General features: G+C 53.3%; 111 protein-coding genes and 3 pseudogenes (1 of these 114 running past the window's edge). 47 read left to right on the forward strand and 67 right to left on the reverse strand.

Translation table 11 applies throughout. The annotated features are described in order from the left end of the window. The coding region (locus QZ280_RS01575) for an SAM-dependent methyltransferase (protein WP_365734037.1) at positions 1-316 on the reverse strand (316 nt) is incomplete at its 3' end. A gap of 269 nt (positions 317-585) precedes the next feature. Between QZ280_RS01575 and QZ280_RS01580 the strand changes: the two genes are divergently transcribed. The 7 genes from QZ280_RS01580 to QZ280_RS01610 all read left to right on the forward strand — a co-directional run bounded on the left by QZ280_RS01580 (position 586) and on the right by QZ280_RS01610 (position 8,246). Then, entirely contained in the window at positions 586-1,617 is a 1,032-nt protein-coding gene (locus tag QZ280_RS01580; RefSeq protein WP_293440480.1) for a LacI family DNA-binding transcriptional regulator, read from the forward strand. 115 nt (positions 1,618-1,732) lie between these two features. Then, on the forward strand, positions 1,733-3,025 hold the full coding sequence (locus QZ280_RS01585; RefSeq protein WP_293440482.1) for a sugar ABC transporter substrate-binding protein: 1,293 nt from the start codon (positions 1,733-1,735) through the stop codon (positions 3,023-3,025). Positions 3,026-3,194: 169 nt separating this feature from the next. Further along, the gene (locus tag QZ280_RS01590; RefSeq protein WP_293440484.1) at positions 3,195-4,133 is read left to right on the forward strand and encodes a sugar ABC transporter permease; all 939 of its coding nucleotides are present in this window, start codon (positions 3,195-3,197) and stop codon (positions 4,131-4,133) included. A gap of 5 nt (positions 4,134-4,138) precedes the next feature. After that, positions 4,139-4,972 (forward strand): carbohydrate ABC transporter permease, encoded by an 834-nt coding sequence (locus tag QZ280_RS01595; RefSeq protein ID WP_293440486.1) that lies wholly within the window; start codon positions 4,139-4,141, stop codon positions 4,970-4,972. A gap of 21 nt (positions 4,973-4,993) precedes the next feature. Next, entirely contained in the window at positions 4,994-5,998 is a 1,005-nt protein-coding gene (locus tag QZ280_RS01600; RefSeq protein WP_293440488.1) for an ABC transporter ATP-binding protein, read from the forward strand. Further along, positions 5,998-6,768 carry an L-iditol 2-dehydrogenase gene (locus QZ280_RS01605; RefSeq protein ID WP_293440490.1) on the forward strand — a complete coding sequence of 257 codons (771 nt, stop codon included), beginning with the start codon at positions 5,998-6,000 and terminating at the stop codon, positions 6,766-6,768. The genes QZ280_RS01600 and QZ280_RS01605 overlap by 1 nt, the downstream gene beginning before the upstream one ends. Beyond that, a complete protein-coding gene (locus QZ280_RS01610; RefSeq protein WP_293440492.1) occupies positions 6,756-8,246 on the forward strand; it encodes a mannitol dehydrogenase family protein in 1,491 nt (496 codons plus the stop codon). The genes QZ280_RS01605 and QZ280_RS01610 overlap by 13 nt, the downstream gene beginning before the upstream one ends. A 44-nt stretch (positions 8,247-8,290) precedes the next feature. On the opposite strand, the gene QZ280_RS01615 is transcribed toward QZ280_RS01610, so the two are convergent. Next, positions 8,291-8,788: a helix-turn-helix domain-containing protein gene (locus QZ280_RS01615; RefSeq protein ID WP_293440494.1), complete on the reverse strand. Its 498-nt coding sequence runs from the start codon at positions 8,786-8,788 to the stop codon at positions 8,291-8,293. Between the two features lie 387 nt (positions 8,789-9,175). On the opposite strand from QZ280_RS01615, the gene QZ280_RS01625 reads away from it, so the two are divergent. Next, on the forward strand, positions 9,176-10,837 hold the full coding sequence (locus QZ280_RS01625; RefSeq protein WP_293440496.1) for an iron ABC transporter permease: 1,662 nt from the start codon (positions 9,176-9,178) through the stop codon (positions 10,835-10,837). 30 nt (positions 10,838-10,867) lie between these two features. On the opposite strand, the gene QZ280_RS01630 is transcribed toward QZ280_RS01625, so the two are convergent. Further along, the gene (locus QZ280_RS01630; protein ID WP_293440498.1) at positions 10,868-11,884 is read right to left on the reverse strand and encodes an extracellular solute-binding protein; all 1,017 of its coding nucleotides are present in this window, start codon (positions 11,882-11,884) and stop codon (positions 10,868-10,870) included. A gap of 182 nt (positions 11,885-12,066) precedes the next feature. Between QZ280_RS01630 and QZ280_RS01635 the strand changes: the two genes are divergently transcribed. After that, positions 12,067-13,191, forward strand: a complete 1,125-nt coding sequence (locus tag QZ280_RS01635; protein ID WP_293440499.1) for a mandelate racemase/muconate lactonizing enzyme family protein — start codon at positions 12,067-12,069, stop codon at positions 13,189-13,191. 3 nt (positions 13,192-13,194) lie between these two features. Here the strand turns inward: QZ280_RS01635 and uxuA are convergent, their stop codons facing one another. The 4 genes from uxuA to QZ280_RS01655 are packed head-to-tail and all read right to left on the reverse strand — an operon-like array spanning position 13,195 to position 17,436. Continuing rightward, a complete protein-coding gene (gene uxuA / locus QZ280_RS01640; RefSeq protein WP_293440500.1) occupies positions 13,195-14,376 on the reverse strand; it encodes a mannonate dehydratase in 1,182 nt (393 codons plus the stop codon). Continuing rightward, complete coding sequence (locus QZ280_RS01645) at positions 14,373-15,425, reverse strand: Gfo/Idh/MocA family oxidoreductase (RefSeq protein ID WP_293440502.1); 1,053 nt, start codon at positions 15,423-15,425, stop codon at positions 14,373-14,375. Before QZ280_RS01645 ends, uxuA begins: the two co-directional genes overlap by 4 nt. Then, positions 15,422-16,423 (reverse strand): Gfo/Idh/MocA family oxidoreductase, encoded by a 1,002-nt coding sequence (locus tag QZ280_RS01650; protein WP_293440504.1) that lies wholly within the window; start codon positions 16,421-16,423, stop codon positions 15,422-15,424. Before QZ280_RS01650 ends, QZ280_RS01645 begins: the two co-directional genes overlap by 4 nt. After that, positions 16,423-17,436: a Gfo/Idh/MocA family oxidoreductase gene (locus QZ280_RS01655; protein ID WP_293440506.1), complete on the reverse strand. Its 1,014-nt coding sequence runs from the start codon at positions 17,434-17,436 to the stop codon at positions 16,423-16,425. Before QZ280_RS01655 ends, QZ280_RS01650 begins: the two co-directional genes overlap by 1 nt. Before the next feature lie 96 nt (positions 17,437-17,532). Between QZ280_RS01655 and uxaC the strand changes: the two genes are divergently transcribed. Beyond that, on the forward strand, positions 17,533-18,897 hold the full coding sequence (gene uxaC, locus QZ280_RS01660) for a glucuronate isomerase (RefSeq protein WP_293440507.1): 1,365 nt from the start codon (positions 17,533-17,535) through the stop codon (positions 18,895-18,897). Then, on the forward strand, positions 18,898-20,094 hold the full coding sequence (locus tag QZ280_RS01665) for a mannitol dehydrogenase family protein (RefSeq protein ID WP_293440508.1): 1,197 nt from the start codon (positions 18,898-18,900) through the stop codon (positions 20,092-20,094). Here the strand turns inward: QZ280_RS01665 and QZ280_RS01670 are convergent. From QZ280_RS01670 to QZ280_RS01720, 11 genes are all read right to left on the reverse strand, one after another. Next, on the reverse strand, positions 20,081-20,944 hold the full coding sequence (locus tag QZ280_RS01670; protein WP_293440509.1) for a sugar kinase: 864 nt from the start codon (positions 20,942-20,944) through the stop codon (positions 20,081-20,083). The two genes, QZ280_RS01665 and QZ280_RS01670, sit on opposite strands and share 14 nt — an antisense overlap. Next, a complete protein-coding gene (locus QZ280_RS01675) occupies positions 20,941-21,822 on the reverse strand; it encodes a DMT family transporter (protein ID WP_293440510.1) in 882 nt (293 codons plus the stop codon). Before QZ280_RS01675 ends, QZ280_RS01670 begins: the two co-directional genes overlap by 4 nt. 3 nt (positions 21,823-21,825) lie before the next feature. Continuing rightward, positions 21,826-22,713: an NAD(P)-dependent oxidoreductase gene (locus QZ280_RS01680; protein WP_293440512.1), complete on the reverse strand. Its 888-nt coding sequence runs from the start codon at positions 22,711-22,713 to the stop codon at positions 21,826-21,828. Positions 22,714-22,732: 19 nt separating this feature from the next. After that, entirely contained in the window at positions 22,733-23,620 is an 888-nt protein-coding gene (locus tag QZ280_RS01685) for a phytanoyl-CoA dioxygenase family protein (RefSeq protein ID WP_293440514.1), read from the reverse strand. After that, positions 23,613-24,617: a Gfo/Idh/MocA family oxidoreductase gene (locus QZ280_RS01690; RefSeq protein WP_293440515.1), complete on the reverse strand. Its 1,005-nt coding sequence runs from the start codon at positions 24,615-24,617 to the stop codon at positions 23,613-23,615. The genes QZ280_RS01685 and QZ280_RS01690 overlap by 8 nt, the downstream gene beginning before the upstream one ends. Next, positions 24,614-26,116: an altronate dehydratase family protein gene (locus QZ280_RS01695; RefSeq protein ID WP_293440516.1), complete on the reverse strand. Its 1,503-nt coding sequence runs from the start codon at positions 26,114-26,116 to the stop codon at positions 24,614-24,616. The genes QZ280_RS01690 and QZ280_RS01695 overlap by 4 nt, the downstream gene beginning before the upstream one ends. Positions 26,117-26,140: 24 nt before the next feature. Beyond that, positions 26,141-27,091, reverse strand: coding sequence for a phytanoyl-CoA dioxygenase family protein (locus QZ280_RS01700; RefSeq protein WP_293440518.1), 951 nt, complete (start codon positions 27,089-27,091; stop codon positions 26,141-26,143). 11 nt (positions 27,092-27,102) lie between these two features. Further along, positions 27,103-28,734 carry a TRAP transporter large permease subunit gene (locus QZ280_RS01705; protein WP_293440520.1) on the reverse strand — a complete coding sequence of 544 codons (1,632 nt, stop codon included), beginning with the start codon at positions 28,732-28,734 and terminating at the stop codon, positions 27,103-27,105. Continuing rightward, positions 28,734-29,576, reverse strand: coding sequence for a TRAP transporter small permease (locus QZ280_RS01710; RefSeq protein ID WP_293440522.1), 843 nt, complete (start codon positions 29,574-29,576; stop codon positions 28,734-28,736). Before QZ280_RS01710 ends, QZ280_RS01705 begins: the two co-directional genes overlap by 1 nt. An 18-nt stretch (positions 29,577-29,594) precedes the next feature. Beyond that, the gene (locus QZ280_RS01715; protein WP_293440524.1) at positions 29,595-30,764 is read right to left on the reverse strand and encodes a mandelate racemase/muconate lactonizing enzyme family protein; all 1,170 of its coding nucleotides are present in this window, start codon (positions 30,762-30,764) and stop codon (positions 29,595-29,597) included. Positions 30,765-30,848: 84 nt separating this feature from the next. After that, the gene (locus QZ280_RS01720) at positions 30,849-31,871 is read right to left on the reverse strand and encodes a TRAP transporter substrate-binding protein (RefSeq protein WP_293440526.1); all 1,023 of its coding nucleotides are present in this window, start codon (positions 31,869-31,871) and stop codon (positions 30,849-30,851) included. 191 nt (positions 31,872-32,062) lie between these two features. Between QZ280_RS01720 and QZ280_RS01725 the strand changes: the two genes are divergently transcribed. Then, positions 32,063-32,713, forward strand: a complete 651-nt coding sequence (locus QZ280_RS01725) for a GntR family transcriptional regulator (protein WP_293440528.1) — start codon at positions 32,063-32,065, stop codon at positions 32,711-32,713. Here the strand turns inward: QZ280_RS01725 and denD are convergent. Next, positions 32,710-33,675, reverse strand: a complete 966-nt coding sequence (denD, locus tag QZ280_RS01730) for a D-erythronate dehydrogenase (protein WP_293440530.1) — start codon at positions 33,673-33,675, stop codon at positions 32,710-32,712. The two genes, QZ280_RS01725 and denD, sit on opposite strands and share 4 nt — an antisense overlap. After that, positions 33,672-34,559, reverse strand: coding sequence for an NAD(P)-dependent oxidoreductase (locus tag QZ280_RS01735; RefSeq protein WP_293440532.1), 888 nt, complete (start codon positions 34,557-34,559; stop codon positions 33,672-33,674). Before QZ280_RS01735 ends, denD begins: the two co-directional genes overlap by 4 nt. 175 nt (positions 34,560-34,734) lie before the next feature. On the opposite strand from QZ280_RS01735, the gene QZ280_RS01740 reads away from it, so the two are divergent. From QZ280_RS01740 to QZ280_RS01755, 4 genes are read left to right on the forward strand one after another with little or no spacing between them, the layout of a single operon-like run. Next, complete coding sequence (locus QZ280_RS01740; protein WP_293440534.1) at positions 34,735-35,493, forward strand: SDR family oxidoreductase; 759 nt, start codon at positions 34,735-34,737, stop codon at positions 35,491-35,493. 37 nt (positions 35,494-35,530) lie between these two features. Continuing rightward, complete coding sequence (locus QZ280_RS01745) at positions 35,531-36,379, forward strand: fumarylacetoacetate hydrolase family protein (RefSeq protein WP_293440535.1); 849 nt, start codon at positions 35,531-35,533, stop codon at positions 36,377-36,379. Further along, positions 36,372-37,295, forward strand: coding sequence for a 2-hydroxyacid dehydrogenase (locus QZ280_RS01750; protein ID WP_293440536.1), 924 nt, complete (start codon positions 36,372-36,374; stop codon positions 37,293-37,295). Before QZ280_RS01745 ends, QZ280_RS01750 begins: the two co-directional genes overlap by 8 nt. A gap of 19 nt (positions 37,296-37,314) precedes the next feature. Beyond that, on the forward strand, positions 37,315-37,905 hold the full coding sequence (locus tag QZ280_RS01755; RefSeq protein ID WP_293440537.1) for a LysE family translocator: 591 nt from the start codon (positions 37,315-37,317) through the stop codon (positions 37,903-37,905). Here QZ280_RS01755 and QZ280_RS01760 read toward each other — a convergent pair. Next, entirely contained in the window at positions 37,902-38,669 is a 768-nt protein-coding gene (locus QZ280_RS01760; protein ID WP_293440539.1) for an SDR family oxidoreductase, read from the reverse strand. The two genes, QZ280_RS01755 and QZ280_RS01760, sit on opposite strands and share 4 nt — an antisense overlap. 69 nt (positions 38,670-38,738) lie before the next feature. Here QZ280_RS01760 and QZ280_RS01765 point away from each other — a divergent pair, with 69 nt between their 5' ends. The 3 genes from QZ280_RS01765 to QZ280_RS01775 are packed head-to-tail and all read left to right on the forward strand — an operon-like array spanning position 38,739 to position 41,155. Next, positions 38,739-39,779, forward strand: a complete 1,041-nt coding sequence (locus tag QZ280_RS01765) for an L-idonate 5-dehydrogenase (RefSeq protein ID WP_293440540.1) — start codon at positions 38,739-38,741, stop codon at positions 39,777-39,779. An 18-nt stretch (positions 39,780-39,797) separates the two neighbouring features. Beyond that, complete coding sequence (locus tag QZ280_RS01770; RefSeq protein WP_293440541.1) at positions 39,798-40,619, forward strand: phytanoyl-CoA dioxygenase family protein; 822 nt, start codon at positions 39,798-39,800, stop codon at positions 40,617-40,619. 20 nt (positions 40,620-40,639) lie between these two features. Continuing rightward, positions 40,640-41,155 carry a redoxin domain-containing protein gene (locus QZ280_RS01775; RefSeq protein WP_293440542.1) on the forward strand — a complete coding sequence of 172 codons (516 nt, stop codon included), beginning with the start codon at positions 40,640-40,642 and terminating at the stop codon, positions 41,153-41,155. Here the strand turns inward: QZ280_RS01775 and QZ280_RS01780 are convergent. The 8 genes and pseudogenes from QZ280_RS01780 to QZ280_RS01815 all read right to left on the reverse strand — a co-directional run. Then, positions 41,147-41,656, reverse strand: a pseudogene (locus tag QZ280_RS01780) (TIM barrel protein); the annotation flags it as partial. The gene QZ280_RS01775 and the pseudogene QZ280_RS01780 sit on opposite strands and share 9 nt — an antisense overlap. A 316-nt stretch (positions 41,657-41,972) precedes the next feature. Then, positions 41,973-42,371 carry a RidA family protein gene (locus QZ280_RS01785; protein WP_293440544.1) on the reverse strand — a complete coding sequence of 133 codons (399 nt, stop codon included), beginning with the start codon at positions 42,369-42,371 and terminating at the stop codon, positions 41,973-41,975. A gap of 25 nt (positions 42,372-42,396) precedes the next feature. Continuing rightward, positions 42,397-44,013 carry an AMP-binding protein gene (locus tag QZ280_RS01790; RefSeq protein WP_293440546.1) on the reverse strand — a complete coding sequence of 539 codons (1,617 nt, stop codon included), beginning with the start codon at positions 44,011-44,013 and terminating at the stop codon, positions 42,397-42,399. Further along, complete coding sequence (locus QZ280_RS01795) at positions 44,007-45,167, reverse strand: acyl-CoA dehydrogenase family protein (RefSeq protein ID WP_293440548.1); 1,161 nt, start codon at positions 45,165-45,167, stop codon at positions 44,007-44,009. Before QZ280_RS01795 ends, QZ280_RS01790 begins: the two co-directional genes overlap by 7 nt. Then, positions 45,167-45,967, reverse strand: coding sequence for an enoyl-CoA hydratase family protein (locus QZ280_RS01800; protein WP_293440549.1), 801 nt, complete (start codon positions 45,965-45,967; stop codon positions 45,167-45,169). The genes QZ280_RS01795 and QZ280_RS01800 overlap by 1 nt, the downstream gene beginning before the upstream one ends. Positions 45,968-45,969: 2 nt before the next feature. Next, a complete protein-coding gene (locus QZ280_RS01805) occupies positions 45,970-46,443 on the reverse strand; it encodes a MarR family transcriptional regulator (protein WP_293440550.1) in 474 nt (157 codons plus the stop codon). After that, complete coding sequence (locus QZ280_RS01810; RefSeq protein ID WP_293440552.1) at positions 46,443-47,180, reverse strand: SDR family NAD(P)-dependent oxidoreductase; 738 nt, start codon at positions 47,178-47,180, stop codon at positions 46,443-46,445. Before QZ280_RS01810 ends, QZ280_RS01805 begins: the two co-directional genes overlap by 1 nt. After that, a complete protein-coding gene (locus QZ280_RS01815; protein ID WP_293440554.1) occupies positions 47,177-49,471 on the reverse strand; it encodes a bifunctional salicylyl-CoA 5-hydroxylase/oxidoreductase in 2,295 nt (764 codons plus the stop codon). Before QZ280_RS01815 ends, QZ280_RS01810 begins: the two co-directional genes overlap by 4 nt. A gap of 208 nt (positions 49,472-49,679) precedes the next feature. Between QZ280_RS01815 and QZ280_RS01820 the strand changes: the two genes are divergently transcribed. Together QZ280_RS01820 and QZ280_RS01825 are read left to right on the forward strand one after the other, a co-directional pair. Beyond that, the gene (locus QZ280_RS01820; protein WP_293440556.1) at positions 49,680-50,594 is read left to right on the forward strand and encodes an MBL fold metallo-hydrolase; all 915 of its coding nucleotides are present in this window, start codon (positions 49,680-49,682) and stop codon (positions 50,592-50,594) included. Continuing rightward, positions 50,595-51,545 carry an MBL fold metallo-hydrolase gene (locus QZ280_RS01825; protein ID WP_293440558.1) on the forward strand — a complete coding sequence of 317 codons (951 nt, stop codon included), beginning with the start codon at positions 50,595-50,597 and terminating at the stop codon, positions 51,543-51,545. It abuts the gene before it with no gap. Positions 51,546-51,548: 3 nt separating this feature from the next. Here the strand turns inward: QZ280_RS01825 and QZ280_RS01830 are convergent, their stop codons facing one another. From QZ280_RS01830 to QZ280_RS01885, 12 genes are all read right to left on the reverse strand, one after another. After that, the gene (locus tag QZ280_RS01830) at positions 51,549-52,592 is read right to left on the reverse strand and encodes a YeeE/YedE family protein (RefSeq protein WP_293440559.1); all 1,044 of its coding nucleotides are present in this window, start codon (positions 52,590-52,592) and stop codon (positions 51,549-51,551) included. 286 nt (positions 52,593-52,878) lie between these two features. Then, positions 52,879-54,144: an NAD(P)/FAD-dependent oxidoreductase gene (locus QZ280_RS01835; protein ID WP_293440560.1), complete on the reverse strand. Its 1,266-nt coding sequence runs from the start codon at positions 54,142-54,144 to the stop codon at positions 52,879-52,881. Between the two features lie 20 nt (positions 54,145-54,164). Further along, complete coding sequence (locus QZ280_RS01840) at positions 54,165-54,458, reverse strand: c-type cytochrome (protein ID WP_293440562.1); 294 nt, start codon at positions 54,456-54,458, stop codon at positions 54,165-54,167. 13 nt (positions 54,459-54,471) lie between these two features. After that, entirely contained in the window at positions 54,472-55,791 is a 1,320-nt protein-coding gene (locus tag QZ280_RS01845; protein WP_293440564.1) for a c-type cytochrome, read from the reverse strand. Then, positions 55,775-57,046, reverse strand: coding sequence for a sulfite dehydrogenase (gene soxC, locus QZ280_RS01850; RefSeq protein ID WP_293440566.1), 1,272 nt, complete (start codon positions 57,044-57,046; stop codon positions 55,775-55,777). Before soxC ends, QZ280_RS01845 begins: the two co-directional genes overlap by 17 nt. 25 nt (positions 57,047-57,071) lie before the next feature. Beyond that, positions 57,072-58,769: a thiosulfohydrolase SoxB gene (gene soxB, locus QZ280_RS01855; RefSeq protein WP_293440568.1), complete on the reverse strand. Its 1,698-nt coding sequence runs from the start codon at positions 58,767-58,769 to the stop codon at positions 57,072-57,074. Positions 58,770-58,860: 91 nt separating this feature from the next. Further along, positions 58,861-59,691, reverse strand: coding sequence for a sulfur oxidation c-type cytochrome SoxA (soxA, locus tag QZ280_RS01860; RefSeq protein WP_293440569.1), 831 nt, complete (start codon positions 59,689-59,691; stop codon positions 58,861-58,863). Between the two features lie 33 nt (positions 59,692-59,724). Continuing rightward, entirely contained in the window at positions 59,725-60,054 is a 330-nt protein-coding gene (soxZ, locus tag QZ280_RS01865) for a thiosulfate oxidation carrier complex protein SoxZ (protein WP_293440570.1), read from the reverse strand. Positions 60,055-60,077: 23 nt separating this feature from the next. Continuing rightward, complete coding sequence (soxY, locus tag QZ280_RS01870; protein WP_293440572.1) at positions 60,078-60,500, reverse strand: thiosulfate oxidation carrier protein SoxY; 423 nt, start codon at positions 60,498-60,500, stop codon at positions 60,078-60,080. Positions 60,501-60,524: 24 nt separating this feature from the next. After that, positions 60,525-60,980 (reverse strand): sulfur oxidation c-type cytochrome SoxX, encoded by a 456-nt coding sequence (soxX, locus tag QZ280_RS01875; RefSeq protein ID WP_293440574.1) that lies wholly within the window; start codon positions 60,978-60,980, stop codon positions 60,525-60,527. Between the two features lie 132 nt (positions 60,981-61,112). Further along, positions 61,113-61,673 (reverse strand): thioredoxin family protein, encoded by a 561-nt coding sequence (locus QZ280_RS01880; protein ID WP_293440576.1) that lies wholly within the window; start codon positions 61,671-61,673, stop codon positions 61,113-61,115. A 14-nt stretch (positions 61,674-61,687) separates the two neighbouring features. After that, entirely contained in the window at positions 61,688-62,428 is a 741-nt protein-coding gene (locus tag QZ280_RS01885; RefSeq protein WP_293440578.1) for a cytochrome c biogenesis protein CcdA, read from the reverse strand. Between the two features lie 125 nt (positions 62,429-62,553). Between QZ280_RS01885 and QZ280_RS01890 the strand changes: the two genes are divergently transcribed. The 3 genes from QZ280_RS01890 to QZ280_RS01900 are packed head-to-tail and all read left to right on the forward strand — an operon-like array spanning position 62,554 to position 64,369. Continuing rightward, complete coding sequence (locus QZ280_RS01890; RefSeq protein WP_293440708.1) at positions 62,554-62,892, forward strand: hypothetical protein; 339 nt, start codon at positions 62,554-62,556, stop codon at positions 62,890-62,892. Then, positions 62,893-63,276: a metalloregulator ArsR/SmtB family transcription factor gene (locus tag QZ280_RS01895; protein ID WP_293440580.1), complete on the forward strand. Its 384-nt coding sequence runs from the start codon at positions 62,893-62,895 to the stop codon at positions 63,274-63,276. A gap of 40 nt (positions 63,277-63,316) precedes the next feature. After that, positions 63,317-64,369, forward strand: a complete 1,053-nt coding sequence (locus tag QZ280_RS01900; RefSeq protein ID WP_293440581.1) for a YeeE/YedE family protein — start codon at positions 63,317-63,319, stop codon at positions 64,367-64,369. Positions 64,370-64,451: 82 nt separating this feature from the next. Here the strand turns inward: QZ280_RS01900 and QZ280_RS01905 are convergent. From QZ280_RS01905 to QZ280_RS01915, 3 genes and pseudogenes are all read right to left on the reverse strand, one after another. Beyond that, a pseudogene (locus tag QZ280_RS01905) lies at positions 64,452-65,123 on the reverse strand (tripartite tricarboxylate transporter permease); the annotation flags it as partial. 6 nt (positions 65,124-65,129) lie between these two features. After that, positions 65,130-65,477 (reverse strand): annotated as a pseudogene (locus QZ280_RS01910) (tripartite tricarboxylate transporter substrate binding protein); the annotation flags it as partial. 427 nt (positions 65,478-65,904) lie between these two features. Next, on the reverse strand, positions 65,905-67,275 hold the full coding sequence (locus QZ280_RS01915) for a hypothetical protein (protein ID WP_293440583.1): 1,371 nt from the start codon (positions 67,273-67,275) through the stop codon (positions 65,905-65,907). Positions 67,276-67,307: 32 nt separating this feature from the next. Between QZ280_RS01915 and QZ280_RS01920 the strand changes: the two genes are divergently transcribed. Beyond that, on the forward strand, positions 67,308-67,859 hold the full coding sequence (locus QZ280_RS01920; protein WP_293440584.1) for a hypothetical protein: 552 nt from the start codon (positions 67,308-67,310) through the stop codon (positions 67,857-67,859). Here the strand turns inward: QZ280_RS01920 and QZ280_RS01925 are convergent. The 7 genes from QZ280_RS01925 to QZ280_RS01955 all read right to left on the reverse strand — a co-directional run bounded on the left by QZ280_RS01925 (position 67,856) and on the right by QZ280_RS01955 (position 74,998). Then, a complete protein-coding gene (locus tag QZ280_RS01925) occupies positions 67,856-68,353 on the reverse strand; it encodes a heme-binding protein (RefSeq protein ID WP_293440585.1) in 498 nt (165 codons plus the stop codon). The genes QZ280_RS01920 and QZ280_RS01925 overlap by 4 nt on opposite strands. Positions 68,354-68,362: 9 nt before the next feature. Continuing rightward, positions 68,363-69,718 carry a TRAP transporter large permease gene (locus QZ280_RS01930; RefSeq protein WP_293440586.1) on the reverse strand — a complete coding sequence of 452 codons (1,356 nt, stop codon included), beginning with the start codon at positions 69,716-69,718 and terminating at the stop codon, positions 68,363-68,365. Next, positions 69,715-70,350, reverse strand: a complete 636-nt coding sequence (locus QZ280_RS01935; protein WP_293440587.1) for a TRAP transporter small permease — start codon at positions 70,348-70,350, stop codon at positions 69,715-69,717. The genes QZ280_RS01930 and QZ280_RS01935 overlap by 4 nt, the downstream gene beginning before the upstream one ends. A gap of 58 nt (positions 70,351-70,408) precedes the next feature. Then, on the reverse strand, positions 70,409-71,437 hold the full coding sequence (locus QZ280_RS01940) for a C4-dicarboxylate ABC transporter substrate-binding protein (RefSeq protein ID WP_293440588.1): 1,029 nt from the start codon (positions 71,435-71,437) through the stop codon (positions 70,409-70,411). 84 nt (positions 71,438-71,521) lie between these two features. After that, positions 71,522-72,100 carry a cupin domain-containing protein gene (locus QZ280_RS01945; protein ID WP_293440590.1) on the reverse strand — a complete coding sequence of 193 codons (579 nt, stop codon included), beginning with the start codon at positions 72,098-72,100 and terminating at the stop codon, positions 71,522-71,524. Positions 72,101-72,109: 9 nt separating this feature from the next. Then, positions 72,110-74,053, reverse strand: coding sequence for a TRAP transporter fused permease subunit (locus QZ280_RS01950; RefSeq protein WP_293440592.1), 1,944 nt, complete (start codon positions 74,051-74,053; stop codon positions 72,110-72,112). Between the two features lie 21 nt (positions 74,054-74,074). Next, a complete protein-coding gene (locus tag QZ280_RS01955) occupies positions 74,075-74,998 on the reverse strand; it encodes a TAXI family TRAP transporter solute-binding subunit (protein ID WP_293440594.1) in 924 nt (307 codons plus the stop codon). 200 nt (positions 74,999-75,198) lie between these two features. Between QZ280_RS01955 and QZ280_RS01960 the strand changes: the two genes are divergently transcribed. Genes QZ280_RS01960 through QZ280_RS01970 form a run of 3 tightly spaced genes read left to right on the forward strand, consistent with a single transcriptional unit; the run spans position 75,199 to position 77,720 of the window. Beyond that, the gene (locus QZ280_RS01960; protein WP_293440595.1) at positions 75,199-75,960 is read left to right on the forward strand and encodes a sulfite exporter TauE/SafE family protein; all 762 of its coding nucleotides are present in this window, start codon (positions 75,199-75,201) and stop codon (positions 75,958-75,960) included. 18 nt (positions 75,961-75,978) lie between these two features. Beyond that, the gene (locus QZ280_RS01965; protein ID WP_293440596.1) at positions 75,979-76,731 is read left to right on the forward strand and encodes a glutathione S-transferase family protein; all 753 of its coding nucleotides are present in this window, start codon (positions 75,979-75,981) and stop codon (positions 76,729-76,731) included. A gap of 44 nt (positions 76,732-76,775) precedes the next feature. Next, positions 76,776-77,720 (forward strand): glutathione S-transferase family protein, encoded by a 945-nt coding sequence (locus tag QZ280_RS01970; RefSeq protein WP_293440597.1) that lies wholly within the window; start codon positions 76,776-76,778, stop codon positions 77,718-77,720. Between the two features lie 15 nt (positions 77,721-77,735). Here QZ280_RS01970 and QZ280_RS01975 read toward each other — a convergent pair whose 3' ends face one another. Beyond that, positions 77,736-79,367 (reverse strand): alkaline phosphatase family protein, encoded by a 1,632-nt coding sequence (locus tag QZ280_RS01975; protein ID WP_293440598.1) that lies wholly within the window; start codon positions 79,365-79,367, stop codon positions 77,736-77,738. A gap of 475 nt (positions 79,368-79,842) precedes the next feature. Here QZ280_RS01975 and QZ280_RS01980 point away from each other — a divergent pair, with 475 nt between their 5' ends. Beyond that, positions 79,843-81,381 carry a bifunctional 3-(3-hydroxy-phenyl)propionate/3-hydroxycinnamic acid hydroxylase gene (locus QZ280_RS01980; RefSeq protein ID WP_293440600.1) on the forward strand — a complete coding sequence of 513 codons (1,539 nt, stop codon included), beginning with the start codon at positions 79,843-79,845 and terminating at the stop codon, positions 81,379-81,381. Here the strand turns inward: QZ280_RS01980 and QZ280_RS01985 are convergent. Then, on the reverse strand, positions 81,378-82,682 hold the full coding sequence (locus QZ280_RS01985) for a malonyl-CoA decarboxylase family protein (RefSeq protein WP_293440601.1): 1,305 nt from the start codon (positions 82,680-82,682) through the stop codon (positions 81,378-81,380). The two genes, QZ280_RS01980 and QZ280_RS01985, sit on opposite strands and share 4 nt — an antisense overlap. Before the next feature lie 17 nt (positions 82,683-82,699). Beyond that, complete coding sequence (locus QZ280_RS01990) at positions 82,700-83,086, reverse strand: YciI family protein (protein WP_293440603.1); 387 nt, start codon at positions 83,084-83,086, stop codon at positions 82,700-82,702. 135 nt (positions 83,087-83,221) lie between these two features. On the opposite strand from QZ280_RS01990, the gene QZ280_RS01995 reads away from it, so the two are divergent. The 7 genes from QZ280_RS01995 (at position 83,222) to QZ280_RS02025 (ending at position 89,835) form a co-directional block, all read left to right on the forward strand. Beyond that, positions 83,222-83,881 (forward strand): malonic semialdehyde reductase, encoded by a 660-nt coding sequence (locus tag QZ280_RS01995; protein ID WP_293440604.1) that lies wholly within the window; start codon positions 83,222-83,224, stop codon positions 83,879-83,881. A gap of 101 nt (positions 83,882-83,982) precedes the next feature. Then, complete coding sequence (locus tag QZ280_RS02000) at positions 83,983-85,071, forward strand: C4-dicarboxylate TRAP transporter substrate-binding protein (RefSeq protein WP_293440605.1); 1,089 nt, start codon at positions 83,983-83,985, stop codon at positions 85,069-85,071. Positions 85,072-85,098: 27 nt separating this feature from the next. Further along, positions 85,099-85,710, forward strand: coding sequence for a TRAP transporter small permease (locus QZ280_RS02005; protein ID WP_293440606.1), 612 nt, complete (start codon positions 85,099-85,101; stop codon positions 85,708-85,710). A gap of 9 nt (positions 85,711-85,719) precedes the next feature. After that, positions 85,720-87,027, forward strand: coding sequence for a TRAP transporter large permease (locus tag QZ280_RS02010; protein WP_293440607.1), 1,308 nt, complete (start codon positions 85,720-85,722; stop codon positions 87,025-87,027). Positions 87,028-87,046: 19 nt separating this feature from the next. Beyond that, positions 87,047-87,919 (forward strand): dioxygenase, encoded by an 873-nt coding sequence (locus tag QZ280_RS02015; protein WP_293440608.1) that lies wholly within the window; start codon positions 87,047-87,049, stop codon positions 87,917-87,919. A 26-nt stretch (positions 87,920-87,945) separates the two neighbouring features. Then, on the forward strand, positions 87,946-89,157 hold the full coding sequence (locus QZ280_RS02020) for a 2-isopropylmalate synthase (RefSeq protein ID WP_293440610.1): 1,212 nt from the start codon (positions 87,946-87,948) through the stop codon (positions 89,155-89,157). 9 nt (positions 89,158-89,166) lie between these two features. Continuing rightward, a complete protein-coding gene (locus QZ280_RS02025; protein WP_293440612.1) occupies positions 89,167-89,835 on the forward strand; it encodes a GntR family transcriptional regulator in 669 nt (222 codons plus the stop codon). Between the two features lie 42 nt (positions 89,836-89,877). Here the strand turns inward: QZ280_RS02025 and QZ280_RS02030 are convergent, their stop codons facing one another. Next, complete coding sequence (locus QZ280_RS02030; RefSeq protein ID WP_293440613.1) at positions 89,878-90,546, reverse strand: GntR family transcriptional regulator; 669 nt, start codon at positions 90,544-90,546, stop codon at positions 89,878-89,880. A 325-nt stretch (positions 90,547-90,871) separates the two neighbouring features. Here QZ280_RS02030 and QZ280_RS02035 point away from each other — a divergent pair, with 325 nt between their 5' ends. The 11 genes from QZ280_RS02035 (at position 90,872) to pdeM (ending at position 101,496) form a co-directional block, all read left to right on the forward strand. Further along, positions 90,872-91,846 (forward strand): TRAP transporter substrate-binding protein, encoded by a 975-nt coding sequence (locus tag QZ280_RS02035; RefSeq protein ID WP_293440615.1) that lies wholly within the window; start codon positions 90,872-90,874, stop codon positions 91,844-91,846. 76 nt (positions 91,847-91,922) lie between these two features. Beyond that, positions 91,923-92,456: a TRAP transporter small permease gene (locus tag QZ280_RS02040; protein ID WP_293440617.1), complete on the forward strand. Its 534-nt coding sequence runs from the start codon at positions 91,923-91,925 to the stop codon at positions 92,454-92,456. 2 nt (positions 92,457-92,458) lie between these two features. After that, the gene (locus tag QZ280_RS02045; protein ID WP_293440619.1) at positions 92,459-93,745 is read left to right on the forward strand and encodes a TRAP transporter large permease; all 1,287 of its coding nucleotides are present in this window, start codon (positions 92,459-92,461) and stop codon (positions 93,743-93,745) included. An 18-nt stretch (positions 93,746-93,763) separates the two neighbouring features. Further along, complete coding sequence (locus tag QZ280_RS02050; protein ID WP_293440620.1) at positions 93,764-94,192, forward strand: heme-binding protein; 429 nt, start codon at positions 93,764-93,766, stop codon at positions 94,190-94,192. 9 nt (positions 94,193-94,201) lie between these two features. Further along, entirely contained in the window at positions 94,202-95,083 is an 882-nt protein-coding gene (locus tag QZ280_RS02055; protein ID WP_293440621.1) for an NAD(P)-dependent oxidoreductase, read from the forward strand. A gap of 38 nt (positions 95,084-95,121) precedes the next feature. Further along, positions 95,122-95,865, forward strand: coding sequence for an SDR family oxidoreductase (locus QZ280_RS02060; RefSeq protein ID WP_293440623.1), 744 nt, complete (start codon positions 95,122-95,124; stop codon positions 95,863-95,865). A 15-nt stretch (positions 95,866-95,880) separates the two neighbouring features. After that, complete coding sequence (locus tag QZ280_RS02065) at positions 95,881-96,192, forward strand: cupin domain-containing protein (protein ID WP_293440625.1); 312 nt, start codon at positions 95,881-95,883, stop codon at positions 96,190-96,192. A gap of 236 nt (positions 96,193-96,428) precedes the next feature. After that, positions 96,429-96,644, forward strand: coding sequence for a DUF2805 domain-containing protein (locus QZ280_RS02070; RefSeq protein ID WP_293440626.1), 216 nt, complete (start codon positions 96,429-96,431; stop codon positions 96,642-96,644). Positions 96,645-96,673: 29 nt separating this feature from the next. Further along, positions 96,674-98,209, forward strand: a complete 1,536-nt coding sequence (locus tag QZ280_RS02075; protein WP_293440627.1) for a deoxyribodipyrimidine photo-lyase — start codon at positions 96,674-96,676, stop codon at positions 98,207-98,209. 195 nt (positions 98,210-98,404) lie between these two features. Beyond that, positions 98,405-100,810 (forward strand): ligase-associated DNA damage response DEXH box helicase, encoded by a 2,406-nt coding sequence (locus QZ280_RS02080; RefSeq protein WP_293440628.1) that lies wholly within the window; start codon positions 98,405-98,407, stop codon positions 100,808-100,810. Between the two features lie 8 nt (positions 100,811-100,818). Continuing rightward, a complete protein-coding gene (gene pdeM / locus QZ280_RS02085; protein WP_293440630.1) occupies positions 100,819-101,496 on the forward strand; it encodes a ligase-associated DNA damage response endonuclease PdeM in 678 nt (225 codons plus the stop codon). Here the strand turns inward: pdeM and QZ280_RS02090 are convergent. From QZ280_RS02090 to QZ280_RS02145, 12 genes are all read right to left on the reverse strand, one after another. Continuing rightward, positions 101,491-102,165 (reverse strand): LytTR family DNA-binding domain-containing protein, encoded by a 675-nt coding sequence (locus tag QZ280_RS02090; RefSeq protein ID WP_293440632.1) that lies wholly within the window; start codon positions 102,163-102,165, stop codon positions 101,491-101,493. The two genes, pdeM and QZ280_RS02090, sit on opposite strands and share 6 nt — an antisense overlap. A 505-nt stretch (positions 102,166-102,670) precedes the next feature. Beyond that, positions 102,671-103,570 (reverse strand): bifunctional methylenetetrahydrofolate dehydrogenase/methenyltetrahydrofolate cyclohydrolase FolD, encoded by a 900-nt coding sequence (folD, locus tag QZ280_RS02095; RefSeq protein WP_293440634.1) that lies wholly within the window; start codon positions 103,568-103,570, stop codon positions 102,671-102,673. A gap of 74 nt (positions 103,571-103,644) precedes the next feature. Next, positions 103,645-105,321: a formate--tetrahydrofolate ligase gene (locus QZ280_RS02100; RefSeq protein ID WP_293440636.1), complete on the reverse strand. Its 1,677-nt coding sequence runs from the start codon at positions 105,319-105,321 to the stop codon at positions 103,645-103,647. A gap of 51 nt (positions 105,322-105,372) precedes the next feature. After that, positions 105,373-108,132: a formate dehydrogenase subunit alpha gene (gene fdhF, locus QZ280_RS02105; RefSeq protein ID WP_293440638.1), complete on the reverse strand. Its 2,760-nt coding sequence runs from the start codon at positions 108,130-108,132 to the stop codon at positions 105,373-105,375. Beyond that, entirely contained in the window at positions 108,129-108,311 is a 183-nt protein-coding gene (locus QZ280_RS02110; RefSeq protein WP_293440640.1) for a hypothetical protein, read from the reverse strand. The genes fdhF and QZ280_RS02110 overlap by 4 nt, the downstream gene beginning before the upstream one ends. Positions 108,312-108,413: 102 nt before the next feature. Further along, positions 108,414-110,099, reverse strand: a complete 1,686-nt coding sequence (locus QZ280_RS02115; protein ID WP_293440642.1) for an NAD(P)H-dependent oxidoreductase subunit E — start codon at positions 110,097-110,099, stop codon at positions 108,414-108,416. Positions 110,100-110,261: 162 nt separating this feature from the next. Continuing rightward, positions 110,262-110,846 (reverse strand): MOSC domain-containing protein, encoded by a 585-nt coding sequence (locus QZ280_RS02120; RefSeq protein WP_293440644.1) that lies wholly within the window; start codon positions 110,844-110,846, stop codon positions 110,262-110,264. Positions 110,847-110,989: 143 nt separating this feature from the next. Continuing rightward, complete coding sequence (ftsH, locus tag QZ280_RS02125; protein ID WP_293440646.1) at positions 110,990-112,903, reverse strand: ATP-dependent zinc metalloprotease FtsH; 1,914 nt, start codon at positions 112,901-112,903, stop codon at positions 110,990-110,992. A 150-nt stretch (positions 112,904-113,053) separates the two neighbouring features. Continuing rightward, the gene (locus QZ280_RS02130) at positions 113,054-113,521 is read right to left on the reverse strand and encodes a CoA-binding protein (RefSeq protein WP_293440648.1); all 468 of its coding nucleotides are present in this window, start codon (positions 113,519-113,521) and stop codon (positions 113,054-113,056) included. A 213-nt stretch (positions 113,522-113,734) separates the two neighbouring features. Further along, entirely contained in the window at positions 113,735-114,436 is a 702-nt protein-coding gene (locus QZ280_RS02135) for an ABC transporter ATP-binding protein (RefSeq protein WP_293440650.1), read from the reverse strand. Then, complete coding sequence (locus QZ280_RS02140) at positions 114,429-115,208, reverse strand: ABC transporter ATP-binding protein (protein WP_293440652.1); 780 nt, start codon at positions 115,206-115,208, stop codon at positions 114,429-114,431. The genes QZ280_RS02135 and QZ280_RS02140 overlap by 8 nt, the downstream gene beginning before the upstream one ends. Next, positions 115,205-115,343: the 3' end of an ABC transporter permease gene (locus QZ280_RS02145; RefSeq protein ID WP_293440654.1), read on the reverse strand. 1,721 nt of this gene lie beyond the right edge of the window; only the last 139 of its 1,860 coding nucleotides appear in the window; its start codon lies off the right edge, out of view; the stop codon is at positions 115,205-115,207. The genes QZ280_RS02140 and QZ280_RS02145 overlap by 4 nt, the downstream gene beginning before the upstream one ends.

The raw sequence follows: 115,343 nt of genomic DNA on the forward strand, positions 1-115,343 counted from the left end.
CCGCAGTCACCCATGGAACAACTTCATATGCGATGCCTGCTGCGTTCAGCGCATCTGCCTCTTCTGCCCCACGCGCGCAGACTCCGGGATCGTCGCATTTCAAACGCACGACGCGTTTTCCCTGCTTGGCCGCTGCAACGATCACACCAGAAATTTTGTCTTGTGGCCAATGATGGCAACCCGGCGCTTTACCTACGTAAACACGCTCGGCGTCGCGACGTGCGAGCTCGAGGATATCAAGGCCAACAAGACGGTCATAGTAGATAATATCGACCTCTCGTAAACGATGCACAACGCGCAGAGTGATCGGGCGCACTTAATTACTTTTTAAAGTCAGAGGTTTGCTAAATTTCATCCGGTCCACTCATAGGCTCTATTTACTCTAACTTACATCCGACTTTCTCTCTTCAGCCCCGATCTAGGCAGCTTTGCAAGTGATGTGTGCTAGCACCTCACGTCCAAATCAAATGACTTCATGAGCCGTAATGCGAAAGACAAAGGATATCTCCCCTTGACTGCGTGTGGAGTTGCCTCTTAGCGTACAATAATTAACGCGCGATAAAAATAATGATATCAGGTGATAAAGTGGGACAGCCGAAAATTCGCAATATGGAAGAATTCGCAACTATAAGCGGAATTTCTCGCCCAACTATCTCCAAATATTTCAACAACCCCGAAAGCGTGCGCTCGTCCACCCGAGCAAAGATTGAGGCCGCGCTGAAGCGGCACGACTATCAACCCAACGTTTTCGCGATGAACCAAAACAGGCGTACGACCAAGAATATTGGCGTGGTTGTCCCAAACCTCGCCGATCCCTTTTTTTCTGAGATTGCGCGGCGCGTCGAATTAGCCTGTATTGACGCTGGCTATAGCCCCATCTTGCTGAGCTCTCACGGTAGCGCCGAGATAGAGCGGGACAATCTCACATCCTTGCGTGCGCTTAAACCAGCTGGGGTCTTGCTCGCGCCGTTCGGACGTATGTCGGATGCTGAGGCCGTACACGCATTTGACGAGGATTTCCCGCTGGTGGTGTTTGACGCCAATATGAGCGGTGTTGGCCAAGCATTTGTTGGGACAGACAACGCCCAAAGCGTTGATTTAATGGTGGAATACCTTTGTCGCAGTGGCGAAGCGCCCTGTTTCTTTGAGATGAAATCACCCACTAACCCTAACGCCAACAAGCGTCGCCAAGCCTATATCGAAAGTATGGAACGCCACGGCCATGTGCCGCGTATCTATCAGGCGGAGGGTGAGGGTTGGAACTTTGAAGAGATTGGCAATGTTGAGGGCGGACGCCTTCTGGCGGCCAAAGCTTTTGAAACCAAAACTATTCTTTGCAGTAATGATCGTCTTGCTATTGGAATGTTGTCCGCGGCCTATGCTTTAGGTCTACGTATAGGGCACAACCCAGAGTGTGATTTACGTATTGCAGGGCACGACGATCATCCGTTCTCCAAATTCACCTGCCCGCCCCTTACCACGATTGCACAGGACTATGAGGCAATCGCGAATCGTGCGGTGTATGAGTTGTTCCGCACGTTGGAGACCGAAAATAGGTCAAAAGACCGCACTGAGACGACGTTTGATGGTCGTCTTATCATGCGCGAGTCCGCTTAAGTCGTTGTTTGCACGCCCGCTTTAAACAAAATTTACGCGCGCTAATTTTTAATTGACTTCGCGTTATCGATTCCCCTAGTGTGGTCTTCATCACCCAACTAGGAGGAGATTTGGGATGTCTATCAAGAAAGCACTATACGCTGCTACAGCGATGTCGCTTTTCGCAGCTGGCGGCGCGGTTGCCGACGGTCACGCGAAAGAGTTGACGATTGCGATCGTAAACAACGGTCACATGATCAACATGCAGAAAGTTGCAGAAGCTTACACAGAAGACACAGGCGTTAAGCTGAACTGGGTTTCTCTGGAAGAAGGCGTTCTTCGTGAGCAAGTAACGTCTGACACAGCAACCGGTGGTGGCCAGTACGACGTCATCAACATCGGCATGCAAGAAGCACCAATCTGGGGCGCAGCAGGCTGGATCGAAGCTCTCGACTTCGGCGCAGAATATGACGCAGACGACATTCTGCCAGCAATCCGTGCGGGTCTCTCCCACGAAGGCACAATGTACGCAGCACCATTCTACGGTGAGTCTTCCATGGTTATGTACCGTAAAGACCTCACAGACGCTGCCGGCGTAACAATCGCTGACAACGACAGCTGGGACAACGTGAAAGCAGCAGCTGCTGCGATGCACAACCCAGATGCCGGCGTTTACGGTGCATGCTTGCGCGGTAAGCCAGGTTGGGGTGACAACATGGCGTTCGTCACAACAATGGTTAACTCTTTCGGTGGTGCTTGGTTCGACGCAGACTTCAAACCAACAATCAACTCCGACGAGTGGAAAGCAGCGATCAACTTCTACGTAGACCTGCTTGGCAACTACGGCCCTCCCGGCTCCGAAGGTAACTCCTTCAACGAGATCTTGGCTTTGTACAACGAAGGCAAGTGTGGCATGTGGATCGACGCGACAATCGCGGCATCTTTCCTTGAAGTTGACGGTGTAGCATACGCTCAGTCTCCAAACGCTGGTAACCCAGTGGGCGCGAACTGGCTGTGGGCATGGGCAATGGCTGTTCCAACAGGCACAGAGAACACTGCTGAAGCGAAAGCATTCATCGAGTGGGCAACGTCCAAAGAGTACGTCTACGCTGTAGCAACGCACCCTGATTTTGGCTGGTCTAAAGTGCCAACAGGCCAGCGTGCTTCAACGTACGCTCATAACGGCTTCAAAGAAGTAGCCGGTTTCGCAGCAGCAGAGATGGCGGCAATCGAGTCCGCAGCTCCTGAAGCGACAGACCTGAAGCCATATGTTGGTGTTCAGTTCGCAGCGATCCCTGAGTTCCCAGAAGTAGGCTCTGCAGTTGCTCAAGAGATCGCAGCGGCATTGTCCGGCGCGAAGTCTGTAGACGACGCTCTGGCGGCTTCTCAGGCAGCAGCTGAAGCGATCATGACAGAAGCAGGCTACTAAGTTCTGCCTTAAGATTTTGGAAGGCCCGGCCCTATTCGGGCCTTCCACTCTAAAAGATTGCTGAGCGTCGCGGCCTAAATAAACCGCCACACAACAGCATACCAATCATCATTCAGTTAAATTACTCTTGGAACACGCGAGCAATGTGCTTCGCAGGGGGTCTCTAGTCATGTCTAACAGAACACTTCCACGCTTGCTTCAGTCTCCAGCAGTTTTCCTGCTATTGATCTGGATGCTAGTGCCGCTTTCGATGACGCTTTATTTCTCGTTTATTCGCTACGTGTTGAACAGCCTGCGCAAACCGGAGTGGACGACACCCGCGCTTAGTAACTGGCGTGGTTTTGGCAACTACGAGTTTGTTCTGAAGTCCAAAGACTTTCTTTTCGCGATCCAGAACAGCCTGCTTATTGTGTGTAGTATTCTCTTCCTAACCGTGATCCTTGGCGTTCTGATCGCCGTGTTGATCAACAAGTCATTCCCCGGACAAGGCATCGTTCGCGTTCTCTTGATCTCGCCCTTCTTCGTTATGCCTGCGGTGAACGCGGTTTTGTGGATCAATATGATTCTCGACCCAGTTCTAGGGCTTCAAGGTATCGCAGTCGGCGGTATCAACGACATGGTCGACGGACTTCGGGCCGCTCCCGGTATTGGATGGTTCTTCTCGCTTTGGCCTGAGCTGACCCCAATTTCGTTCCGCGCGACGCAAACCTCTGCCTATGCGGTGATCATCATGGTCACATGGCAGTGGACACCCTTCGCGGTTCTTATCTTCATGACGTCTTTGCAATCCGAAGATCAGCAACAGAAAGAAGCAGCTATCCTTGATGGGGCCAGCACGTGGTCGCAGTTCCGCTTTCTTACGCTGCCACATTTGGGGCGACCCATTGCGATTGTGGTGATGATCCAAGCGATTTTCCATCTCTCACTTTATGCAGAGATCGAGATTGTGAGCCGCGGCAACGGCAATAAAAACCTGCCTTATCTGATTGGTGAATTTGCCAACAACAACATCGGTGCAGCTTCCGCGACTGGAATCTTCGCCGTCATCCTTGCCAACATCGTAGCGATCTTCTTGCTGCGTATGGTTGGCAAGACATTGATGGAGTAACGGACATGGCGATTGTTGCACAATCTTCGAAATACGGACAAATCAGCCGCACTCTTCTGGCTTGGATTGTTGGGTTATTGTTTTTCTTCCCGATCTTCTGGCTTGTCCTGACAAGCTTTAAGACCGATGCGGATGCGGTGAAGCCGGAGTTCTTGTTCTTCTTCACACCAACGCTAGAGAACTACACCAACATGACCGAGAACTATAACTATTGGCGCTTTGCGACCAATTCAGTCATCACCTCGGTGTTCGCGACGATCTTCGCGCTCGCAGTTGGTATTCCTTGCGCCTACTCCATGGCGTTCAACCCTACGCGGGCCACCAAAGACGTGTTGATGTGGATGCTCTCCACTAAGATGCTTCCTGCGGCCGCAGTACTTTACCCGATGACCTTCCTGACCAAAAGTCTCGGGCTGTTTGACACCCACTTCATGGTCATTGTGGTTCTGTGCCTGATTAACCTGCCGATCGTGATCTGGATGCTCTTCACCTACTTCAAAGAGATTCCGAAAGAGATCATCGAAGCGGGCCAAATGGACGGCGTGAACACATGGGGCGAGATCAAAGAGATCCTCATCCCACTCGCATGGGGCGGCATCGCATCAACCGCATTGCTCTGCTTTATCTTTTGCTGGAACGAAGCGTATTGGACGGTGCGCCTGACGACGACAGATGCAGCGACCTTGTCGAAACTCATCGAAGGAAACCGCGCACCAGAGGGCTTGTTCTTCGGACGCCTCTCCGCCGTCTCCGCAGCCGCCGTAGGCCCGATCATCGTGCTGGGTTGGTTCTGCCAGAAACAATTGGTCCAAGGCCTCAGCTTTGGCGCCGTCAAGTAATACCGAGAATAGGATAATATCATGGGACGTATCGTACTTGAACATGTGACCAAAAGCTTCGGCAACACACAAGTGATCCCACCATTGGATCTTACGATTGAAGACGGTGAGTTCGCAGTCTTCGTTGGACCCTCAGGGTGTGGAAAGTCCACCCTCTTGCGCCTGATTGCAGGCCTTGAGGACACGACATCCGGCAAGGTTGTGATCGACGATCAGGATATGACGGAAATCTCGCCCTCCAAGCGCGGCTTGGCGATGGTGTTTCAGTCATACGCGCTTTACCCGCATATGACTGTGCGCAAAAACATCGCCTTCCCAATGCGTATGGCAGGCATGAGCGAAGAAGAGCAGAACAAGCGTATTGAAACGGCGGCGGCCTCTCTGAACCTCACCGATTATCTGGACCGCAAACCGGGTCAGTTGTCTGGTGGTCAGCGTCAGCGTGTGGCGATTGGCCGTGCGATTGTGCGTGATCCGTCTGCGTTCTTGTTCGACGAGCCGCTTTCAAACCTCGACGCTGCTTTGCGTGTTGGAATGCGTCTTGAGATCACCGAGATGCATGAGCGTATGCAGACTACGATGATCTACGTGACACACGACCAAGTCGAAGCGATGACTATGGCCAACAAAATCGTCGTGCTGCAAGCTGGCGTAATCGAGCAAGTGGGCTCGCCACTGGAGCTGTATCACAAGCCACGCAACAAGTTTGTTGCAGGCTTTATTGGCAGCCCAAAGATGAACCTGATCGAAGGTGCAGAAGCGAAAAAGCATAACGCAGAAACGATTGGCATCCGTCCAGAACACGTCGTTGTCTCTAATACAGATGGTCTTTGGAAGGGCACAGTTGGTGTGGCCGAGCATCTGGGTTCTGATACTTTCGTGCACGTCCATGGCATCGAGGGCTGTGATCCAATGACAGTGCGCGCCGCCGGGGACGCCACGTTCAAGCATGGTGAGGATATTTATCTCACACCAGACGAGACGCAGATCCACAAGTTCGACGCCGCTGGTTTGCGGATCGAGTAATGCAACTGGCCGGCAAAACAGCGCTGATCACTGGGGCCGCCCGAGGCATTGGGCGGGCCTTTGCTGAGGCCTATATCGCCGAAGGGGCGCGTGTAGCGATTGCAGATATCGACGACGTACGAGCTGCAACAACTGCTGAGGAGTTAGGTGATCATGCTATTGCTGTGCATATGGATGTCACCGATCCGACAAGCATTGACGGCGCGGTTGCGGCGACTATTGAACAGCTTGGCCATATCGATATTCTGATCAACAACGCCGCCCTCTTTACTGCCGCTCCCATCGTCGAGATAGAGCGCGCGGAGTATCAACGCTTGTTCGACATCAACGTCTCCGGCACCCTGTTCACCCTGCAAGCGGTGGCACGCCACATGATCGAACGCGGCCAAGGCGGCAAGATCATCAACATGGCCTCGCAAGCTGGTCGTCGCGGTGAACCACTTGTGGCTGTCTATTGTGCGACCAAGGCGGCAGTGATCAGCCTGACCCAATCCGCAGGTCTCGATTTGATCAAAAACGGGATCAACGTCAACGCGATCTCCCCCGGTGTGGTGGACGGTGAACATTGGGACGGCGTGGACGCGTTCTTTGCCAAGCATGAGAACAAAGCACCGGGACAAAAGAAGAAAGAGGTCGGCGCAGCCGTGCCTTACGGGCGCATGGGCACGGCCCAAGACCTCACCGGCATGGCTGTCTTTTTGGCCAGTGACGCGGCAGATTACATCGTCGCGCAAACATACAATGTGGATGGTGGACAATGGATGAGCTGATCTCCCTTTCGAATGCGACTTTGGATCAACTGAACCTTGAACACCCGCAATATGATCGCACCGCCCTCACCCCCGGCATCGTGCATATTGGCGTTGGCAACTTTCACCGCGCGCATCAGGCGTGGTATTTGCATCGCTTGATGCAAGCAGGCGAGGCCCATGACTGGGCCATCATCGGCGCTGGCGTACGGCCATATGATGCGGTCATGCGTGAAAAGCTACTGGCGCAAGATTGCCTGACAACTTTGGTTGAATTGGACCCAGATAATGTTTCTGCGGAGGTCGTCGGGTCTATGATCGATTACCTGCCTATTGAAGAAGGGAATGCGCCACTCATCGCACAAATGGCAGATCCTGCCATTCGTATTGTTGCGATGACGGTCACTGAAAGTGGCTATTACATCGACCCCGTCACAAAGGGTTTTGACGCAGCACACCCTGATTTGCAGCACGATGCCGCCCACCCCGACACGCCTGGCACGGCTTTTGGCGCACTGGTTGCAGCCCTCAAGCTACGCCGCGCGGCAGGTCATGCGCCTTTCACGGTGTTGAGCTGTGATAACTTGCAAGGCAACGGCGATATCTTGCGCCAGACCGTCGTGTCCTTAGCGCGCCTCTCTGATCCTGAGCTTGCGGATTGGATCGATGCACATGTAACCTTCCCGAACTCTATGGTCGATTGCATCGCTCCTGCGACGGGTCCGAAAGAGCTGGCCCTTGCGCATGATTTCGGGATCAAAGACACAGCTGTGGTCACGCACGAAGCCTTTCGCCAATGGGTGATAGAAGACAAGTTCTGCGCAGGCCGCCCCGCCTGGGACACGGTTGGTGCAACCTTTTCCGATGAAGTGCACGCGTTTGAGACCATGAAAATCCGCATTTTGAACGCGGGTCATCAGGTAATTGCAAATGTGGGTGAAACGCTGAGTGTTAAAACAATTGCAGGCTGCATGGCGCATCCTGCGATCCGTGCCTTCTTTGGCAAGGTCGAGCGCGAAGAGATTGCGCCGACTGTGGCACCTGTTCCCGGCAAAACACCCGCCGCTTATGTTGATTTGATCGAAGCTCGTTTCTCGAACCCGCGCATCGTGGATACAACCCGCCGCGTCGCCTTTGACGGGTCTGCGCGCCACACGGGCTTCGTATTACCTATCCTGCGTGATCAACTCGCAGCAGAACGATCCGTAAGCGGCCTTGCCTTGGTTGAAGCCCTGTGGGCGCGAATGTGCGCGGGCACGCGCGAAGACGGCTCGGAAATTGAGGCGAACGACCCGATTTGGAACGAGCTGCAGACCGCGGCACTGTCTGCGAAGACCCAGCCCACCACATGGCTGGATCAGAGCAATATCTACGGTGATTTGTACAATGCAGAGCCATTTCGCGACGCTTTTTGCTATTGGCTCGCAATTATTTGGGATCAGGGCTGCATTGCGGCGATGAATGAATACATCGCCCTGGATCATCAAAAATCTGCGTGACCCGCCAAACCAACTTTACTAATGAAGCCAACGATGCGTACGCATCAGCCAAACACACTGATGTATTCGCTCACGCCAATACCAAAGCGGCGCTGAAACGCGCGGCGCATGCGTTGAAGGTCGCCAAACCCGCTATAAATCGCGACCTGTTTGGGCACTATTCGATCCGCCCAAAGCCCGCGCGCATGATCAACGCGCACGCGCTCGACGAATTGTGCAGGCGTTTCTTGCAGTGTTTGCTTGAAATGACGCGACAAGGTGCGTGCGTTCATGCCAGCAGTTGAGGCGAGTTCGTCCAAGGTCAAGTTCAAATGGGGTTGCGTCACGACTTGTTCGATCAAGCGCGAAAGGCGGTCACTACCGCTAAATTGTCCCGCAAGATGAATGGAATACTGGCTTTGTCCGCCGGTTCTACGCAATTGCACCACCAACTCACGCGCGACCTCTAGCGCTGAAGCCTGCCCGCAATCGCGCGCAATGATCGACAGAGCCAGATCAATGCCTGTCGTGATCCCTGCGGAGGTGAATATCTGACCATCCAAGACGCAGATCTTATCAAGATCTCAATCAACGTGTTAATATTCATTCGCATCATCCGCACGCGACCAATGGGTCGTTGCTTTGTGCCCATCAAGCCCCCTGCCGCCGCCAAAACCATCGCACCTTTGGAGGACGGAGCGGTTTTTCTGGTGGTTTTCCTCCCTAATACATAGTTTTCCAGATCAAACGGAGTTTGATATGGTAATGCAGATCACAGAGGTCCAATTCTTGCGAACGAATGAAGCGGCGCAAAAGGAGATGGTGGAAAACTATGTCGGGCTGCCCTATTAACCAGGCTAGAGCAAACCCGACCTAAATAATCAGACTTTTTTTCTACGCGGGCACGAGGTAGAAACGCGCCAAACGCATTGAATGGTTGGCGCAAACGCATGAACAAGTACATCATCTCGGGGGTTTCCCTGCTCGTGATCGCAATTTGTTTGTTGCCGATAGTAGGTGTCATTGCGGCTGCGGCTTTGGGCACGCATGAAACGCTGGCCCAGCTCGCGGAAACGGTACTTTGGCGCTACACGTGGACGACTTTGGTATTGGTGGTTTCCGTCGCGGCGGGGAGTATCGCGATTGGCACGTTAACCGCTTGGCTGGTCGCCACCGCAGAGTTCAAAGGCCGGCGCCTTTTCGAGATTGCACTGGTCATCCCCCTCGCCTTTCCCGCATATGTGTTGGCCTACGCCTACACGGATATTCTGGATCATCCGGGCATAGTGCAATCGACATTGCGCCATGTGATGGATTGGGGGCCACGCGATTATTGGTTCCCTGAAATCCGCTCGCTAGGGGGTGCCGCATTGATGTTGACGCTCGTGCTTTACCCTTACGTCTATTTACTGGCGCGCGCCTCTTTTCGGATGCAAGCAGCAACCCCGTTTTATGCGGCGCGTTCGCTTGGATCCTCGCCGACAAACGCATTTCTCCGTGTGTCACTCCCGATCGCACGGCCTGCAATCGCGGGAGGCAGTCTTCTGGTCATCATGGAGACCATCGCCGATTTCGGAACGGTCGCCCATTTCAGCGTTCAGACTTATGCGACGGGCATTTACACCAGCTGGTTTGGCATGGCAGATCGCGGTGCAGCCGCGCAGCTTGCCCTTGGATTGCTGGCCTTCGCGCTGCTTGTAGCATTGCTCGAATACATCAACCGCGGCTCGGCCCGATATAGCATTAAAGGGCGGCAAGAAACCTTTTCGCGATTCCAGCTTAGCACCAAACGCGCACTTGCGGCACAGATCATATGCGCCTTGCCTGTGGTCTTCGGGGTGATTGTGCCGACAATCACGTTGATTACGATGGGGTTACGATCAGAGCAAAATATCTTCTCCAGCCGCTATCTACATTTCATCCAAAATTCCCTTACTTTGGCGAGCATTGCCGCGCTTGTCACAGTGGCGGCAGCGATCCTCATAGGCACGTTCAATCGCGTGGCCTCAAACAAGCTTTCGCTGGCCTCACTCTTTATCGGGCGTCTTGGCTATGCACTGCCGGGGGGCGTGATCGCCGTCGGGCTTTTGGTACCATTCGCGAGCTTTGACAATTGGCTCGATGCAAGGATGGAGGGGCTGTTTGGCATTTCAACGGGTTTGCTGATCTCTGGCTCTATCTGGCTGTTGATCGCGGCCTATATGATCCGCTTTTTGGCCGCAGCGATTGGTGCCTATGACAGTGGTCTGTCGAGCATCACGCCCAATGTCGATGCTGCCTCTCGCATGCTAGGACGCACTGCTTGGGGCACCGTGCGAGATATTCACTTGCCCGTTTTGCGCCCCAGCATTCTTACCGCTTTGCTGATTGTTTTCGTGGATACGGTCAAAGAACTACCCGCTACCCTGATCCTGCGGCCATTCAACTACGACACACTCGCGGTGCAAGCATTTCGTCTTGCCTCTGACGAGCGACTTGAGGGGGCAGCGGTGCCTAGCTTGATCATTGCAGCCATCGGTTTGGTCCCCGTGATTTTGCTATGCATGCAGATCAGCGGAACCAGAACACCTGCCCATAAAAAAAGCCGAACGAAGAACCCCCGTCCGGCTTGATCTTAATGCTTTATAAAGGTTGGGAACAGTTTAGTTCCAGCCGACCTTGTTGAAGATCTGTTGCGCCATTGGAACATTCTTGGCGACCGAGCTCAGATCCACTGCGTCGGGGCGGAACAAGCCAAGCTGCGCCACCGACGCGCTAAGACCCACACCCGGAACCGCAGGGTATTCGTCGTTGCCACTGCTGAAATACTGCTGCGCAGATGTGCTAGAGAGATATTCAAGAAATTTGATCGCATTATCGCGATTCGGCGCATGTGCCGCAACAGCACCACCGGAGAGGTTCATATGTGCGCCCTCCGCATTCTGAGAAGGAAAGACCCAGCCGATGTTCGCGATTTCATCGCTGGACAATCCTTTGACGTCTTTGCGCAGCGCGCGCGCAAAATAGTAGGTGTTGGAGATTGAAATCTCACACTCCCCAGAGACCAAACCACGGATCTGGTCGGTGTCGCCGCCTTGTGGATCACGTGCAAAGTTCGCAACCACGCCTTTAGCCCACTCGGCCGCTTTCTCTTCGCCGTGGTTTTCGATAATCGAGGACAGCAAAGTCTGGGAATACACGTTCGAGGAAGAGCGATGGCAAACCAATCCTTTGTAAGCCGGATCAGCCAAGCTCAGATAGTCAAGCGGTGGGTTCGCGACATCGTTTTTATCGTAGAAAATGATCCGCGCGCGCTGGGAAAAGCCAAACCACTGATTGTCAGAATCTTGCAAGCTGCTCGGTACGCGTGCTTCGAGCACATCGCTGTCTATAGCCTGCAATACACCCTCATTTTTCGCGCGCTCAAGGCGAGACGTATCAACTGTCAAAAGTATATCCGCTGGTGAATTTTTACCCTCAACCTTAAGGCGTGTGATCAGCTCGTCACCCTTGCCTTCGATCCGGTTGATCGTGATGCCGGTTATATCCTCAAAGTCAGAATACAAGCGTTCATCCGTGTCATAGTGGCGTGAGGAATAGAGGTTCAATTCCCCCTCCGCGTAGAGTGTGCCGCCCATGGCAACGGACAAAGCAAGGCTCGTGATGGTTAGGTTTTTCATTCGGTTTCTCCAGATAAATCAACGTCAGGCAATACCCTGAGTGAGATTCGATTAATTACTGAGTGTTTTTGTCAGATTAATATACTCAACGTCAAGAGGCAAAAAATAATCTCCTATTAGTCGCCTTGAGATAGCAGAGATTTCACCTTAGGATTCACACGCGCGCACGCTAGGATAGACTTATGACACAGCCCAAAGACACACTGATCAACACGATCATAACACGCGTCGATGCCCAGATTTTCAATGTCCCATTGGCCGAAGTCCTAACCGATGCCAAACATGGCGATCATACGCATTTCGAATTGGTGACAGCGACCATTGGCCTATCTGATGGCTCAACAGGAACCGGCTATACCTACACTGGCGGCAAAGGTGGCCGTGCTATTCTTGCAATGATCGAACATGATCTTGCGCCCTTTTTGGTAGGTCGTGACGGAACTGATGTGGAAGCGCTTTATGAGGCGATGCAATGGCATGTGCATTATGTGGCGCGTGGCGGCATTGCCTCCTTTGCAATCTCAGCGGTGGATATCGCGCTTTGGGATTTACGTGGAAAACGGACGGGTGCACCGCTTTGGCAAATGGCCGGAGGCACATCGAACTCGTGTCGCGCCTATTGTGGTGGCATCGATTTAAATTTCTCGCTGTCAAAGTTGATAAAACAGACCGAGGGCTATCTCGCGCGTGGGTTTGACGGCGTGAAAATCAAAATCGGGCAACCCGATTTGGCCGACGATGTTGCACGTGCGAAAGCAATCCGCGACGTGATCGGACCCGACATCGCATTCATGGTTGATGCCAATTACTCAATGAGTGTCCCGCAAGCGATTGAGGCCGCGCGCGCATTCGAACCGTTTGATCTGTTCTGGTTCGAAGAACCAACGATCCCTGATAATTATAAAGGGTACGGCGAGATCGCAAGCGCCACTGGCATGCCTTTGGCGATGGGCGAAAATCTCCATACCTTGCATGAATTCGAATATGCCTGCGAGGATGCGCAGCTGTCCTATATCCAGCCCGACGCGTCCAATTGCGGTGGTATCACAGGTTGGCTTCAAGTGGCCGAGCTCAGCCGCAAACATGGCTTGCCCGCCTGTAGCCATGGTATGCAAGAGCTGCACGTAAGTCTTGTCTCCGCACAGCCCAACGCGGGTTTGATCGAGGTTCACAGCTTTCCGATAGACGAATACACCACACGTCCTTTGGTGGTAAAAAACGCGTTTGCCATCGCACCTGAAGAGGCAGGCATAGGCGTCACATTCGATTGGGATAAGTTGCGCGCGGCACATGCCTCTATGACTTAAGGCCTATCTACACGCCGCCATAATACCGCGCAGTTCGGCAAGGCCGCGCATTCGCCCGATCAGCGGATAACCTGGCGTGCTATGCCCGCCCAGATCCCCCAGCAGTTCTTGCCCGTGATCGGGGCGCATTGGAATTTGCCAATCTTCGCGCCCTGCTGCGCGGCGGCGTGATTGCTCCTCCATCAAGGCGCGCACTGTCGCAACCATATCCGTATCGCCCTCAAGATGTGCCGCCTCGAAGAAGTCAGGCTTGGACTGATCCGAACTTTTGATCCGCATCGTATTGCGCAAATGCGCAAAATGGATGCGCGGGCCATGGTGGCGCACAAAAGCAGCACCATCAAAATCTGCCGCGACCCCAAGCGATCCAGTGCAAAGCGTGGCCCCATTGGCAGGCACATCCACCGCTTCCAAGACCGCCGCATAATCATCCGAGGTCGACATCACCCTCGGCAGCCCCAAAAGCGAAAACGGTGGATCATCAGGATGACAGCACAGGCGCAACCCCAACTCTTGAGCAACTGGCGCGACTTCGCCAAGGAAATCAATCAGATTTGCCCGCAATTTTTCTGGGCTGATGCCTGTGTACGTAGCAAGCAAAGCACGTACATCCGCCACGCTCCACGCATCGTTTGCCCCGGGCAGGCCAGCGGTGATGTTATTTTGAAGCGTCGTTTTCTGCGCTTCACTCATTCCATTGAAGCGAGTCTTCGCCTGCGCCACACAATCGTTTGAGTAGTCGTCCTCCGCCCCGGTGCGTTTCAGAATATGAAGATCGAAGACCGCGAAATCGATCAAATTGAAATGCATCGCAGCCCCCCCGTGCGGCTGCGGCGCACGCAGGGTCGTGCGGGTCCAATCCAAGATCGGCATGAAGTTGTAGCAAATCGTACGAATGCCATTTTCTGCCAAAGCGCGCAAACTCAATTTATACGCGGCGAGGTGATCTTTCATGTCAACCGTCTGTGTTTTGATCGCTTCTGAGACGGGCAGGCTTTCCACCACATCCCAGTTGAAATTCTGCGCACGCAGCAGGTTTTGGCGCGCAGATATGGCCTTGCGAGGCCATTCTGTTCCAGGGGGAAGATCATGCAAAGCGGTAACAATACCTCCAACACCAACCTGATGTAGCTCAGGCAATGTGATGGGATCATCGGGACCAAACCAACGCCAACATTGTTTCATGGTAACCATCCTTTTCGAAGCGGGTGATCTGACAGAAGGGGCAACGCAACGCGCATTCCCGTGCGCGCCGCGTGATAGATTGCTGTGACAAGTTCAACAGAGGCGAGACCATCCTTCAATGGGACCGCAGCGTTAGACTTGCCGTTCAGAGATTTTCCAATTTCAGTGAAAAATCCAACAAAACCAACGGCCTCTTCCGGTGTTTGGGCCAGCACTGCGTCAATTGTCACCTGTTGATTTGGATCGCGTGCAGTGAAGGTCCACGCTTGTCCGCCCGGCGCGTAGGGTTCAGTGCCCGAGGTCGCTGTGAGATGTTCAAAAACAAAGCGCAGCCGCGTTTCATCCCGCGCAGCCCCTAAAGTTATGTTGCTTGTGCACAGCGCCCCTGAGCGCATTTCAAAACTGATCGCAGCACAATCTTCTGTTTCGATGTCATTGACACGCGTCGTCGTCATCGCGCTGAGCGCGGCAATCTCACCCACGATATGTGTCAAAAGATCATGATTGTGGATCGCATGTCCCAGCACCGCCCCACCACGTTCGCCCGCCCATGTACCGCGCCACGCTGTGGCGTAATACTCTGACCCGCGCGACCAATGGGTCTCCACAGTTGCCGTTTGCACCTGCCCCGTGAGATCCGCCGCAATCATGTGACGCAATTGCGCCAAGGACGGTCCCCACCGATATTGAAAGACAGGGAATACTTGTTTGCCGCCGGCCTCGGCCGCATCTTTGATCGCATCTGCATCGGCCATTGAGGTGGCCAAAGGTTTCTCGCAAATCACATGCTTTCCGGCTTCAAGCGCCTTGAGCGTGATCGACACATGAAGGTGTGGTGGCAAGCACACATCGATCACATCAATATCTGGATCAAAGAGAGCATCTTCAATGGCGGCGCTGGCCACGAAATCATCGCCTTCGCGTATGTCCACAATTCGGGCAAGGTCTTGATCAATCACCCGCGTCACATGAAAGGCACCACTCAGCTCACGGTAGGCTGCAAGATGTTCGCGCCCGATGCCCGCGCCCAGAATTGCAACTGTGATCATTGCGCGTCCGCCAACGCCTGTGCGTGCAGTGCGAGTTCCATCACCTTAAAGCAATGCGCCTGCGTCATAGCGGTTTCAGATCGGTGTTCGATATCATGCGCAAGCAGTGTGAAATAGGGCAGCCCCGCATCAGCAGCGTCGATCTTTTCACATCGCGTTCCATTTACGAGGATCAAATGATCCGTGCCCTTAGAACCACCGACATCAGCGTATTTGCGTAGTTCCAGATAACCCTCTGTGCCAAGGATCGTCAGCCGCCCATCACCCCATATCGGCAAGGCTTCGGGTGTGAACCAATCGACACGAATGTAGCCAGTGCCTTTGTCGCTGCTGATGTTAATCTCACCAAAATCCTGAAACTCTTGGCTCGCTGGATTGGCGTAGTTAGCAGTGAACGCGCGGGTGATCTCAGCTTCAGTAGAACCTGTGTAGTGCAAGAATTGGTCAATCTGATGCGAGGCGATATCGGTCAATATCCCGCCAAAGCAATCTTTGCGAAAGAACCAATCTGGCCGGGTAGCGCGGTTTAAGCGATGCGGCCCTAGCCCGACTGTTTGTACTACCTTACCGATAGCACCCTCTACAACTAGCTCTGATGCGCGCGTGCTCACGGGGGTTTCAAAACGTTCAGAAAAGTTAACGGACCAAATCCGGCCCGTTTTTGCAACCGCGCCTTTGATTTGCTCTAACTGCGCCAGCGTTGTGCAACCGGGTTTGTCGCTCATCACATCCATGCCATGAGCCATCGCGCATAGCGTTAAGGCCGCGCGATCCACTGGAATGGCAGAGATCAAAGCAAGATCAGCGCCGCAGTCTAGCGCCTCCTCTAGACTGGCGAAACGTTTCAAATCGGGAAACCGTTTGCGAAATCCCGCCAGCGTTTCGGGGCTACCTTCCGTCCAAAAGCCGAGGCATTTCACCCCTGCCTTCTCCATATTCTCGGTCATGCCATAAATGTGGCGATGATCGAGGCCGAGGGCGATGCTTGTGAGGCTCATCAATTAACCTCTGTGCGCTGGCCGTTTTTGCTGGCGCGCTCCATCGCGTCAATCACCGCGTGTGTGAGCAAAGCTTCGCGTGCTGGAATCAATGGGGGGCGACCTTGCGCGATGGCGTCTGCAAAATCCTCGATCACGCTTTGGTGCCACGCATGGGTGAACCCCATTGGATCCGCGCCGCCACCGGTTGTCGCTGACGCGCCAAAGACTTCCGTTTCACCGTTAAGATCTGTCAGCGTTAAAATACCCTCCCCTAAAAGGGCGGCACCTTTCGTGCCTTGAAGCGCAATCGTTTCCGCGCCGCCCGGAAACGCGGCCGTTGTCGCCATAAGGGTTCCGACAGCTCCGCAATCAAACTCAAGTAACGCTCCGGTCCAATCTTCGGCCTCTAGGTGGTGAAGCGCGGTGCGTCGCATCATTGCTTGCACTGTTATGATCGGCCCAAGCAACCAGTGCACCAAATCAAGCGTATGAATTGCTTGCGAGATCATCACACCGCCGCCATCGCGTGCGTAGGTTCCACGCCCTTGCTCATCGTAATAGGCCTGATCCCGCCACCACGGTACGCGGATCTCGACGCTCACGATGGTACCCAAACGGTTTGAGGCAAGCGCTTCTTTCAACACAATCGACGCGGCGCGCATGCGTTGCTGAAAGACGACCCCGAGGGGAACTGTCGCCTTATCGCAAATTTCAACAATTTCGCGCGCGGCATTCAAAGTGCGCTCAATCGGCTTTTCCAAAAGGATCGGCTTGCCCGCGCTTGCCAGTTTTTGCACAGCTTCCAAGCGCGCATCAGGAGGCGTTGCAATGATCACCATGTCAATGCTCAGATCCAGTGCGATTGCGTCGATTGAGGGAAAAGCAAGGGTTTGATGGATGGCAGCGAACTGCGCCGTTTTGGCAGCATCGCGCCCGAGCACACCGCAAAGCCGCAACCCATGCGAAGAGCTTTGAATCGCGTTGATGTGAGTTTCAGCCACCATTCCAATGCCAATTAGTGCAATATTCACCACGTTCTCCTGTCTGGTTTGATTTGAGCCATTGAAACGACAGTTTGCAAGCTGCAATACTGCTCAAAGCACAGGAAATTGCGCGGAGAGATCACCATGACACCAAACTTTCGAACCGCGCAGGACAGGCTTTATCACAGCATCAAAGACCTGCCGATTGTGTCGCCGCATGGGCATTGTGAACCCGCTTGGTTCGCGCAGAACGTACCTTTCGCAAATCCGGCCGAGTTGTTGGTTGTTCCCGATCACTACGTGTTTCGCATGCTTTATTCGCAGGGTGTGCCCTTGGCGCGCCTTGGTGTTGGCACCCCCGGCATAACAGCCGATCCTCGCGAGGTGTTTCGGATATTCGCACAACATTGGCATCTGTTCCTTGGCACACCCACGCGCACGTGGATAAGTTACGTGTTAGATGAGACCTTGAGCATCAAAGATGCGCTGTCGCCAGTGACGGCTGATAAGATCTATGACGACATTTCAGATAAGATAGCGCGTGACGATCACCGTCCCCGCGCCTTGTTCGATCAGTTCAATATTGAGGTTCTCGCAACAACAGATTCCGCGCTTGATGACTTGCAACACCATGCGAGTATTCGGGCTAGCGGATGGCAGGGTCGTATCATTCCCACGTTTCGCCCCGATGGCGTGCTTGATCCGAGCGATCCTGCATTTGTGCAAAACCTAGATGCGCTTGCTGCGATAACGCAGACAGATCTGGGCAGTTATGAGGGTTATCTCGCCGCGCTTCGCAAGCGGCGCGCGGACTTTGCGGAGATGGGCGCAACGGCGACGGATCACGCGATTGAAACAGTGCATACCGAATGGTTGAGTGATCCAGGGGCACTCTATCAAAGGCTTCGCTCCGGCAAAGGACAAGAGGACGACGCACTTAGGTTTTATGGGCACATGCTGATCGAAATGGCGCAAATGTCGATTGAAGACGGGCTTACCATGCAAATTCACGCAGGTAGCAAACGCAACACCAACGCGCAGGTGCTGACTGAGTTTGGGCGCGACAAAGGTGCGGATATCCCTGTCGCCACCGATTGGGTGCGCGGGCTTGAGGCGCTTTTGAACCGCGTCGGCAACACGCCGAACTTGCGGATCATTTTATTCACCCTTGATGAGACCACATACGCACGCGAACTCGCGCCTATGGCGGGGCATTGGCCGTGCTTACGCATTGGTCCGCCTTGGTGGTTTCACGACAGCGCGGCGGGCATCGCGCGCTACTTTGATCAGGTTGTGGAGACTGCTGGGTATTATAACCTGGCAGGCTTCAACGACGACACGCGTGCGTTTCTTTCGATCCCCGCACGTCATGATTTGTGGCGACGTGGCGTTGCCCAACATCTTGCAACACAAATCGAAAATGGTGCCTTCGGTTTAAGCGACGCTTCGGAGATCGCACAATTTTTGGCGACGGATTTGGCACGATCCGTTTATGGATTGGATCGTTAAATGGGACGCATTGTTCATTTCGGATTCGGCAATTTCGCGCGCGCCCATCTTTTGGATTATACCGCAGATGCGGGCGGTTGGGATGTTGTTGGTGTCTCGCTTCGCTCCAACGAAATCCGCGATGGATTGAAGGCGCAAGGGTTCGCATATGGCTTGGCCGTGCAAGGTGTCGGGCTGAAACGCATCGACATTCTGCGCGAAGTCCTTGTCGCGCCCGAAGACCCTAGCGCTGTGTTAGCCGCGATGACAGGTGCAGATATCATTTCAGCAAGCGTGACCGAAAAGGGCTATCACCTTGGCGCGGACGGTCTCTTGGACCTGAGTGATCCATCTATCCAAGCGGACCTGAGCGGCACAGGCCCAAGCACGTTGATCGGCTTTCTTGCGAATCATTTATCGACGCGCCACACCCCGCTCACGGTGATGAGTTGCGACAACCGCGTTGAGAATGGAAGTGTCCTTAAAGCCGCTGTGCAGCGCTTTGCCGAGAGCGCACAGATCGCAATCAATTGGGCGCTCGTGTCCTTTCCCAACGCTATGGTTGATCGCATCACCCCCGCAACAACGGATGAATTACGCGCCAAGCATAGTGACCCGATGGTCGTGCCCACAGAGGCGTTTCGCGAATGGGTGATCGAGGACAATTTCAAAGGCCCGCGGCCCAATTGGCCGGATGTTCAATTTGTAAGCGACGTTGCCCCGCATGAATTGCGCAAGTTACGGATGCTCAACGGGGCGCATTCCGCGCTCGCCTATACAGGCCTGTTGCGTGGACATAAATTTGTACATCAGGCGATTGCCGATCCAGATTTGCGCAAACTTGCGGCTCAGCTTATGTCTGAGGCGGGCTCGACTTTGCCGAAAAACGAACGTGTTCTGGTGCCAGCCTATTCACAAGCTTTGGTCGAACGGTTTGAGAACCCCGAGTTGGCACATCGTTTGGATCAAATCGCAATGGATGGGTCGCAGAAAGTGCCTTATCGGTTTGCACAAACACTTCGCGCAGGCCCGGCCCCATCGGTTGCAACGGCCCTTGATGCCTGGCTTGAGTTCTGCATCTCTGAAACCCAGACAGGACACCGCTTGAATGACCCTCTCGCCGATGACATTGCGCAAGCGGCGCGCACTTCATCGCCAAAGACGGCGATACTAGCTTTGATTAATTGCGCAGACCTTGTGCCGTTTATTTCGGAATAATCGCACCGCGATGCTGAACCACACGCGCGGCGAGGTCGTGTCCGCTTAACAGTGCTTCAGCTTGCGACTTTCCCGTGAGCACAGCGCTAAGATATCCGCCATTGAAGCTATCGCCTGCGGCGGTCGTATCAATCACGTTGGAAGCGCTTGCGTAGCTTTGCGTGACGTCACTCCCAATCGACATCGGCCCCTCTTCCCCACGCTTCAAAGCTCCCTGCCCTTCATGTACGGCGAAGCGCGCCGCGACTTCTTGTGCGCTTTGCTCAAATAGCTCCATCTCATCGTCGATTGATGGTAAAACAATATCGGCGCGCTCCCACATTGCTATGGTAACCGAGCGCGCGTTTTCAACACTTTCCCAAAGGCGAACGCGATAGTTGCTGTCGTAGATCAGTTTGATCGGCGTTCCAGACAGCCAATTGAGCAAAGCCAAACGAATGGGATGCGGTAAGATCGCTAACGAAATTCCTGACAGATAGATCGCATCATAGCTGTTGAGAAATTCGAAATCCCCATCTGCGAATGTCTGACGTGCGGCCGAATTGCTACGCCAATAGGTGAAGCTGCGCTCACCGTCCGGTGTCGTGGTGATTGCGTAAAGACCGGGGGACGCATCCGTTAGAGTTTGGATCGCCTCGGTGCCCAAATCCTGTGCGTCGATAAAGGCCATGATGCGCTGAGAAAACGGATCGTCACCAAGGCAGGTGACATAGTCGACCGACAGCTCAGGCGCGCTGCGCTTAAGGTAAATCGCAGTGTTGAGTGTATCCCCTGCCACCCCGACTTGTGGGCTGTCATCGCCCATCGACAACTCAATCATTGCTTCGCCGATACATGCGATTTTGCTCATACTTGCTCTCGCTTCCAAATGATTAAACCTGCGCCCATGATGACGAGCGCGCCCAGCAATGTGCCCCCATCGGGCACTGTGCCAAAAATAATAAACCCTAAGATCGCTACATAGATTAGGAACGAATAGGTGAACGGCATCAACTGGTTGGCCGTGCCAAAGCGATGCGCGTTGGTGAGGAGTTGGTGCCCGGCCCAGCCTAGCACGCCTAGGCTAAACAACACGATCCAAGCGAAAGGAGACGCCATTGGCAGCCATGCCCAGATCGCGAAAGGCGCAAGCACCGTCGTGCCGACAAGCCCCATGTAAAACTGCATCGTGTCCACGGCCACTATGCCCGAAAGCTTGCGCGTCATGATCGAATAAAGCGCCAGTGCAGTGGCGTTGTAAACGATCAGTAGCATGCTTGGATGGAAGACTTCCCCGAACGGGCGCACGACGATCAAGACGCCAACGAAACCCAAAAGGATGGCGCCCCAGCGCCATGGGCCAACCTTTTCTTTCAGCACGAAAATCGACAGGAAACAGACCACCACAGGACTTGAAAACATGATCGCAGAAACGACAGTCAGCGGTAGAAATCGTAACGCGTAGAAGTTCAACAGGGTGGCAGACACCAACAGACAAGCGCGACTTAGAACTTGCCACGCATGATCTGTTTGGAAGCGCTCCACAGAAAAACCACCTCTACCGATGATCCCTATCGAGATCACAAGATGGCTCGCGTAGCGCATAAAGGCGAGCTGAAACGCCGACACGCCAGCCACTGCCAACCACTTCGCACCTGTGTCGACAATCGCGAACAGGAACCATGCCCCCAGCATCAAAAGGATGCCGTAGCGGGGCAGGTCTATATTGGTTTGAGCAGTGACGGCCATGCTTTAGGCTTTGAAACGGTTGACGTAAAAGTCGACCATTTGGCTAACCATATCATCCGCTTGACCATTGTCGCGCGCTTCTGAAAGCGCGGTAAGCGGGCCTTTGACCATGATGCTGTCCACACCTGCATCTTCAGCCATGCGTGCATAGTAACCGACGTCTTTCGCCGCATTCTTGATCGCAAATTCAAGCTGGCTGGGATCATTATCCACACCGTAAGCTTTCACAAACCCCATCATCCCAGAATTGAGCGGCCCTGCGGACATCACATCGTAGACTTGTCCACGATCCACACCCGCAAGATCGGCCATCGCAAAAGCCTCGGCCATCGCATTAGCGACAGTCATACCAAAGAAGTTGTTGAGCAGTTTGATCGTGTGGCCAGAACCGACTGCGCCAAGGTGAAAAACGTTTTCGCCCAGATCCTTTAGTACAGGCTCGACTCGTTTGAACGCCTCCATATCGCCAGAGGCCATGATGTTGAGCAAGCCATCCTTCGCATGCGCAGGCGTGCGCCCGAGCGGCGCGTCAAGGAATTGGCCGCCCGCCGCTTCAGCCTCGACAGCCAATGCGCGGCTGCTGGCGGGCAACGACGTGCCAAAATCAACCACCGTAGCTCCTTTGCGCAGGCCTGCGAAGACGCCTTCATTGCCGCGCATACGACCCTCGACGTGATCGGACGTACCCATGCAGAGCATAACGATATCGCTTGCTTCGGCCACCTCTTTGGCGTTGCTTGCCTCATGCGCGCCGCGCGCGATAGCTTGATCCAGGTAGGTGCGATCCGTGTTCCCAAGAACGGTCAGATCATATCCCTGATCCTGCAAGCGTCCTGCCATCGCGCCGCCCATAAGACCAAGGCCGATAAATCCGATTTTAGGTTTGCTCATGTCTTATCCCTCCAAAGGGTTATGTGATGGTATCAAAGGCACGCTTTTTCATGCCTTTTTGGATTTCATATATCGAGATCGGCACATCCGGCTGCGGTTGCGGGATGCGCACTGGAATGTCTTTCAGACGCGGATTGAGAGTGCTTTGACCACAAAGCATGCGGGTATCATAGTCCTTAATCCCGTCCCAGCGGGTCATCGATCCCATAATCGGAAACGCATCTGCTGCCATCAGCTCAAAGAACAAAATCCGCCGCGCATGATCAGATGTATTCAGCGCTGAGCCATGCACAATGCGCCCGTGATGAATGCTGACCGATCCCGCAGGTCCCATCAGTTTCACGGCATCAGCTGGGTTCAAACCGTTCTCGTTTGGCAACATCGCACCTGCGAAAACACCGTCCACATGATGGTCAAATACTGGCCCTTTGTGTGAGCCGGGATAGACCATGAGCGGGCCATTCTCTTCGGCCATATCGTCAATGCAGACACCAATGGCGAGGATATCATCATTGGTATGCGGGTAGAACGCGTAGTCCTGATGCCACTCAACAGCTGCACCGTAGCCCGCTGACTTCATGTTCAGTTTCGTCGTATGCAAACGCAGGTTCGGCCCGATTAGATCGCGCGCAGGGGCAAGGACATGATCCGATGTCATCAACTCAGCAACCACGTCTGAGATCGTATGCGGCAGTTTGATGCGGCGCAGGCGTGGATCTTCTGGCGTGTGGCTGTCTTCCAAATCGAGACGGTCGTTGCTTTGCTCAAGCATGGCAGATTCCAACTCAAACCGTGCAATTTCAGCGCGTAATTTGGCGAGCCACTCCTCGGGGATTTGACGTTCGAGAAGCAGATATCCGTTCTCATCATACTGCGCAATTTGCGCGGCGCTCAGCTGTTCAGCCATGCAGCAATCCTCTCTCACTCACCTCCGCGAGTTGCGTTTCGATGCTTTCGGCCACGGCAAGTGTACGCGCGGCGTCTGCCACATCGATCAAAGGCGTTTCACCGTTCATCAAATCAATGAAGTGATCCAACTGGCTTTCCAGTGGCGGCTTTTCGTTGAGGGCAACTTCGAACGGTATTTGCTGCGCTGGTGCACCCCATTGTTCGCCCTGCCAAAGCGTCATCGAGGGAAAACTAATCGCGCCTTTGGTGCCGGTGATCCACATCATGTCTTGCATGGTCGTGCCGATATTGGGGTTTTCCCCTGTGCCCGCCTCAAATCCCCAAGGGCTAGGCGCGGTGTCAGCAAAGCTGATCGTCCCTGTCGCACCATTTTCAAAGCTCAACGCCACAGCGCCGCTTTCGATCCTGTCGCTGCCACGCGTCGCGCCGCCACGCAGCGCAACCGCACCGACGACTTCGCCAATCACAAAGCGCAAGATATCAATGTCATGCACCAAATTGATCATCACAGGGCTGCCCCCTGCGGTGCGCCAATTGCCCTCGAAATACGCGTCCGGCTTACGCATCGCCCAAATCAGTGAAGCATTCACGACATCCCCGACGATCCCTGCCTTGAGCGCGCGGCGAAGCTGCTTGACAGGTGCATGATAGCGGCGGTGATGCCCCACGAGCGAACCAACTTTAGTGTCTTTTAGCACCGCTTCGAGTGCACGCGCCTCTTGCAAAGTCCCAGCCACTGGTTTTTCGATAAGCATATGCCAGCCACGTTTTGCAGCTTCGATACCTTGGCGTGCGTGCAGATGTGTTGGCGTTGCGATGATCACGCCATCCACGGGCAAATCAACCTCGGTGATCGAAGAAAACCGCAGCACATCTGGCGTGATACTAAGATCAGGATCGACCAAGCCAACCAACGTGCAATAAGGATGCTCGCGGACCGCTGCTAGATGGCGAATGCCAATTAACCCACCGCCAACAACAAGGATGCGCTTCACATCACTGCTCCGATTTGCCACGGCACGAACTCATAATCGCCAAGGCCTTGAGCTTCGGATTTTGTCGTCTCACCAGAGGCAACACGCAAGAACATCTCGTAAATTTCGCGGCCCTTTTGTTCAACACTGATCCCTTTGGAGAGGATCTCGCCTGCATCAATGTCCATGTCCTCGGACATGCGCTGCGCCATTTCCGTGTTTGTCGCGATCTTTACTGTTGGCGCGGGTTTGGACCCAAAAGCTGAGCCGCGTCCCGTCGTGAAGCACACAAGATTGCACCCCCCTGCGATCTGCCCTGTGACAGAAGCCGGATCATAGCCCGGGCTGTCCATGAAGGTGAATCCACTTGCCGTGACGGGTTCGGCATATTTGTAAACACCTGTCAGCGGGGACGTGCCACCTTTCGCCGCTGCGCCCAATGACTTCTCTAGGATCGTCGTCAGCCCGCCCTTTTTGTTGCCCGGACTTGGATTGTTATCCATCGAGCCTTTGTTGCGCGCGGTGTAATCTTCCCACCACTTGATAAGGCCGATCAGCTTGTCGCCTGTGGCGCGATCGACTGCGCGACGTGTGAGCAAATGCTCTGCCCCATAGATTTCCGGCGTTTCAGCCAATACCCCTGTCGCGCCTTGCCCGGTGAGCAGATCGCAGGCGTATCCCAAGGCAGGATTGGCGGTCACACCCGACCATGCATCCGAGCCACCACATTGCAGCGCGATCATCAATTCAGACGCAGGGCATTCCGTGCGCGTGGCTTCGTTGGCGATGGGCAGCATAGCTTCGATCTTCGCAATCCCAAGCTCCACCGTACGGCGCAGGCCAGCGACGTTTTGGATATTCATCGTTTGAAACGTCGGGCCTTGTTTCAAACCATAGGCTTCGAGCAACCAGTCGATCTGGTTCATCTCGCAGCCCAGACCCACCATCAAAACACCCGCATGATTGGGATGTTTCGCATAGCCCCACATAACGCGCTGGAGTGCTTCGAACCCGTCGCCGTCCCCCGCCATGCCGCAGCCAGTGCCATGCACAAAGGCCGCAACGCCATCGACATTGGGAAACTGTGCCAGACGCTCAGGTGTGAAGTGATCGGCGATCATCCGCGCGGCTGTGGCAGAGCAATTCACGGACGTCACAATCGCAATGTAATTGCGCGTGCCTACGCGACCGTTTTCGCGGCGATAGCCCATAAAAGTATCACGTGTCTTTGCAGGCGCGACGGGCCGTAGATCCGTCGAAAACTCGTACTCAGTATCCGTGTTTCGAAACTCGACGTTGTGCGTATGAACATGATCACCCGCCTCAATGTCCACCAAGGCATAGCCAATCAGTTGCGCATATTTGCGCACGGGTTCACCCGCTTTCATTGCAACAGTCGCAACCTTGTGCCCCGACGGGATCAACGCGCGCGTTTGAACATTCTCGATCCGAGCATCGACTTCCAATGCTTTAGTCGCTGTCACGACAGTATCAGCGCGATCTAAACGGATGAAATCCATGTTTGTACTCTCTTCCAGCTTGGCTCAGGCGCAGTAAGGCGCGTCAGAGGACCAGCGGTGAATTTCGATATGCGGCGCGTGCGCAAGCCGCGCGCGGGCCTCTTCCCATTGCCGTTTACAGGCTTTCCAGTCCCGTATTTCAGTTTCGGGATTGCTGAGTGAGCGTGCGACAAAATCGGGGAAATGACTTCGGCCTGTGGGTTGCCCCGTCGCGTTGAAGCGAATGTCGAAAGACCAGCGGAACCCATCGGTCACATTGCTCAACGACGCATGGGGTGTCAGGGGGTGAAACAGGACTGCGCCACCCGCTTTGACAGGCAATGGAATAGCGCCAGCTTCATTTACAAAACCATCGGCGATACCCGTTTGCGTACGCGCACAATGGGGGAAAATGTCCTGATCCTTCACTTGCGGTTGGACCTGCAAACAGCCGTTCTCAACCGTCGCATCCGTGATTGCAATCCAGACTGTTACCATGTCCGTTTGATCTGCCTCTTCCAAAGCAACTGCGCGATCCTGATGCCAATCCGTGGCCGTGATATGAGCGCGAATTTCATCGCTGTCGAGCCTTGTCGCAGGCGGTTTTAGACGCACGTGTTGGATCGGATTGCTGATCAACTCTGGCCCAATAAGTTGTTCCACCACATGCAAAAGCGGCCCCGCCGTGAGCATATCAAACACCGCAGGCCCGATATGAAACGGCGTATCCGCATGGATACGATCCCCTGGCAACGAGATGTCCATGGGTTGGAAGTAATCCACGCCCGCCTCATAGGCGCTGAGCAGTTTCCCCCAGAAATCTAGCGTATCTGGCGCTGTGCTCACCAAACCAGCATCAAACCAGCCATTATAAAGCCCATCCAGCAGCGCGCTATATTCCGCGCGCACCGCCGCGAGCGTGTCGCTGGGGAGAATATCAGGGACAACCAAATACCCTTCGGTCTCAAACTGCTTGATCTGATCCAAACTTAGCACAAGAGGCCCTCTTAAAGCAGGATTGCGATGATGTTTGGCCAAATCAACAGCACGGATAGAGCCATCAATTGAATACCGATAAAGGGCAAGAACCCCTTAAAGATATCGGTGAGACTGATGTGAGGCGGTGCTACCGACTTCAGGTAGAATGCGGCAGGTCCGAAGGGCGGTGACAGGAAACTGACCTGCATGTTCATACAGAAAACCACCCCGAACCAGACCGCGACATGGTTTGGTTGCAGCTCTCCAATAAAGCCGATTTCGTCGATGGGTAGGCGTAACACGATAGGCAGGAAAACAGGGATAATAAGCAACACGATACCGACCCAATCCATGAACGCGCCCATAAACAAAAGGATCAACATCATCATCAAAATGATCGCCATGGTTGGTAGATCCTTCCCAACGATCAAATCAGCCACATACTGCGGACCGCCTGCGATGGTGTATGCGCCAGCGAGGGCAGCTGCGCCGATTGTCACCCAGATGATCGTGCCTGTGGATTTCAAAGTGCGCATGAGGCTGTCCCAGACCAGCTCGAAAGACCCTTCACCGCGCAGAATTGCGATAACGAGAACCGCGAATGCGCCCATGCCAGCGGCCTCGGTAATGCCTGTGATGCCGCCATAGATGGAGCCGAGAACAACCCCGATCACGACCATCGGCGCAACGAGGCCCTTGCCCATGTCCCATCCAATCTTGGAGCGCTCTTTGCCGAACACGAAATAGATTAGGAAAAGCGAGATTGCGACAATGCCCGCGAGCCATGGAATATGCGACATTGTGCCAAGACGCGCCACATCGCCGCCGCTCTCAATCGCGGCTGCATTCGAGCCAGAAAGCTCAAAGAACGACGCGCGAATGAACAAGGCAGTGGCAAAACCACCCACAACGATAGCCATGAACGCACCGAACAGTTTACGCTTTTCAACAGGCTCGGGATCGTTTGGATCAGGCTCTGGCAACGGCGCGTCTTCAGGGCGCAGTTGCGTGCGCACGATGATGTAGAGGATGATCATCGAGGCGAGCATGAAACCCGGAACAAAGGCAGCCGTGAACAGCGCTTTAATAGAGGTTTCTGTGATCAGGCCATAAATGATCAAAACAATCGACGGCGGAATCATCGTGCCAAGCGAACCAGACGCACAGATCACACCAATAGCGAGGTTTTGATTATACCCAAGCCGCAACATCTGCGGCAGCGCGATTAACCCCAGTAAAACGACTTCACCGCCAATAATGCCAGACATTGCCGCCATGATAACGGCCATGATCGATGTGACAATCGCGATGCCACCACGCGTGCGCGATAGCCAAACGTTCAGCGAGGAATACATGTCTTTGGCGATGCCAGAACGTTCCAACAGTGACGCCATAAAGATGAACAGCGGCACTGATATGAGCACGTAATCGGTTAATAACCCGTATATTTTTTGAGCAAGGATATAGAGCGCCCCGGTCCCCGGCCGACTGGTGAGCATTCCGTCTCCAAAGGTCATCGGGTTCAAGAGCAACGCAGGCTCAAACTTCATCACCAATACCAGCACAGCAAGTGCTGCAGAGGCAAGTCCAAGCGGCATACCGATAGCCAACAGTCCGATCAGCGCGAGCATCAGGACCAGCGAAATTGTTCCAATATCCATCAGTCTTGCCCCACTGCTTTTCGTAGCATTTCGATTTCGTCTTCATCCGGTTCGTCAGTGTGAATTACCGGCTCTTTATTCCAATCCGCGATCAGGTTCAGCACTGCTTGGATCGCCACTAGTGTGATCACGATCAACACCATCGGCTGTAAGGTCGCGGGGATAGGCGGGTTAAAGGCAGAGCCATAAAGCTCCCATTTATATAGCTTGTTGACAAAGACCTGCTTGTAACTGCCGTAAACGAGGAAAAAGGCGAACATCACAATCAGCAGTGTTGAGATCGTGTCGAACACCTTTTGAAGCCAGCGCGGCACCGCATCATAAAGCAAGAAAATGCGGATATGGCTGCGTTGCTGCATCGCGTAGAAGCCGGATGTGAGGAAAACGAAGCTCGCAAACCACAGCGTCATTTCATTAGCCCATTCCGTCGGCTTTTCAACGATGTAGCGCATGAAGACTTCGTAGAGCATCACGATCGTCATCACCGCGATCATCATCATGGTCACACGACCAATGAAAAGTGCCGCACGGTCAATGCTACTCGCGCCCTCATACTCGATGCCTGCTGCTTTGACGTTGCGCGCGCCGACAACGGCAAGGATGGGCGACAGAATCAGGGCTGTCATATCGATGACGTCAATATGACCGCCAAAGATGCCACCCAAGTTTGGCGTAATGTCCGCCTTTTTGTAGATCGCCTCGACCTGACCGCGCAGCGAGTCTGATGTGTAGGAAATCCAATCGAGCATAAAAGCTGGCATGTGCCAGACCAGCCAACTCATGACCCCGACAAAGGCCAGTGGTATCAGCCATTCGATTAGCCCACCTGTTCTCTTTTGCATCTGAGATCCCCTTTGTCGCTATGCGGCAATGCTGTAGTGTTCAATGAAATCGCGATCCGGCTCGACACCGATACCTACCCCTTGAGGAATGGCGACGCGGCCTGCGTTCGCTTTGACTTGACCTTGGATATCCAAGGGTTCAGCCAGCAAATTATCGCGAAATTTGTTATCCGTAGTATCGAATTCGAGCATCGGCTCCCACGGATGAAGCCCGCCCGGTAGCGGCGGCATCGCCGCGAGGAGTTGCAGGTTTGTTGCAACCGCGATCGCGCTGCCCCAGACATGATTAATCACGGGCGTGAAGTGCGCATGGCACAGGGCCAACACGCGCAGATATTCAGAGACGCCACCCAGCGCGCAAACTTCGGGTTGCGCGATATCAAGCCCTCGGTTTTCCAAAATGTTGCGCCAACCCCAGCGATTAAACTCCGCCTCTCCGCCAGAAATATTGACCCGCAAGCCAGCGCGCAATTCGCGGTACCCATCAAGATCCTCTGGCGCGATGGGTTCTTCGAACCAATAGGCATCCAGTTCTTCCAGGGCGCGGCCAACATAGAACGCATCGGACGTAGTGTAACAGTGGTTCGCATCCACCATGAATTTGAAATCATCGCCAACGCCGCGCCTTACGGCTTCGCAGAGTTTGACATCAGGTTTGGGACCAAAGCCGACCTTCATTTTTGTCGCCGTAAATCCCATAGCTTTGATTGCTGCGGCCTCGTCCTCGAACCGCTTCGCCAAATCATCGACAGGTTCATCGCGCAACATCATACCGTAGCCATAACAATGCACGCTCTCGCGATGCGCGCCGCCAATCAGCTTGTGCAGCGGCAAACCCGCGATCTTGCCCGCAATGTCCCACAGCGCAATGTCCACGCCCGAGAGGGACTGCATCGGCATGCCCTTTTGTCCATGATCTCGCAGAAGGTTGTAGACCTTGTGCCAAATCACGTCGCGATCAATCGGATCCATCCCCAAGGCCATCGGCTGGATGACCTTTTCAACAATCGCTTTGTTAGCTATCGCCACATTGCCGGGACCGAAGCACTCGCCCCAACCGGTAATGCCCTCATTCGTTTGCACCTCGACCAGATGGGCCGAACGCTTGTCATAATATTGCTGCGAATAACCAAGAACCTCGGGCATATCGTAGTGCAATACATGAGAGATGATGCGGGTGATTTTCATCGGATGGAAGGTCCTAAGATAAGAACGGCAAGGCCATTAGAGAATAGCCTCGCCGAAGGTCGTTAAATCAACTTTAGATGTTGATTATTCCATTGCACCAATGCCGCGCAGGAATTCCAAGTGGCTACCCAACAGTGCTTCTGCTTCTGGAGTTGTCGCAAAGTCTGTCCAAGCGGCTTGAACAGCATCGCGGTATTTCGCGGTCTCTTCTGCAGGCCACTCATACATGTTGACACCTTCAGCAGCCAAGGTAACTGAATTTTTGGCGTTCTCAACTTCGTTGATGGACGTGTTCTTCAGTGCCAAGGCTTGCATGCCGACTTTCAAGATCGCTTGGTGGTGCGCTGGCATTGCGTCCCAAATGTCCTTGTTACACGCAAGGTGGTCAGCAGGCATTGAGTGGAAGCCAGGGTAGTTTGTGTGCTTGGCAATGTCATACAGTCCAAGACCGATGTTGTTAGTCAAGTTTGCAGCGTCCGCACCGTCGATGATACCTGTTTCAAGCGCTGTAAAGATTTCGTTGAAATCCATAACGATTGGCGATGCACCAAGGTTTTTGAAGATGTTTGTGATCATGCCTGGAGGTGAACGGAACTTCCAGTTTTTGAAATCTTCAACACCACGAATAGGCGCAGTAGACGCGAGCGATTCAGGACCAGGGATCCACCAGCCAACAAATTCCATGCCATATGGGTTGTACAGATCGTTCAACGCTTTGTAGCCGTCACCGTGTAGCAACCAAGACATTTGCTGGTAGGGGTTTGCATAACCACCGTTCAAATCGCCCGCAAATTGGAACGCAGGGTTTTTACCGGTTTGATAAGCACCACCCGTCATGTCGCAATCAAGAATACCTGTCGCCGCCGCGTCGAATGTTTCAACAGATTTCACAACGGAAGAACTGTAGAACATTTCGATAGCGATTTCACCGTTGGACATAGCTGTGACGTCTTCGATGAAGCTCGCCGCCATCTTGCCGGAAAGGGTCTCAGGCGAGAAGTGTGTTTGGATACGCAGCTTTGTTGTCGCATGACCGTCAGCTACTGCAGATGTCGCAGCCAATGCCGCAACAACAGCGATAGACGCTACTGTTTTCATTAATTTCATTGTGTCCTCCCAGACGTTGAGCGTGTGATCGGGGCAGTAAACCGCACCATTTGGATAACGCTAGGGGAACGTTAGGCGAGCAAATCGCATTCAACAAGAAAAAAGTGGAATTTTCGGTAATTTCGAGATTATGGTATTATATCAAAATTCACCACCGTATTGAGGCGTTAATAGCGCGAAAGACTTCACACATGACTACCAACATAGATATTTTCGATACCTTGCAAGACCGCCTTGTTTCAAACGAATTTGAACATGGAGCTAAACTGCGCGCGGAGGTTTTGCGCAGTGAATTCAGATGTTCGGCAAGCACGTTGCGCGAAGTGCTATTTCGGCTTTCCACATTTGGCCTGGTTGATTTCCAAGAACAACGCGGGTTTCGGGTTCCCAAACGCTCACCCGAAAAGCAGATCGAGTTAACTCATTTGCGTGTCCTTTTAGAATGCGAAGGAACCGTGCTTTCCATTCGCCAAGGCGGTGTTGCATGGGAGTCCCGCCTCGCTGCGGCGCATCACAAATTAAGTCACATCGAAAAACGCATACATTCCTCAAATGATCAAAGCGATTTGATTGCCATCTGGTTCAGCGCAGAAAAAGAATTTCATCAGACACTCATTTCGGCCTGCGGGTCTGAAACCTTGAAGCAGACACACAACCGGATTTACGCTCAGTTTCGACAACAACTGATGAAAGCCGATCGCAAGTTCAACTTTATCTCCGAGAACATTCGCCATCACGCAGATATCCTCGACGCGGCGCTGGCCGCAGATGAAGCGTTAACGCGCAAGCGCATCCATGATCATCTTGCGCGCCATCTTACAGGAGAAACGCTAGAGGCTTAGCGCTTCAAATCATCTTCAATATATGCGGCAATAATTTCGTCGAAACTCGCTTCTGACGTGAAACCAAGCTTGATCGCACGCTCAGGGGCAAAATTGCGCGGCCAACCTTTGACCATCCCGATGATCGCCTCATCCGGAACGGGTTTGATCAGATCGACTGCTTCCTGCCCTGCCGCGCGACGCAGCGCTTCGATTTGTTCTTCTACGGTGCAGCTATATCCCGGCAAATTCAGCGCGCGACGCCCGTCCAGCTTGTCCGTATCCAGCAAGCCCGCATGCGTCAAAAACCCTGCCGCAGAACGTGGGCTTGCGTGCCAATGTCGCACAGTGTCTGCCACGGGCAAAATCGCCTCAATCCCATTCAAAGGTTCACGGATGATTCCAGAGAAGAACGACGACGCCGCTTTATTGGCTTTGCCCGGACGAACGCAGATTGTTGGCAGGCGCAGTGAAACACCATCCATGAACCCTTTGCGCGAAAAGTCAGTGAGCATCAATTCGCAAGCCGCTTTTTGCGCGCCGTAGCTGGTTTGCGGGGCAGAGAGGAATTCATCATCGATTTTGTCGGGATACGGCCCGCCAAAGACCGCAATAGACGAGGTGAACACGACACGTGGGACATAGCTGCCACCAGACACATCATGCTGATCCTTCAAAGCATTGAGCAAATACCACATTGGCATCATGTTTACATCCCAACCCAGCTCAAATTCTTGCTCTGCTTGTCCCGAAACGATGGAGGCCAGTTGGAAAATATAGTCAGGCTTATTTGCCACGAGTTTCGCAGCGAGCGTTGGGTCTGCGATGTTGCCTGTGATCGCCTTGAGACCCAAATCGCCAACCGGAAAAGCGCGATCAAACAGAGTGATTTCCGCTGCGCCAAAGGTGTTCTCTCGGATGATCTTTTGCGCCAATTTTTGGCCGATCATTCCGCCGCCGCCTAGGATGAGGATTTTTTTCATGTCAGGTCATTCCGCTTCTTGAGTTCTAAATAGAGGCCCGAGTGATCAAGTTCCGCACCGTCCATATCTTCGCAAAGATAGGCGAACCGATCGCGCACGTCTTGGGTTGCAGGCAAGGTAAGGCCATGCGTCGCCGCTTCTGCGAGCGTGTTATCAAGGTCTTTCAGTTGAAACCGCGACAATCCACCGGGTTCAAAATCCCCCTCTGACATCCGTGCACCATGTTGTTGCAAGATGATGCTATCCGCAAACCCGCCCTTGAGTGCTGCGCGCAAGGCCGCTGGATCCGCGCCACCTTTCTCAGCGAGCAACGTCGCCTCAGCGACTGCTGAGATTGTGACCGCAACGATTGTTTGATTGGCCAGTTTGCACAGCTGCCCAGCGCCAGAAGGACCAACGCGAACCGGACGTCCCATCGCCTGCAGAACAGGCACTACTGCGTCGAACGTCGTTTGATCGCCCCCCGCCATAATCGCAAGGCTGGCTTCCTCAGCGCCCTTTGTGCCTCCCGAAACGGGTGCATCAAGATGGGCCACTTCAAGCGTGGCAAGATCGCTTGATTGCGCGCGCGCGTGTTCTGGTTTGGCGCTCGACATATCGATCCAGATCATGCCTCTGCTCAGGTTCGCGCGAAAATTCGCATCCTCCAGCAGTGCTTGGGTCGCGTATCCGTCTGAGAGCATCGTGATGATGATCTCTGCGCCTTCGATTGCCTCAGCCGACGTCCTCGTCGTTTTCGCACCCTCGTCAACCAATGGAGCTGCACGCTCAGGGCTGCGGTTCCACACCGTCAGATCATGCCCAGCCACCATAAGATTTCGCGACATTGGCAGGCCCATCAGACCTGTGCCCAGGAGTGTAATTTTGCGCTGTTGGCTCTTCATGCGGGACCTTTCCTGTGCCACCCCCAAATCGGGGAATGGTCAAATCAAAAACTCTGACATACGCTAACGATCAAATGCAAAAGGGCCAGATTGCTTGGCCAAGAAAGATCAATGTCGCGCAAATTAGTCTACCTCTGAAAAGGCACTTCGCGCTGAGAAGAAAGAAAAATACAATATGGGACAAAGACTTAAGGGGAAACGCGCGCTGATAACAGCCGCTGCGCAAGGCATCGGTCGTGCAAGTGCTATTGCTATGGCACGCGAGGGTGCGCAGGTGTTTGCGACGGATGTGAACATGGATGCGCTTGGCACGATTCGGGGCACGAATCTCGAAAATATCGAGATCTTCGAACTTAACGCGATGGAGTCTGAAAGCGTAAGCGAGGGTGTCGCACGGGCAAATCCCGACATCCTCTTTAACTGTGCAGGCTTCGTTCACAGCGGATCAATTCTGGATGCCCAAGAAGACGAATTCGAGTTCGCGATAGACCTCAATGTGCGTTCCATGATGCGGACAATCAAAGCCGCCCTGCCCGGAATGTTAGAGCGGGGCACAGGCTCGATCATCAACATGTCCTCGGCGGCGGGCTCTGTTATCGGCGCGCCCAACCGCTTCATCTATGGCACGAGCAAAGCCGCTGTTGTCGGCCTGACGAAATCCGTGGCCGCTGACTTTGTCGACAAAGGCGTGCGTTGCAATTGTATTTGCCCCGGAACCGTTGAAAGCCCCAGTTGGCATGACCGAGTGACAGCGCTTGGTGAAGAGCTTGGCAGCCGCGACGCGGCACTGGCGCAATTCGTGGCGCGCCAACCGATGGGCCGTGTCGCCACCGCTGAAGAAATCGCCGCCCTTGTGGTTTACCTAGCCAGTGACGAAAGCGCCTTCACGACGGGGCATCCGCATGTCATTGATGGCGGCTGGTCAGGTCAGTAACCCCCTACTTCCAAAAACGTAAACTCTAGGAATTGATATGAAACTTCTCCGCTACGGCCCTATTGGCGCCGAAAAACCCGGTCTTCTGGATAATGCAGGTCTGCTGCGTGATCTGTCTGCGCATGTGGATGATATCACTGGTAACACGCTGGATGACGCAACCCTCGCAAAGCTGCGCGCGCTTGATCCAGCAGATTTGCCCGTCGTTGAGGGTGAGCAACGCATCGGGGCCTGTGTCGGCAATATCGGCAAGTTCTTGTGTATCGGTCTTAACTACTCCGACCATGCAGCTGAGACGGGCGCGGAAATCCCAAAGCATCCGATCCTGTTTTTTAAAGCGAACTCCGCTATCGTTGGGCCTTACGATGATGTGGTCATGCCACGTGGATCGGAGCAGACCGATTGGGAGGTCGAGCTTGGCGTGGTTATCGGCAAAGAAGCAAAATACGTCAGCAAAGAAAACGCGCTTGAGTATGTTGCGGGCTATTGCATCGTAAATGACGTCTCAGAGCGGCACTATCAGGCGAATTTGACGGGCCAATGGACCAAGGGCAAATCCTGCGACACTTTTGGGCCAACAGGTCCGTGGATGGTGACGCGTGATGAAGTCGGTGATCCCCAAAACCTCGCTATGAGTTGCGATGTAAATGGCAAGCGCATGCAGACGGGTAACACCAAGACGATGATCTTCACCGTCGCGGAAATCATCGAACACCTTAGCCAGCTTTTCACCCTGCATCCGGGTGATGTGATCACGACTGGCACCCCTCCCGGCGTTGGCCTTGGTATCAAACCTGAGCCTATTTTCCTTAAGAAAGGCGACGTCATGGACCTGACCATCGAAGGTCTCGGACACCAGCGCCAGAAGGTTGATCAAGATGCCTGATCTATTGCAAATCGGCGGCATCACGGATGCGATGCAAGCGCGACTTGAAGTTGCGTTCACGATCCATCAGCTCGACAATTTCGAGCCGGAAAAGATCACCCATGTCATTACCAACGGTCATGACGGGGTGAACCCGGACTTGATGACCTCGCTCACCAATCTGAAGGTAATCAGCGGCTATGGCGTGGGCTATGACGCGGTTGATGCAAATGAAGCCGCGCGGCGCGGTATCTATGTGACGCACACGCCAAACGTGCTCAACGAAGAAGTGGCAACGACTGCACTTTTGCTGATGTTGACCTGCTATCGTGAAGCGCTGCGAGACGATGCTTATGTGCGCTCTGGCGCGTGGGAAACAAAGGGCAACGCACCTTTAACACGCTCTGCGGAAAATCAAACCGTCGGCATCTTGGGGTTGGGCCGCATTGGGCAAGCGATTGCCAATAAGCTCGCACCTTGGAACGCGAATATCGTTTATCATTCTCGCAATAAAAAGGACGTGTCCTACACTTATTACGACAATCTCACCACTATGGCGCTTGATTGTGATGTGCTGATTTGCATCACACCGGGTGGTCCATCCACCAACAAGATCGTCAACAAAGAGGTGATGGAAGCACTTGGCCCAACAGGAACGCTGATCAACGTCAGCCGAGGTTCAGTCGTGGATGAAGCAGCGATGATTGAAGCGCTACAAATGGGTACTATGGGTTGGGCTGGCCTTGATGTGTTCGAGGCGGAACCAAGCGTACCCCAAGCCCTGCGCGATCTGCCCAACACGGTTTTGCTGCCACATGTTGGCAGTGCCACAGTGGAAACCCGCGCTGCAATGGGCGCATTGACGGTGGATAACTTGCTCCAGCATTTGAAAGACGGCAATGTGATCAGCGCCGTTCCCGAATGCGCGCATTTGTGATCAAAACTGGCGATGATGAATGATTGAGTTCATCATCGCCGTCGTCTTTCTTCTTATCACCCCCGGCCCCGGCGTTTTGACCACGGCGGGCATTGGGGCTGCATACGGTTATCGCGCGGGACTTGGCTTTGTGGGCGGGCTCATGCTTGGTGGATTCATCAACATGATGATCGTTATCTCCGGCCTCGCCGCACTGATTCTAGCGATACCATCGCTACGTCTCGTCTTGCTTATCGGCTCTGTCGCTTATCTGCTCTACCTTGCATGGCGTATCGCAAGCGCTGGGGCGAAAGTCGGGTTTGCCCCAGCAGATACCCCGCTTGGGCTCAAGAACGGTTTGATGCTGCAATTCATCAACCCAAAGGCCTACGTCGTTAGTACAACACTGTTTTCGGGATTTATTTTCCTACCAGAAAGCCCCGTTTTGGAAGTCGTTCTAAAGCTTATCGTGTTCAATCTGATCTGGCTGCCTATTCATCTGGTATGGCTCGGGTTTGGCGCGAAAATCGGTAGCCTCAACCTGCCCCAGAGCCGCCAGCGCGCGATCAATATCGGTATGGCGCTGGCCTTGGTTGCGGTTGTGGGTATCGCCCTTTGGACTTCCCTCTAGAGCGAGGCGGTGATTCCGCCATCCACATAAAGCGTGTGCCCGTTGACGAAACTCGCCCCCTTTGAGGATAGGAAAATCGCGGCCCCAACCAACTCTTCAACATTGCCCCACCGCCCTGCAGGTGTGCGTTTGGCCAGCCAAGCGCTGAACTCATCATCCGCCACAAGCGCCGCGTTAAGAGGCGTATCAAAATACCCCGGCGCGATAGCGTTGCAATTTAGACCGTGCTGCGCCCAATCCGTCGCCATGCCTTTCGTGAGGTTGGCAACTGCGCCTTTGGTTGCGGTGTAGGGTGCGATTCCTGGCCGTGCAAGCGCAGTCTGCACCGAGGCGATGTTGATAATTTTGCCGGTGCCACGCGCGATCATGTGACGTGCTACAGCTTGGCCCACGTGAAAGACGCTCGCCACATTGGTTTGTAAAAGGCGCTCGAACGCATCGGCTGGGAAATTTTCCAGCTCTGTGCGGTGTTGCATACCTGCGTTATTGATCAAGATATCAATCGGGCCATTGGCGGCCTCGAACCCGTCAACAGCACTGCGCACGCCCTCATGATCCGTTGCATCAAACGCAAGCTGATGCACAGTTGCGCCTTCTTCTGCCAGCGCCTTTGCAGCACTCGCGAGTTTGTCTTCATCGCGGCCATTTAGCACAATTTCAGCACCCACACCCGCCAGTCCACGTGCCAGCGCAAAGCCAATCCCTTGGCTAGAGCCCGTAATCAGCGCGCGCTGGCCTGTAAGGTCAAACATTTGAAGCGACATAGAAAATTTCCTTTGATCATTTGCGTCAAGTAAACGTAACTTGGCACGACTTGTACAGGGAAACCAAACATGCACAGCGCCAATCCATCCATCGTCATTCATGCCGCCCGCGATCTACGCGTAGAAGAGCGCAACACGCCAGTCATCGGTGCGGGCCAAGTCTTGATCGAGATGCAGGCAGGCGGTATTTGTGGTTCGGATTTGCACTACTACAACCATGGTGGATTTGGCCCGATCCAATTGCGCGAACCTATGGTTCTTGGGCACGAGGTGTCAGGCAAAATCATTGCAATTGCAAATAATGTCAGCGGCTTATCTGTTGGTCAGCTTGTCGCGGTGTCGCCGTCACGCGCATGTCAGTCTTGTGAATATTGCCTCAAGGGTCAGCAAAATCACTGCCTCAACATGCGTTTTTACGGCAGTGCGATGCCCTTTCCACATATCCAAGGGGCATTCCAGAAAACCCTCGTGGCGGATGCCTCGCAATGCGTGCCAGCGGATGGGCTAACCGCAGCGCAAGCGGCTATGGCCGAACCCCTCGCCGTGTGTTTGCATGCGGTGAAACAAGCGGGCGATCTGATGGGCCAAACCGTGCTGGTCACGGGTTGCGGACCAATTGGCTGCCTGAGTATCCTAGCCGCGCGCCGTTCGGGCGCGGCACATATAATCGCGACTGACCTTTCTGACTTCACACTTGGCAAAGCGCGCGAGTGCGGTGCTGATGTGGCATTGAATACCGGGACAGACCCAAAGGCATTGGCCCTTTATCAAAGCGATAAAGGTCAAATCGACGTGCATCTTGAATGCTCCGGCGCTGCAGCCGCGCTTGCAGCAGGCGTTGCGTGTTTACGCCCCAAAGCTACGCTTGTGCAGCTTGGACTTGGCGGGGATATGACCGTACCCATGCAGGCGATGACCGCGAAAGAGATCACCTTGCGCGGATCTTTCCGCTTTCACGAGGAATTCGCGACAGCCGTGCAAATGATGCAAAGTGGTTTGATAAAGGTTGACCCGTTGATCACCCATAGCTTTGATATCGCTGACGCGGTTGAAGCGTTTCATACCGCAAGTGATCGCAGCAGTGCCATGAAAGTTCAGTTAACGTTTTAAGGCCGGGGAGGGCCGGTGATGAAAGATCTGCAAAGCACATATGAGGCTAACGGTTTTGTGGTGCCTCTGGATATCCTCACACCGACTGAGGCCCTTGCCCTGCGCGCAGATTTTGAAGCTGCCGAAGCAGAGCTCGCGGACGATCCCGCAAAGCTGAAACTGCTTTATGCTTACCCAGATCGCTTACTGCCGAGCTTTGACGCTCTCGTGCGCCATCCCAAACTGATTGAGGCTGCATCCCGCATTTTGGGTCCTGATCTTATCGTGTGGAGCGGCGCTTTGTTTGTTAAAGAAGCCCACTCACCAAAAATTATTTCTTGGCATCAAGACCTGACCCATTGGGGTTTAGATGACGCGGAAGAAGTTACGCTTTGGGTGGCAATTTCCGACGCGCCTGTTGAGGCAGGTTGTATGAAATTCGTGCCCGGTTCACACAAACAACGCATTGTTCCGCATATTGATACGTTCAGCGAAAACAACCTCTTATCCCGTGGTCAAGAAATCGCAGTGAATGTGCGCGAAGAGGATGCTGTGCACGCCGCGTTAAAAGCGGGGCAAGCCTCGATGCACCACGGGCATCTTTTTCACGCGTCTGATCCCAACACTACAGATGATCGCCGCATTGGCACGGCCATTCGCTTTATTAAACCCGCAATGCGCCAAGAGGACGGCACTAAATCCTTGGTAGCGCTGGTCGCGGGGCAGGATGACTACGGTCATTTCGAGCTTGCCGCACCACCCAAAGGTCGTTTGCACCTTGATGATTTCGAGATCTGCCACCAAGATGCAGAGCGTAAACACGCGATCTTGTTCAAAGGTGCAGACCCCAGCAAGATGTAAACATACCAAAAGGACATATAATGAGCAGCCCTAAACCAAACGTTGGTCAACCCCTTGATCCAATGAGTTTTAACCATGTCGATGGCGGCACACGCAGTATTGGTGAAGGTGGTGATCGCTGGAGCGTTTTATTCGTGTATCGCGGCAAACATTGCCCGCGCTGCAAGCGTTATCTCAACAAACTCGAAGCTGCCCTGCCAGCATGGCAAGAACACATGGATGTATTGGTTGTCTCTGCCGACACGCAAGAAAAAGCCGACGCTGACAAAGCCGAATTCGGGTGGAGCTTTGATCTATGCTACGGTCTAACTGTCGATCAAATGCGCGCCTTGGGTGTTTATGTGTCCGAACCCTTGTCAGAGGCCGAAACCGATGCGCCTTTCGCAGAGCCCGGTACTTTTGCGATGCGCCCTGACGGGACCTTGATGTTGGTCGACATCTCCAACGGTCCAGCCTCGCGCCCTGACTTGGAAGAATTCCTCGACGGAATGATCTTCAACATCACCAACGATCGTCCTGTGCGTGGTTTAGCCTAAGGCTTTCATCCAAGCTAAGCTTTCTGCGGTTGGGCCGTTGGGCCGACATTCGGCACCCAGCGGTTTCTTCCGCCCCAAGGCATCAAGCTGCTTAAAAATCGCTTTGTAACCCAATGTTCCCTGCTTAGGTGCGCCGCGATCAGGGACGGGTGCAAGTTGGATGTAACCGATGATTGGCAACAGTCTTGCCAGATGCGCGCCGACATCGCCCTCTGTGCGGGCGACATGGTAGCAATCAAACATAAGGGGCAGGTTTGCGGCGCTTGTGTCAGCAATAATCTCCGCGGCTTACGCGAAAGTGCCTAGGAAATAACCTGGCACATCATTGGCGTTGAGTGATTCAATCAAAATCGTGAGGTCATGTGTCTGCGCCATCTCGCACGCCACTTTGAGATTGCTAACGAAGGTCACATGCGTCGCTCGTCCGCGTTCATTTCCAGCCATCACTTGGACCGCACGCGCGCCGATCACTTTGGCATATTCTATAGCTTCTGAGATCGCGGCAAGCGCATCTGCCTAGCGTCCTACCAACGCACTAAGCCCGTTTTCGCCCGCCTCCACATCCCCGCGCCGCAAGTCCAAGCCAAGCATCGGCAATCCTGTTTCTATAAGGGCAGCCTACACAACTTGGGCGGGAACGTCATAGGTTCAATGACACGTTACAGTGTCAAACCCTGCGGTCTTTGCCGCAAGGATTGCCTAAGCCAGCGGATATTTTGTCCATATAAATCCAAGGTTGGCAGAAAATTTGGTCATGCTTGCCACCCTTTTGAGTTTTCACATCACAGGGGACAGGTTAGCCGATCACGAACGAACCTTACGGTGCAATATAGGCCGTCGCTTCGATCTCGAGCAGCGCTTCATCTTCAACGAGCCCCGCAACAACCAACATCGACATCGCCGGAAAGTGGCGACCAAGAACGCGGCGATAGACGTCACCAATTTCACGCTGGCGCACAATATACTCGGATTTATCGGTAACAAACCAAGTCAAACGTGTGATGTTCTCGACCCGCCCACCTGCGGCTTCAACAACGGTCACGATATTGCACAATGCCTGCTCCATCTGACCAATGAAGTCGTGGGTTTCAAAGATTTGCTCCGCAGTCCAGCCGATTTGCCCGCCAACATAGAGCGTTCCATCCGGCGCGAGCATGCCGTTGGCATACCCTTTGGCCTTGGCCCATCCGTCTGGCTGTATCACTGCATTGGTCATTTTGAACTCCGCATTTAGAGGCGTTTTATGCGTCATCTTTCAGCAAATAACGCTGGATTTTTCCGGTCTGGGTCTTGGGCAACGCATCGATAAATCTAATGTCCCTTGGGTATTTATATGGCGCAATCGTTGCTTTCACGTGATCTTGCAAAATATTGGCAGTTTCAGAAGTGGGAGCTGCGTCAGCCAAAACGATATGGGCTTGAACGATCATGCCCCGCTCCGCATTAGGTGCGCCTACAACAGCACATTCGCGCACGGCCGGATGTGACAAAAGCGCGGCTTCGACCTCTGGGCCAGCGATATTGTATCCCGAAGAGATGATCATATCATCGCTCCGCGCCAAGAAGTGCAAATAGCCATCTGCGTCCATTTTGAATGAATCGCCTGTGACGTTCCAACCCTCCAACACGTAGCCTGGCTGTCTATCATCATTCAGATATCGACACCCGGTTGGACCGCGCACCGCAAGACGCCCAACCTCTCCTCGCGCAACCTCTTCGCCGTTTTCATCAATGATCTTCGCCTCATAGCCTGTCACAGGCTTTCCCGTGCAAGCCGGTTTATGATCATCAAAGCGATTGGAAATGAAGATATGCAACATTTCCGTCGCACCGATCCCATCGAGCATCGGTTTGCCAGTTTTTGCCATCCAATCGTCATAAACCGGAGACGGTAAGGTTTCACCTGCAGACACCGCCGCGCGCAGGCTGCTGAGGTCCGCACCTTGCTCTATCGCCTCTAACATCACGCGGTAGGCAGTGGGTGCGGTAAAGCAGACGGTCGCTTTATATTTTTGTATAATCTCGATCATGTTGGGTGGCGATGCGGCTTCCAGCAAGGTTGCCGTCGCACCAAACCGCAACGGAAAAATCGCAAGGCCACCAAGGCCGAACGTGAATGCCAAGGGCGGTGAGCCAACAAAGACATCCTCTGGCGTGACCTGCAACACCTCGCGCGCATAGCCATCGGCCACTATCAACAGATCCCGGTGAAAGTGCATCGTCGCTTTGGGAGCCCCCGTCGTGCCCGATGTGAAGCCGAGCAAGGCCACATCATCACGTCCGGTCTGAACCGCGTCAAACCTGACAGGTTTTTCTAGCGCAAGCCTATCCAGAGTCGCATCGTGATTGGATGTGCCATCGAAATCGACAAGTTGCGTGAGATGGCTGCTCGCGTCCCGACAGATCTGCATTTCCTTCAGCAAACGACTGTCGCACAGCGCATGCGTGATTTCTGCTTTGTTGACGATCTGCCCCAGCTCCATCGCGCGCAGCATCGGCATCGTGTTCACCACAACCGCTCCTACCTTTGTCGCGGCAAGCCAGCACGCAACCATCGCAGGATTGTTCGCAGACCGGATCAGCACGCGATTGCCCGCTTTCACACCAAGATTGTCGACCAACACATGCGCAAGCCGATTAGTCCAATCCGCCAATTCTTTGTAAGTGCGTTGCCGTCCATTCCCGATAAGCGCCGTATGATCGCCAAACCCTTTTGCGACCATCGCATCGGTCAATTCAACGCCTGCGTTCAGCTGTTCAGGATAGTCGAACCCTTCCAAATTAAACTCTGGCCATTGCTCTAACGGGGGCAAGTTATCGCGGGCAAAAGTGTCGAGATGGGCGCTGGCACTTAACATGCGTTATTCTCCATAGTTTGGCGCGCAATGATGACCCGTTGCACATCCGAAGCCCCTTCATAAATGCGCAAGGCTCTGATTTCACGGTAAAGTTTTTCAACAATTTCTCCCGATCTCACACCATCGCCCCCGTGAAGTTGCACGGCTTTGTCGATAATTTTCTGCGCTTGATCGGTTGAAAACAGCTTCGCCATTGCCGCTTCGCGCGTGACACGCGGAGCACCGCTGTCTTTGGCCCACGCAGCGCGATAGATCAGCAATGCGCTGGCATCAATGTCTACGGCCATATCTGCAATGTGACCTTGCACCATTTGCAAATCGAACAAGGGCGCACCTTGAACATGTCGGTGTGTCACCCGCTCAAGGGCTTCGTCCAACGCGCGTCGCGCAAAACCAAGCGCCGCGGCAGCAACGGTCGAACGAAAGACATCCAAGACGCTCATCGCGATCTTAAAACCTGCGCCGCTTTGACCGATCAACGCAGAAGCAGGAACGCGGCACTGATTAAAGCGAAGTGTCGCTAAAGGATGCGGTGCGATGGTTTCCAAACGCTCGACAACGTCCAAGCCTGCAGTGTCAGCGGGCACGACAAATGCAGATAATCCACGCGCGCCTGCCGCTTCGCCTGTGCGCGCGAAAACGGTGTAAACGTCGGCAATACCGCCATTGCTGATCCAGGTTTTTTCGCCGTTCAAAACATAGCTATCCCCATCCAGCGTCGCAGTCATGGTAGAGTTTGCAACGTCCGAACCTGATTGTGGCTCTGTCAAAGCAAACGCAGAAATTGCAGTGCCAACGCGGATTTTTGGCAACCAGTCTGCCTTTTGCGCGTCCGATCCGAATAGCGAGATTGCGCCAGTCCCAAGCCCCTGCATCGCGAATGAAAAATCCGCCAAGCCATCATGGCGCGCGAGCGTTTCGCGGATCAGGCATAGAGTGCGCACATCTAGCGTTGCATCTCCAGACGGATCAACGGCGGCATGGTCAAGCCAACCGCCCTGTCCCAATGCCGCAACCAGCGCACGGCACGCGTTATCCGTATCAACATGATCAATCGCGCACAGGTTTTTCGCCGCCCAATCGTCAAGGGAAGCCGCAAGCGTGCGGTGACGCTCTTCAAAAAACGGCCAGTTCAAGAAGGATGTATCCGCCATCAATTGCCCTCGAACACTGGTTTTTCTTTGGCAACAAACGCATTGAACGCACGCTCGAAATCTGCCGTTTGCATGCAGATTGCTTGCGCTTGCGCCTCTGCTTCGATGGCTTGCTCGATGGACATGGACCACTCTTGTACCAACATGGTTTTGGTCATCATGTTCCCAAAATTCGGCCCAGTCGCGATACGCGTCGCCATGTTTAGAGCTTCAGATGTCAGGTCTCTCGCGGGAACTACCTTGTTGTGAAAGCCCCATGCATAGCCTTCATCCGCGCTCATGGAGCGGCCTGTGTAGAGTAATTCCGCCGTACGACCTTGGCCAATGATACGTGGCAAGATCGCGCAGGCCCCCATATCGCAGCCCGCTAACCCGACGCGTGTGAAGAGGAACGCCACTTTCGCCTCTGGGGTTGCGATTCGAAGATCTGACGCCATCGCGATAATCGCCCCTGCCCCGACACAAATTCCGTCAACCGCGGCAATCACCGGCTTGCCGCAGCTCACAATCGCTTTGACCAAATCTCCGGTCATGCGCGTGAAGGCCAATAGCTCTTTCATCGACATTTTGGTTAAAGGCCCGATGATGTCGTGGACATCCCCGCCAGAGCTAAAGTTGCCACCGTTGGATGCAAAGACGACCGCATTTACATCATCCGAATAAGCAAGGTCACGAAACCAATCGCGCAGTTCTGCGTAACTCTCAAATGTCAGCGGGTTCTTGCGTTCAGGCCGATCCAACGCGATGGTCGCAATGCCGTCTGCAATCTCGCATTTAAAGTGCTTCACATCTGTGCGCATGCTTAACCTCTATCCTTTTGTAAACTCGACTCAAGCTGTTCAAGCCGCTGCGAGATGTCATGCGCCGCCTCAGGCGAGAAATCGCGTAGCATGTCATTCACCCAGGCTTCATGCGCCATGGCCTGTTGCTGAAATTCTTCTTGCCCACGCTTGGTCAGCCGCACAAGGGACGCACGTCGATCCCCCGGAACGGGAACGCGCACCAAAAATCCATCCTTGGACAGGCGATCCACGATGCCCGTCACATTGCCATTTGAGACACGCAAGACATCTGACAATTGGCTCATCTTCAGGCCGTCCTCAAACCGAGAGAGCGCAGCCATCACATCAAAGCGTGGCAGGGTTGTTGCAAATTCCTGCCGCAGGTTTTCGCGCAGCGTTGCTTCAATTGTGCTGCTTGCTTTCAAGAAGCGCAGCCAAAGGCGCAACCGTTCTTTAGAAGCCGTCGTAGTTTCGTCTTTCAAGTCAGGTTGCATTAAATTTCCCCTCCCGAAAGGCTTAGAGCGTGGCCATTGATCGACCGCGCAGCATCAGAGCAAAGCCAAAGCGCAGTCGCGGCAACCTCATCCGTTTGAATGAAACGCCTTTGCGGGTTGCCTTTGCTCAGCGACTTTGCAGCGTCTTCAGCACTCATGCCAGTCTTTGACACGATGTTTTCTATTGAACGCTCAAGCAAGGGCGTTTCGATGAACCCCGGGCAGATCGCGTTCACCGTTATCCCCGTTGCGGCTAGTTCTAAGGATAGCGCGCGTGTCAAACCAACGACGCCATGTTTTGCAGCACAATAGCCGGAGACATAAGGATAACCTTTGAGACCTGCTGTCGATGCAATTGCGATCATACGGCCAGACTTCGCGGCTTTCATGTCCGATAAGGCGGCTTGCCAAACGTTGAAGACCCCCGTGAGATTTACGTCCGTCATAGCGGTCAAATCCGCAGCGCTCATTTTGGCGAAGGGCAAAGACCTTGCAGCACCTGCATTGGCCACGACGATTGTGATCGGACCCTGTGCCTTGCGCGCTTTTTCAAAGGCGGTTTTAACGGCAAGAGCATCTGCAACATCGCATATTTGATAGGGCAAGCCTTGTGCAACTAGGGTTTCTTCAGTGCGTCCAAGAATCGTAACACGGTAGCCCGCGTACGCAAACTGTCGCGCAGTTTCTGCCCCAACGCCGGTTCCACCACCTGAAATGACGACATGTGCCTTGCTCATACCTTACCCGCTAATTCTGCGTCACGATCCGCATTGCGCCACATCTGGTCACGCCCCGCTTCATAAGGCAAAGGCCATTTTTCTTGGCGGTCCCCCAAAGTGGTCGCAGTGTGAAGCGTCCAATACGGATCGGCTAAATGCGCGCGCGCGATACAAACGAGATCAGCGCGACCTGCCATCAGAATAGAGTTAACGTGGTCTGCTTCGTAGATGTTGCCAACGGCCATCGTTTTTATTCCCGCCTCATTGCGAATCCGATCAGAGAACGGTGTTTGAAACATGCGCCCATAGACTGGCTTGCCTTCGGTTGAGGTTTGTCCGGCAGACACGTCGATAATGTCCACACCAGCGGCTTCAAACATTTCAGCTATCTTCACCGCCTCTGTCGGTGTTACGCCATCGTCGCCTGCCCAATCATTAGCAGAAATGCGCACCGACATCGGTTTCGCCGCAGGCCACGCCTCGCGCATCGCTTCGAACAACTCCAAAGGATAGCGCATCCGGTTTTCTAAGCTACCGCCGTATTCGTCGCCACGCACGTTCGATAAAGGCGAAATGAAGGATGAGATCAGGTAACCGTGCGCCGCATGCAACTCGATCATGTCGAAACCAGCCCGCTCGGCCATTTGTGTTGCTGCCACAAAGTCCTTTTTGATCATATCCATATCAGCGCGATCCATTGCTTTGGGTGTCGCATTTCCATCTGACCACGGGATTGCAGAGGCTGACAAAAGCGGCCAATTGTCCGCTTTCAAAGGCTGATCCATACCGTCCCAGCCAACGCGCGTAGAACCTTTACGACCTGCGTGACCGATCTGGCAACAGATCATCGCGTCAGTTTCTGTGTGCACAAACCTGTTCAATCTGGTCCATTCCGCCTCATGCTCTGGTGCGTAAAGACCTGGACAGCCCGGGGTAATACGGCCCTCAGCCGACACGCATGTCATCTCGGTATAGACGAGCCCCGCGCCACCTTTTGCGCGTTCGCCGTAGTGGATCAAATGCCAATCCGTCGGTGCCCCATCCAATGCCTTATATTGCGCCATCGGGGACACCACGATCCGGTTTTTCAAATGCATATCGCGCAGTCTAAAAGGTGCGAACATTGGCGCACGCGCAGGGCCATTGTTAGCAGAGCCTGCCTGCTCCATGAACCATGCTTCAGCGGAGCCAAGCCATTCTGCGTCCCGTTCTCGCAAGTTCTCATGGCTGATCCGTTGCGAGCGCGTCAGCATCGAGTAATTCAACTGAACAGGATCAAGATCTAGGTACCGCTCTACGTCTTCGAACCATTCCAGCGAGTTTCGTGCAGCTGATTGCAAGCGCAAGACCTCCAAGCGGCGCGCATCCTCGTATTTCTCAAACGCGTTTGCGATGTCCTTTTCCGCATGAACATGATCCGCAAGGGTGGCGGCGGACTCCAACGCCAGTTTTGACCCCGATCCAATGGAAAAATGCGCAGTGGCCGCCGCATCACCAAGCAGAACAACATTCTCGTGGTGCCATTTCTCACAAAGTACGCGTGGAAACTGGATCCAGGCTGAGCCACGAATGTGATTGGCATTGGTCATCAAAGAATGACCATCCAAATGCTCTTTGAACACCTCTTCACAAATTGCAATTGTCTCTTGCTGGGTCAGATCACCAAAACGGTAAGCGTCAAAGGTTTGCTGAGAGCACTCCACGATGAACGTCGCCGTGTCATCGTCAAACTGATATGCATGCACCCAAAGCCAGCCTTTGTCCGTTTTTTCAAAGATAAACGTAAATGCGTCGTCAAATTTCTGATGCGTTCCAAGCCAGATAAACTGACATTTCCGCACATCAATATCGGGTTGAAACGTTTCCTGAAATTCAAGCCGCGTTTTGGAATTGAGGCCATCACAGGCGACAACCAAATCATACTCCAACATATAGCTCGAAGCAGCGGCGATCTCTGTCTCAAATTGTAGATCGACCCCCAATTCGATAGCGCGCGCTTGCAAGATTTGTAGCAACGTCTTGCGCCCGATGCCGCAAAACCCGTGCCCCGAACTAAGTGTTTTCGTTCCTTGATAGATCAGGGCCATATCGTCCCAATAAGCAAAGTGCTTGCGAATAGTTGCGGCAGAAATCGGATCATTGGCTTCAAGATTGTCTAAGGTTTCATCCGACAGGACCACGCCCCATCCGAAGGTATCGTCCGGTTTGTTGCGCTCAAACACGACAACCTCGACCCTAGGATCCCGAAGCTTCATGGATATCGCAAAGTAGAGACCCGCAGGTCCACCGCCTAAACACGCAATCCGCATTTGCTCACCTTTCGAATTTTCGATCAACATCAACGCTAGAGTGTGCACTAATTTATTTCAAGTATAGATATTTTTTACCTAAAGTAATTTTTTTAACTGCTGTTTCTTGGCGAGGTCTAGGATCCACAGGCTCAAAAGCCAGAACTATGCTTGCTCTATTGCGATTTATCATACACATTCAATAAATAGAATTTATTGGGAGACACACATGCCATTAACGCGCCGTAGATTCATTCAAGGAACAGCCGCTTTGCCTTTGGTGAACAGCATTCCATCGTTGGCAAGTGCCGAACTCAAATTGGGGAACGCCAGCCTTACGACGGTCAGCGATGGTAACTTGGTGCTCCCCTCCGGTTTCATTTTCGAACCTATGCCGCAGGATAAACTTGCACCCATAATCACAGAATTTGGCCTTTCGAATGAACGCCTCACCCCTGATTGCAATTTGGCGCTCTATCAAGATGGCACCAACACGGTTCTCTTTGACGTCGGCTCCGGCCCTGATTTTGCGCCGACTGCGGGCACAATTGTTGACAGCCTTGATGCAATTGGGTTGAGCCCTGAAGACGTCACACACGTTTTGTTCACCCATGCGCATCCGGATCATATCTGGGGCCTTCTAGATGACTTCGACGAACCAGTTTTCTATAATACCACCTATATGATGGGACGTGCTGAGTGGGATTATTGGTGGAACCCCGAAACGGTCAACACCATCGGCGACGCACGAGCGGCCTTTGCAGTTGGCGCCAAACGGCGCATGGAAATGATTGAAGATGCGGTCACGCTGTTTGATGACGGGCAAGAGGTGCTGCCGGGCATCGCCGCGGTCTCGACCCCCGGTCACACGCCTGGACATATGGCGTTTGAGCTGCGCGCCGGGTCTACCTCCGCGATGGTACTTGGCGATGCGATTGGCAATCATCACGTCGCGTTCCGCCGCCCAGACTGGCGCAGTGGGTCGGATCAAGACGCGGATCTTGCGATTGCGACCCGAAAAATGTTGCTGGATAGACTCACGTCCGAAGATATGGCGTTGGTTGGGTTTCATTTGCCAAACGGCGGATTAGGCCACGCTGAAAAGGGCCGTGATGGCTTTAACTTTGTGGCGAAGGATACGTAAATGTGGAAACTTGCTCCGACACTCGCGCTTACCGTCATTGCGCTGCCCGCCGCAGCCTCCGAGAACATCGCGGATCAATATCCGGCCTCTGCGCTTTATTCAAAACCCGTTGAAGTCATCCCACATGTTTGGTCCGCCATCGGCGCGACCGCCCCGCCAACATATGAGAACTCAGGCCACAACAACAACCTTAGTTTTATCGTGACAGGCGACGGGGTTGTCGTGATCAATGGCGGCGCCGCTTACGTTCTGGCCAAAGCCTTGCACGATGAAATCAAAGTGATCACAGACCAGCCCGTCAAACTGGTAATCGATGAAAACGGGCAAGGCCATGCGATGCTTGGCAACTCTTACTGGTCCGAGCAGGGCGTGCCGATCCTTGCCCATGTGGACGCCGCGCATGAGTTTGAGGAGCGGGGCCATAACATCCTCGAGAATATGAAACGCTATAACCGTGATAAGGCGAAAGACACATTTATCGCGCTTCCGACTGAAACGTTTGAAGATCCACGTGTTATCGAAATGGGTGATTTCACCATTGAAGTCATGCACCTAGGGCCATCGCATGGGCCGGGAGACACGCAGGTTTGGCTGCCAAAGCAAAGCCTCGTGATCGCTGGCGATATGGCCTTTCACGAGCGCATGTTGCCGATCTTTGAGGATACTATCGTCTATGATTGGATCGAAACTTGGGAGACTGGTTTTGAGAAGCTTGGCGCAACCTACGTGATCCCCGGTCATGGTCACCCGACAAATATGGATCAAGTACGGCGTTATACGCGCGACTATCTAGTACATCTTCGCACTGTCGTTGGCGCACATTTAGAGAATGGAGGCGATCTGGCAGAGGCCTATTATGTCGATCAAAGCGCTTACACCAACCTCGATACGTTTGAAGAGCTAGCAACCCGCAATGCAGGTCGCGTGTATGAACAGATGGAGTTTGAGTAGCACTTACGCAGTAACCGCAGATCTGCGTGGGTTCAAAAGCGCCTGCGCGGCCAGTGCACCTGAGATGATCGCAGCGAGTGCAAGAAGTGCCGCGATGCTCAATGTCGCACCACCAGACAGGCCCGCACCGATAGTGCAGCCCCCGGCCAACACGCCACCGACCCCCATCAAAGAACCACCAAGCGTGTAGCGCAAGGTTTGTTGTGGGGTCTCAAAGCTCTGTAGCTGCACCTCTTTGCGCACAAACGCGCTCAGAAAACTTCCAAGTATCACACCACCCAGCAAACCCGTGCCAAAGCCCGCAGGGATCGCCGTGGATGCGATGGTCCAGAACAAGGTGTCTGCCCAAGGCAAAGTGAAGGCTGCGGATTGAACGGGCAGTGGATCGAACTCATCCATCAACAAGACGGATGTGCCTGCCCAGCCGACGACAGCGACCAGGCCGATCACGGCCCCGAGCGTCACGTGCGTAACTGACGTGTGCGAACGACGCGCAAGAACGATGGCGGAGAGTAACAACACCAGAGCGATAGCCGGCGCCGCACCCGGAAGTGCGGCCAAGGAAGCGATGCCAAAGTCCTGCTGGACTGATCCAAGTGCGACACGAACAGGGGCCAAAACGCCTTTGATGGTTGCGTGAGCGACAACGGCAAAAACAAGAATAACTGTGAATGCACGCAAATTGCCTGTCGCCGACAGAACTGTCAGGCGGGACATGCAGCCACGCGTCAAAACCATGCCGATGCCAAAGGCCAAGCCACCGACGATGATTGCAAGAACAGGTACAGATGTGGCGAGCAAGCGATGATCGTCCAGTGCGGCCCAGCCAAAGTTTTGCGCAATCGCGAAGGCCCCAATGGCAGTTGCGAGCGCTATCAACCAAACAGAAGCGGCCGATCTATCGTTGCTCTCATCCCCAGCAACCGCACGGCGTAGACAGAATTTTGAGATTTGTGCTGCAATGCCGAAGATTAGTCCTAGGATCAGTCCGAAGACAACATGAACTGTCTGAATTGGAAGTTCGAATGGTAGATTTTCCAAAAGCATAATTCACCTCGTCAGCTTCGCGCGTCCAAAGTTAATAGTTGCTACTTTAGAGAAAGAAAGCGCGTCCAAGAGAATGAAATGCCTGAATGGTGCGGTGGGTGAGAACAACATTCTCGTTCGAGACGAAAGAACCGTCGTGGGTTCCATACGATCCAACATCAACGCGATTTCAGCCCTAATTTGGACATTCCAAATTTTTAGAACTTTTGGTCGTTATTGCACAAGTGTGAATGCCAGTACGTAGGAGTTGGTTCGACCCACCTTAGCAGGTCGAACCATCAGCTAGTTAGCCAAACATGTCAGCCGTGATGCCGGCATACCAGCCCTCGGATTCTTCGTAGGTCGCTTTGCGCAACTCCGCGCTTTCGCCTGTGGCAGAGATGAAGCCGTCCACTTTCGCGATCTTCTCATCCGTCGCCTCATACGTCGCGCCGACTTTAACACCGTTATCCGTGTCGATCAGGGACCAGCATGTGTTGGAGAACTTCGCAGGGTACACTTTGGAACCCGTCAGAGCACCGCGCACAGCGTTTGCACACACTTTTGCTTGGCTGTTGGCAGAGAAGCCAGACTTCGGCATATCGCCCTGCTGGGAAGAGTCACCAAGGACGTAAACGTCAGGATCTGCCTTCGTGGACATGTCAATCGCATTGACAGGTGCCCAGCTGCCATCTGTGACGCCTGCAAGTTCTGCAATGCGACCCGCTTTCATTGCTGGAATGACGTTGCACACATCAACATTGGTCACTTCACCATCAATCGTCACCGTCATTTCATTCGGATCAACAGAAACACTGTCACCGCCGAAATCAGAACCGATCCAATCTACCATACCTTCGTAGTTGTCGGCCCAACCCTCTTGGAAGAGCGCCATTTTGGAGAACTTCGGCTTGGGGTCCGCAACGATGATCTTCGCAGTCGGATTGTTGTTCTTCAGGAAGTGCGCAACCATCGACACACGTTCATATGGACCAGGAGGGCAACGATATGGATTTGGCGGAGCAACCATTGCGAATGTACCGCCTTCGGGCATGGCCATCAGCTGCGCTTTCAAAAGTTCAGACTGTGAACCCGCTTTGTAGGCATGCGGCATCGCATTCTGAGAGCTAACATCCCAGCCTTCAACCGCGCCTTCAACAAAATCGATGCCTGGGCTCAGGATCAGTTTGTCATATGCTATCGTCGCACCGCCTGCCAAGGACACGGTCTTTGCATCACGGTCGACACCTATTGCCCAATCATGCACTACATTCACGCCACCAGATGCCAGCGTGCCATAAGAATGGCCAATGTCTTCGATCTCTTTGAACCCACCAAGATAGAGGTTCGAGAAGAAGCAGGTGTAATACATGCGCGATGGCTCGATCAGCGTGACGTCAATCGCACTTTTGCTGTCTTTTGCAATGTAGCGCGCGGCAGTTGCACCGCCTGCACCACCCCCAACCACAACAACCCGTGGCTTGCCGTGACCATCCGCTTTCACCATCGGTGCTGCAAGACCAGCGGCCGCGGCGGCGGAGCTTCCTAGAAAGTGTCTTCTGTTAATCGTCATTTTACTCTCCCTAATTCGCCTTAGTTTTCTAAGGTCTTAAAATACGCAGCCAAGGCCGCAATCTCTTCATCGCTCATTCGATTGGCGATAATCTGCATCACTTCATTGTCGCGATGCTTTGTTTTGTAAGCGTGCAGCGCCGTAACGAACGGTTCTGTTTCCCAACCCGTAATGCTGGGGATCCCGTTGGCACTGCCATCCGCTTGGTGGCACGTTGTGCATTCAGAGGCGAGGTATTCACCATACTCTAAATCACCTTCAAGCGCGAGGATTTCAGCGGATACACTGAACTCCTCTGGCTGGCTGCCAGGCACCACCGCCGCCTGTTCAGTCCCCGAGAAAGCTATTCAGATACGCGATAATCGCAACCTGATCTCCTTCCTTCTTGAGGCCCGAGAAAGACATTTTCGTCCCCTTCATGTATGACTTCGGCTTGGCGAGAAATTCTGTGAGCGATGCCTCGTCCCAAATGCGACCTTCATCGTAGGCTGCTTTAAAGACGTTGGAGTATTTGAACCCGTCAACAGAACCCATTGTCCGCCCCAAAAGCGCGTTCAACTGTGGTCCAGACTTGTTCTTGGCCCCATCCCCAACAGCGTGGCAGGCTTTGCACTTCTTAAAGACCTTTTCGCCTGCTTTGATCAACGCAGCCCCTTCATCAGCGGGTTCTTCCACCGCTGCGGCAGCCACTTCGACGGTCTCTTCCACCTTCGCTTCCGCTTCTGGAATGAAGGACGCGCCCGCAGATGTGAAGCTTGGCAACCCTTCAACCGTGGCGTTGTTCATCACAGATTCAGAACCGCCATCTTCCGGCGTGTTCACCAAAAAGACAGAGCGCATGGTGACCGTGACTTCATCCTTACAGTTGCTCATGCAAGGCTCCGCGCTCCACGCGGCATACTCGGCCTTTGGTCGATCATCGATGATGAAGCCGTTTTTGTTAGGCATCTCGAACGCGCCAAGGTTTACGTGGGTCAGCTCAAACTCATCATCGATCAGATCGTTCGAATAAAGGATGTAGGCGACAATCGCGTAGGTCTCATCAGGTGTTAGCGTTCCTGCCTCGCCAAAGGGCATAGAGCGGTAAACATAATCATACACTGTTGAGAGATGCGGCCAGTAAGAGCCAACAGTTTTCACAGGATCCTCATCCGCGAGTGTGTCGAACCCACCTGCCAAAACAGGCCAGTTATCAACACCTTCCGCGAAATCACCGTGGCAGGCTGCGCATTTGTCTGCAAACAGCTCTTCCCCATCAAACGCGTTACCCGTACCCGCGGGCAAACCACGACCATCGGGCAGAACATCAACGTCCCACGCGGCAATCTCTTCAACCAAAGCTTCGCGGCCTAGGCCCATTGCCCCGTCATGCATAGGCGCAGGAGCGGTCAAAGACACCGTCGCAGGGCGCGCTTCAAGTTCTGCGATTTTGGCTTTTGCTGTGTCTTGCACCAAAGCGATCTGCGATTTCAGATCAGTGTTGGCTTCTTCTTGGCTGACCAAACGCGCTTCTGCCGCTTGCGCTTGTGCGCGTGCAATGTCCGCTTCGTCTGCTTTGTAGCTGCGTGTCATCGTGCCGTAAGCGCCGCCGAGGACGATGCCTGTTACGCCAAGTGCCGGGAGGAGGATATTAGGAGACTTCGACATTCTCAGCGATCCCTTCTGCGTTCACGTACCAAGTTTGGATACAATTGTTGTGATAAACGGAATTTTCGCCACGCGCGTCGCGCAGCTGTTCTTTGGTGGGTTGCACGTAGCCTGTTTCATCCATCGCACGCGCTTGCAGCAGCATCGGTGCACCGTCCCAATCCACGTCCAAATAGAAACGCGTCAGCGCTTTGGTGTCGCCTTGTTTGCCAAGACGTGCCGGTTCCCACGTAATGCCCCCATCGCGGGACACATCCACGCGGGTGATTTGACCGTGACCGGACCACGCAAGGCCAGAGATAACCAAAGGCCCTTTGCCATGTTCAATAGGCATTTGCGGACTGGGCGAGGTGATCACGGATTTAGCATCCATTACCCATGTCCATTTGCGCGCGGTGCCATCTTCCATAACGTCGGTATATTTTGACGTCTCTTCGCGGCTTTCCGTGGCCGCGTCAGACACTTCAATACGGCGGATCCATTTGACCCACATGTTGCCTTCCCAACCCGGGACCACAAGGCGCACAGGGTAGCCGTGCTCCATTCGCAGTGCTTCGCCGTTGGCTTTGAACGCGACAAGCACATCATCGAGCGCCTTTTCCATCGGGATAGAACGCCCGTTCGAGGAAGCGTCAGCCCCCTCCACATAGACCCACTTGTCCTTCAGATCACCAGCCGCGCCAAGACCTGCTTCATTGAGCAGTGCGCGCAGTGGAACGCCCGTGTATTCCATGTTGTGGATCATACCGTGGGTGAACTGCACGCCATTAAGCTGCGCACCGGCCCATTCCATCCCCGTGTTCGCCGCACATTCGCAGAAATACACATGGTTCTCACGCGGGAAACGCTCCAGATCGGCGTAAGTAAACACCAGCGGCTTGTCGACCAGGCCATTGATCATCAGACGATAATCGTCTTTCTTCATCTCAATCGCGCCAGAATGGTGACGTTCAAACGCGCAACCTTGTGGCGTGATCGTGCCCTCAAGCGCGTGGATCGGGGTGAAGTTAATCGAAGAGATTGGCGAAGCCGTCAACCACTCCACATTGCGGCGCACCACGTGGGATTCATATTCAATCGGCAAGCCGTAGGGTGTTTCGTCCACGCCCACGCCTGTGATCGACGCCCAGTCTTGCACGTCTGTGATCAGCGGATCAGCGGTTTGCGCGCTCGCGGCCCCTGCAATGCTGCCAGCCGCAGCCGCAGCACTGCCGCGCAAAAACGCGCGACGTGAGGGTTTATGCATCTCGTCCATGTCTCAAACTCTCTTTCGTGTTTCGTTAAACGCCGACAACTTCGACGCTGTTGTTGTCCTCCACCGTGACCGTCCCAAGCTTGGCGATATGGCTTTCCACCACGTCCCAAATTTGCGGCCCTTCGGTGCCTTCATTCACAGAGGCCCAACCAGCGACGACATATGCACGTGCAGGATCAATCTGTTCGCCCGTGCTCAAAAGCGTCATGTTGGAGATGCGCTGCCCTTGTGGTTTGGACACATCGATGGTGTAGCCAAGGCCACCCGTGCGCACCATGTCGCCGCCCTGTTGGTAATAGGGATCAGGGTTGAAGATGTTGTCGGCCACGTCTTCAAGCACCACTTGTAGGAATTCACCGGTCATTTCAGTGCGATACGCTTCACCGTAGCTCATCGAGGTGACGCCAAAGATATCCTCGCGTGTGATGTCCTGCCCAGGCACCATAGAAGGACCCCAACGCACACCGGGGCTGAGCGCGATTTCTGCGTCACGCTCTGACAGCAACGCGTCGCAAATCACATCATCCCACGTGCCGTTGAAATTACCACGGCGATACAAAAGACTGTCGGTCTGCCCGATCACTTCAGACATTTCCGCCTCATAAGGTGCGCGCTGCTCATCAATGAGTGCGGCAACCTCAGCATCGGGTTCGATCACATCAGAGAATATCGGGATCAATTTGGTACGATACCCCATCATCTTACCATCGCGGATATCGAGATCAACGCGGCTCACGAATTTACCGTTCGAACCGGAGGGCAGAATGATCGTGCTACCCACAACAGCAGGTTCAGGCAAAGCATCATGTGTGTGCCCAGAGAGGATCACGTCGATGCCTGGCACAACGCTCGCCATCTTCTTATCCACGTCAAAGCCATTATGGCTGAGCACAACAACGCATTCCGCACCCGCTGCACGGACTTCTTGCACCATCGCGTTCATGTTTTCGTCGCGAATACCAAAGGAATACTCTGGGAACATCCAACCGGGGTTGGCGATCGGCATGTAGGGGAAGGCTTGGCCGATGACAGCGATCTTGGTGCCGCCGCGCTCGAACATCTTGTAGGGCGGGAATAGCTCGGTCGGCTCGTCCCATTCTACATCAAAGATGTTCTGACCTAGCGCTGCGAAGGGCAAATCCTCGACAATCTCTTGCACGCGCTCGCTACCAAGCGTGAATTCCCAGTGGAATGTCATCGCCTCAGGCTTCAGCGCGTTCATTACGTTGACCATGTCCTGACCTTGAGTCTTGTGACACGTGTACGAACCATGCCACGTGTCACCGCCATCGAGCAGGATTGCGTCAGGGCGATCCGCGCGGATTGCTTTGATCACGGTCGCCACGCGATCCAACCCACCAACACGGCCATAAGCCTGCGCAAGCGACGAAAAATCGCCAGAACTCAATGCATAATGGCTCGGAGAGCCGTCAGCGATGCCATAGGCTTTGCGGAAATCCGCGCCCGTGATGTGGGGAACAACGCCTTTGTTCTCGCCCACTCCGATGTTGATCGATGGCTCGCGAAAATGGATTGGCTTTAACTGACCATGAATGTCAGTGATGTGGATCAGGGAGACGTTGCCGAAGGTATCGAACTCAAGCAGTTGATCTTGGCTGAGGGCTTGCTGCGCGCCAAGGCGTGCCCAATTGCCGAAGCCAGAGGCACCAACAAGCGCTGACGCTGCCATACTCACCTGTAGAAAGTCGCGACGATTGATCATGGGTTAACCGATCCTTAATACATATGCGCATAATTGAATGCGATTTAGAGAAGAAAACCCCACGCCAATTAGGCGCAGGGTTCATCAATGTTTAGTTTCGAACGGAAGGTGTTTCGACGGCCAGACCTTCACCGCGAGATGCAAGATATAGCTCAAGCGCTTTGAACTCTTCGCCGCCCTCTTTGAAAGGTGTCGCACGAATGTTTTTCATGCAGCCTTTGAAACGGCCATGACTGGAATTCAGCTTGGCATTCTTGAGGCGGTATGTTGGGAAACCGTTGATCTGACCTTGCGACAGGTGATCGGCGCGGATCATCGTGCCGTAATTGTCCTCGTGACAATTTGAACATGCCATATCGAGCTGACCCACACGTGTGTAGTAAAGCTCTTTGCCTTTTTCCCAGAACGGTGCTGCATCGCCGTCGATGGCCACGTTCACTGGCATGCCGCGCGATTGCAGACCGATCAAGGCTGTCATCGCCGTCATGTTGCCCTTGGACCATTTCCACGGCTCCGCGCCCATACGTTCGGTGCGGCACTCGTTGATGATGTTTTCCATCGTGACCAACTCACCGTCCTCAACACGTGGCAGCGTTGGACGCAGCCCTGCGAAATCTTCAACATTCTCGTGACAGGATGCGCAGGATTTGCCTTCAGATCCGTCAACTTTGGCCCAAAGATCAATCGCTTGATCGACAAAGATCATGCCCGGATTATCAAAATCATCCGATTGCAGCGCTTGTGTTTCGCTCGCGCGGAAGCGCCAACCTGAATAGATCGTGTCGACATTTTCCATGTGCAATGGCGCGGCGGCTTCTGTCAGCAGAGCTTCCCCATCCACAGCTAAAGCATTGCTATCTTGCGCAGCAGCACTGGTCGCCAAAGCAGCAACCCCGCATGAGATCCATAGTTTCAAATTCATTGTGACCCTCCCTTTCAAGATCATGTCTCTAACTTAGGAGACTTCGATCTTTTTACTTGTGTCGTAGACCGAACCGTCATCGTCGTACCACGTAAACTTGAACTCACCGCTCTCAGGAACCACTGCTTCGAACTGGAAATAGGGGTTTGTAGAAATCGCGGGCTCTAGCGTGACGTCGATCACATTCTGATCGTTGAAATCAGCCGTGAAGCGGTTGATGATCGAGCGCGGGATCGCATTGCCGTCGCCATCTTTACGCTGACCGCTTTCCATCTTGTGGCTGATCAAAGTTTTAATCGTGATCGTCTCGCCAGCGGATGCCTTTTTAGGGACTTTGACGCGGGGTTTTACACCTTTAGCCATGTTGTTTCTCCTCGTGTCTTAGCTTAGCCGCCGCAGCCGCCGATTGTTACTTTTACGTTGGCCGAGGCGCGCTGAAAGCTGCCGTCTTCCATCTTGGCAAGCGCCACAATATTCTGCGTGCCCGCGAGGCGAATACGTGTGGAGGCGCTGCGCGATGCGCTCAGCGGTCCAAAGTTGAACGTCGCAACCGCTGGAACAGGATTGCCATCTGCGAACAATGTGATCGCAACAGCGCCCGGTGCATCGACCGAGATTGGAACAGTGTTGCCGTTTTCCGCAATTTCTGGCGCGGTCAATGTGATTGCACCCTCGCCGATTTCTGCGCCGCCAGTCATTTCGGCGATGGCATCATCCGTCAAGCTCGCGAACGCAGGTGCACCTGCGAAACTGGCAAACGCCAGTGCAGAGCCGCCAAGCGCGAGAGTTTTCCGCCGTGTCAGTGTCATGTTATTCTCCAAAATCATGCGACCTCACTCCTCCTTGAGTGTGATCAGATACGCGACAACATCCTCGACCTGCTGGGCCGACAGGATGGATTTGCCTTCAAATTTCTCAAGCGCACGGGTGTAGCCAGCATCTATGTAAAACGCGGGCATGATGGTGCCTTCAAAGACCATTTTTGAGTTCGCAACGATGGCGCGCAACTCGGCTTCGGACCAACGGTCCGCAACTCCGTCCATGGTTGGACCAACTTCACCATGGAAGCTTTGCTCGGACCAATCAGTATTTGCGTGGCATGCAAGACAATTGCCTTGTTTACGGTCAGCAAAAACCTCTCGCCCTGCGGCGGCATCCCCTGCAACGCCTGTCAAAGACGCCTCAACAGCACCTTCCACAAATGCTACATCTACCGGCTTAACGCCATCGGCGAAACCCGGATTTGCGGCTAGAGCTGCGACAATAGCCGTTCTAAAAACACATTTCATAAACCCTCCCTAATGACGCAATTACGTCGGTCATTTGCAGTACACTAATGCACACCGTTCCGTTATGGCAACAACAAATTCAAAAAAGTGAATTTCTTCTTTGGCTTGCGGGTGCTGCGTGCTTTGTGAGACTTAGTTACTTTGCTCTGCAAACTTGCGCGCATGGTATTTCTGAAACGGCTCATCGCTGTTGTAGCCTTCCTCGACCACCCAGTTGAGCATATTAAGAGTGGTCCACCTTCCAAAGGCACCCGGCATATTCGCAGCCGCGACTTCGGGGACGGTTGCGCCTTCGGGTACCTCGCTCGGGAAGAAATAGATGTTCGGGGTAAACAAGGCGCGCCAGCGTTTGACCATATCCTTCTCCGGCAAAGTCGTACCATCAAAATCTGTGACCTCTACATCGCCGAACATATTAATCTGCACCACGAAGAAATTCTCTTCGATGTAGTCATTCACTTCTGGAACGGTAAAAACTTCCTCATGCATCTTCTTACAATAAATACAGCCGCGCTGCTCCACGATGATCATCAAGCGTTTACCTTCGGCGTTGGCTTCTTCCAGATCTTCGTTCAAATCTTTGAACGTGTCACGCATCCAAGGCGCTTTGTGCAAGCCGTCGTCGCCAACCTCAGCGGCCGCAGAACTGATCGCGAAAAATGTCGCGAATATGAGTGTCAAAAATCTTATCATCTAATGTCTCCTAATTAGCCGATTGTGCTGAACCACGGAATGTTTTCCAGCATCCACTGCGCAATAATGTTGATCGAGTTTGTCGCAATCAAAAGCCCGAAAACGATCAACAAAGCCCCCATCAATTTCTCGATCAAGCCCAAATGACGACGAAAGCGCACCATCCATTTCATAAACGGCCCGATGAACAGGGCCGCGACAATGAACGGCAACGTCATCCCGACACCGTATGCAAACAACAAGACCGCGCCCTGCCCAGCGGATTCTTGGCCTGCCGCGGTGAAAAGGATGGCGGCAAGGACGGGTCCAACGCAGGGCGTCCAGCCAAATGCAAAGGCAAGGCCGATCACAAATGCGCCGAATAGGCCTACATTGGTCGAGTTGCCTGTATCAGCGCGAAACTGGCGGTACAGAATGCCGATTTTGATGACGCCCAGAAAGTGCAAACCCATCGCGATGATGATCGCAGCCGCGACCCAACGCAAAACATCAAAGTACTCGCGCACCACTTGGCCAAACATTGTTGCTGTCGCACCAAGCCCCATGAACACGGTGATCACACCCAGCGCAAAACAACACGCCGCTGCAAAAGTACGAAGGCGCACTTGCGGTGAAACTTCTGCGTCAGCCGCGATCTGGTTCATGCCCACACCTGCGAGATAGCTTAGGTAGAATGGCACAATAGGCAGGATGCAGGGCGACAAGAAGGACAACAGCCCCGCAACTAGCGCCCCGTAAAGCGAAACGTCAAACATACGACACGTGCCCTTTGGCTTGAAATATTCATAAATTAGATTATGTAATTACGAACAACCCGTCAACAATCGGATGTGCTTTCGTGCTCAAATCACTTCTCTGTGCTGCTGCTCTCGCGTTTCCTATGGCGCTCTCTTCGACGCTTCTCGCGGCCGCAGATTCCTATCTTTTGATGGCGGAAGAAGACGGCTGCTATTGGTGCGCACGCTGGGATAAAGAAATTTCGCAAATTTATCCCAAGACGCCTGAAGGCAAGGCTGCACCTTTAAAACGCTATGATCTGCGCAGTGAGACGCCGGATGTGGACTTCAAACAGCGCGTCACCTTCACCCCAACGTTTATCGTGGTGAGCGATGGCAAAGAGGTTAACAGATTAGAGGGCTATCCCGGAGAAGATTTCTTTTGGGGTTTGCTGTCTCAAATGCTATCTCGAGCAGGTATTGATCTAGGTGAGGCCAATTAAATGACCACCACACTTGCCATGGAGCCCCAAACAGAGGGCCAAATCGTGTCTCGATTGCCCGTGTTCGACAAGAATATGTGCACAGAAGATATGGAAAAGATGATGGCCAATGCACAATTGGCCGCGAATTTCCTGAAGGCGATTAGCCATGAAGGGCGTTTGATGATCCTGTGCCATCTCGCGTCAGGTGAAAAATCGGTGAACGAACTGGAGGATCTTCTGTCCTCGCGCCAAGCCGCTGTGTCGCAACAGCTGTCTCGCCTCCGCCTTGAGGGCCTCGTGACCCCGCGTCGCGAAGGCAAGGCAATATACTACAGTTTGTCCGACGACCGCCCCAAACAGATCATGGAAGTCGTCTACGACCTGTTTTGCCGCGAAGATTAATCAAACATTTCGCCAATGTTTGGACTAAGGGGGACACCCAATGTTGGAGACTATAGGGGAAGCGAACACCGCAGCGCTCTTTGGGTTATTGGGTGGGATCGCGCTTGGTCTCGCTGCACGGGTTGGTAGGTTTTGCACGCTTGGTGCCATCGAAGACTACCTTTACGGTGGTGATGACAAGCGTTTGCGCATGTGGGCCATCGCCATTGGGGTTGCTGTGATCACCACCCACATCGCCATGTCAATGGGCACGTTTGATTCAACCACAACCGCCTATCTTGATCGAACTTGGAACCCGCTTGGAACAGTTATCGGGGGTTTGCTGTTCGGGTACGGCATGGCGCTAAGTGGCAACTGTGGCTACGGCGCGCTGGCACGTTTGGGCGGGGGCGATCTGCGTTCTTTAATGATCGTGATCGTCATGGGGTTGTCCGCCTATTTTGTGATGTCCGGCCCACTTGCGCATCTTCGCGTATGGCTATTTCCCGTAGAGACGGGGTCTGGTCAACCACAAGGCTTTACCCAGCTGCTTTCAAATTTCGGACTGCCACCTGTAGTAAGCGGGTTAATTGTAGGGGGCGGTTTGGTGAGTATAGCCCTGTTACACAAAGACATGCGCCAATCTTACGCGCAGATGTTTTGGGGATCGATTGTCGGCCTCGCCGTGTTCTTCGGTTGGCTTGGTACCTATTGGATCGCAACGACGGGTTTCTCAATAGAGCCACTTGAAACACATTCATTCGCGGCCCCAATCGGTGACACGATCTACTATGCAATGACTGCATCCGGCAACACGCTCTCATTCAGCGTTGGCTCGGTGGTTGGCGTCGTACTTGGTGCTATTCTTGGCTCTTATTCCAAGGGTCATTTCCGCTGGGAAGCCTGTGACGACCCCCGTGAATTGCGCCGTCAAATATTTGGGGCTGCGATTATGGGACCTGGTGCCATCCTCGCCGTTGGATGTAGCGTTGGCCAAGGTATTTCAGCCTTTTCCGTCCTTGCGTTTAGCGCACCCGTTGCCTTTATTGCAATCTTTATCGGGGCGGCGCTCGGGCTAAAGCAACTCATCACTGGTTTTGCGCTACCGCAATAACCTGAAGACACGCGCGCGCCAGATCAATAACCAAATATCCAACTTCAATTCCTGATGCACGCATTTTCGCGCGCCGCGCGCGTTAGCTTGGCAAAACGATCAAAACAGCCGCAATGATGAACAATCCGAGAGTCTTTGGGCGCTCCTATATGAAGGATACACCATCATAAAGTTGCATTGAACGGGTAAAGTTATTCTCCATCGAGTCCCACCCAAAGAAAGCCAATCAGAAGCGGTGTCAGCGGGTAATCGGCAAATTTTAAAGCGGTTGCACAGACTCCAAACCCAACAAGGATCAAGAGCTCGGTCGTGTTGTTTCGACCAATGTAGCCCCCCATTAGCGTGAAAAACAAAGTGACAGGGATTAAGAAGTTGCGTGGGATCGACAGCACTTTGGCGATGTAGGGGATCAGCGGTAGATTCAAAGCCAACAATTCCAGATTGCCCATGAACATTGACTTGATGACAGCCTAGAAAATCTGTGGTTCATCAATCATCAACCCCGGCGCGGGCGAAAAATTGAGCACAATAAGCGCACCCGACAAGATCGCAGTAGTGCCAGAGCCCAGAACACCCAAAGTGAGCAGCAGTACTAAAAATCCTGTGCAGGCCGAGTAGTTTGCGGTTTCAGGGGCTGCGAGGCCCTTGATCGCGACTTTGCCATGCTCTTCCTGTTCTCTCTTTGTGGCGAGGTTGCCTTTACTGCGGTGCCTAGAAAACTCGCGATTGTTGCGCCCGCATTAGGCAAGACACCGAATGCCAGAGCTCGAAAGCTTTGCAAGAACACGCCCATGAGCGAACAGATAACAATCGGCGTTGAGTTGACCATCAACGTGCCTTGGTTGCTATCGGCGTTTCCGATCAAATTCCGATGGCCTTGCCACTACCACCGCCTGACATGTTTTTAATTGGACGCAGACCCGGCATGTCCCGCAGTTCTCAGGGCTCAGCCCATGCCACATGCAGTGCCATCCCTACCACCGCCCGGGATCAAGAAGTGAATGGACTCAAGAACTTGATGACCATCAGCAAATGCTGGTGTTCCCAATTCGAGCCTCGCAATAGCTCTTGCGATAAGGGCGCAACGTCCCGTTTTCATCGTTTTCATTCTATTCTCCCAATTGATCGCCGCGCATTTCACGGCTTTTCGAGACAAGAAAACCGCTGGGCCTGATTTTCACCAGTCAGATGGCTAAAAAAAAGCGATATCAGGCAATGAAGTCATTCGCGTAAATACAACACCAGAATGCTCTTTACTATTCATCCAAGATTAATAATCGCCTTATACCTCTGATAAAAAACAACAAGTAAAAATTTTATACTTTCAGAAAAGCACGATTCAATCCTGCTCAAAGCCAGGTTGCGTTAAGGGACTGGGCGCTGTTTTCTCAAACAACACTGTGCGAGTGAATACAGCCAATATGTCATCGCTTTAGCCGCTCGATTTCATGCATCAGGCAAGATCAGCCTGCTCGATGTGTGAGCCGAATTGAGCAGCCTTGATCGCGCATAACGATTTACAACAGGCCAATTTATCAATGTTCAAGCATCACAAACATTGCGACTAAAACCGCATAGCATATCGCCGCATATTTCAGGTTCCAGCGCCATGTTAGGGTAGTCGGTGGAATCTTGGAGGTTGCGGAAATCAGCAATGTGGCGGTGGCATTCGGGGACGCAAACATCGAAATCGCCCAGCCCGCACTAAGCGCAAAAACGATGTGAGTTGACGCAGCAGGCAGGCTTGGGAATGTTTGCACAACCTGTCCGATGAACACGACGATAATGATCGGACTAAGTGCAACTTGCCCGCCAAGCGTAATCAAAACAGGCAGTGCCGCAAGGAAAAGCCAGCCCGGAAAAGCGCTTAAGTCGATGTCTTTAGCAAGGCGCGCAACTGGTAAGATCTCTGCCAATGCGCGACCGATGAATCCGGATAAACCAAGCGCAATGGCGGCCCGTGTCAGGACTTGGGCGTTGCTCTCAAGTGCGGGCCAAAAATGCGCGAGTTGTGTTGTTAGCGCAGTCTTTTCCCCGCGTTGGAATGCAAACCAGAACACAGTCACGCTAGGGGCCACAAACATCAAAGATAGCGCCGTGTTATACCCCAGCCCGATTTGCAAGGCGGCAGTTGTCCCAATCAACACAGTGCAAACAAGCGCAAGGCGCAGAAAGGCGCGTTTGGGCAGATCAGGGGCAACTTGAACATTCCTCTGCATGGTATGCGCGCGCCACTCAAACCGATCATAGGCGAAGCCAATACCCATCATTAAGACGGATGTGGCAAGCCCGAGCACAACGAGCTTTCCGAGTTCAATTTCAGTAAACAATGTGAGCAAAACCGTTTGCGTCAAAGTCGTTGGTGCCCAAAGCAAGATCCAAGCAAAGCCGCGCAAAAGCGCAGACATCTGACGGCGCTCCAAGTCTTGATCAACAGTACCATCTGCACGGATCGTGGCGGATTGAATAAGCGGGGCCATCAAGCTGATCGCGCCAAAATTCAGAAACACACCCAACGCATGACCACCAGACGCCGTCGCAATAAAGCGACGCCCTGTCGGTTGTTTGATAAGATATCGACCGACGGTTAAGACCGATGCAGAGCGTTCCGCTGCAATCTTGAGCGCCGTTAACAACGCGATAAAGCTCGCAAAATACGCGGCCAAATCGATGCCGGCTAAAAGAACCAACCAACCACTCTCGCTTTGACAAAGAACGACACCCAAGAGCAAAGCAAAGCACAAAAGCAGGCTTTCGCGCACCGTGTTCGTGCGCAATCCCACGATGCACAGCACTACAAATAACACGCGTGCCGCGTTTTGCGCGAACACACCCCCAACCGTTTGCGCCGCAAGAACAGCAATCGCGACAGCGACAAGTGTGGTGGCAAGAAAGCCTTGTCTCATATAACTTGCCCGCACAAAGCGAGGAAAATTCGATGTTTATGAGCCTGTTGTCTGGATCGGTGCTTTTGAAGAACGCGCTTGTGCAACTCCATTGGCAGCTGCTTGCTGATAAGGTCGACGCACATCCAGCGGGTCACCTTAATGAACACGCGCGCGAGAATGGGTTGACCTTTGTGCTCACCAAAACCGGATTGAGCACGCCCGACGTGCTGGCTTGTCATCCTTGTGGCCCTATGCCCGCCTCTGCAATATTGCGCATTGATGAGGTGTGCTTTCCTGTAGGTGCCATCGCGCATCGCCACACCCATGCCGGGGCAGGCATCCGTCATTTGGTGCGCGGCAGCTTGCGCCTTGAGGCGGATGAGCATGTCCAAACTTTGCAAACGGGTGAGAGTTGGTTCGAAGCCGCGCACGCTCCAGTGCGTGCGGTCGCGTTGCAAGACGTTGGTGTTACCAGCTTTTTGCGCGCCATGATCATTCCGGCAAAGTTTGAAGGCAAATCGACTTTCACTTTGGCCGATCCCAATGACGCCAACTTGCCACGTTTGCAGGTGACGCACCGCCATATCGATCTACCACTCTAGTTTGAGGCTGGATAGTGATCTGAGAGCGAGGAAGTGCGCCACTCCGGATTTGGCTCGGCGGGTTCTGGTGCGTAGCCTGCGAATTTGATCGCCTCAATCGCGCAGTACTCGTCCTTGTCTGATGTATCGCCACTGATCCCTACAGCGCCTAGCGTCACGCCCTGTGCGTCCTCAACCAACACGCCACCCGGAACAGGGATTAATTGTCCACCAGATGCAGTTGCCAACGCAGATTGAAATGTCGGGCGATTTTTCAATCGATCACGGATCAAACGCGATGAAATGCCCATGCCAAGCGCGCCATATGCCTTGCCGAACGCTACTTCGAAACGAATAAGGCCAGAACCATCCTCGCATTGCATCGCTACCATTTTGCCACCCGCATCAAGCACAACAACGGTCAATGGAAGCAGCCCTGCGTCACGACCAAGCCGCAAAGCTTCAGTGATAATCGCACTGGCATGCGCCAGTGGAAGGGATGTGTGCAAACGCATAATATTTCCTTACAACGCGGCAGCCCAGAGACCGGACCACCATGCTTCAAAGTCAAAATTCGGCAACCATGTTACGATCTCTGGGAACATGAGTAAGGCGGCAATCGTGATCACATCGGCAATGAAGAACAGCGCTACGCCGCGAAAGACTTGGCCCAAAGGGATGTCAGGACGCACGCCGTTTACCACAAAGCAGTTCAGCCCGATGGGAGGTGTGATCAAACAAATCTCCGCCATCTTAACCGCGATGATGCCAAACCAAATCGGATCAAAACCGAGCGCGATGACGGCGGGATAGACCACTGGCAAGGTCAATAGAAGCATGCCAATCGCATCCATAAACATGCCCAGCACCGCATAGCCCAAAAGGATGCAAATCATGATTGTCATCGGCTGCATATCAAGCCCGACGATCCACTCGGTGAACGCTCCGGGAATGCCCGAAAAGCCAAGAAAGCGCACGAAGATCAAAACGCCCCAAATCAAGGAAAAGATCATCACTGTCAGCTTGGCGGATTCCATCAAAGAGTTCTTGATCGATTTTAGCGGCGTACCTCTGACGAGCGCGAGAACAAAGACCACGAATGCTCCAAGCGCACCTGCTTCTGTAGGTGTCGCCCAGCCGCCGTAGATTGCGCTCATTATGATGACCACCACGAGAATAATCGGCGAAATGCCGGGCAATGTGCGCACGCGTTCGCCCCATGTGAAACCTTTGACTGACGGCGCAGACCCCGGCTTCATCATCGCCCAAACCACGATGATGCCTGCATAGACAACCGCTGAAAAGATACCGGGCAGGAAGCCAGCGAGCAGCAGTTTACCGACGGATTGCTCCACGATGATCGCATAGATCACGAGAATCGCTGAGGGTGGGATGAGGGTCGCAAGTGTGCCTGCGGAGGCGACAACACCCGCAGCCATACGTCGATCATATCCGTGTTTCAGCATCTCTGGGATTGCGACGCGACTGAACACGGCGGCAGTGGCAGTCGATGCACCAGACACAGCGGCAAACCCCGCAGTGGCAAAAACAGTGGCGACGGCCAAGCCACCGGGAAGCCAGCCAAGCCATTTGCGCGCAGCGTCAAAAAGTTGCTGGGTCATGCCCGCATGAAAGGCGAGAAAACCAATGAAGATGAACATCGGCAAAACCGACAAAGCGTAGGTCGAAGATTTTGAGTGCGGGATCGTGCCAACAATACCAGCCGCAGGACCCCACCCGCGCAACTCAACGAGGCCGAGCAGACCGACAACAGCAGCCGCAAAAACAACGCGCACGCCGATAAAGATCAACCCCAACAACATGCAAAGCGTGATAACGCCAACCAAGAATGGGTCGGACATGCCAATACCAATGATCATGATTTGCCCTCCGGTCTTGCAGGCTCTGCGTCGTCACCCATGACTTCGTGGATTTCGTCTTGCGCTTGTTCTGCGACATCCTTGGCCACTACCACCGCGATGGGTGTGGCGTCAGGAAAGAGCACCAAACGCAAGGCTCCAATGCATTGCAGCGCGAGCCTGATCCACCAGATTGAGAAAGCGATAGGCACCAAGAGCTTGGAGGGCCACGTGACGTATTCCGCGTCAATTGTAGTGTCACCTAATGTATATGCGCGCAGGAAATGGCCGTAGCTGTGATAGATCAACACTGCGATGACGAACATTGCGATGGCGGCACCAATGGCTTCAAGCAGCCAGAGAGCGCGGCCAGAAAGTCGGCTCACCAAAAGCTCCATACGAATGTGACTGCCAAGGCGTTGCGTGTAAGCTGCGCCCAAAAACGCCATGCTCGCCATAGAGAGTTCGACTAGGTCGATGTAGCCGTTGATCGGAGTGTTAAAGACGGTCCGCAACACAATCTGCAATACGCCAAGCACCATCAGCAACATGATTGCAGCAGCGGCGGCGAGATTGGCGAAGTCCTCAATCGGCATAAAGCCGCGATGCAAACGGGCCAGCAAGCTGCGCTCCGCCTCTATGTCGTGTTCCATGGCGTGGATCCTTTAAGTCCGGCCCCCAACAATCTGGGGACCGGTGCGTCTTTCGACGTTACTGGTTCATCGCTTCTTCAGCGTAGCTCCAAACCGCATCAAACAGTCCTTGCGCATCGAATTTGTCTGCGTTTGCGGCAATCCAAGCATCCCACACAGGCTGGCCTGCAACTTCGCGGAATTTCGCGAGATCTGAATCGCTATAGACGATTTCCTGCATAGTCTCTTTGAACACGGGCAGGTTCTTTTTGTCCTGCTCTGCGTAAGCCGCTTGCTCAACGTCCATGCCTTTGCCGCGCAGACTCATCAACAACTCCTGATACTGCGAAGGCAGTGCCTCGTAAGCGGTTTTGTTGAATATCCAACCACACTCGGATGTGCCCGGTGCAAGGTTTGCGGTGAACCAATCGGCTTCTTCGGCAATTCCGAAGGAAACATGCGCATAAGTATATGGGAAGGCTGCCGCATCAACTGCGCCGCGCTGGAATGCTGTCGAAGTTTCACCCGCTGGCAAAGTGGTTTTCGTCGCGCCGAGCGCTTCCATCGCACTTCCTAGACCGCCACCAGCACGCACGCGCATGCCACTCCAGTCGTCCAAGGACGTCGGCGCGTCGCCTTTGCCGAGGATCTCATACTGAGGCAACAAGCCGCTCATGTATGGCATCGCGTTCCAACGCTCCATGTCCGCAACGATTGCGGGATGTTCAAACAGTTTCGAGCGCACATACTGGTCAACCTTAGGATCGCCCAAAGGTAGGAACGGCAACGAGAAGACCATCCATGCAGGGTTCTTGCCCGGATGGTAGAAGTTGCAGATCGCAGCGCCTTCAAACGCATTTAGCTGCAAGCCATCCAAGTTTTCACGCGCACCAGAGAGCTGTCCGCCGTAGAATATCTTGATGTTGAACTTGCCACCTGTCTTCTCCGAGACTTCTTCCGCGATAGCTTCCATGCCAGCAGACAAAGCGCGCGGGTTGCCCCACATGGAGAAGCTCCAGTTGACGTCTGGCCCCTCGACCATTTGCGCAGACGCCGCTGTGGACGTGAGAAGCAATGCGGCGATTGCCGTGCGTGTGAATGTTTTCATGTCATCCTCCCAGATGTGTTTCGTCAGTTATTTGTTTCATAGTTCCCACTGCGCTGACATCACAGAGGTAGAAACCTTTGCGTTTTAGCGCTCAGGAATGCCTTTTCCTTTGCCAGTCTCTGAGACACCGTCCACTAAGACGAACATCATCGTACAAGGTTCTGAGCCGCGATTGGCCCATGCGTGATTGGTGCCGCGTTGAATGACGACATCGCCAGCTTTAAGCAGAACGTCGTCCTTTTCTTCATCCATCACCATCCAGATTTCTCCGTTCATGACAATGCCGTAGTCAACTGAATCCGTGCGGTGCATCCAAGGATGACGACCTCCTTGCACAATATTAGCACCTGCGCCCATTTCGGCAAACGCCTCCGCACCTTCCTTACTTGAGAGCTTGGCCATGACCTCTGGATCTTCAGGTAAAAACTCCACGCATCGAAACATCGTTCCATGCTCTGGCGGATGCAGGATAAATGGACCTGTACAGGTTTCTGTCGGCCCGTCGTATTCCGCAGGTGTCGTCTCTGTGCGCCAGAAGTTCGTCAACCGCACACCCGGACGCGCCGGGCGCTCCAGAACTTGCGAGGCAATTTGATCGCTCTCCACAATCGCCACGCCATTTCCATCATGGCCCGTCACGACGCGTCTGTAATCCTTATGCATAGCTTTCCCCTATTGAGTTTGGTTTAGACGACCTGCTTGAGCCTTCGATAGAGCGAACACCCCGGCCAAGATCGCCAGCCCTGCGATATTGGTGAGGGGAGATTGATACATCAGCAACACCCCCGCCGCACCCATAACAACACGCCCCAGTAAGCCCAGAGGCCTCACGAGATATCCAACGACTGCAGCGGCGATGCAGAAAACGCTGATCAAACCGATCACAACTGCCATGATGATTTGAACGGTGGTGCCCTCCATGAGCAAGGCTGGTCCAAAGAAGAACATGAACGGTAGGATATAGCTCGTGATGCCATAGGCGAACGCTGTCCAACTGGTCTTGTTTATATCACTCCCCGCGATGCCAGCGGCAACGTAAGAGGCAAGCGCAACAGGTGGCGTGATCGTGGAAATGCACCCAAAAAAGAACACGAACATATGTGCGGTCAGGATCGGTACCCCCATCTCAACAAGAGGTGGCGCAACGACTGTGGCCAAGATGAGATAAGCCGCAGTTGTGGGCAAGCCCATGCCAAGGATAATCGCCATGCCAGCCGTCATGATCAACGCGATTAAGGGCAAGCCTGCAGACACATCAATTATTAAGCCCGAGATCTTCGATCCCACTCCCGTCATGGACAAAACCCCAGCCACGATCCCCGCTGCAGCACAGGCTGCGGCGATAGAGAGCACGGCCAAAGCACCCTCTTCCAGTGACTTCAAGATACGTGTGGCGAAGCCTTTCAAATCGCGAAATTCAAAGAAGAAACAGCCGATCAAAAGCGTGATAAGTGCAACGAAAGACGCACGAAAGGGAGAGTAGCCGACGACCATCATGCCAACCAACAGTAAGAATGGTATGACAAACCTCAGCCCCGGAAGTAGCACGCTCGACAGTGGTTCTGTTGTTTCTTGTGGGGTGCTGACGTCCATACCGGATTTGACGGCACGCAGGTGCACGATGAACAGGATCGAGGTGAAAAACAACAGCGCGGGGATCAGTGCGGCGAGCATCACATCGCGGTAGGGCAAACCAATGATCTCCGCCATGATAAACGCCGCAGCGCCCATAATGGGTGGCATGATCTGACCGCCTGTGGACACAACCGCTTCGATCGCGGCGGCTTGGTTGGGTTTGTAGCCCTCGCGCTTCATCATCGGAATCGTCATGGTTCCCGTCACGGCAACATTGCCCGCCGCAGAGCCGGAAATCATGCCAAGCAATGTGCTAAAGATCACAGCGGTTTTCGCAGACGCGGCGCGTGTGCCGTTGGTTAACGCGCTTGCAATACGGAAGAAGAATTCCCCTGCCCCAAAATTGTTCAGGAAAGCGCCGAAGATAGTAAAAATAATGATGTAGGACGCGGAGACACCAAGGGGGATACCAAAGATGCCTTCGGTCCCAGTTGCCATAAAGATCGCAATCCGCTCAGGACCGTAGCCACGTCCTTCAAGCACGCCCGGCATATAAGGCGCAAGAAGTGGGTAGAGAAGGAAAATGATCGCGATCAAACTCAAAAGGAAACCAATCCGACGGATCACCGCAAGCAGGACCAATAGAATGATTACCATGCCAACATAGGCATCCAGATCGTTCGTCACGCCGCCACTAAAGGCGATCGGTTTCCAACGCGAATATGTGTAAAACCCAGCCCCAAGCGAGGCGAGCGCAAGGGCAATTCGTACGCTCAATCCCATCATGTCACGCGAACGCACCGCAGGCGTGTCAACGGCGTCCCCAACCGGTTTCTTGACGGCCAGAAAGACCAAACACAACATCACCGTCAGGTGAATGCTGCGGATGTCCATCGTTGAATAACTACCAAAGCCCGCGACAATGGAGAGATGCCAAAGGCTCAAGCAAATCGCAGTGAGCGAGACGAGTTTAGCAGTGAGCTTTTGTACGCCGATCATCATATCGCCTTGGTAAAGCCAAAGTGAAAAGGAGCGGCCCAATGGCCGCCCCTTTGGATTCAATTACTCAAGCGCTTCGAAATACGCTTTTGCCGCCGCATGTAACGGGATTGGCAAGCCCAAGGACGCCTTTGGGACAATCTGTTTGGCCAATGCGTTTTCCGCGATCAAATCATCCAGATTGCCATAAATCGCCTCAAGCAGAACAGTCGCGCGCGCGTCGTCCATATCACCACGTGCGATCAGCATGTTGGCGGAGCCGATAACAACTACATCGTTTTCTGTATTGTAGACATCTGCAGGTACGCTCACGTTGGAGTAATAGGGGAAACGTTCTGTCAGCTCGCTCATTTTTGACTCGCCCAGCTCAATGAACTGAAGATCATTGGTTGCCCCCGTCTGCATCACAGCAGAGGTCGGGAAACCCGCAAGCGCGAAAGCCGCGTCAACGTTGCCGTCAGACAATTGGCTGAATCCGTCTGCGTAGGACAGAAAGCTTGGCACAATGTCCTCAAGCGTCATGTCATATAGCTTAAAGAGGTTTCGCGTGATGCTGAGTGTGCCACCGCCCGCGGGGCCAATCGCGACTTTCTTACCTTTGAGATCTTCAATGCTGGTGATGCCAGAACCCGGCAACGTCACCATATGCAAAACGCTAGAGTGCAATTGACCCATCGCGGTGATGTTCAACGCCTCTTTGTAAGGACCTTTGCCACCAACGGCGAGATAGCTGAGGCTCGCTGGCGCTATGCCCAACTCAACCTCGCCGGAGTCAACCAAGCGCGGATTTTCAGCGCCCCCACCGGTCACAATAGGGACCATAGTGTAACCCTCGGCGTGTTTGTTCACCATGTTGCTGAGCGCTTGACCCATCGGGTAATACGCGCCGCCCAAGCTCGCCGTACCGATCCGCAGCTCTTGTGCGGAGACTGTCATTGGCGCAAGTGCCATGGCCGCAACGGCCAAAACTTTAGATGCAATATTCATGTAGACCTCCCTGATCTGTTCGGCCGAGGAAATGGCTTTTCGCCTTGTATGTCCCAGCGCGTGTATCAATAATATCGGTGGAATCTTCAAAAGCAACATTTTATCGATTTTTATTGAACTCCGGTGATTATTTTCTTTAAACTGACGCTTAGAGGAGACTCATTTGACAAATCTGGGGCGACTGCAAAGGCACAAAGTCAATGACACTTGATCTTGTCATTCTCACGATTGCGGCGCTGACCTTCTTCATTGGTGGCTTGGCGAAAGGCGCAATCGGTTTTGGATTACCAATGCTCGCGATCCCTATGTTAACAGCTGTTGGGTCTTTACCGCTTGCGCTCTCAATTGCAGTACCACCAGCGATTGCAACCAATCTGTGGCAATTCTGGAAGTTTCGCGAGTATCGCAAAATCACGTTTTTGCGCACGTTTCTTGTCACCGCGGCGCTTGGCCTGATCGCGGGAACATTCATACTTAAAAGTATCGAAAACGCTTATCTCGAGATCATGCTCGGTTGTCTCGTGCTGATTTATCTTTTCAAACCCAAGGGCGCACGCGAAGCTATGTCCGCACCCCAACTAACCAGATTGGCACCGGTTCTTGGAACTCTAGCAGGTCTGGTGCACGGCTCCATCGGTCTATCCGGTTTAGTGGCACCACCCTTCTTTCTGGCCGCTGGGCTCTCGCGCTCAGCGTTCATCTTTGCTACCAGCGCGCTGTTCATAGTTATGGCAGCACTGCATATACCCTCGCTTGCGCTGGCGGGACTCTATGAACCCTCGGCCCTGCTCATCGGTTTAATCGTCATCCTCCCCGCTTTCGCAGGTGTTTGGATTGGTGGCCTTTTGGGTGAACGGCTTAAGGCATCGACCTTCCCTACCCTCGTCAAAACCATGCTTATCCTTGCTGCAACGCTTTCGATCTGGGGTGGTTTGGAATTTTTCTACTCGTCCTCGATTTGATTTCAAAGGAGCGCACAAATGCTCAAGCTGTTTCATGCAAACCATTCGACCTGTAGCCAAAAGGTACGCTTATGCCTTGCCGAAAAGGGCTTAGCGTTTGCAAGCCAATTGGTGAACCTCGCCACAAATGAGCACCTGATGCCCGAATATCTTAAGCTGAACCCGAACGGCGTGGTGCCGACGCTCGTTCACGATGACGCGGTGATCACTGATTCAGGCGTGATTTGCGAATACCTCGACGAGGTTTTTCCCGACACGCCTATGCTGCCAAGTGATCCTGCGCAGCGCGCTGTTGTGCGCGCTTGGGGGCGGTATCTTGACGAAGTCCCGACTGCTGCGATCCGCGTGCCTTCGTTCAACATGGCTTTCCTGCCGCGGTTTGACGCGCTGGACGATGCAGCTTTCCAAGAACAACAGGCCGATGTGCGTCCAATCCGCAAACAGTTCTATGAACGCATGGGGCGCAAAGGGTTTAACGACGCTGAAGTCGACGCAGCGATGGATCAATTCACCTCTACTTTGGTGCGGATGGAAAAACGATTGGCACAAGTGCCGTGGCTTTCCGGACAAGCATTTGGTCTGGCCGACATTATCGTGCTCCCCCTTGTAGACCGCATGGATGATCTGTCATTCGCGAGCATGTGGGAAAACGGCTTTCCGCTGGTCACGGATTGGTTCACCCGCGCGAAACAACGCCCGTCGTTTGAGACAGCGTTCTATCCCAAAGCGCGCCTGTCAGAATTCCTTACAATTTCACCGTTGCGCGTGTAAGAAACGCCGAAGAAAATCCAGAACAACCCAGAAATAAGAGCGACATGACAAACACAACAGCAGCGATCGTTTTTCACAACTATCCCCAATCCCCTGTCGCGGAGAAAGTACGCGTGGCGTTTGGCATCAAGACCTTGTCTTGGCACGACGTGGAAATCCCCCGGCTGCCCCCAAAACCGATGCTGACGGCCTTGACTGGCGGCTACAGACGCACGCCCGTGATGCAGATTGGGGCCGACATTTATTGTGACAGCCAATGTATCATCCATGAGTTGGAACGCCGCTATCCCACACCTAGCTATATGCCGACCTCTGACGCTGGCCTGATGTGGTGTCTCAGCCGCTACACAGACGGTGAAATGTTTATGCTCACGGTGAAGCTTATTCTTGGGTCAGCAGGCGACACCCTACCCGAGGATTTCGCACAGGATCGTGGCCGCCTTTATCTTGGCGAGGATTGGGCGGACGGATTAAAGCGCGCCAATGAACAACTTCCCCATCTTGTCAGTCAGCTGCGCGCGCCGCTGTCTTGGATCAACGCACAACTTAGCGACGGCCGCGCATTTTTGCTTGGCTCTGCACCAGCGGCAATAGATGCGCAAATATACTACGCAGTCTGGTTCATTCGCGGTCGCTGGAGCGGAGGTCCATCAATGCTATCAGAATTCCCCGATCTGATGCGTTGGGAGGAAAACGTTAGGGCGCTCGGTCATGGCACGTCGAAACCGATGAGTGCTGAGGCCGCAATTGCGCTAGCGAAATCAAGCATACCGACCTCAGCGATTGGCGTGGCCAAAAACGAACCGCAAGGCTTGGAGACTGGAATGCTCGTCAGCGTCAGCCCTGATCTGGATGGCGGCGAACAACCCGTCAGTGGCAACGTGCGCTATGCCGATGCAAACACAATCTCGATTGAACGCAGCTCAGATGAGGTCGGCCAAGTTTGCGTCCATTTCCCACGTGCTGGATATCGCGTCACTGTCGCGTAGACCTCATATTTGGCACTAACCGGATGCGTGGGTTGGCATAGTCAAACCATTAGCTTCAAGCTCTTCTCGGTCTTGATAAGCGATGTAGATCCCTGGGGGTTCTTGTTCCGCGCTCATTTGATTTATCGTGTCAGCTGTAAGCGTAATGCGCGTGTGATGCTGGCGCGCCCATTCAAAGTGCGCAGCCTTAAATCTTTCCAGCTGATCCGCGTGGGCCGGATCAGACCCTAGATCGCAAAGCTCATCTGGGTCCGCCTCGAGGTCATACAGCATTGGACGCATCTTTTCGACGTGGATGTACTTCCAACGGCCGTCAAAAAGCATTGCGAGACGGGCATCCGCTTGATCTATCCCAACATTTAATTGCGCATTGCGGGTGGCATAGTCGTACTCCGAAATAGCGTATTTGCGCCAATCAGGTGTTTCTCCATGCATCAGCGGAGAAAGATCACGCCCCTCCATGATGTGCGGCTTTGCGTTACCACCGAAATACTCCAAGAAGGTCGGGGCCATATCTATCATCTCAACTAACGCATCAGATGTCGTCCCGCGCGTCACATCGGCGTCCGGCCTCGGATCATAAATCAACAAAGGTACGCGCGCAGAGCAGTCATAGAAAAGGTCTTTCTCTCCCAACCAGTGATCGCCCATGTTGTCCCCGTGATCCGAACAGAACACGATCATCGTGTCCTCCATACGGCCACTCTCGCGCAAATAGGCAAACAGGCGTCCCATTTGATCATCAAGCTCCTTGATCAAGCCCATATAGCACGGGATCACTTTTTCGCGCACCTCTTCGCGCGACATGGTTTGACACACACGCATGTTCATCCACGCTTGCATTAAGGGATGATCGGTGTCGCGTTCGCTTTCATCACGATTAACACCTGGGATACCCTGAGCACTGTACATGTCGTTGTAAGGGGCTGGCGCAAGGAACGGCCAATGTGGCTTGATATAACTCAGATGGCAGAGCCAGGGCTGATCGCCCTGTGCCTCAATGTATTCGATCCCCCGCGTTGTGAGCCAAGCCGTTTCGGAGTGTTCTTTGGGCACACGTGCGGGAAGCGGTGCATTGTCGAGCAACCATCCTGATCGCCATTCGCCATCTGGTCCAATCGCCGTGTTGGCCCACTCCTCCCAAGGGTTTTCGCCGTCCATTCCGTTGTCACGCAAATATTGATCATAATCTTGCGCATGCCGTCCTGGATAAGCTGTGGCATTCGTGCCGTCATCGCGAACGAAAACATCAAACCCACATTCTGAGATCAGGGCACCAATCTCGCTCTCCGGTGTGATACCCAAGCGTTTCATGCCATCGCGATCGGGCGTCATGTGGGTCTTTCCGACAAGCGAGCATTTAACGTCAATCTCTCGCAAATGATCGCCCAATGTCGGCTCGCCCACGCGTAGCGGAAAACCGTTCCATGTGGCTCCATGACTGCGGACGTAGCGCCCCGTGTAGGCGCTCATTCGGCTAGGCCCACAAATCGGAGACTGGACATAGGTTTTGTCAAATCGCACACCTTGTGACGCAAGCCAATCTAGGTTTGGCGTATCGATATGCTCCGCCCCGTAGCAACTGAGGTAATCCCAGCGCAGCTGATCTGCCATGATCCACAGAACGTTCTTTGCAGCTTTTGTCATTTCATTTCCGTTGCTATTTTTTCAACAAAATCAGTCTTTCAGGGCCACCTCGGTTGTGATGCGATATCCAAGAGGGAACAGCTGCACGTTGTAACGAACCGCAATATAGCCCCAAACGCCATTCGGAGCTTTCAGTATAACCACAATCGCAACGGCACCTAGCACCAATAGGTAAACCGCCTTGAATACCCGTTATCGTGACTTCGACACCGTTAGCTGCAAGCACTGGTGTTGCTTAAAACGTCAAGCTTACGATGACCGTTGATAATGGGTGTTTAATAAACAGTCTCCCCTGCTTGAAAAAGCTGCTCACAATATGACGAAAAGTCAATAAATATCGATCTTTTGGCTGATGCCTTGACACGTGACATCATCATATTACCGTCGCGCTTCAAAGCAGCGACGAAAGCACACGCTAAATCACCCCCGCACACTCCACCGAGCAGGTACACAAAACTCTAACGAGGCTTAAATTATGTCCCAAGATACAATCATTGTCGGTGCCGGACCGGTTGGCCTCTTGCTTGCCATCTTGCTGGGGCGGACAGGCAAAAGCGTCACAGTAGTCGAAAAATGGCCCGAAATTTATGATCGCCCGCGCGCCGTCACGATGGACGCTGAAGTCGCTCGTATCCTCGCAACGCTCGGCATTGATTGCGATACGGATCCAGCATTTGAGAACCATAAAGAGCTGTATTATTGGAAGAACGCAGACCTTGAAGACCTGCAAATCGTCGATTGGAAAAGCCTTGCGCCCTGCGGCTGGCATGTGACCTATTGGTTCAACCAGCCAGAGCTGGAAGAGCGTTTAATGAACATCGCAGCTGCTTTGCCGACTGTCTCCGTTTTGCGCGGATGGACCGCGACAGAGTTGTCGCAGGATGAAAGCGGTGTCGACTTGGTGATTGACGATGGTGACGCTTCGCGAACCTTGAGAGCGCAGTTTGTCGTAGGCGCGGATGGTGCCAACAGCTTCGTGCGCGATGCGCTGGGCTTGAACGTGATCGACGAGGGCTATTTCTTTGATTGGCTGATCCTCGATATGGTTCCGCCAGCGGACTACAATGCCTCTCCCGCACAATGGCAACTCTGCGACCCGAAACGCCCAACAACTATTGTTCCGGGAGGCCCCGGGCGACGACGCTGGGAGTTCATGGTACTCCCGTCTGAGGACAAAGATGAGATTGCCAAACCGGAAAGCGCGTGGGCATTGCTGAAACCATGGGGGCTGACCCCTGACAATGCGCGCCTTGAACGCAGCGCAGTCTATCGCTTTCAAGCGCGCTGGACCGAGCATTGGCACAAAGAACGCTGCGTGATTGCAGGGGACGCGGCACACCTGATGCCCCCTTTTGCGGGCGAAGGCATGTGTGCGGGGCTGCGCGATGCAGTTGCTTTGTCATGGCGGTTAAACGCGATTTTAGACGGCACTTTGGGTGCCGACATCTTGCAAAGCTACGAGTCCGAGCGCATTGCGCACGCCAAACATTACATCCAATTCAGTCGTGATCTGGGTGATATCATTTGCATTGCGGACGCGGAAAAGGCGGCTGAACGCGACGCCCGTATGATGGCCGATCTCGTTGAGAGAAATCATGAACCGATTACAGGTGATCTAGTGAAACTCGGTGCCGGCATCTGGTGCGAAGACACCGCAAGCGCAGGTGAACTGTCGCCGCAAGGGCTGGTCAAGTTTGAGAAACGCGAAGGCCGTTTTGATCAAACCGTTGGCCAAGGATGGATGATCCTCGCACTGGATCACCCGACAGAAGACCTCTTAAGCCCCGCTCATAGTCGCGCGCTTGAGAAACTAGGTGGTCGCCTGCTATCGCTTGGCCCAAGCGGGTGCGATGTCGAGACTTTGGATGACAGTTACACCAAGTGGATGGCTGAAACAGCCGCACATTACGCCATCATTCGACCTGATTTTTACGTTGCAGCAACCGCAAGCAGCCCGGAACACCTCGCCGCATGCTTCAGCACGGTTGTCGAACGTTTGGGCATTTTATCTTAAGTGACTTTTGCACTTTCTTCGGGTTTTGCGGTTAAGGCGGACTTCGTCAGTGACGCGACCGCTTTAGAGGCTTTAATAGTACCGCGCAGCGCGAAGTCTTCGTGATTGCTCTCAACCTGTTTCAAGTCGTAGAGATAATTCACCATCGCGCCAGCAGATTGCGCGCGCCCATTGAGCGAGCTGTCTGCGTTCGCATGGACGTCGAAGACCTCGGCGCCGTTGCCGAGATGGAACCGCGTGACAGGATCAAAGGGCGTGCCGTCTTTCCGCTTGGCCCCTAGAAGATAGCGCGCAGTGATAATCCGCATGTCTGCGTCAGACGCAGTCCCATCAAGGACTGCCGTTGCAATGTGCCCAAGATCGCTGTCCTCTTTCAGTCGCTCCAGCCAAGCCTTTAATCGAGGGATCGGGGACAAGGTCACAAAATGAGACAGATGCGGAATCTCCAACAACAAGTGCTTTGCAACCTGTTTGATTAATAGATTTCCAAAGCTGATTCCAGCCAGACCTTTTTGGCAATTGGAGATAGAATAAAACACCGCAGCAGTGGCTTGCTCCGGTGTGATCGGGTCCCTCCGCTCAGACAACAGATCGTCAATTGATCCTGGGATTTGATCACTCAGAGCGACCTCGACGAAGATCAAAGGTTCGTCAGGCATCGCTGGATGAAAGAACGCAAAGCACCGACGATCTGGAGGGGTCAAACGACGACGTAGATCATCAAGATCGTTGATCTCGTGAACGGCTTCATACGCAACGATTTTATCCAACAAGGAGGCCGGTGCGCTCCAATCAATCTGCTTGAGGACCAGAAAACCATGGTTAAACCAGCTGCGCAGCAAGCGAGAGAAATCCAGATCTGCCCGACGCAAATCAGGGTCGACCTTTGTCAAACGCAGCAAATCAACCCGCATTGAAACCAAGTCAGCGGTGGCGCCGCTCGGTTGGTTCAAACGGCGCAGAAACTGAAGACGCTTTGTGACCGAACTTTCATAAACGTCCTTATAGTCCTCCCAAGTGCCGCTCTTTGCATATGCGCGTGCGCAGGCCGCCAAACGATCTGGATCGATGTCGAGACTTTCATTCATAAATTGAAAGAACTTGAGTTTCGCGTCCTCATTGAAAGCACGATACCGCGCAAGAATGACTTCGGCGATTTTGATCCCCGACACTTGGCCCTCTTGTGCAATCAAAGCATTGCAAAGCTCATAGATGTCGCGCGGATCATCGTCGGTCCGCGTCCCACGATGTCGATCAAACAATGTGACCAAAATTTCCGGAAGGAATTTGTTGCGCTGCATGAGGTTCTTTTTCTCTTTTACCGAATGTCGACGGCTTGGGCTGAAAGCGACACAGTGAAGCTGAGGGAGCCTTCGTTGACCAACCATTTGCGAATGTCATAGTTGCGCGCACCGACCGCATGCATCGGATCACCGTCCGCGATAGCGCGGGCCGCATCAAGATCCGACGCGCGATAGATGATCATGCCTTCGGCCTCCATCAACTCGCCGGACTCATCTGATGTTGGACCAGCCATAACGAGAACACCGCTCGCTTCCATCTGCTTTTGATACTCAAGATGAGCAGGCAAGGTAGACTTCACCAACTCCATATCACCGCTTGGTTTTGAGCGCACAACGTAAAGCTCCATAGCCAATGCACCTCGTGACTTGGCGTCTACTTTGTAGTCATTCCATGCTGGCATTTCGATTCTCCATTTTTTCGCTAGCTAAAATATGATATTTTTGAAGGAGGTTGTCAAAAGTCGATTTTATTGGACGGACGGGCAAAAAATCATTTATTGTGATCAACAACGAATCTTGGGGACTATGAGGGTATCATGAGCAAGACGAGCAAATTGGAAAACTTGAGGCATGACGCGCAAGCGGACGTGAACGCAGTTCGGCAAAAAATCACAAAGCTCGACGCGGATCAGATAGATCTTATCTTGACGGGCGCACGGTCTCACTATGCTTGGCAGGATCGGCCGGTATCTGAAGATCTGTTCAAGCAAATCTTCGACATCATGAAAATGGGCCCGACGAGCATGAACACATGCCCTGTTCGGGTCACGTTTGTTAGATCCAAAGCTGGCAAAGACAAGCTCGCCAAGTCATTGAAACCCGCGAATGTTCCAAAGGTTATGTCCGCTCCTGTCACGGCAATCTTAGCCTATGACACTGGGTTCTGGACCGAGTTACCCAAGCTTTTTCCTCATGAAGATCGCCGTCATATGTTTGAAGGCAAAGAGAAACACATCGAGGACACAGCCTTTCGCAATTCTACGCTCCAGGGTGCTTACTTCATGATCGCAGCTCGCGCGATTGGCTTGGATGTGGGCGCTATTTCTGGTTTTGACAACTCGGTTGTCGATCAGGAGTTCTTTAACGGAACGACAATGAAGTCGAACTTTCTATGCAATATTGGCTATGCTGATGAAACGGCGTTGTTTCAAAGGCTGCCACGGTTTGACTTCGACGACGTATGTAAAATCGTGTAATTACTGAAGATCTGATGCAAGACGAACATTGATAGCGCAGATCATCACCAACGAAGACCGACAAACAGTCGCATAACTGAATCATTCTGGGAGGAATACACATGAAACTAACAAGACGTATCGCGCTTGCCACAGGCATGGCGCTTGGACTGACCACCGCCCTAAGCGGCGCTGCTTCAGCGCAAGAAACCATCAACATGACAGCCATCGACGGCTATCCTGATCGTTCCATGTGGGTCAAGGAATTCTCTGGCTTCTTCATTCCACGTGTAAACGAAGAACTGGCGAAATCCGGTGCTTACAAGATCAACTGGCAAGAAGCCTACGGCGGTCAGATCGTAAAGCCGCGCGGCGTTCTCGAGGGCATCAAGCTTGGCCTTGGCGACATCGGCATCGTCACCACGATTTTCCATAACTCCGCGCTGCCATCACAAGGTATCTCTGCCGTCACACCGTTTATCGCCGCCGATGCGCGTGTTGTTGCGAAAGCAGTTGATGAGATCGCAAAAGAGTTCCCGCAGATGAACACGGAACTGGCCGCTGAGAACCAAGTTTACTTGGCGACTGGCGTTGTTCTCGACACATATCAGATGTTCTCTAAGACGCCGATCAACTCGCTTGCAGATCTTCAAGGTCAAAAAGTTGCGGGCGCTGGTTACAACTTGCGTTATCTCGAAGGTATCGAGGGTGCAGCAGGCGTGCGCGGCGGCCTGCCAAACTTCTACAACATGATCCAAACCGGTGTTGTTGATGCGGCAATGCTGTGGCCTGAAGCCGCAAAGACGTTCAAAATTGCTGAAGTTGCGCCCTACATGTTGAAGGCGGATCTTGGCGCTGTGAACTCGAAGACTGTGACAGTGAATGCGGACTATTGGGCGGGCCTGCCTGATGAAGTTAAAGACGTCTTGCAAGCTGTTGCTGTTGAGTATCGTGATCACGTAGCATCCATCGCGATGGATCGTGCGGATGCGTCTTTGGAAGCTTATGTTGCCGGTGGCGGCACCGTTGTTGAGATGACCGCGGACGAGCGTCAAGCTTGGGCAGACAGCATGCCAAACATAGCGGTCGATTGGGCCAAGAAGCTCGACGGTGCAGGCGCACCAGGTTCCGATATGCTGGTGGCTTACATAGACAAGCTGAAAGCAGCAGGCTTTGAGCCTCTGCGCGATTGGGCCGCAGAGCTCAACTAAACTCATCAAAGGAAAGGTCTCAGGATCATGATCGTCACGGGTCTACAAAAAATTCAAAACTGGGTCGTGGCGGTTGCTATTGCAGCCAATGTGAGCGGTGCTTTTGTGCTGCTCGCATTGGTAGCAGTCATGAACGTTGATGTGATTTCGCGAAATCTATTTAATGCTCCCTTCAGAGGTGTGGTTGAAGTGGTGATCTTCTCGCTCGCCCTAATCGTTTTCTTACAGCTACCCGATGTTGTGCGCACCGGTCGTCTTACGCGTTCTGACGGTTTCTTAGGGTTCTTGCATCACCACATGCCAAAGACTGGTGGCGCGCTTGCGCGGTTCCTGAATGGGATTTCATTCATCTTCATGTGCATGATTGTCTGGACGGTCTGGCCGGAGTTCACAGAGAGCTTCGAGAGCTGTCATTTCTTCACACAACCTGACTTCGGGCCTGCGCCCACGGGCAATATTTGGGCCGATTTCAAGACGGGACTTCTACGCTGCGACTACTTTGGCACGCCGGGCATTTTGCAAGCGCCTTGGTGGCCCGTGCGCCTTGCAATTGCTTTTGGCTGCGCACTTGCCGCCGTCATTTTCTTTTTCAAAACACTTTTGGGCGAAGACACATTCGCACCAAGCAAGACTGGGTGAGTTCACACTATGGGACCCGTTGAAATTGGCATGCTCTCCGTTCTAGCGATTGTGATTTTGGTCTATCTTGGCCTCTATATCCCTATCGCGCTTGGGCTTGTTTCCTTTGTTTCTGTCTGGATCATGTCCGGCAAATCCATCCTTGCCTTCAACTTCTTGAAAGTCGCTGTGGGCGATGGCGTGACTGAATATAACTTTGCCACCATCCCCCTTTTCACCTTAATGGGCTTACTCGTGTCTAAAGCCAGGCTAGGGCGCGATATCTATGATGTAATGAACTCCGCCTTTCGCAAAGTGCTCGCTGGCATTGGCATGGCGACCGTTGGTGCAAACGCAATTTTTGCGGCAATCACCGGGTCATCCATTGCCTCTGCAAGTGTGTTCACCAAAATCTCTGTCCCTGAAATGTTGCGCTACAACTACAACAAACGTTTTGCCGTCGGCGTCGTTGCGGGCTCGTCCGTATTGGGCATGATCATCCCACCCTCGGCGATGCTGATCATCTATTCTTTCGTGTCTGAGCAATCCGTGGGCGACATGTTCTTGGCAGGCATCATTCCCGGCCTTATCCTAACCGTGGCCTACATCATCGCGATCTACGCTATGGCGCGGCTCTGGCCTTCTTATATTGGCGAAGAAATCCGTACTGATGACATGCCAGCACTTAGCAAAACTGAGATGTTCGACAAAGCATGGCCTGTTGTCGCTCTGATCATTCTAGTGCTTGGCGGCATTTACACAGGCTGGCTCACCCCTGTTGAAGCAGGTGCCGCTGGTGCGTCGCTGGCGCTGATCATCGCGCTGTTGCGCCGCTCGATCACGTGGCAGGGCTTTTGGTCTACTTTGGTCGAAACCGGTCACATCACGGCAGCCATTTTGCTACTAATCACAATGGCGTCGTTCTACAGCCGTATGCTTGGCTTTGCAGGTCTACCCAATCAGCTGGATGCCTTGTTGCAAGAATGGGATCTATCGTTCTTCCATATCATGCTGATTTACGTGCTAATGATGCTTGTGCTCGGCACGCTCTTGGATACAGCCTCTATCATTTTGATCGTTGTGCCGTTGTTTATCACTTTGATTGAAGGCATGGGTCTGAGCCTTGTTTGGTTCGGCATCATCACCGTGATCGGCGCTGAAATCGGCCTTTTGACACCGCCGCTTGGGATTTCGTGTTTTGTGATAAAAAGCACGTTGAACGATCCCAACATCAGCCTAAAAGACGTCTTCTTGGGATCGTTCCCATTTGCCGTCATCATGCTTGCGGTTCTTATCGTGCTGATCCAATACCCAATTCTGTCCACCGCATTGCTGTAACTTACAGGAGCTTTCAAAAATGAAAGACGTCTCGATTGATACAATCACACAAGCCTTCTTGGACTATTGCGGTGACGACACGGATCCACGAACAATGTTTGTTCTGAAAAAGCTAGTGGAGCATCTTCACGCTTTTGCCAAAGAAACCCAACTCACCCATGCTGAATGGGCGCGTGGCCTAAAATTCGCAACTGATGCTGGCATCATCTCTGATGATGAACGCAATGAATTCGTGCTGATCTCCGATGTGACGGGGCTGTCGTCACTGGTGGATATGATCGGCTCTCAGCATGAGGGCACATCCTCTAGCGTGCTTGGCCCCTTCCATTCTGTTGGCGCGCCGATGTTGCCAGTGGGCGGTGACATTAAGAAAGACAACGAGGGTACCACGGTAGTGGTTGAAGGGCGTGTCAAAGACACCGACGGAAAGCCGATTCAAGGTGCGGTGATCGAGCTGTGGCAAACAGCTGAGAACGGTTTGTACTACAGCCAAGACGGCACGCAGGACGATTTTAATCTATGCTGCTCCATGGCCACTGGAGCGGATGGACGCTACGCGATCACCACGGTCAAACCTGCACCATACAAGGTGCCTGATGACGGCCCTGTCGGAGAGTTGTTCCGCGCCACAGGCCGCACTCCTTGGCGGCCGTCGCATTTGCACTTCATCGTACAGGTTGAAGGCTACAAGTCCTTGGTCACCGAAGTTTTCGCCAATGGCGATCCCTATCTGAACTCGGACGCTGTGTTCGGCGTGCGTGAAGATCTGATCATGGACTACGTCGAGTGCAGCGATCTTGATGCCCTGCCCGATGATCTTGAGGCGCGCGCCTCGATCACCGCCCCTTATCTCAAAGTCGATTTTGACTTCGTTCTTGTCTCTGACACATAAAACATACCCTTCCGGAAGGACACAAAATGCGCGAAACACATCTAGAAGACGGCAAATGGTGGGTCAGCCCCTACAATTTTGAACCTTCCGTGCGCGAAGGCTTGTTGCTGCCTGAAAAGGTGGAAATCCATGACGCAACATTGCGCGACGGCGAACAAACGCCGGGTGTTGTGTTCTCGGTCGATGACAAAATCCAGATCGCAACCAAGCTAGATGAGCTGGGTGTCGAGCGGATCGAAGCGGGAATGCCTGCTGTGTCTGAAATGGACCAGACAGCGATCAAAGAAATCTCCAAACTAGGCCTGAAGTCCAAAATCTTCACCTTCGCTCGCGCGATGAAGAAAGACATTGATTTGGCTTTGGAATGTGGTGCCGATGGCGTGGTCATCGAGGTGCCGATTGGCTATCCGAAACTCGTTACGCAGTTTGGCTGGACGTGGAAAGACGTCGCGGAAAAGACCGCACCGATCATCAACTACGCCCGCGAGAACGGCCTGCACGCGCTGTTCTTCCCTTATGATACGACGCGCGCGCGCAAAGATGATTTGACCAACCTGTGTAACTACATCATGGACAACGCGCCGCCCGACTCCATCGGGATCGTTGACACGATGGGCTGTGCGACGCCTGAAGCGATCAAGCACATGGTGCGCTGGGTCAATGATATGACAGGCTTGCCGATCGAGATCCACACACACAACGATTTTGGCATGGGTGTCGCGACTGAACTGGCTGCTGTCACCGCGGGTGCAGTCTGTGTGCACAGCTGTGCAAATGGCCTGGGCGAGCGCACGGGCAACGCCGCTTTGGAAGAGCTGATGATGGGTCTGCACCTGCTCTATGGCTATGACACCAACTACAAGCTCGACAAAATTCCTGAGCTTGCACAGATGATCGCAGAGAAATCCAACATCGATATCGCGCGCAACAAGCCTGTGCTGGGTCATGGCAACTTCATCCGCGAGTCTGGGATTGGCATCAACTACGTCATGAACGACCCGCTTGTTATGTTCGCCACGCATCCGTCGCTAACCGGCAAGGTTGGCGAAGTTGTTTTAGGCAAAAAATCTGGCAAAGCGTCGATCATCTACAAGATGGGCGAGCTCGGCATGGGCGAGTTGGAAGACGACAAGATCGCTGCCATTCTTGAAGAGGTGAAGGCCGCAGGGATCGCAAAGCGCGATGTTCTGAGCAACGAAGAATTCGCAAACATTGTGGCCGCTGTTAAGGCAGGTTAAACACGTCGCATGAACACAGACCTTGGGCCAGATAAAACCGCATCAGAAAACTCGGTCACGCAGCTTGTATATGACAAGTTGCGTGAGCTAATTCTGACCGGTGAACTGGCCCCGGGCGAAAAACTGAAAATTAACGTGCTACGCGAAAAATTGGGCGTCGGGGCTTCCCCTGTTCGCGAAGCGCTTAGTCTTTTGACATCTGATCAATTGGTCGTCAGGCTTGATCAACGAGGCTTTAGGGCCGCCGAAACCAGCCGTGAGAACTTCCAAGAAATCCTCACATTGCGCTGTGAATTGGAAAGTATGGCTCTGCGTCAGAGCATGGATAACTTGTCCGAGGACTGGGCCGAACAATTACTCTTAAAACACCACCGCATGACCCGCGCCAGCACCGGTCAGCATGACGTTTTTGAGGAATTGCATAAAGCTTTCCACATGGCCTTGGTTGATAATTGTCAGTCTCCGTTGCTTATCCGGTTTTGCAGCCAACTCTACGATCTCAACATCAGATATCGCTACATTGCTGCGCGTACCTCTGGTTATGCGGGCCGTAAGGTTGGGGATGAGCACCAGCAAATTTTGAATGCGGTTCTTGCAAGTGATTTTAAGACCGCAAATCAGTTGTTGCTGTCACATTATCAAACGACTGGCGCATATGTTGCTAAACACATTCACTGAAGATTCGGATCGAACGTCCACATCCCACATTTGAATTGGCGCCTACTCGAAGTAGCTCGGATGCGCTTGATGGATATAAGCGATCGTCTTGTCGAGGCGTGACAAGTGATTGCGGATAGAGCCTTGCGCAAGGCCCAGATCTCCAGATGCGAGCCCGTCGGCAATTTCGCAATGATCTGCGAAGATCAGCTTCGCTTCGCTGTCTTTTTCAAGGCCCAGCATGCACAAGCGGTCTACCTTTTGTTTGCACTCTAACATGACTTCGAACGCATTCGGATTGCCGCCGAGTACATAAATCAGCTTGTGGAAATCATAGTCCAGCGCGTGGAATGTCGGCAGATCATCTGCGCTGATTGCCTGTTCTTGCAGACGCAAATTCGCGGACATTTTAGCGGCGCGTGCGTCATCCCAAACTTGGATTGCACCGTAAATGACTTCCAACTCTACAGCGCGACGCACAAGCCGCGTGAGTTCCAAACGCTCCATCGAAAAGCCGCGCACTTTGGTGGTTTTCTGAGGACGGATCAGAAGCAAATCTTCGTTTCCGAGCTTGGTAAACGCATTGCGCACGGGCTGGCGCGACACGCCAAAACGGCGCGCGACTTCTGTTTCCGAGAGCTTCGTTCCCGGCAATATGTCGAGAGAAACGATCTGATTGTGAAGCGTTTCATAGACCACGTCGGTCGAGGTTCGAGTTCTAATTACGTCCACGGTTTACTACGTTAGTCCTTTGACGAATGCGCAATCGCGCCTTGGGAATTTTGACTGTAAGGTTATGAATTCAAGCGGTAAAATGGTGAAAACGACAATCTCACAGATCAATATTTGTTGGCACATATCAAAGGCATTGTTAAACACAGAGTCAAGGCAGCAAAACTTTTTAAACTAGTTGTTGACAGAGCTTGGATACTAGTCTCCTTATTGTTCAGCAGCGATTCCAGCTCTGGGGAGGGACTTTGGAATTCTTTTTTTCCGCCCCTTCGCATTTGACCCGCGAGCCTCGGCTTGCTGCACAGAAAAACCGGGAGGAGAACCCATGACTTTTACGAAAACGCTTTTGGCGACTGCAAGCGCAGTCGCTCTGATTGCAACTTCAGCGGCTGCCGACAACTGGCGCGCTTGGAACATCCATAACGACGGTCACCCAAACACAGGTGCGATGGACAAATTTGCTGAGCTAGTTGACGCGGCGACTGGTGGCGAGATCACTGTTGACGTCTTCCACGGCGGTGTTCTGGGTTCACAGCCAGACGCGCTTGAGCAGGTTCGCATCGGCGCGATCGAAATCGGCAACTTCAACCTTGGTCCAATCGGCCCAATGGTGAAAGAAGCAAACCTTGTGTCCTTGCCATTCATCTTCAAAAGCGTGCCACACATGTTCCGCGTTCTTGAAGGCGAAGCAGGTCAAACTGTTGCAGCAGCAATGGGCGAAGCCGGCGTTCTGCCGCTCGCATGGTTCGACGCTGGTGCACGTTCATTTTACAGTCAGAAGCCAATCGAAACACCGGCTGACGTTGAAGGTCTGAAGATCCGTGTAATGAACAACGATCTCTACACCTCGATGATCTCTGCGATGGGCGGCAACCCGTCCCCGATGGCTTTCGCTGAAGTTCAGCAGGCGCTCAAGACAGGTGTTGTTGACGGTGCGGAAAACAACTTCCCATCCTTCAAGAACGTTGGCCACTACGAAGTGACAACACACTACTCGTTGTCCGAGCACCTGATCATTCCTGAGTGCATCTGCGTAAACACAACAAAGTTCAACGCATTGTCAGCGGAGATGCAGGCAGCGGTACGTGGTGCAGCTGAAGAAGCGGCTATGTTCCAGCGTGAGCTTTGGGCTGTAGACTCCGAGAAGGCGCGTATGGACGTTGAAGCCGCAGGCATCAAAGTCAACGAGATCGCTGACAAAGGTCCTTTCCAGTCAGCAATGGACTCTGTTTATGCTGACTATCTGGCTGCGAACCCAGACATGAAAGCCCTCGTTGAGATGGCTCAGGCGACAGAGTAAGCTCTAACGATAAGCAACGACAAGCGCCCCATTCCTCTTGGAAAATGGGGCGCTTATTTTAACTGGAGGACCGAGTTTGCCCGACACCAAATCCCCGCCCGCATATATCAAGAAGATAGACGCTGTTTCTAAAGTCATAGTGCGCATTTGTATTGTTCTGGCGGCGGTGTCTTTGGTTGCTATGACGGTCTTTTATGTTTGGCTCGTTTTTGGGCGGTACGTGCTGAACGATACGCCAACATGGGTCGAACAGGTGTCTTTGCTGTTGGTGATGGTAATCACATTTTTTGGCGCAGCAGTTGGTGTACATCAACATTCACATTTGTCCGTCGTTGTGTTTCGTAACGCAGTCTCAAGGCCTGTTCGAAACTTTTTTGTTATCATAACCGATCTGCTGATGATTAGCTTTGGCGGCATGATGTTCTGGTACGGCGTTGAGCTCACAAAATTCAAATGGAACACACTGATACCTCTCATCCAAGTGTCAGAAGGCTTTAGATCTTTGCCACTGACGATCTGCGGGGCGCTGTTGTTCCTATTCTCAATCGGTCATTTGATCCGCCTGCTGACAGGCTGGGACGAACGCCAAGATAACATTGACGAAGGCTAATAATGGGACTTTTCATACTTCTGGGCGTATTTGCCCTATGCGTCATGATCGGCGCACCTGTCGCTTTCGCTCTTGGAATTTCTGCGGTCGCTGCCTTTTGGTTCGAAGGTCTACCAATGATGATTGGCTTCCAGCGGATCGTGGCAGGCATTAGCCTTCAGGCCTACCTTGCCATTCCATTCTTCATCTTTGCGGGTGATTTGATGTTCCATGGCGGCATCGCCGCAAGGCTGGTGAAATTTGCACAAGCGGCTGTTGGCGCGGTACGTGGTGGCCTTGGCATCGTAAACGTCTTCTCATCTATGTTGTTTGGCGGCATTTCTGGCTCCGCGATTGCGGATATTTCAGCACTCGGGTCGATCCTAATCCCTGCCATGAAAGAAAAGGGCTATGACGCAGATTACGCTGTGAACGTCACGGTCACCTCTTCCATTGCGGGTATCATCATCCCACCTAGCCATAACATGATCATCTTCGCACTGGCCGCTGGTGGCGGTGTGTCGATCTCTAAACTGTTTCTCGCAGGAGTCGTCCCCGGAATTTTGATGTGCGTGTGTTTGGCCCTTGCAGCATATTTGGTTGCTATCAAACGCGGCTACCAAGCCGAGAAATTCCCGGGATTTGCAGCGTTGGGCTATGCTTTTGCAGGTGCTATTCCGGGTTTGTTTACTGCTGTGATCATCGTTGGTGGTGTTCTCTCTGGTATCTTCACTGCAACAGAGTCCGGTGCGATTGGCGCGATCTATGCCTTTTTTGTAACCCTCATCGTGTATCGCACGCTGACATGGGACAACTTCAAAACAACCGTCGTCTCGTCCGTGCGCACGACATCCATGGTGCTCGTCCTCATCGCATGTGCGGGCGCATTTGCATACATGCTGACATTCTACCGCGTGCCATCCAAAACTGTTGATCTACTGCTTGGGATTTCTGATAATGTGATCCTGATCTTGTTAATGATCAACCTGATGCTTTTGGTACTCGGGATGATTATGGACATGGCAGCTTTAATCTTGATTTGTACGCCCATCTTCTTGCCGGTAATGAACGCCTTGGGCATCGATCCGGTTCAGTTCGGTATCATCCTGCTCGTGAACCTTGGTTTGGGCCTGTGTACACCGCCTGTGGGAACCTGTCTCTTTGCAGGGTGCGTCGTTGGTAAGTTACCGATGGAGAAAGCCATCAAAACGATCTGGCCTTTCTATCTTGCGATCTTAGCTGCGCTGATGCTGATCACCTTCGTTCCGGCGATTTGTCTGACACTGCCAAACCTGCTTATTGGCAACTAAGACACGAGAGGCCACACAATGTTGAACATCAAACGCTTGGACATTAACGACGCACATGTGCTGATCGCAGGTGCTCGCGCCAAAGCCAAAGAGATTGGCGTGCAAATGTGTATAGCCGTGACCGACGAGAGCGGCAATCTAATTGCCTTCGAGCGCATGGATGATAGCAAAGTTACCTCTGATAAGTTCGCCATCGACAAAAGCTTTACGGCAAGCTGCTTTAGAAAAAGCACCAAAGATTTAGCCGACGTCAGTCAGCCAGGCATGCCTGTTTTTGGCATCAATTCTACTTTCGGCGGGCGCATTGTGACCTTTGCAGGCGGCATCCCAGTCTTTTCTGGTAACGATGTCGTGGGTGGCATCGGCGTAAGTGCTGGCTCGCCTTCTCAAGATCACGACGTCGCCCAAGCCGGCGTCGACGCTTTTTCCAACATCAACAACACTTAGGAGTTACCCATGACAAACCCCACAATCGGCTTCATCGGGCTTGGCCTCATGGGTGGCAACATGGCGGAGTGTTTGCAAAGCAACGGCTATGATCTTGTCGTTATGGGCCGCAACAAAGAGGCGATTGCCAAAACAGTCGCGCGCGGAGCCGTTGAAGTCACCACCCCGAAAGCGCTAGCAGAGGTGAGCGATATTGTCATGCTTTGCGTCACCACGTCTGATGTGGTGGAGAGCCTAATTTACGGGAACGATGGCATTCTGGCAGGCATTAAAGAGGGTGCAGTCGTAATCGACTATGGCACCTCGATCCCCGCCTCAACACAAAAGATCGGCGCAGATCTGGCGGCCAAAGGCGCAGGTATGCTCGATGCTCCTCTGGGTCGCACCCCCGCACATGCGAAAGACGGGTTGCTCAACATCATGGTCGCTGGCGAAATGGACACCTTTGAGAAGGTCAAACTAGTCCTCGATGTGCAAGGTGAAAACGTCTTTCATCTCGGTGCACTTGGTGCTGGGCACACAACCAAATTGATCAACAACTTCATGGGCATGACTACTGTCGTAACGATGAGCCAAGCTTTCGCCGTTGCCAAACAAGCGGGCATTGATGGGCAACAGCTTTTTGACATCATGTCTGCAGGCCCATCCAATTCGCCTTTCATGCAATTCGCCAAGAAATATGCGGTTGATGGTGTCAGCGATCTTGGTTTCTCTATCTCCAACGCGAACAAGGACGTGAAATACTTTGTGCAAATGCTTGATGACATGGGTACGCACTCGCAAATCGCCGAAGCGACGTCAGCTAATTTGCAAGCTGCCTTAGATGCGGGCCAAGGCGACGGCAATGTCCCTGAAATCTTCGATATGTTTGCAAAACAAGCAACCAAGTAAACTGCTCTTAAACTCACACAATTCACCAAGGACCGCACATGAAACTCGCAGGGAAATCCGCAATCATTACAGGCGCTGGCCGCGATATTGGTGCTGCAGCCGCACTTAAGCTCGCATCCGAGGGCGCAAGCGTGGCTGTCAATTACTTCGCCAGCAGCACAGGCGCCGATGAAGTGGTCGCCAAGGTTACCGCGAATGGCGGCAAGGCTTTCGCCTTACAGGGCGATTTGACACAGCAAGACAGCGTCGATGCGTTGGTGAACAAAACCGTTGAAGAGTTCGGCGGAATTAATGTCTTGGTGAACAACGCTGGCGGCTTGGTCGCTCGCAAAACCGTCGCGGCCTCCACGCTGGAGCATTGGAAATACGTGATGGATTTGAACCTAACCAGCAATTTCATGATGACGAATGCTTGCCTCGCGAATATGAAAAGCGGTGCCATTGTGAACCTTGCCAGCCAAGCCGCGCGTGATGGTGGCGGTGCCGGTTCTGTGCCCTATGCAACGTCCAAAGGCGCGATAATGACGCTAACGCGCGGCCTAGCAAAAGAGATTGGTCCCGACATCCGAGTGAACGGCCTTTGCCCGGGTATGATCGACACGGATTTCCATAACATCCATACGCCTGATGCAGGTCGTCGTGGATTTGAAGCCGCTGCCCCGATGAAGCGTCAGGGTACCGTTGAGGATGTCGCGAACCTCGTGCTGTTCCTCGCATGTGATGACAGTGCGTTCATCACAGGGACGAATATCGACCTTAACGGTGGCATAGTCTTTTCATAAAGAAGGAGCGCGATCGTGTCTCAATTCCCTATCGTATCCACGGGCGAAAACGTTACTCGGCAAGTGCGGTCGGATCACCCTGACCTAATGGTCGTCGCGTTCAGCTTTGCAGCCACCGGCGCGGTAGGTGCATTGCACAATCATCCGCATGTGCAATCGACATATGTCGAGAGGGGACGTTTTCGCTTCACGTTGGGCGATCAAGAAAAAGAAGTCGGAGCTGGCGATAGTTTTGTTGTCCCTTCTGGCCAAACCCATGGCTGCATCTGCCTTGAGCCAGGCAAGCTGGTGGATTGCTTCACACCGCGCCGCGATGATTTTCTTTAATGTTAGTCACGTGATACTATTGCAAAAATGATTTGGGCGTGAGGGGCTTAGCGATACGCTTGGCCATGATGGCATTCAATTGGATCAACAACAACGCGCCTACGATACGCTGTCGTAGCCGCACACCACCAAGGGTTACTTCACCATCAATTCTAAGCGATCCTGGGCTTGCGGATGCATAAGCAAAGACTCAGGCTCCGCTTGTCTTTCGAACGCATCAAACTAGGTGATGTGCCATGAAAAAAGCAATAGACCTGCCGTCAGAACAAGTCAGCGGAATTATTGAGATGGCGTTATCAGATCACATTAGTTTTGCGGATATTAAGACTGAATACGGGATAAGCGACAAACAAGTGAAAACTCTCATGCGCAATGAGTTAAAAAGCAGCAGCTACAAAACTTGGCGCAAACGTTTGCGCGATTTTGGAGAACGCAGGGAAATCTATAAATAGGTCGCTGCACTTTAGAAGGCCAAACTTCCATGTCACACGCGCCCAGCATTGTTTGGTTCAAACGCGATCTCCGGAACCGTGATCACGCACCTTTGCTGGCGGCTTCGCAGTCGAATTCCACGGTCATACCGCTTTATATCGTTGAACCAGAGTATTGGCAGCAGCCTTTTGCATCACGCCGTCATTGGCATTTCGTCCATGATTGTCTCGTTGATCTGAACATTGCTTTAACTGACCTGGGACAGCCTCTTATCGTTAGGGTTGGCGATGTATGTGATGTCATCGCTCAACTTCATGAACAACATGGTGTTGGCGATGTCTATATGCATGAAGAAACAGGCAATTCTTGGACATACGAACGAGACCTAAAAGTAGAAAAACTATGTTTGGATCTCAATATTTCCTCTCATGAATTCCCCACAAATGGCGTTGTTCGGAGATTGCGCAGTCGTGATGATTGGTCAAAAATCAGAAATGCACGTATGGCTGAAAACATAACGGCGAAGCCGGATAACCTTGTTCCAACACTGGGCTGTCAATCGGACAGCTTACCAGAAAAAGATGACCCGATGTTTGGAAATACACCAATCGGCAACGTCCAAAAGGGTGGGCGAACACAGGCAATCGCGGATTTACGAAGCTTTTTGAACCATCGCTGTCAAAAGTATCTTTACCACATCTCTGCGCCCAGTTTGTCCGACGTCCATTGCTCAAGGCTTTCTACCCATCTCGCGTGGGGGGCGCTCTCGGTTCGTGAGGTTGTGCATTCTGTTGCCAAACGTCATGCCCAACTTTCCCCGTTAGAAAAGAAAAGCTTTGGGCGCAATCTAAGCGCATTTGGATCGCGACTCGCGTGGCGCTGTCATTTTGTTCAGAAAATTGAGGATCAAGCCGAAATAGAGACACATTGTATGCATCCAGCCTTCGAAGAGTTGCGTAAGAACGAACACAATGAGGCTCATTATCAAGCCTGGGCTACCGGAAATACGGGTTACCCCTTCATTGATGCGTGCATGCGCAGCTTGTTAGTAGAAGGCTGGATTACCTTCAGGATGCGAGCCATGCTAGTGAGCTTTGCCAGTTATCATCTGTGGTTGGACTGGCGCGTCACCGGGCATCACTTGGCACGTTTATTCACCGACTATGAGCCAGGAATTCATTACAGTCAGCTCCAAATGCAATCGGGTGTGACGGGTATCAATACAATGCGTGTGTATAATCCCATCAAACAGTCCTTGGAACATGATCCAACAGGCGCGTTCATTAGAAAATGGGTGCCAGAACTGAAGAATGTTCCGGATGAATTTATCCATGAGCCTTGGACGTGGGAAAAGACCTTGGTTGATCAGCGTTATTTTGAACTTGGGCAAGACTATCCAGCACCAATTGTTGAACATACATTCGCTGCAAGCACAGCCAAACAAAAGATCGCCGCTGTTCGCAAGATCCCGAATTTTCAGCAATCAGCTAATACTGTGTTTCAAAAATTGGGAAGCCGGAAGCAACAATCGTATAAGAAGAAAAAATCCAAACCCAAGGATGCCGGTCAGTTGTCCTTGTTTTAAAATAGCATTGCCAAACTGACGGCTATTAAACCCAAAGCTGCCGTTGCTTCGCTTGATGCTGAGGTCTCTTTGTCTCGCGCATCGACAAATATGTTCGTGAAAGACAAAGAAATTGTGAAGTAACGGCCTGTGGCCTTACGTACTGCAGCACGTAAGGTGACTTGCAACCGGTCCAAAACGCGATATGTGCAAAGGATGGCACTTGTTCACCCTTTGATCGCAAATTGGTTCACCGCACAAGGCTGGTCAATCCATCCACATCAAAGCGACATGCTGGCGCGCGCGGATGATCCTGCGACTTTGCTCATCGCCCCAACGGGTGGCGGTAAAACCATGGCGGGATTCTTGCCAACGTTGAACGAATTGGCCGAAGGACCACACGAGGGGTTACACACGCTTTATGTCTCTCCGCTCAAAGCTCTAGCCTCTGACATCAAACGCAATTTGCGCCGCCCTGTCGAAGACATCAACCTGCCCATTCGCATTGAGGATCGCACAGGCGATACACCCGCAAGCCGCAAAAAACGCCAACGCGCTGATCCTCCTCACTTACTCCTGACTACCCCTGAAAGCCTCGCGCTGCTCGCCTCCTATGAAGACGCGCCGCGCATGTTCAAAAATCTGAAACGCATTGTAATCGACGAAATCCACGCGCTTGCAGATAACAAGCGTGGGGATCAACTCATGCTCGCCCTATCCGCGATTCAGAACATGTGTGACGGATTGCGCCGTGTTGGTCTGTCTGCAACCGTGGAAGATCCCGCCACCATCGCCAAATACCTCGCGCGTCATCCAGACCCTTGCGATATCGTGATGGCAGATCCTGGCCCTGACCCTGATATCTCGATGCTGCAAATCGCAGAACCGCCGCCATGGGCTGGCGGCGGTGCCGCCTATGCGATCCCTGCAGTTCTTGAGCAGATCAAGCAACATAAAACCACACTCATTTTCCACAACACACGCGCGCAGGCGGAAATTTTCTTTCACAACCTTTGGCTTGCTAATGAGGACAGCTTGCCCATCGGCATTCACCACGGATCGTTAGATCGCGTTCAGCGAGCGCGGGTCGAAGCGGCAATGGTCCGCGGTGAACTGGCCGCAATTGTCTGCACGGGCTCGCTTGATCTCGGGATTGATTGGGGCGACGTTGATCTCGTCATACAGATCGGCGCGCCGAAGAACGTCAAACGCCTCGTGCAACGTATTGGTCGCGCAAATCACCGCTACAATGCTCCTTCCAAAGCGCTGCTTGTACCTGCTAATCGCTTTGAGGTGGTGGAATGCGTCGCCGCTTTACAGGCCGTGAAAGAACACGAGCTCGACGGTGATCCCCGCGGCCCTGGCCCCTTAGATGTTCTGTGCCAGCACATTTTGATCCGCGCCTGTGCCGGCCCACTCGATCCAAACGCGCTTTACCGCGAAATAAAAAGCGTCGGCGCTTATAGCGAGGTGACCCGCGCCAGCTTTGATGATTGCTTCGAGTTCTGTGCCACTGGCGGCTATGCGCTGCGCGCCTATGACAAATGGAAACGCTTGCTACAGCGCACTGATGGCAAATGGATTTTGCGTGACCAACGCGCCGCGCAGCGCATTCGCATGAACATTGGCACGATCCAAGACACCGACACTCTGAAAGTCCGCCTGAAGAAAAGCCGCGGCGGCAAGCCCCTTGGTGAGGTTGAGGAGAACTTTGCCGCCTCCTTGACCGAAGGCGACACGTTTCTCATAGGTGGCCAGATTGTGCGCTATGAGGGGTTGCGCGAGATGACTGTCGAAGTCACTCGCCGCGCTGACAAAAAGCCGAAAATTGCGACGTTCGCGGGCACCAAGTTTGCAACCTCCACCCAGCTCAATCAGCGTATTTTACGCATGTTTCAACAAGAAGCGTGGCCGGAGCTTCCTGCGCATACAGCCGATTGGCTCACGCTTCAACGCGGGGCCAGTATTCTGCCGCGACCCGGTCGATTGCTGATCGAAACTTTCCCCCACGAGGATCGCCATCATACGGTTGTCTACGGGTTTGCGGGTCGCAATGCACAGCAAACGCTTGGGCTGTTACTCTCCAAACAGATGGAACAGCTTGGTTATGATCCGCTTGGATTTGTCGCCACGGATTATGCGACGCTAATCTGGGGCCTTAACCCAACCACTGATCCCGAAGCCTTGATGAATCCCAACACTATAGAACATGGTTTGGAGCAATGGCTCGCAGGCAACGCTCTGATAAAGCGGACTTTTCGCGCCTCTGCCACGATAGCGGGCTTAATTGAACGCAACCTCCCTTCGCAGCGCAAGAGCGGACGACAAGCCACGTTCAGCTCTGACATTCTGTATGACACTTTGAACAAATTTGACCCCGAACACCTGCTGCTCCGCATCACGCGACAGGAGGCAATGCGCGGTTTGGTCGATTTTGGACGCATCCGCTTAATGTTGGATGACACCCGAGGTCGCATTGATTTCATGACCTTGCCACGCGTCACACCTTTGGCGGCTCCAATGTTCTTGGAGATGGGCCGCGTGCCGATCAAGGGCGCGGCTGAGGAACGTTTACTTGCCGCCGAAACCGCCGCATTGATGGCCACAGCAGGTCTAGGCTAGAGATATTTATGAACAGCCACGCCTTTACGTTCTGCAATGAACATCTTCTCGCCCTGCCCTCTGGCGCCTTGTTCTGGCCGGCCCAAAGATTACTGTGCGTTTCGGATTTGCACTTTGGAAAGGCTAGTCGATATGCCCTTCATGGTGCCAGCGTACTGCCGCCTTACGAAGTACACGACACACTCTTAAGGCTTGATCAAGATATTGTAGAGCAGCGCCCGAAGATTATGATCTGTCTAGGCGACAGCTTTGATCGCGTCGGAGCCAGCGACGATCTGGACCCACGTTCACGCGAATGGATTATACGCCTTCAGGCAGGGGTGAACTGGATTTGGATTGAAGGAAACCACGATCCTGGGCCGCTTGATTTGGGTGGCACCCATATGCACGAAGTCACTATTGGACCAATCGCTTTTCGCCACATCGCGCTCGAGGAAACAGCTACGGGCGGCGAAATATCAGGTCACTATCATCCTAAAGTAACTGTTCGCGCAGGCAAGCGTACTATCACCCGCCGCTGCTTCACGACTGATACGCAGCGGGTCATTTTACCAGCCTACGGCACCTACACAGGTGGCTTGAACGTCAATGCGTCGCCTCTGTCCACGCTCTTGGCGACCAATGCGATTTGCATTTTAACTGGCGCGAAAGCTCTTCCAGTTCCGCGATCGAAAACTAGATCATAACAACTGTTCTAGATCCACGTCTTTTGGATCAAGAACAGTAAGACCTGCGTTTTCCACATTGGGGAGGTAGGTTTTGCTAATCGGAACACGGCGATCATTTTTGAGCAGGACATAGGTTTTTTTTGCGCGGGGCACCCAGCTAACAATAGAATCTCTATGCACCCAATGTGAACGGTGGACCGTCAAACCATAAATGCCGTCAAGCTCAGCGACAGCATCAGAAAACCGCATACGCGTCCGATATACATCTTTACAGGTTTCAACACTGACGAAATGGCCGTTTGCTGTAATTTGCGAGATGCTCACACCGGCAGGAATATCCAGCTGCTTAGCCAAACGGCTGTGGAGTGGCAGTGAAGCGAGGGAAAGCTCCCCTTCACTCACGTCTTTGTTGCTGATTTGCTCAATTGCGGAAAAAGGCAAGATCAAGCGCACAATTTGAATAAAGCTGATCACAGCAAGCGAGAAGACAGACAACTCACCCCTGGAAGGGATCGCATCTGGCGTATGCGCGAAAACGTAAATCAGCAAAAAATACACAAGTGACCCAGTCGCAATTGCCGACACACCTATGAAAACAACCATACGAATGGACGAAGAAAGCTTAGCTAAGAACCATTCGTTGAGCGCACTAAGAACATAAACCATGACGATCGAAGGGCCGATCAAGACCATCCATATCAAGAGCAAATGCAGAACCGAAGGATCGCCATAAGTCCCAAACGGTCCGCTGTAGGTCGCGAGCAGCGAACACCCGAACCAAATCACAAGTGTACGCCAATGAAATGCCCGGCTCAGTGCCTCCTGCAAAGCAGAAAACAACTTCCGCATTGGGCTAGGCTAGGCTTTGCGCGCCGTGTCCAAATCTGTCGTTCCTTGCGAAGTCCTTTTCATCAGTTTTCCTGCATGCTCTCAGTAAATTGCATGGGAGAAAGCAGCATTTTTTCCCATATCAATCTTTGATATCTATGTGACCGCATTCGAAAAAACACTTTTTGTCCACCTTCGGGAAGGGCTTCTTACCTCCTGTGGTTGCGCATCATGGCGCATTTTCAACCCTTTGGGGAAGGGAAATTTTTCCTGCGCTTTTTGGGACCCTTAAATGAAAAGCCGCACCCAAAGAGCGCGGCTGCAATTCTTGCGAGAATAGGCAAATTGCCCATCAAAGAGTGACTTACGCAGTAAGCCCTTCAGGCTCTGCCAACCCGTTTGCGCGGCAGCACGCTGTCACAGTATTTGCTAACAAACATGCGATTGTCATAGGTCCGACACCACCCGGCACGGGCGTGATCGTACCTGCAACTTTGGAACAGGGTGCGAAATCAACGTCGCCCAAAAGCTTGGACTTACCCGGCTTATCAGGATGCGGAATGCGTGTGATGCCAACGTCAATGATGGTGGCGCCAGGTTTGACCCAATCGGCTTTGACCATTTCAGCTCGACCAACAGCTGCCACCAAAATATCTGCACGTTTACATACAGCAGGCAAATCTGCCGTGCGCGAATGCGCAATAGTTACGGTGCAGTTATCTTGCAGCAACAGTTGGCCCATAGGCTTGCCAAACAGGTTTGAACGGCCAATGATCACTGCTTCTTTGCCGGTCATATCACCCAATTGATCGCGCAAAAGCATCAGACAGCCAAGTGGGGTGCACGAAACCAAACCTGTCTCACCACTGGCAAGCAAGCCTGCATTCACAACACTGAGTCCATCGACATCTTTCGCCGGATCGATCCGCGCCACGACCGCGCGTTCATTCAAATGGTCTGGTACGGGGAATTGGCACAAAATGCCGTGCACATTCTTATCGGCGTTGAGCTGATCGATAAGCGCAAAAAGATCCGCCGCTGAAACATCAGCGGGCAATTTGTGCTCGAATGAGGCCATCCCGACTTCGACCGTCTGCTTATGCTTGGCCGCAACATAGACTTCGCTTGCAGGATCTTCGCCGACCAGCACAACCGCAAGACCCGGAGTAATCCCGTGATCTGCCTTTAAAGCGGTGACGTGTTCAGCCACTTGGCCGCGAACTTTGGCAGCAAATGCTTTACCATCGATAATCTGTGCGCTCATCACATCATCCCTTAGTAATCTGTCTTCATCAGAAGTATATGAGGCCGTGCCTGTTTCCAAGCACCACCTTGTTTTTAGAACAAACCTTCAATCTGGCCATCGTCATTGAGGTGAATATTCTCAGCGGACGGTACGCGAGGCAGACCCGGCATCGTCATGATCTCACCGCATACAACCACAACGAACCCTGCACCAGCCGACAAGCGCACTTCACGCACAGGCACAGAGTGGCCGGTAGGTGCACCGCGCAAAGACGGATCAGTCGAGAAGCTATACTGCGTTTTCGCCATACAAATCGGCAGGTTACCATAGCCCTGCTCTTCCCAAAGCTTCAGCTGATCACGAATTTTCGTATCCGCAATCACATCATCCGCATGGTAGATTTTCTTCGCAATCGTCTCAATCTTGGACATCAACGGCATGTCATCTTCATAGATCGGTGCGAACTTGCTCTCTCCGCTTTCAGCAATTTCGGCAACGCGCGTCGCCAAATCAGCAGAGCCTTCGGAACCCAATTCCCAGTGACGCGACAGGATCGCCTCGGAACCTTGTGTCGCTACATAGTCCTTCACCGCCTGAACTTCTGCGTCCGTGTCTGTGACAAAGTGGTTGATCGCAACAACGACTGGAACGCCGAAGGATTTAAGGTTGCCAATGTGACGACCAAGGTTTGCACAACCCTCGTTGACCGCGTCCACGTTCTCAGCGCCAAGGTCCGCTTTCGCAACGCCACCGTTCATTTTCATCGCGCGCACAGTCGCAACCAGCACGACGCAATCAGGGGATAGACCCGCTTTGCGGCACTTGATGTTCATGAATTTTTCAGCGCCAAGATCCGCGCCGAAGCCTGCTTCGGTCACAACGAAATCAGCAATCTTAAGCGCCGTTGTCGTCGCAATCACAGAGTTACAACCATGCGCGATGTTCGCGAATGGGCCGCCGTGTACAAAGGCAGGATTGTTTTCCAAAGTCTGCACAAGGTTCGGCTGCATCGCGTCTTTCAGCAAAACAGTCATCGCGCCCTCCGCCTTAATATCGCGGCAGAAAACAGGGCTGCGATCACGGCGGTACGCCACGATCATGTCACCCAAACGTTTCTCAAGGTCTTTCAAATCCTTTGCCAAGCAAAGGATCGCCATAACTTCGGATGCAACAGTGATGTCGAAACCCGCTTCACGTGGGAAGCCGTTCGCGACGCCGCCAAGGGACGCTGTGATCTGACGCAGCGCACGGTCATTCATGTCCACAACGCGCTTCCACTGGACGCGGCGAATATCGATGTCGCATTCATTGCCCCAATAAATGTGGTTGTCGAGCATCGCGGAGAGCAACGAATGCGCGGATGTGATCGCATGGAAATCGCCCGTGAAGTGCAGGTTCATGTCTTCCATCGGCACAACCTGAGCGTAACCACCGCCCGCAGCGCCACCCTTCATGCCGAAGTTTGGCCCCAAGGACGCTTCACGGATACAAACAGCTGCCTTTTTACCGATGCGGTTCAGGCCGTCGCCAAGACCAACAGTCGTTGTTGTCTTACCCTCGCCCGCAGGTGTTGGGTTGATCGCGGTCACAAGTACCAGCTTGCCGTTTTTGTTGCCTTGAACAGAGTTAATAAACTCCTGAGAGACCTTCGCTTTGTCGTGGCCGTAAGGCAGCAGATCTTTGCTCTCGATGCCCAGCTTTATACCAATTTCTTGGATCTTCTTTTTATCGGCTTCACGCGCGATTTCGATGTCTGATTTATAACCCATGTGTCTTACTTCCTGTTGAGAAATTGGCGCTGCTTATTCTGCAGCGATGCTTTAAACTGCCTCGACGCGCACCGCCGAGAATTTGAATTCGGGAATTTTCCCGTATGGATCGATGGCCGGATTGGTCAGCACATTCGCCGCCGCTTCAACATAGGCGAAGGGCACGAACACCATATCCTCTGACACTGCGCGATCTGCGCGGGCCATGATGTCGATGCTGCCTCGACGCGTTGTCAGGCGCACCATGCCGCCCGGTTCAACACCAAGCGCACGTAGCGTTTTGGGGTGGAGCGAGCAATTTGCCTCAGGCTCAACCGCGTCCAGAACCAAAGCGCGTCGGGTCATCGACCCTGTGTGCCAATGCTCCAGCTGACGACCTGTCGTCATGATCATCGGATATTCTGTATCTGGTGCTTCATCCGGTGCGATCACAGCCGCTGGGGTAAACTTTGCACGTCCATCTGCACGAGGGAAACCACCCCCAAACACAACCGCTTGGCCCGGATCTGTCGGGCTAAGAGATGGGTAAGTGACCGTTTCCGTCTTCAGACGTTCCCACGTGATGTTGTCGAGCGATTTCATCACTTGCTTCATCTCCGCGAAAACTTGGCTCGCATCCGTGTAGTCCCAATCGAGACCCAATCGCTGCGCAAGCTCAACAGTAATCGCCCAGTCCTGACGCGCTTCACCGGGCGGGGTCACCGCAGGGCGCACGCGCTGAACTTGGCGGTTGGTGTTGGAAACAGTGCCATTCTTTTCATAAAGCGCAGAGGCTGGCAGAATCACATCCGCAAAACAGGCGGTCTCAGTGAGGAAGATATCCTGCACAACGAGATGCTCTAATTTTGCGAATGCATCGCGCGCGTGCTTTACATCAGGGTCAGACATGGCAGGGTTTTCGCCTTGAATATACATGCCCTTGATGTTGCCAGCAAAAGCTTGATCGACGATCTCAGTCACGGTCAAACCACGCTTGTTCGACCAATCCTCATCACGGCCCCAGACGCCAAAGATGTCTTCGCGCACCGCGTCATCCTCGACAGAGCGATAGTCGGGAACGAACATCGGAACAAGACCCGCATCGGAAGCACCTTGTACGTTGTTCTGACCGCGTAGCGGGTGAAGACCAGCGCCTGGACGACCAACCTGGCCCGTCATTAAAGCAAGGCTGATCAGGCAGCGCGAATTATCCGTCCCGTGAATGTGCTGAGACACACCCATACCCCAGAAAATCATTCCTGCTTTGGCACCCGCAAAAGTGCGCGCAACATCGCGGATCACATCAGGTGCAATGCCGCAAATCGGTTCCATCGCTTCGGGAGTGAAGGCCTTAAGGTGTTCTTTCTCAGCTTCCCAGTTCTCTGTGTAAGCGTCGATATATTCCTGATCGTAGAGGCCTTCTTCAACAATCACATGCATGATCGCGTTAAGCATACTCACATCAGCGCCAGGGCGGAATTGCAGCATGTGGCTCGCGTGACGCTTTAGGCCCTGCCCACGCGGATCCATGACAATCAACTTGCCGCCGTTCTTGGTGAACTGTTTGAAATAGGTCGCCGCAACGGGGTGGTTTTCCACAGGGTTAGCACCGATGACAATGGCAACGTCCGAGTTTTCAATCTCGTTAAACGTCGCAGTCACGGCACCTGAGCCAACATTTTCAATCAAAGCCGCAACAGAGGACGCGTGGCACAGACGAGTACAGTGATCAACGTTGTTATGCTTGAACCCTTGGCGGATCAATTTTTGGAACAGATAGGCTTCTTCATTGGTGCATTTGGCAGAGCCGAAACCAGCCACAGATTGCCCACCATGCGCTTGGCGCAGTTTGGCCAGACCACCAGCGGCGTGGGCCATCGCCTCTTCCCAGCTTGCTTCGCGGAAATGCGTCAGCACGTCGCCCGGATCAACATTAAGACCCTTCGCAGGCGCGTCATCACGGCGGATCAGTGGCATAGTCAGGCGGTGTTCATGGTGAATGTAATCAAAGCCAAAGCGCCCTTTAACGCACAAACGACCTTCGTTCGCTGGGCCATTGATGCCCTCTACATATTTCACTTTGCCGTCTTTGACCTTGAGTGACACCTTGCAGCCGACACCACAGAACGGGCAAACGCTTTCGGTCTCAGAATCGAAGTCCTTACTGTCGCCAACCTGCGCGTCGTCAACCACAGTCGATGGCATCAAAGCGCCCGTCGGGCAGGCTTGCACGCATTCACCGCAAGCAACACACGTGCTGTCGCCCATCGGATCAGCAAGGTCAAACGTCGGGTACGCATCCTGTCCACGACCCGCCATGCCAATCACATCGTTGACCTGCACTTCACGGCACGCGCGCACGCAAAGACCACACTGGATGCAAGCATCAAGGTTCACAGACATCGCAACGTGGCTGTCATCGAGCAGAGGAATGCGGCCCTCTTCCAGCTTGGGGAAGCGGGTTTGATCGATACCATTCGCATCAGCCATATCCCACAAATGCGAGGATTTATCATGGGATACATCACGCTCTGGCTGGTCCGCGAGCAGCATTTCAACAACCATCTTACGCGCGCTCTGCGCGCGGTTGGAATTGGTTGTGACAACCATCCCCTCCGACGCGTCGCGAATGCAGGAGGCAACCAATGTGCGCTCGCCCGCGACCTCGACCATGCAGGCGCGGCAGTTGCCATCGGGGCGATACCCAGGCTGTGGTTTGTGGCACAGATGCGGAATAATGAGACCGCGACCGTTGGCAACTTCCCAAATGGTCATGCCTTTGTCAGCGGTGACTTCTTCGCCGTCGAGCGTGAATGTAATTTGATCGGTCATGCTTTATGCTCCACTTCGACGAAAACAATTTTCTCATTCGTGCGGTTAATAACGTTATGCGCCACACCAGTTGTGCGCGAATAGGACTGGCCTGCGACCAACTCGCTTGTAGTCTCGTTCCCATCAGCGTCCACAATGGTGAGTGTGCCAGAGGCCATCAGGATCACGACGTAATCCATGCCGTGTGTATGAAATCCGGTGTCTGTGCCCGGCTCGAATGCCCATTCCGATCACGCGCACACGCACATCATCGACTTGGACTGTGGCGATTGCGCTGCCCATTACACTTCATCCGCGAAGTGTTTCATGGTCATGCGGATCGGGTTCGGAGCTGCTTGCCCCAGACCACAAATCGACGCATCGCCCATCGCTGTGCACAGCTCTTCAAGCAGCGGTTGATCCCACTTGTCTGCTTGCATCAGCTTGACCGCTTTCTCGCAACCAACGCGGCATGGCGTGCATTGGCCACAACTTTCATCCTCGAAAAAGCGCAGCATATTAAGCGTGGCGCCTCTTGCGCTGTCTTTGTCAGACAGGATAACAACAGCCGCCGATCCAATGAAAGTTCCAAGCGGTTGCAGCGTGTCGAAATCCATCGGCACGTCAGTAATTGAAGCAGGTAAAAGACCCGAAGATGGCCCACCGGGTTGGTAAGCTTTGAAGATGTGACCGTCCATCATACCACCAGTGGCTTCAATCAAGTCCACGATCGTGGAACCCGCAGGGAGCAGATGCACCCCAGGATTATTGACACGACCAGAGATTGAATAGCTGCGCAGACCTTTGCGGCCATTCTTTTCGGTCGCGGACAGCACCTCAGGCCCTTCGCGAACGATGCGTGTGACCCAAAGGAGTGTTTCAACGTTATGCACCAAAGTCGGCTTGTTGAAGATACCCACTTGAGCGACGAAAGGTGGCCGGTGACGAGGAAGACCACGCTTGCCCTCGATGCTTTCGATCATCGCGCTTTCTTCACCGCAGATATAAGCACCCGCGCCGCGACGAAGATCGATGTAGCCCTTCTCAACGATGCCAGAATTTTCAAGCTTCGCGATCTCCTCGGCCAAGATGTGCAGAACCGCAGGATATTCATCGCGCATGTAGATAAAGCAGGTTTCCGCCTCGACCGCCCAAGCAGCAATGAGCATGCCTTCGAGGAAAAGATGCGGCGTGCGTTCCAAATAATAACGGTCTTTGAACGTGCCAGGCTCGCCCTCGTCGCCGTTCACGGCCAAGTAACACGTGCCCTCATTGGCGCGCACAAAGCCCCATTTTTTACCGGACGGAAAACCCGCACCACCAAGGCCACGAAGACCAGCGTCAAGAACTTTGTCTTGGACCTGCGCCCAATCGCCATTAGCGCGCAGCTTTTTGAGGGAGGCATACCCGCCCGCCGCCTCATAAGCCGGGAAATCCTCGTACGCTGGAATATCCGCGTGGGTATGGTTCGCAGCAATCGCCGCTTCGACCTTCTCAGGTGTGGCGTGGCCAATGTGGTGGTGGCCAAGTTCCAAGACAGGTGCCGTATCGCAGCGGCCCATACACGGTGCGCGCAAGACGCGCACTTCAGAAGCGTCCAAACCACCCTCCAAAGCCGATTTTAGCGCTTGTGCACCCGCCAATTCGCAAGAAAGTGAATCACACACACGGATCGTCAAAGCAGGCGGAGGTGTCTCGCCCTCTTTCACCACATCGAAGTGCGCGTAGAATGTCGCGACCTCGTAGACTTCCGCCATCGACAGGCGAAGTTCTTCGGCTAACGCGCGCAAATGAGCCGCGCTCAGATGACCGTATGCGTCTTGGATCAAGTGGAGAAATTCGATCAGTAGGTCTGAGCGACGCGGGCGATCTGCAAGAAGTGCTCTGACGTCTTCCCAAGCCTGGTCCTCCAATTGGCGACCTTTCGGCGTGTGCCGTCCCTTGCCTTTGCCAGATTTCCAAACGCCTTTGCGATCGTCGAGCGCCATAAGTGATCCCCCTAAGCAGCATTAAACACGCCGGATTCGTTGGATCATTCCTACGCCATACAGTCGCATACATTCGCTGATTTAAGACAGAAAATGACGAAAAAACGGTGTCTAGCGAGTCGCGTATCGGACTATATGTCTCAATTGCAACTCTGAATGTCGCTAATCGATCATTGCCCAGTTAGGCTGATCTGGGATGTGCAAACGCAAGCGCATTCCGATCTGCAAAACGCCTTCCTGCTCAACCGAAGCTGTGACACCGCGACGCCCTTTCGCAGCGGTTTTGAAGCTTTTGCCAAGGCCAGGATTTTCAACCTCGATAAATGGCGCAGGCAGATGGCAGGGTCTGTTTTCCATGTCGATGATTAGACCCGGGCCACCCTCGCTCACGAGGCGGGAGGACGGGGGCACGTGACTCCAATCTTGGATGCCCTCGATCACAACCGAGGCACCTATCAAATGCGGCGCGAGGGTCTCGAGACCAATATCAGCGGCGATAAAATCCAGCTCTTCTTGGGAGACAATCGAAAGCTGGCGGGTATTTTTGATCTCAGTATATCGCGGATACTGTTGTTTAACACGACTGCATGAGGGTCGCGTCAGCCCTGCGTGAAACTCTGCTGCATAGCCCGCGAAAGTGAGCGGCATGTCGCCGGTTGAATCAGAGCGTAAATCCGCTTCGCTGTCTTTCACCGACCCGAGCCAGAGCACAGTCGCAAAGTAGTCGGTGGGTTTCAGGGCGGGCATGGCGCTCTCCTTTGTAGGTCGTGCTCTGTTTTGGCGCAGAGACCGCAAGCAATCAATCCAGAACTTGTGATAGCTGGGATCAAAGACACCAATGCAGGTCACCCCAAAAGAAAAACCCCCACCCTCAGCCGGGGTTTTAGCACTTATGCAGAGGGCTCAGGTTCCATCCCGCCCGAGGGCTTGGCCCGCGGTTTGGTCTTCGGGATAGCTGTCACACTAGGTGCAGACCCTTGATCTGGAGTGTCGTCTTCATCTGGGCCTGATGTTGGCGCATCACCATTCATCACGCGTTTGATTTCATCACCCGTGAGCGTTTCGTACTCAAGCAAACCTTGCGCGAGACGTTCGAACTCTGTCTCGTTCTCAGTGATGATTTTCACGGCCCACTCATACCCGTCTTGAATGAACTTCTGGACCTCTTCCTCGATCATTTCTTTCGTGTTCGCAGAGACCGAGAAACCACCTGTGCTGCCGGAATAACCATCCGCCGCCTCGGAATAGTCGATGTTGCCGACCTTCTCCGACATACCCCAGCGCAGCACCATGGCGCGCGCCAAAGCAGACGCTTGCATGATGTCACCCGCAGGGCCGTTGGACACGGCTTCAGGACCGTACTTCCAAATTTCAGCCGCTTTACCCGCCATTGTCATCGCCAAACGCTGGTGGCATTCGTCTTTGAACATGTTGAGGCGATCCATTTCAGGCAAGCTCATCACCATGCCCAACGCACCACCGCGTGGAATGATCGTCGCTTTATAAACCGGATCGCATTTCGGCAGCATGATACCGACCAAGGCGTGACCTGCTTCGTGATACGCGGTCATCTCTTTTTGATCGTCAGTCATGACCATAGAGCGGCGCTCAGCACCCATCATGATCTTGTCTTTCGCGCTCTCGAAATCTTCCATCGCAACGAACCGACGTCCGACACGTGCAGCTCCAAGGGCAGCTTCATTGACGAGGTTCGCAAGATCTGCACCGGAGAAACCCGGTGTGCCGCGTGCGATGATGCGCAGATCAACGTCAGGACCAAGCGGTGTTTTGCGCGCGTGGACGTGCAAAATTTTTTCGCGGCCTTTGATGTCTGGATTGCCGACAGTGACCTGACGGTCAAAACGACCTGGACGTAGCAAAGCAGGATCAAGCACATCTTTACGGTTCGTCGCCGCAATGATTATCACGCCTTCATTGGCTTCAAAACCGTCCATCTCAACGAGCAGTTGGTTCAACGTTTGCTCACGCTCATCGTTACCACCGCCATAGCCAGCGCCACGATGGCGACCTACCGCATCGATTTCGTCGATAAACACAATGCAAGGCGCGTTCTTTTTCGCCTGCTCAAACATATCACGCACACGGGATGCACCCACACCAACGAACATTTCAACGAAGTCGGAACCAGAGATTGTAAAGAACGGTACACCCGCTTCACCTGCAATTGCTCGCGCAAGCAGCGTTTTACCTGTACCGGGAGGGCCTTCTAGCAAAGCGCCTTTCGGGATCTTGCCGCCAAGACGCGAGAACTTTTGGGGATTGCGCAGGAATTCAACGATCTCTTCGAGCTCTTCCTTGGCTTCATCAATGCCCGCCACATCGTCAAAGGTTACGCGACCCTCTTTCTGTGTAAGCATCTTCGCCTTGGATTTGCCAAAGCCCATCGCGCCACCTTTGCCACCACCCTGCATACGGTTCATGAAAAAGACCCACACGCCAATTAACAAAAGGAAAGGCAGAAGCGAGAGAATGAATGTCTGGAGTCCAGACTGTTCTTGTTGCTCTGCGCGGACTGCAACATTTTGCTCAATCAAGAACTCGGAGACATTAGCGTCTGCCGGCTTGATCGTTACGTAGTCGGCACCATCAGATCCACGGAACCGAATGCGTTCGCCGTCCAACGTCACATTGGTCACACCGCCTCCGTTCACGGAAGACACAAACTCAGAATAGCTTAGTTCGCGGCTCTGAAGATTGGCGTTATTACCACTGAACAGATTGAACAGGGCCAAAACCAAAAGGAACAGAACAACCCAAAAGGCGATATTGCGTGCGTTACCCAACGACACTCTCCTTGATATATCTTTGGTGCGCGACCTAGCACGTCACCGTTTAAACTAAAATAGACACATCGCGGTGATGTTCAATGAAACACAGGCAGCTAAATTGCTCAATTCACTATTTCAGAGGAGTTTCAGCAAGAAATGGACGGATTATAGCTTGGAAGAAATGACGCCCGTGGCAAAACCACCCATGCGTAATTCGCCAAAAAGTCGCTGATATTCGATTTTTGGGCAACGATTTTGCACAACATCCAATCCAACCGCTTCAGCCTTGGCCGTGGCTTCGGCGTGCTCCACACCAATTTGCAACCAGATCGTTTTCAGATTGGGAAGATGCTCCAATGCTTCATCCACAATCGCGGGCACATGGTCAGAGCGGCGAAAAATATCTACCATATCAACGGGTTGATCTATCTCTCTCAAATTCGCGCGGATCATTTGCCCGAACAATTGGTCCCCAGCATAGACCGGATTCACAGGGATAACCGTATATCCTTTGAGGCCAAGATAGCGCGCAACATAGTAGCTGGGGCGCACGGGATTGGTGGACACGCCCACGACGGCGACCACTTTATTACGGTTCAGAATGTCTTTTAGGAAGGCGTCAGGATAGGTCATGTAGGTATTCACGCTAATTCTAAGCAGATTTCAAAAGAAAAATGCGCCCACGGGAGGGATGCCCGGGACGCAAAGTATGGAACTGGGGACAGTCAAGGGATACCAAAGGTTCCAACTTTGGCGTTTGAGACGAAAGAGATGGGTGCGAATATTGCCGCTTAAAGAGCCACTCAAAATTTCGTGATCGCTCGGCGAAAAGGCGCTGAAAGTGCTTCAAACCGAAAGATAAGTGTCGCGCACCTCTGGGTGCGCGTTCAGCTCCCCAAGTGTGCCTTTGTATTTTGCGGTACCACTTTCAATGATCACAACACGGTCGGCCACGGCCTGCGCAAAGTGTAAGTTTTGCTCAGACAAAAGCACCGTCAAACCGTCTTTCTTAAGGCGTAAAATGACTCGCGCCATTTCCTCGACAATCACGGGCGCAATACCCTCGGACGGCTCATCCAGAAGAATGAGGCTCGGATTGCCCATCAACGTACGCGCAATCGTCAGCATTTGTTGCTCGCCCCCTGATAACTCTTTGCCCCGATTGGTGCGTCGCTCTGCAAGGTTCGGGAACATATCAAACAGCATATCTTCGGACCATGTCACCGTCTCCTCACGCGCGGGCTGGCGCCCGACTTCAAGGTTCTCCATAACTGTCAAGTCGGTGAAAATACGCCTCTCTTCGGGCACATAACCAAGGCCCAACTTCGCGACTTTATGCGGTGCCATACGCGTAATGTCAGTGCCTTGGTACGTCACCGACCCCGTTTGCGGCACGACAAGCTGCATCACAGATTTCATCGTCGTCGTTTTGCCCGCACCATTGCGTCCCAAGAGAGCAACCACTTGCCCACGTTCGACATCAAAGCTCAGGTCATTCAAAACATGCGCCTTGCCGTAAAAACTGTTTACGCCTTTGATCTCAAGCATTGGCGCTCTCCCCGTCGTGCTTAAAGAGCGTCCCACCACCAAGATAAACCTCTCGCACACGGTCGTCATTGCGGATCTCATTGACCGATCCATTGGCGATCAAAGCACCGCGATTAAGGACCATAACACGGTGGGCATGTGCAAAAACGACGTCCATGTCATGCTCTGTGAACAAAACACTCACGCCGCGGCTCTCTACAATGTCAGCAGTCAGCTGCATCAGAGCAATGCGTTCTGCCGGAGCCATTCCGGCAGTAGGTTCGTCCATCAGCAAAAGCGTCGGATCGTGGGCCAAAGCGATCGCCAGTTCGAGACGTTTCAGATCCCCATAGGCAAGAACAGCGCAGTGACGTTCCGATTGATCCGCCATCGCCACGAGATCGAGTAATCCCATCGCCTCATCGCGGTACATCTGATACGCGCGGGGCAAAAGTGAATAGATCTTCTTATGATGCGAGATCAGCGCCATCTGCACATTCTCGATCACTGTCATCGACGCATACGTCCCCGTAATCTGAAACGTGCGCCCAACCCCAAGCCGCCAAATCTGTCGTGGTTTCAATCCCTTAAGGTCTCTGCCATTCAAGGTCACCGTCCCCGCAGACGATTTGAGTTGCCCCATAAGCATGTTAAAACACGTGCTTTTGCCTGCACCATTCGGCCCGATCAGCGCCAGCAACTCGCCTTTTTGAAGCTCGAACGAAACATCATCCACCGCTTGAATTGCGCCAAACGCTTTGCTCAATCCTTTGACTTCCAGAACCGCGCTCATGCCTGATCCTCCCGCTTGATAAAGCCGATCCTTTCGGCCCATTTGCGCAAGGTCCCCGCAATACCATCAGGCGCGAGAATCACGACGAAGATAATGAGCAAGCCAAGTAACAAGCGCCAATATTCAAAGCGCGTG

This window comes from Planktotalea sp., assembly GCF_018607995.1.
Lineage (GTDB): Bacteria > Pseudomonadota > Alphaproteobacteria > Rhodobacterales > Rhodobacteraceae > Planktotalea.

What these genes read in the sequence shown, in the direction of transcription:
- QZ280_RS01920 (WP_293440584.1), top strand. Translation starts at nt 67,308, where the DNA reads ATGTTTATGAGCCTGTTGTCTGGATCGGTGCTTTTGAAGAACGCGCTT.
- QZ280_RS01610 (WP_293440492.1), top strand. Translation starts at nt 6,756, where the DNA reads ATGGATGAGCTGATCTCCCTTTCGAATGCGACTTTGGATCAACTGAAC.
- QZ280_RS01845 (WP_293440564.1), bottom strand. Translation starts at nt 55,791, where the DNA reads ATGTCGAAGTCTCCTAATATCCTCCTCCCGGCACTTGGCGTAACAGGC.
- QZ280_RS02110 (WP_293440640.1), bottom strand. Translation starts at nt 108,311, where the DNA reads ATGGATTACGTCGTGATCCTGATGGCCTCTGGCACACTCACCATTGTG.
- QZ280_RS01635 (WP_293440499.1), top strand. Translation starts at nt 12,067, where the DNA reads ATGACACAGCCCAAAGACACACTGATCAACACGATCATAACACGCGTC.
- QZ280_RS01945 (WP_293440590.1), bottom strand. Translation starts at nt 72,100, where the DNA reads ATGCATAAGGATTACAGACGCGTCGTGACGGGCCATGATGGAAATGGC.
- pdeM (WP_293440630.1), top strand. Translation starts at nt 100,819, where the DNA reads ATGAACAGCCACGCCTTTACGTTCTGCAATGAACATCTTCTCGCCCTG.
- QZ280_RS01970 (WP_293440597.1), top strand. Translation starts at nt 76,776, where the DNA reads ATGACAAACACAACAGCAGCGATCGTTTTTCACAACTATCCCCAATCC.
- QZ280_RS01815 (WP_293440554.1), bottom strand. Translation starts at nt 49,471, where the DNA reads ATGCGGATTGCGTGTTTAGGCGGTGGACCTGCGGGTCTCTACTTTGCG.
- QZ280_RS01795 (WP_293440548.1), bottom strand. Translation starts at nt 45,167, where the DNA reads ATGGCGGATACATCCTTCTTGAACTGGCCGTTTTTTGAAGAGCGTCAC.
- QZ280_RS01800 (WP_293440549.1), bottom strand. Translation starts at nt 45,967, where the DNA reads ATGCGCACAGATGTGAAGCACTTTAAATGCGAGATTGCAGACGGCATT.
- QZ280_RS01760 (WP_293440539.1), bottom strand. Translation starts at nt 38,669, where the DNA reads ATGTCGCTTCAAATGTTTGACCTTACAGGCCAGCGCGCGCTGATTACG.
- QZ280_RS02000 (WP_293440605.1), top strand. Translation starts at nt 83,983, where the DNA reads ATGAAACTAACAAGACGTATCGCGCTTGCCACAGGCATGGCGCTTGGA.
- soxY (WP_293440572.1), bottom strand. Translation starts at nt 60,500, where the DNA reads ATGACACTGACACGGCGGAAAACTCTCGCGCTTGGCGGCTCTGCACTG.
- QZ280_RS02055 (WP_293440621.1), top strand. Translation starts at nt 94,202, where the DNA reads ATGACAAACCCCACAATCGGCTTCATCGGGCTTGGCCTCATGGGTGGC.
- QZ280_RS01720 (WP_293440526.1), bottom strand. Translation starts at nt 31,871, where the DNA reads ATGAAATTAATGAAAACAGTAGCGTCTATCGCTGTTGTTGCGGCATTG.
- QZ280_RS01995 (WP_293440604.1), top strand. Translation starts at nt 83,222, where the DNA reads ATGAGCAAGACGAGCAAATTGGAAAACTTGAGGCATGACGCGCAAGCG.
- QZ280_RS02050 (WP_293440620.1), top strand. Translation starts at nt 93,764, where the DNA reads ATGTTGAACATCAAACGCTTGGACATTAACGACGCACATGTGCTGATC.
- QZ280_RS01650 (WP_293440504.1), bottom strand. Translation starts at nt 16,423, where the DNA reads ATGAGCCTCACAAGCATCGCCCTCGGCCTCGATCATCGCCACATTTAT.
- QZ280_RS01775 (WP_293440542.1), top strand. Translation starts at nt 40,640, where the DNA reads ATGAGCAGCCCTAAACCAAACGTTGGTCAACCCCTTGATCCAATGAGT.
- QZ280_RS02080 (WP_293440628.1), top strand. Translation starts at nt 98,405, where the DNA reads ATGGCACTTGTTCACCCTTTGATCGCAAATTGGTTCACCGCACAAGGC.
- QZ280_RS02025 (WP_293440612.1), top strand. Translation starts at nt 89,167, where the DNA reads ATGAACACAGACCTTGGGCCAGATAAAACCGCATCAGAAAACTCGGTC.
- QZ280_RS01705 (WP_293440520.1), bottom strand. Translation starts at nt 28,734, where the DNA reads ATGGATATTGGAACAATTTCGCTGGTCCTGATGCTCGCGCTGATCGGA.
- QZ280_RS01890 (WP_293440708.1), top strand. Translation starts at nt 62,554, where the DNA reads ATGGCGCTCTCTTCGACGCTTCTCGCGGCCGCAGATTCCTATCTTTTG.
- QZ280_RS01675 (WP_293440510.1), bottom strand. Translation starts at nt 21,822, where the DNA reads ATGGCCGTCACTGCTCAAACCAATATAGACCTGCCCCGCTACGGCATC.
- QZ280_RS01595 (WP_293440486.1), top strand. Translation starts at nt 4,139, where the DNA reads ATGGCGATTGTTGCACAATCTTCGAAATACGGACAAATCAGCCGCACT.
- QZ280_RS01735 (WP_293440532.1), bottom strand. Translation starts at nt 34,559, where the DNA reads ATGAAGAGCCAACAGCGCAAAATTACACTCCTGGGCACAGGTCTGATG.
- QZ280_RS02130 (WP_293440648.1), bottom strand. Translation starts at nt 113,521, where the DNA reads ATGACCTATCCTGACGCCTTCCTAAAAGACATTCTGAACCGTAATAAA.
- QZ280_RS01790 (WP_293440546.1), bottom strand. Translation starts at nt 44,013, where the DNA reads ATGTTAAGTGCCAGCGCCCATCTCGACACTTTTGCCCGCGATAACTTG.
- QZ280_RS01645 (WP_293440502.1), bottom strand. Translation starts at nt 15,425, where the DNA reads ATGATCACAGTTGCAATTCTGGGCGCGGGCATCGGGCGCGAACATCTT.
- uxuA (WP_293440500.1), bottom strand. Translation starts at nt 14,376, where the DNA reads ATGAAACAATGTTGGCGTTGGTTTGGTCCCGATGATCCCATCACATTG.
- QZ280_RS02010 (WP_293440607.1), top strand. Translation starts at nt 85,720, where the DNA reads ATGGGACCCGTTGAAATTGGCATGCTCTCCGTTCTAGCGATTGTGATT.
- QZ280_RS02005 (WP_293440606.1), top strand. Translation starts at nt 85,099, where the DNA reads ATGATCGTCACGGGTCTACAAAAAATTCAAAACTGGGTCGTGGCGGTT.
- QZ280_RS01955 (WP_293440594.1), bottom strand. Translation starts at nt 74,998, where the DNA reads ATGAATATTGCATCTAAAGTTTTGGCCGTTGCGGCCATGGCACTTGCG.
- folD (WP_293440634.1), bottom strand. Translation starts at nt 103,570, where the DNA reads ATGAGCGCACAGATTATCGATGGTAAAGCATTTGCTGCCAAAGTTCGC.
- QZ280_RS01585 (WP_293440482.1), top strand. Translation starts at nt 1,733, where the DNA reads ATGTCTATCAAGAAAGCACTATACGCTGCTACAGCGATGTCGCTTTTC.
- QZ280_RS01825 (WP_293440558.1), top strand. Translation starts at nt 50,595, where the DNA reads ATGTGGAAACTTGCTCCGACACTCGCGCTTACCGTCATTGCGCTGCCC.
- QZ280_RS02070 (WP_293440626.1), top strand. Translation starts at nt 96,429, where the DNA reads ATGAAAAAAGCAATAGACCTGCCGTCAGAACAAGTCAGCGGAATTATT.
- QZ280_RS01605 (WP_293440490.1), top strand. Translation starts at nt 5,998, where the DNA reads ATGCAACTGGCCGGCAAAACAGCGCTGATCACTGGGGCCGCCCGAGGC.
- QZ280_RS02015 (WP_293440608.1), top strand. Translation starts at nt 87,047, where the DNA reads ATGAAAGACGTCTCGATTGATACAATCACACAAGCCTTCTTGGACTAT.
- QZ280_RS02060 (WP_293440623.1), top strand. Translation starts at nt 95,122, where the DNA reads ATGAAACTCGCAGGGAAATCCGCAATCATTACAGGCGCTGGCCGCGAT.
- QZ280_RS01685 (WP_293440514.1), bottom strand. Translation starts at nt 23,620, where the DNA reads ATGGCTGAACAGCTGAGCGCCGCGCAAATTGCGCAGTATGATGAGAAC.
- QZ280_RS01600 (WP_293440488.1), top strand. Translation starts at nt 4,994, where the DNA reads ATGGGACGTATCGTACTTGAACATGTGACCAAAAGCTTCGGCAACACA.
- denD (WP_293440530.1), bottom strand. Translation starts at nt 33,675, where the DNA reads ATGAAAAAAATCCTCATCCTAGGCGGCGGCGGAATGATCGGCCAAAAA.
- QZ280_RS02120 (WP_293440644.1), bottom strand. Translation starts at nt 110,846, where the DNA reads ATGCCCGCCCTGAAACCCACCGACTACTTTGCGACTGTGCTCTGGCTC.
- QZ280_RS01915 (WP_293440583.1), bottom strand. Translation starts at nt 67,275, where the DNA reads ATGAGACAAGGCTTTCTTGCCACCACACTTGTCGCTGTCGCGATTGCT.
- QZ280_RS01665 (WP_293440508.1), top strand. Translation starts at nt 18,898, where the DNA reads ATGGGACGCATTGTTCATTTCGGATTCGGCAATTTCGCGCGCGCCCAT.
- QZ280_RS01740 (WP_293440534.1), top strand. Translation starts at nt 34,735, where the DNA reads ATGGGACAAAGACTTAAGGGGAAACGCGCGCTGATAACAGCCGCTGCG.
- QZ280_RS01810 (WP_293440552.1), bottom strand. Translation starts at nt 47,180, where the DNA reads ATGAGCAAGGCACATGTCGTCATTTCAGGTGGTGGAACCGGCGTTGGG.
- QZ280_RS01900 (WP_293440581.1), top strand. Translation starts at nt 63,317, where the DNA reads ATGTTGGAGACTATAGGGGAAGCGAACACCGCAGCGCTCTTTGGGTTA.
- QZ280_RS01590 (WP_293440484.1), top strand. Translation starts at nt 3,195, where the DNA reads ATGTCTAACAGAACACTTCCACGCTTGCTTCAGTCTCCAGCAGTTTTC.
- QZ280_RS01785 (WP_293440544.1), bottom strand. Translation starts at nt 42,371, where the DNA reads ATGACCAATGCAGTGATACAGCCAGACGGATGGGCCAAGGCCAAAGGG.
- QZ280_RS01755 (WP_293440537.1), top strand. Translation starts at nt 37,315, where the DNA reads ATGATTGAGTTCATCATCGCCGTCGTCTTTCTTCTTATCACCCCCGGC.
- QZ280_RS01960 (WP_293440595.1), top strand. Translation starts at nt 75,199, where the DNA reads ATGACACTTGATCTTGTCATTCTCACGATTGCGGCGCTGACCTTCTTC.
- QZ280_RS01985 (WP_293440601.1), bottom strand. Translation starts at nt 82,682, where the DNA reads ATGCAGCGCAACAAATTCCTTCCGGAAATTTTGGTCACATTGTTTGAT.
- soxZ (WP_293440570.1), bottom strand. Translation starts at nt 60,054, where the DNA reads ATGGCTAAAGGTGTAAAACCCCGCGTCAAAGTCCCTAAAAAGGCATCC.
- soxB (WP_293440568.1), bottom strand. Translation starts at nt 58,769, where the DNA reads ATGATCAATCGTCGCGACTTTCTACAGGTGAGTATGGCAGCGTCAGCG.
- QZ280_RS01725 (WP_293440528.1), top strand. Translation starts at nt 32,063, where the DNA reads ATGACTACCAACATAGATATTTTCGATACCTTGCAAGACCGCCTTGTT.
- QZ280_RS01965 (WP_293440596.1), top strand. Translation starts at nt 75,979, where the DNA reads ATGCTCAAGCTGTTTCATGCAAACCATTCGACCTGTAGCCAAAAGGTA.
- QZ280_RS01715 (WP_293440524.1), bottom strand. Translation starts at nt 30,764, where the DNA reads ATGAAAATCACCCGCATCATCTCTCATGTATTGCACTACGATATGCCC.
- QZ280_RS02045 (WP_293440619.1), top strand. Translation starts at nt 92,459, where the DNA reads ATGGGACTTTTCATACTTCTGGGCGTATTTGCCCTATGCGTCATGATC.
- QZ280_RS01625 (WP_293440496.1), top strand. Translation starts at nt 9,176, where the DNA reads ATGAACAAGTACATCATCTCGGGGGTTTCCCTGCTCGTGATCGCAATT.
- QZ280_RS01765 (WP_293440540.1), top strand. Translation starts at nt 38,739, where the DNA reads ATGCACAGCGCCAATCCATCCATCGTCATTCATGCCGCCCGCGATCTA.
- QZ280_RS02135 (WP_293440650.1), bottom strand. Translation starts at nt 114,436, where the DNA reads ATGCTTGAGATCAAAGGCGTAAACAGTTTTTACGGCAAGGCGCATGTT.
- QZ280_RS01830 (WP_293440559.1), bottom strand. Translation starts at nt 52,592, where the DNA reads ATGCTTTTGGAAAATCTACCATTCGAACTTCCAATTCAGACAGTTCAT.
- QZ280_RS01745 (WP_293440535.1), top strand. Translation starts at nt 35,531, where the DNA reads ATGAAACTTCTCCGCTACGGCCCTATTGGCGCCGAAAAACCCGGTCTT.
- QZ280_RS01695 (WP_293440516.1), bottom strand. Translation starts at nt 26,116, where the DNA reads ATGGATTTCATCCGTTTAGATCGCGCTGATACTGTCGTGACAGCGACT.
- QZ280_RS01820 (WP_293440556.1), top strand. Translation starts at nt 49,680, where the DNA reads ATGCCATTAACGCGCCGTAGATTCATTCAAGGAACAGCCGCTTTGCCT.
- QZ280_RS02035 (WP_293440615.1), top strand. Translation starts at nt 90,872, where the DNA reads ATGACTTTTACGAAAACGCTTTTGGCGACTGCAAGCGCAGTCGCTCTG.
- QZ280_RS02140 (WP_293440652.1), bottom strand. Translation starts at nt 115,208, where the DNA reads ATGAGCGCGGTTCTGGAAGTCAAAGGATTGAGCAAAGCGTTTGGCGCA.
- QZ280_RS01805 (WP_293440550.1), bottom strand. Translation starts at nt 46,443, where the DNA reads ATGCAACCTGACTTGAAAGACGAAACTACGACGGCTTCTAAAGAACGG.
- QZ280_RS01980 (WP_293440600.1), top strand. Translation starts at nt 79,843, where the DNA reads ATGTCCCAAGATACAATCATTGTCGGTGCCGGACCGGTTGGCCTCTTG.
- QZ280_RS02075 (WP_293440627.1), top strand. Translation starts at nt 96,674, where the DNA reads ATGTCACACGCGCCCAGCATTGTTTGGTTCAAACGCGATCTCCGGAAC.
- QZ280_RS01885 (WP_293440578.1), bottom strand. Translation starts at nt 62,428, where the DNA reads ATGTTTGACGTTTCGCTTTACGGGGCGCTAGTTGCGGGGCTGTTGTCC.
- QZ280_RS02100 (WP_293440636.1), bottom strand. Translation starts at nt 105,321, where the DNA reads ATGGGTTATAAATCAGACATCGAAATCGCGCGTGAAGCCGATAAAAAG.
- QZ280_RS01630 (WP_293440498.1), bottom strand. Translation starts at nt 11,884, where the DNA reads ATGAAAAACCTAACCATCACGAGCCTTGCTTTGTCCGTTGCCATGGGC.
- QZ280_RS02020 (WP_293440610.1), top strand. Translation starts at nt 87,946, where the DNA reads ATGCGCGAAACACATCTAGAAGACGGCAAATGGTGGGTCAGCCCCTAC.
- soxA (WP_293440569.1), bottom strand. Translation starts at nt 59,691, where the DNA reads ATGAATTTGAAACTATGGATCTCATGCGGGGTTGCTGCTTTGGCGACC.
- QZ280_RS01880 (WP_293440576.1), bottom strand. Translation starts at nt 61,673, where the DNA reads ATGATAAGATTTTTGACACTCATATTCGCGACATTTTTCGCGATCAGT.
- QZ280_RS02115 (WP_293440642.1), bottom strand. Translation starts at nt 110,099, where the DNA reads ATGGCGCTCGACGATCGCAAAGGCGTTTGGAAATCTGGCAAAGGCAAG.
- QZ280_RS01975 (WP_293440598.1), bottom strand. Translation starts at nt 79,367, where the DNA reads ATGACAAAAGCTGCAAAGAACGTTCTGTGGATCATGGCAGATCAGCTG.
- QZ280_RS01835 (WP_293440560.1), bottom strand. Translation starts at nt 54,144, where the DNA reads ATGACGATTAACAGAAGACACTTTCTAGGAAGCTCCGCCGCCGCGGCC.
- QZ280_RS01925 (WP_293440585.1), bottom strand. Translation starts at nt 68,353, where the DNA reads ATGCGTTTGCACACATCCCTTCCACTGGCGCATGCCAGTGCGATTATC.
- QZ280_RS01930 (WP_293440586.1), bottom strand. Translation starts at nt 69,718, where the DNA reads ATGATCATTGGTATTGGCATGTCCGACCCATTCTTGGTTGGCGTTATC.
- QZ280_RS01710 (WP_293440522.1), bottom strand. Translation starts at nt 29,576, where the DNA reads ATGCAAAAGAGAACAGGTGGGCTAATCGAATGGCTGATACCACTGGCC.
- fdhF (WP_293440638.1), bottom strand. Translation starts at nt 108,132, where the DNA reads ATGACCGATCAAATTACATTCACGCTCGACGGCGAAGAAGTCACCGCT.
- QZ280_RS01770 (WP_293440541.1), top strand. Translation starts at nt 39,798, where the DNA reads ATGAAAGATCTGCAAAGCACATATGAGGCTAACGGTTTTGTGGTGCCT.
- QZ280_RS01670 (WP_293440509.1), bottom strand. Translation starts at nt 20,944, where the DNA reads ATGAGCAAAATCGCATGTATCGGCGAAGCAATGATTGAGTTGTCGATG.
- QZ280_RS01895 (WP_293440580.1), top strand. Translation starts at nt 62,893, where the DNA reads ATGACCACCACACTTGCCATGGAGCCCCAAACAGAGGGCCAAATCGTG.
- QZ280_RS01750 (WP_293440536.1), top strand. Translation starts at nt 36,372, where the DNA reads ATGCCTGATCTATTGCAAATCGGCGGCATCACGGATGCGATGCAAGCG.
- QZ280_RS01940 (WP_293440588.1), bottom strand. Translation starts at nt 71,437, where the DNA reads ATGAAAACATTCACACGCACGGCAATCGCCGCATTGCTTCTCACGTCC.
- uxaC (WP_293440507.1), top strand. Translation starts at nt 17,533, where the DNA reads ATGACACCAAACTTTCGAACCGCGCAGGACAGGCTTTATCACAGCATC.
- soxC (WP_293440566.1), bottom strand. Translation starts at nt 57,046, where the DNA reads ATGGACGAGATGCATAAACCCTCACGTCGCGCGTTTTTGCGCGGCAGT.
- soxX (WP_293440574.1), bottom strand. Translation starts at nt 60,980, where the DNA reads ATGAAATGTGTTTTTAGAACGGCTATTGTCGCAGCTCTAGCCGCAAAT.
- QZ280_RS01990 (WP_293440603.1), bottom strand. Translation starts at nt 83,086, where the DNA reads ATGCCAGCATGGAATGACTACAAAGTAGACGCCAAGTCACGAGGTGCA.
- QZ280_RS01680 (WP_293440512.1), bottom strand. Translation starts at nt 22,713, where the DNA reads ATGAGCAAACCTAAAATCGGATTTATCGGCCTTGGTCTTATGGGCGGC.
- QZ280_RS01935 (WP_293440587.1), bottom strand. Translation starts at nt 70,350, where the DNA reads ATGGAACACGACATAGAGGCGGAGCGCAGCTTGCTGGCCCGTTTGCAT.